Source organism: Affinirhizobium helianthi (assembly GCF_042680945.1).
GTDB lineage: Bacteria > Pseudomonadota > Alphaproteobacteria > Rhizobiales > Rhizobiaceae > Neorhizobium > Neorhizobium helianthi.
The window spans coordinates 1-114,045 of record NZ_JBHUEQ010000022.1; the positions used below are offsets into that span (position 1 = coordinate 1).

107 protein-coding genes and 1 pseudogene (1 of these 108 only partly in view) are annotated in these 114,045 nt (G+C 58.4%); 66 read left to right on the forward strand and 42 right to left on the reverse strand.

Going from position 1 to position 114,045, the window contains the following annotated elements; genetic code table 11:
- Window positions 1–338: 338 nt before the first annotated feature.
- The 4 genes from ACFSE1_RS11625 to aspS form a co-directional block, all read right to left on the reverse strand.
- A complete protein-coding gene (locus ACFSE1_RS11625) occupies window positions 339–2,417 on the reverse strand; it encodes a putative bifunctional diguanylate cyclase/phosphodiesterase (RefSeq protein WP_377401119.1) in 2,079 nt (692 codons plus the stop codon).
- Window positions 2,418–2,428: 11 nt separating this feature from the next.
- Window positions 2,429–3,073 carry a glutathione S-transferase family protein gene (locus ACFSE1_RS11630; RefSeq protein WP_377401122.1) on the reverse strand — a complete coding sequence of 215 codons (645 nt, stop codon included), beginning with the start codon at window positions 3,071–3,073 and terminating at the stop codon, window positions 2,429–2,431.
- A gap of 205 nt (window positions 3,074–3,278) precedes the next feature.
- Window positions 3,279–3,602: a DUF1236 domain-containing protein gene (locus ACFSE1_RS11635; RefSeq protein WP_377401125.1), complete on the reverse strand. Its 324-nt coding sequence runs from the start codon at window positions 3,600–3,602 to the stop codon at window positions 3,279–3,281.
- Window positions 3,603–3,760: 158 nt separating this feature from the next.
- Window positions 3,761–5,551 (reverse strand): aspartate--tRNA ligase, encoded by a 1,791-nt coding sequence (aspS, locus tag ACFSE1_RS11640; protein ID WP_377401128.1) that lies wholly within the window; start codon window positions 5,549–5,551, stop codon window positions 3,761–3,763.
- Between the two features lie 257 nt (window positions 5,552–5,808).
- Here aspS and ACFSE1_RS11645 point away from each other — a divergent pair, with 257 nt between their 5' ends.
- Both ACFSE1_RS11645 and rnd read left to right on the forward strand, forming a co-directional pair.
- Entirely contained in the window at window positions 5,809–7,215 is a 1,407-nt protein-coding gene (locus tag ACFSE1_RS11645) for a multicopper oxidase family protein (protein ID WP_377401427.1), read from the forward strand.
- A 123-nt stretch (window positions 7,216–7,338) separates the two neighbouring features.
- Window positions 7,339–8,493, forward strand: coding sequence for a ribonuclease D (gene rnd / locus ACFSE1_RS11650; protein WP_377401131.1), 1,155 nt, complete (start codon window positions 7,339–7,341; stop codon window positions 8,491–8,493).
- 253 nt (window positions 8,494–8,746) lie between these two features.
- Here rnd and ppx read toward each other — a convergent pair whose 3' ends face one another.
- From ppx to ACFSE1_RS11670, 4 genes and pseudogenes are all read right to left on the reverse strand, one after another.
- Window positions 8,747–10,267, reverse strand: a complete 1,521-nt coding sequence (gene ppx / locus ACFSE1_RS11655; protein WP_377401134.1) for an exopolyphosphatase — start codon at window positions 10,265–10,267, stop codon at window positions 8,747–8,749.
- A 63-nt stretch (window positions 10,268–10,330) separates the two neighbouring features.
- A pseudogene (locus ACFSE1_RS11660) lies at window positions 10,331–12,481 on the reverse strand (RNA degradosome polyphosphate kinase); the annotation flags it as partial.
- Window positions 12,482–12,568: 87 nt separating this feature from the next.
- Window positions 12,569–13,279, reverse strand: a complete 711-nt coding sequence (gene hdaA / locus ACFSE1_RS11665; RefSeq protein WP_377401137.1) for a DnaA regulatory inactivator HdaA — start codon at window positions 13,277–13,279, stop codon at window positions 12,569–12,571.
- Entirely contained in the window at window positions 13,263–14,426 is a 1,164-nt protein-coding gene (locus ACFSE1_RS11670) for an AI-2E family transporter (protein ID WP_377401140.1), read from the reverse strand. The genes hdaA and ACFSE1_RS11670 overlap by 17 nt, the downstream gene beginning before the upstream one ends.
- Window positions 14,427–14,713: 287 nt before the next feature.
- Between ACFSE1_RS11670 and purM the strand changes: the two genes are divergently transcribed.
- Window positions 14,714–15,787 carry a phosphoribosylformylglycinamidine cyclo-ligase gene (gene purM / locus ACFSE1_RS11675; protein ID WP_377401143.1) on the forward strand — a complete coding sequence of 358 codons (1,074 nt, stop codon included), beginning with the start codon at window positions 14,714–14,716 and terminating at the stop codon, window positions 15,785–15,787.
- The gene (gene purN / locus ACFSE1_RS11680; protein ID WP_377401146.1) at window positions 15,784–16,443 is read left to right on the forward strand and encodes a phosphoribosylglycinamide formyltransferase; all 660 of its coding nucleotides are present in this window, start codon (window positions 15,784–15,786) and stop codon (window positions 16,441–16,443) included. The genes purM and purN overlap by 4 nt, the downstream gene beginning before the upstream one ends.
- 21 nt (window positions 16,444–16,464) lie before the next feature.
- Here the strand turns inward: purN and ACFSE1_RS11685 are convergent, their stop codons facing one another.
- From ACFSE1_RS11685 to ACFSE1_RS11695, 3 genes are all read right to left on the reverse strand, one after another.
- Window positions 16,465–17,286, reverse strand: coding sequence for an alpha/beta fold hydrolase (locus ACFSE1_RS11685; protein ID WP_377401150.1), 822 nt, complete (start codon window positions 17,284–17,286; stop codon window positions 16,465–16,467).
- Between the two features lie 65 nt (window positions 17,287–17,351).
- On the reverse strand, window positions 17,352–17,954 hold the full coding sequence (locus tag ACFSE1_RS11690; RefSeq protein ID WP_377401153.1) for an NUDIX domain-containing protein: 603 nt from the start codon (window positions 17,952–17,954) through the stop codon (window positions 17,352–17,354).
- Window positions 17,951–20,086: a molybdopterin-containing oxidoreductase family protein gene (locus ACFSE1_RS11695; RefSeq protein ID WP_377401156.1), complete on the reverse strand. Its 2,136-nt coding sequence runs from the start codon at window positions 20,084–20,086 to the stop codon at window positions 17,951–17,953. Before ACFSE1_RS11695 ends, ACFSE1_RS11690 begins: the two co-directional genes overlap by 4 nt.
- Window positions 20,087–20,172: 86 nt before the next feature.
- Here ACFSE1_RS11695 and ACFSE1_RS11700 point away from each other — a divergent pair, with 86 nt between their 5' ends.
- The 3 genes from ACFSE1_RS11700 to ACFSE1_RS11710 all read left to right on the forward strand — a co-directional run bounded on the left by ACFSE1_RS11700 (window position 20,173) and on the right by ACFSE1_RS11710 (window position 22,448).
- Window positions 20,173–21,039, forward strand: a complete 867-nt coding sequence (locus ACFSE1_RS11700; RefSeq protein WP_377401159.1) for a 23S rRNA (adenine(2030)-N(6))-methyltransferase RlmJ — start codon at window positions 20,173–20,175, stop codon at window positions 21,037–21,039.
- Window positions 21,040–21,124: 85 nt separating this feature from the next.
- Window positions 21,125–21,772 carry a ribonuclease T2 family protein gene (locus ACFSE1_RS11705; RefSeq protein ID WP_377401162.1) on the forward strand — a complete coding sequence of 216 codons (648 nt, stop codon included), beginning with the start codon at window positions 21,125–21,127 and terminating at the stop codon, window positions 21,770–21,772.
- 94 nt (window positions 21,773–21,866) lie between these two features.
- The gene (locus ACFSE1_RS11710; protein WP_377401165.1) at window positions 21,867–22,448 is read left to right on the forward strand and encodes a glutathione S-transferase family protein; all 582 of its coding nucleotides are present in this window, start codon (window positions 21,867–21,869) and stop codon (window positions 22,446–22,448) included.
- Window positions 22,449–22,523: 75 nt separating this feature from the next.
- Here ACFSE1_RS11710 and ACFSE1_RS11715 read toward each other — a convergent pair whose 3' ends face one another.
- Window positions 22,524–23,165 carry an outer membrane protein gene (locus tag ACFSE1_RS11715; protein ID WP_377401168.1) on the reverse strand — a complete coding sequence of 214 codons (642 nt, stop codon included), beginning with the start codon at window positions 23,163–23,165 and terminating at the stop codon, window positions 22,524–22,526.
- Between the two features lie 391 nt (window positions 23,166–23,556).
- Here ACFSE1_RS11715 and ACFSE1_RS11720 point away from each other — a divergent pair, with 391 nt between their 5' ends.
- The 5 genes from ACFSE1_RS11720 to ACFSE1_RS11740 all read left to right on the forward strand — a co-directional run bounded on the left by ACFSE1_RS11720 (window position 23,557) and on the right by ACFSE1_RS11740 (window position 27,758).
- The gene (locus ACFSE1_RS11720; RefSeq protein WP_377401171.1) at window positions 23,557–24,318 is read left to right on the forward strand and encodes an SDR family oxidoreductase; all 762 of its coding nucleotides are present in this window, start codon (window positions 23,557–23,559) and stop codon (window positions 24,316–24,318) included.
- Window positions 24,315–26,351, forward strand: coding sequence for an excinuclease ABC subunit UvrC (uvrC, locus tag ACFSE1_RS11725; protein WP_377401174.1), 2,037 nt, complete (start codon window positions 24,315–24,317; stop codon window positions 26,349–26,351). Before ACFSE1_RS11720 ends, uvrC begins: the two co-directional genes overlap by 4 nt.
- Window positions 26,352–26,444: 93 nt before the next feature.
- Window positions 26,445–27,032 (forward strand): CDP-diacylglycerol--glycerol-3-phosphate 3-phosphatidyltransferase, encoded by a 588-nt coding sequence (pgsA, locus tag ACFSE1_RS11730; protein WP_377401177.1) that lies wholly within the window; start codon window positions 26,445–26,447, stop codon window positions 27,030–27,032.
- Window positions 27,032–27,286, forward strand: a complete 255-nt coding sequence (gene moaD, locus ACFSE1_RS11735) for a molybdopterin converting factor subunit 1 (RefSeq protein WP_377401180.1) — start codon at window positions 27,032–27,034, stop codon at window positions 27,284–27,286. Before pgsA ends, moaD begins: the two co-directional genes overlap by 1 nt.
- Before the next feature lie 4 nt (window positions 27,287–27,290).
- Entirely contained in the window at window positions 27,291–27,758 is a 468-nt protein-coding gene (locus ACFSE1_RS11740; RefSeq protein ID WP_377401430.1) for a molybdenum cofactor biosynthesis protein MoaE, read from the forward strand.
- A gap of 92 nt (window positions 27,759–27,850) precedes the next feature.
- On the opposite strand, the gene ACFSE1_RS11745 is transcribed toward ACFSE1_RS11740, so the two are convergent.
- The 3 genes from ACFSE1_RS11745 to ACFSE1_RS11755 form a co-directional block, all read right to left on the reverse strand.
- On the reverse strand, window positions 27,851–28,864 hold the full coding sequence (locus ACFSE1_RS11745; protein WP_377401183.1) for a zinc-binding alcohol dehydrogenase family protein: 1,014 nt from the start codon (window positions 28,862–28,864) through the stop codon (window positions 27,851–27,853).
- Window positions 28,865–29,009: 145 nt separating this feature from the next.
- Window positions 29,010–29,432, reverse strand: coding sequence for a nucleoside-diphosphate kinase (gene ndk, locus ACFSE1_RS11750; RefSeq protein WP_377401186.1), 423 nt, complete (start codon window positions 29,430–29,432; stop codon window positions 29,010–29,012).
- Window positions 29,433–29,543: 111 nt separating this feature from the next.
- Window positions 29,544–30,227 carry a glutathione S-transferase family protein gene (locus tag ACFSE1_RS11755; RefSeq protein ID WP_377401189.1) on the reverse strand — a complete coding sequence of 228 codons (684 nt, stop codon included), beginning with the start codon at window positions 30,225–30,227 and terminating at the stop codon, window positions 29,544–29,546.
- Window positions 30,228–30,370: 143 nt separating this feature from the next.
- Between ACFSE1_RS11755 and ACFSE1_RS11760 the strand changes: the two genes are divergently transcribed.
- The 4 genes from ACFSE1_RS11760 (at window position 30,371) to ACFSE1_RS11775 (ending at window position 36,197) form a co-directional block, all read left to right on the forward strand.
- Window positions 30,371–30,880: a DinB family protein gene (locus ACFSE1_RS11760; RefSeq protein WP_377401192.1), complete on the forward strand. Its 510-nt coding sequence runs from the start codon at window positions 30,371–30,373 to the stop codon at window positions 30,878–30,880.
- 60 nt (window positions 30,881–30,940) lie between these two features.
- Entirely contained in the window at window positions 30,941–32,827 is a 1,887-nt protein-coding gene (locus tag ACFSE1_RS11765) for an ABC-F family ATP-binding cassette domain-containing protein (RefSeq protein WP_377401195.1), read from the forward strand.
- Window positions 32,828–33,250: 423 nt separating this feature from the next.
- A complete protein-coding gene (locus ACFSE1_RS11770; RefSeq protein WP_377401198.1) occupies window positions 33,251–35,185 on the forward strand; it encodes a HAMP domain-containing methyl-accepting chemotaxis protein in 1,935 nt (644 codons plus the stop codon).
- Between the two features lie 163 nt (window positions 35,186–35,348).
- The gene (locus tag ACFSE1_RS11775; protein WP_377401201.1) at window positions 35,349–36,197 is read left to right on the forward strand and encodes a polysaccharide deacetylase family protein; all 849 of its coding nucleotides are present in this window, start codon (window positions 35,349–35,351) and stop codon (window positions 36,195–36,197) included.
- Window positions 36,198–36,269: 72 nt separating this feature from the next.
- Here ACFSE1_RS11775 and ACFSE1_RS11780 read toward each other — a convergent pair whose 3' ends face one another.
- From ACFSE1_RS11780 to ACFSE1_RS11790, 3 genes are read right to left on the reverse strand one after another with little or no spacing between them, the layout of a single operon-like run.
- Complete coding sequence (locus tag ACFSE1_RS11780) at window positions 36,270–36,869, reverse strand: nitroreductase family protein (protein ID WP_377401204.1); 600 nt, start codon at window positions 36,867–36,869, stop codon at window positions 36,270–36,272.
- 34 nt (window positions 36,870–36,903) lie between these two features.
- The gene (locus tag ACFSE1_RS11785; protein ID WP_377401207.1) at window positions 36,904–37,353 is read right to left on the reverse strand and encodes a DNA polymerase III subunit chi; all 450 of its coding nucleotides are present in this window, start codon (window positions 37,351–37,353) and stop codon (window positions 36,904–36,906) included.
- Between the two features lie 7 nt (window positions 37,354–37,360).
- The gene (locus tag ACFSE1_RS11790) at window positions 37,361–38,851 is read right to left on the reverse strand and encodes a leucyl aminopeptidase (protein ID WP_377401210.1); all 1,491 of its coding nucleotides are present in this window, start codon (window positions 38,849–38,851) and stop codon (window positions 37,361–37,363) included.
- Window positions 38,852–39,020: 169 nt separating this feature from the next.
- On the opposite strand from ACFSE1_RS11790, the gene ACFSE1_RS11795 reads away from it, so the two are divergent.
- The 7 genes from ACFSE1_RS11795 (at window position 39,021) to rsmA (ending at window position 47,455) form a co-directional block, all read left to right on the forward strand.
- Window positions 39,021–39,812 carry a phosphatase PAP2 family protein gene (locus tag ACFSE1_RS11795; protein ID WP_377401213.1) on the forward strand — a complete coding sequence of 264 codons (792 nt, stop codon included), beginning with the start codon at window positions 39,021–39,023 and terminating at the stop codon, window positions 39,810–39,812.
- 100 nt (window positions 39,813–39,912) lie between these two features.
- Window positions 39,913–41,091 carry an LPS export ABC transporter permease LptF gene (lptF, locus tag ACFSE1_RS11800; RefSeq protein ID WP_377401216.1) on the forward strand — a complete coding sequence of 393 codons (1,179 nt, stop codon included), beginning with the start codon at window positions 39,913–39,915 and terminating at the stop codon, window positions 41,089–41,091.
- Complete coding sequence (gene lptG / locus ACFSE1_RS11805) at window positions 41,088–42,179, forward strand: LPS export ABC transporter permease LptG (protein WP_377401219.1); 1,092 nt, start codon at window positions 41,088–41,090, stop codon at window positions 42,177–42,179. Before lptF ends, lptG begins: the two co-directional genes overlap by 4 nt.
- A complete protein-coding gene (locus tag ACFSE1_RS11810) occupies window positions 42,179–44,524 on the forward strand; it encodes an LPS-assembly protein LptD (protein ID WP_377401222.1) in 2,346 nt (781 codons plus the stop codon). Before lptG ends, ACFSE1_RS11810 begins: the two co-directional genes overlap by 1 nt.
- A gap of 131 nt (window positions 44,525–44,655) precedes the next feature.
- Entirely contained in the window at window positions 44,656–45,597 is a 942-nt protein-coding gene (locus tag ACFSE1_RS11815) for a SurA N-terminal domain-containing protein (RefSeq protein ID WP_377401225.1), read from the forward strand.
- Window positions 45,598–45,602: 5 nt separating this feature from the next.
- The gene (gene pdxA / locus ACFSE1_RS11820) at window positions 45,603–46,625 is read left to right on the forward strand and encodes a 4-hydroxythreonine-4-phosphate dehydrogenase PdxA (protein ID WP_377401433.1); all 1,023 of its coding nucleotides are present in this window, start codon (window positions 45,603–45,605) and stop codon (window positions 46,623–46,625) included.
- The gene (gene rsmA / locus ACFSE1_RS11825; protein WP_377401228.1) at window positions 46,625–47,455 is read left to right on the forward strand and encodes a 16S rRNA (adenine(1518)-N(6)/adenine(1519)-N(6))-dimethyltransferase RsmA; all 831 of its coding nucleotides are present in this window, start codon (window positions 46,625–46,627) and stop codon (window positions 47,453–47,455) included. Before pdxA ends, rsmA begins: the two co-directional genes overlap by 1 nt.
- A 102-nt stretch (window positions 47,456–47,557) precedes the next feature.
- On the opposite strand, the gene gmk is transcribed toward rsmA, so the two are convergent.
- The 8 genes from gmk to ACFSE1_RS11865 all read right to left on the reverse strand — a co-directional run bounded on the left by gmk (window position 47,558) and on the right by ACFSE1_RS11865 (window position 55,599).
- Entirely contained in the window at window positions 47,558–48,226 is a 669-nt protein-coding gene (gmk, locus tag ACFSE1_RS11830) for a guanylate kinase (protein ID WP_377401231.1), read from the reverse strand.
- Window positions 48,227–48,229: 3 nt separating this feature from the next.
- Window positions 48,230–49,117 carry a YicC/YloC family endoribonuclease gene (locus tag ACFSE1_RS11835; protein ID WP_377401234.1) on the reverse strand — a complete coding sequence of 296 codons (888 nt, stop codon included), beginning with the start codon at window positions 49,115–49,117 and terminating at the stop codon, window positions 48,230–48,232.
- A gap of 59 nt (window positions 49,118–49,176) precedes the next feature.
- Window positions 49,177–50,394 (reverse strand): endolytic transglycosylase MltG, encoded by a 1,218-nt coding sequence (gene mltG, locus ACFSE1_RS11840; RefSeq protein ID WP_377401236.1) that lies wholly within the window; start codon window positions 50,392–50,394, stop codon window positions 49,177–49,179.
- 240 nt (window positions 50,395–50,634) lie between these two features.
- Entirely contained in the window at window positions 50,635–51,897 is a 1,263-nt protein-coding gene (gene fabF / locus ACFSE1_RS11845; protein WP_377401239.1) for a beta-ketoacyl-ACP synthase II, read from the reverse strand.
- Between the two features lie 123 nt (window positions 51,898–52,020).
- On the reverse strand, window positions 52,021–52,257 hold the full coding sequence (locus ACFSE1_RS11850) for an acyl carrier protein (RefSeq protein ID WP_003502080.1): 237 nt from the start codon (window positions 52,255–52,257) through the stop codon (window positions 52,021–52,023).
- Between the two features lie 288 nt (window positions 52,258–52,545).
- Window positions 52,546–53,283, reverse strand: a complete 738-nt coding sequence (gene fabG, locus ACFSE1_RS11855) for a 3-oxoacyl-[acyl-carrier-protein] reductase (RefSeq protein ID WP_377401242.1) — start codon at window positions 53,281–53,283, stop codon at window positions 52,546–52,548.
- A 19-nt stretch (window positions 53,284–53,302) separates the two neighbouring features.
- The gene (gene fabD / locus ACFSE1_RS11860) at window positions 53,303–54,247 is read right to left on the reverse strand and encodes an ACP S-malonyltransferase (protein ID WP_377401245.1); all 945 of its coding nucleotides are present in this window, start codon (window positions 54,245–54,247) and stop codon (window positions 53,303–53,305) included.
- Between the two features lie 77 nt (window positions 54,248–54,324).
- Entirely contained in the window at window positions 54,325–55,599 is a 1,275-nt protein-coding gene (locus ACFSE1_RS11865; RefSeq protein WP_377401248.1) for an Nramp family divalent metal transporter, read from the reverse strand.
- A 186-nt stretch (window positions 55,600–55,785) separates the two neighbouring features.
- Here ACFSE1_RS11865 and ACFSE1_RS11870 point away from each other — a divergent pair, with 186 nt between their 5' ends.
- From ACFSE1_RS11870 to rplI, 6 genes are all read left to right on the forward strand, one after another.
- Window positions 55,786–56,829, forward strand: coding sequence for an aldo/keto reductase (locus ACFSE1_RS11870; RefSeq protein ID WP_377401251.1), 1,044 nt, complete (start codon window positions 55,786–55,788; stop codon window positions 56,827–56,829).
- 204 nt (window positions 56,830–57,033) lie between these two features.
- On the forward strand, window positions 57,034–57,915 hold the full coding sequence (locus ACFSE1_RS11875; protein WP_377401254.1) for an RTX toxin: 882 nt from the start codon (window positions 57,034–57,036) through the stop codon (window positions 57,913–57,915).
- 286 nt (window positions 57,916–58,201) lie between these two features.
- Window positions 58,202–58,651, forward strand: coding sequence for a 30S ribosomal protein S6 (gene rpsF, locus ACFSE1_RS11880; protein ID WP_377401257.1), 450 nt, complete (start codon window positions 58,202–58,204; stop codon window positions 58,649–58,651).
- 25 nt (window positions 58,652–58,676) lie between these two features.
- Window positions 58,677–58,925, forward strand: a complete 249-nt coding sequence (gene rpsR, locus ACFSE1_RS11885; RefSeq protein ID WP_377401260.1) for a 30S ribosomal protein S18 — start codon at window positions 58,677–58,679, stop codon at window positions 58,923–58,925.
- A gap of 152 nt (window positions 58,926–59,077) precedes the next feature.
- The gene (locus ACFSE1_RS11890) at window positions 59,078–60,049 is read left to right on the forward strand and encodes a DUF2232 domain-containing protein (RefSeq protein WP_377401263.1); all 972 of its coding nucleotides are present in this window, start codon (window positions 59,078–59,080) and stop codon (window positions 60,047–60,049) included.
- A gap of 19 nt (window positions 60,050–60,068) precedes the next feature.
- Window positions 60,069–60,644, forward strand: a complete 576-nt coding sequence (rplI, locus tag ACFSE1_RS11895) for a 50S ribosomal protein L9 (protein ID WP_377401266.1) — start codon at window positions 60,069–60,071, stop codon at window positions 60,642–60,644.
- Between the two features lie 126 nt (window positions 60,645–60,770).
- Here rplI and ACFSE1_RS11900 read toward each other — a convergent pair whose 3' ends face one another.
- Genes ACFSE1_RS11900 through ACFSE1_RS11910 form a run of 3 tightly spaced genes read right to left on the reverse strand, consistent with a single transcriptional unit; the run spans window position 60,771 to window position 64,040 of the window.
- Entirely contained in the window at window positions 60,771–61,838 is a 1,068-nt protein-coding gene (locus ACFSE1_RS11900) for an HlyD family secretion protein (RefSeq protein ID WP_377401269.1), read from the reverse strand.
- 4 nt (window positions 61,839–61,842) lie between these two features.
- The gene (locus tag ACFSE1_RS11905; protein WP_377401272.1) at window positions 61,843–63,588 is read right to left on the reverse strand and encodes an MFS transporter; all 1,746 of its coding nucleotides are present in this window, start codon (window positions 63,586–63,588) and stop codon (window positions 61,843–61,845) included.
- Complete coding sequence (locus tag ACFSE1_RS11910) at window positions 63,588–64,040, reverse strand: MarR family winged helix-turn-helix transcriptional regulator (protein WP_377401275.1); 453 nt, start codon at window positions 64,038–64,040, stop codon at window positions 63,588–63,590. Before ACFSE1_RS11910 ends, ACFSE1_RS11905 begins: the two co-directional genes overlap by 1 nt.
- Window positions 64,041–64,381: 341 nt before the next feature.
- Here ACFSE1_RS11910 and ACFSE1_RS11915 point away from each other — a divergent pair, with 341 nt between their 5' ends.
- Window positions 64,382–65,878, forward strand: coding sequence for a replicative DNA helicase (locus ACFSE1_RS11915; RefSeq protein ID WP_377401278.1), 1,497 nt, complete (start codon window positions 64,382–64,384; stop codon window positions 65,876–65,878).
- A 34-nt stretch (window positions 65,879–65,912) separates the two neighbouring features.
- On the opposite strand, the gene ACFSE1_RS11920 is transcribed toward ACFSE1_RS11915, so the two are convergent.
- Window positions 65,913–66,311 carry a rhodanese-like domain-containing protein gene (locus tag ACFSE1_RS11920; protein WP_377401281.1) on the reverse strand — a complete coding sequence of 133 codons (399 nt, stop codon included), beginning with the start codon at window positions 66,309–66,311 and terminating at the stop codon, window positions 65,913–65,915.
- Window positions 66,312–66,400: 89 nt separating this feature from the next.
- On the opposite strand from ACFSE1_RS11920, the gene ftrA reads away from it, so the two are divergent.
- From ftrA to rarD, 13 genes are all read left to right on the forward strand, one after another.
- Window positions 66,401–67,387 (forward strand): transcriptional regulator FtrA, encoded by a 987-nt coding sequence (gene ftrA, locus ACFSE1_RS11925; RefSeq protein WP_377401284.1) that lies wholly within the window; start codon window positions 66,401–66,403, stop codon window positions 67,385–67,387.
- A 108-nt stretch (window positions 67,388–67,495) separates the two neighbouring features.
- Window positions 67,496–68,668, forward strand: coding sequence for an alanine racemase (gene alr / locus ACFSE1_RS11930; RefSeq protein WP_377401287.1), 1,173 nt, complete (start codon window positions 67,496–67,498; stop codon window positions 68,666–68,668).
- 121 nt (window positions 68,669–68,789) lie between these two features.
- On the forward strand, window positions 68,790–70,193 hold the full coding sequence (gene radA / locus ACFSE1_RS11935) for a DNA repair protein RadA (protein ID WP_377401290.1): 1,404 nt from the start codon (window positions 68,790–68,792) through the stop codon (window positions 70,191–70,193).
- A 126-nt stretch (window positions 70,194–70,319) separates the two neighbouring features.
- The gene (locus ACFSE1_RS11940; RefSeq protein WP_377401293.1) at window positions 70,320–70,901 is read left to right on the forward strand and encodes a CvpA family protein; all 582 of its coding nucleotides are present in this window, start codon (window positions 70,320–70,322) and stop codon (window positions 70,899–70,901) included.
- Window positions 70,902–71,039: 138 nt separating this feature from the next.
- Complete coding sequence (gene purF, locus ACFSE1_RS11945; RefSeq protein WP_377401296.1) at window positions 71,040–72,530, forward strand: amidophosphoribosyltransferase; 1,491 nt, start codon at window positions 71,040–71,042, stop codon at window positions 72,528–72,530.
- A 59-nt stretch (window positions 72,531–72,589) separates the two neighbouring features.
- Window positions 72,590–73,330: an SDR family NAD(P)-dependent oxidoreductase gene (locus ACFSE1_RS11950; protein ID WP_377401299.1), complete on the forward strand. Its 741-nt coding sequence runs from the start codon at window positions 72,590–72,592 to the stop codon at window positions 73,328–73,330.
- 26 nt (window positions 73,331–73,356) lie between these two features.
- On the forward strand, window positions 73,357–74,244 hold the full coding sequence (locus tag ACFSE1_RS11955) for a DMT family transporter (RefSeq protein ID WP_377401302.1): 888 nt from the start codon (window positions 73,357–73,359) through the stop codon (window positions 74,242–74,244).
- Between the two features lie 279 nt (window positions 74,245–74,523).
- On the forward strand, window positions 74,524–75,909 hold the full coding sequence (gene cysS, locus ACFSE1_RS11960; protein WP_377401306.1) for a cysteine--tRNA ligase: 1,386 nt from the start codon (window positions 74,524–74,526) through the stop codon (window positions 75,907–75,909).
- Between the two features lie 19 nt (window positions 75,910–75,928).
- Complete coding sequence (locus ACFSE1_RS11965; protein WP_377401309.1) at window positions 75,929–76,405, forward strand: GFA family protein; 477 nt, start codon at window positions 75,929–75,931, stop codon at window positions 76,403–76,405.
- Between the two features lie 126 nt (window positions 76,406–76,531).
- Window positions 76,532–76,996 carry a GFA family protein gene (locus ACFSE1_RS11970; RefSeq protein ID WP_377401312.1) on the forward strand — a complete coding sequence of 155 codons (465 nt, stop codon included), beginning with the start codon at window positions 76,532–76,534 and terminating at the stop codon, window positions 76,994–76,996.
- A gap of 1 nt (window position 76,997) precedes the next feature.
- Window positions 76,998–77,957, forward strand: a complete 960-nt coding sequence (gene pip, locus ACFSE1_RS11975; RefSeq protein ID WP_377401315.1) for a prolyl aminopeptidase — start codon at window positions 76,998–77,000, stop codon at window positions 77,955–77,957.
- 27 nt (window positions 77,958–77,984) lie between these two features.
- Window positions 77,985–79,601: a citramalate synthase gene (gene cimA, locus ACFSE1_RS11980; RefSeq protein ID WP_377401318.1), complete on the forward strand. Its 1,617-nt coding sequence runs from the start codon at window positions 77,985–77,987 to the stop codon at window positions 79,599–79,601.
- A 115-nt stretch (window positions 79,602–79,716) separates the two neighbouring features.
- Window positions 79,717–80,634, forward strand: coding sequence for an EamA family transporter RarD (gene rarD, locus ACFSE1_RS11985; protein WP_377401321.1), 918 nt, complete (start codon window positions 79,717–79,719; stop codon window positions 80,632–80,634).
- Between the two features lie 41 nt (window positions 80,635–80,675).
- Here the strand turns inward: rarD and ACFSE1_RS11990 are convergent, their stop codons facing one another.
- Window positions 80,676–81,287: an LOG family protein gene (locus ACFSE1_RS11990; RefSeq protein ID WP_377401324.1), complete on the reverse strand. Its 612-nt coding sequence runs from the start codon at window positions 81,285–81,287 to the stop codon at window positions 80,676–80,678.
- A gap of 260 nt (window positions 81,288–81,547) precedes the next feature.
- Between ACFSE1_RS11990 and ACFSE1_RS11995 the strand changes: the two genes are divergently transcribed.
- The 6 genes from ACFSE1_RS11995 to ACFSE1_RS12020 all read left to right on the forward strand — a co-directional run bounded on the left by ACFSE1_RS11995 (window position 81,548) and on the right by ACFSE1_RS12020 (window position 88,512).
- Complete coding sequence (locus ACFSE1_RS11995) at window positions 81,548–83,338, forward strand: LysM peptidoglycan-binding domain-containing protein (RefSeq protein ID WP_377401327.1); 1,791 nt, start codon at window positions 81,548–81,550, stop codon at window positions 83,336–83,338.
- Entirely contained in the window at window positions 83,335–84,585 is a 1,251-nt protein-coding gene (locus ACFSE1_RS12000) for a multidrug effflux MFS transporter (protein WP_377401330.1), read from the forward strand. Before ACFSE1_RS11995 ends, ACFSE1_RS12000 begins: the two co-directional genes overlap by 4 nt.
- A gap of 48 nt (window positions 84,586–84,633) precedes the next feature.
- Complete coding sequence (locus ACFSE1_RS12005) at window positions 84,634–86,520, forward strand: ABCB family ABC transporter ATP-binding protein/permease (RefSeq protein WP_377401333.1); 1,887 nt, start codon at window positions 84,634–84,636, stop codon at window positions 86,518–86,520.
- 128 nt (window positions 86,521–86,648) lie between these two features.
- Complete coding sequence (locus ACFSE1_RS12010) at window positions 86,649–87,350, forward strand: phosphatidylserine decarboxylase (protein ID WP_377401336.1); 702 nt, start codon at window positions 86,649–86,651, stop codon at window positions 87,348–87,350.
- A gap of 15 nt (window positions 87,351–87,365) precedes the next feature.
- Window positions 87,366–88,181 (forward strand): CDP-diacylglycerol--serine O-phosphatidyltransferase, encoded by an 816-nt coding sequence (gene pssA, locus ACFSE1_RS12015; protein WP_377401339.1) that lies wholly within the window; start codon window positions 87,366–87,368, stop codon window positions 88,179–88,181.
- Window positions 88,182–88,383: 202 nt separating this feature from the next.
- Entirely contained in the window at window positions 88,384–88,512 is a 129-nt protein-coding gene (locus tag ACFSE1_RS12020) for a hypothetical protein (protein ID WP_377401342.1), read from the forward strand.
- A 242-nt stretch (window positions 88,513–88,754) separates the two neighbouring features.
- Here ACFSE1_RS12020 and ACFSE1_RS12025 read toward each other — a convergent pair whose 3' ends face one another.
- Entirely contained in the window at window positions 88,755–89,522 is a 768-nt protein-coding gene (locus ACFSE1_RS12025) for an SOS response-associated peptidase (RefSeq protein ID WP_377401345.1), read from the reverse strand.
- Between the two features lie 189 nt (window positions 89,523–89,711).
- Between ACFSE1_RS12025 and ACFSE1_RS12030 the strand changes: the two genes are divergently transcribed.
- The 12 genes from ACFSE1_RS12030 (at window position 89,712) to ACFSE1_RS12085 (ending at window position 100,422) form a co-directional block, all read left to right on the forward strand.
- A complete protein-coding gene (locus tag ACFSE1_RS12030; RefSeq protein ID WP_377401348.1) occupies window positions 89,712–90,128 on the forward strand; it encodes an NUDIX hydrolase in 417 nt (138 codons plus the stop codon).
- 76 nt (window positions 90,129–90,204) lie between these two features.
- Window positions 90,205–90,630 (forward strand): TIGR02301 family protein, encoded by a 426-nt coding sequence (locus ACFSE1_RS12035; protein WP_377401351.1) that lies wholly within the window; start codon window positions 90,205–90,207, stop codon window positions 90,628–90,630.
- A gap of 106 nt (window positions 90,631–90,736) precedes the next feature.
- Window positions 90,737–90,994, forward strand: a complete 258-nt coding sequence (locus tag ACFSE1_RS12040) for a hypothetical protein (RefSeq protein WP_377401354.1) — start codon at window positions 90,737–90,739, stop codon at window positions 90,992–90,994.
- A 16-nt stretch (window positions 90,995–91,010) separates the two neighbouring features.
- Complete coding sequence (locus ACFSE1_RS12045) at window positions 91,011–91,757, forward strand: hypothetical protein (RefSeq protein ID WP_377401357.1); 747 nt, start codon at window positions 91,011–91,013, stop codon at window positions 91,755–91,757.
- Window positions 91,758–91,835: 78 nt separating this feature from the next.
- Window positions 91,836–92,678: a CAF17-like 4Fe-4S cluster assembly/insertion protein YgfZ gene (gene ygfZ, locus ACFSE1_RS12050; protein WP_377401360.1), complete on the forward strand. Its 843-nt coding sequence runs from the start codon at window positions 91,836–91,838 to the stop codon at window positions 92,676–92,678.
- 11 nt (window positions 92,679–92,689) lie between these two features.
- A complete protein-coding gene (locus ACFSE1_RS12055; RefSeq protein WP_377401436.1) occupies window positions 92,690–93,298 on the forward strand; it encodes an HD domain-containing protein in 609 nt (202 codons plus the stop codon).
- The gene (locus tag ACFSE1_RS12060) at window positions 93,295–93,825 is read left to right on the forward strand and encodes a tyrosine phosphatase family protein (RefSeq protein WP_377401363.1); all 531 of its coding nucleotides are present in this window, start codon (window positions 93,295–93,297) and stop codon (window positions 93,823–93,825) included. Before ACFSE1_RS12055 ends, ACFSE1_RS12060 begins: the two co-directional genes overlap by 4 nt.
- 70 nt (window positions 93,826–93,895) lie before the next feature.
- Window positions 93,896–94,777, forward strand: a complete 882-nt coding sequence (locus tag ACFSE1_RS12065) for a mechanosensitive ion channel family protein (protein WP_377401366.1) — start codon at window positions 93,896–93,898, stop codon at window positions 94,775–94,777.
- Between the two features lie 76 nt (window positions 94,778–94,853).
- Window positions 94,854–97,595, forward strand: coding sequence for a DUF2339 domain-containing protein (locus ACFSE1_RS12070; protein ID WP_377401369.1), 2,742 nt, complete (start codon window positions 94,854–94,856; stop codon window positions 97,593–97,595).
- Window positions 97,592–98,251, forward strand: coding sequence for an HD domain-containing protein (locus ACFSE1_RS12075; protein WP_377401372.1), 660 nt, complete (start codon window positions 97,592–97,594; stop codon window positions 98,249–98,251). Before ACFSE1_RS12070 ends, ACFSE1_RS12075 begins: the two co-directional genes overlap by 4 nt.
- Window positions 98,251–99,099, forward strand: a complete 849-nt coding sequence (locus tag ACFSE1_RS12080) for an MOSC domain-containing protein (protein ID WP_377401375.1) — start codon at window positions 98,251–98,253, stop codon at window positions 99,097–99,099. The genes ACFSE1_RS12075 and ACFSE1_RS12080 overlap by 1 nt, the downstream gene beginning before the upstream one ends.
- A 102-nt stretch (window positions 99,100–99,201) precedes the next feature.
- Window positions 99,202–100,422 (forward strand): MFS transporter, encoded by a 1,221-nt coding sequence (locus tag ACFSE1_RS12085; RefSeq protein WP_377401378.1) that lies wholly within the window; start codon window positions 99,202–99,204, stop codon window positions 100,420–100,422.
- 7 nt (window positions 100,423–100,429) lie between these two features.
- On the opposite strand, the gene recO is transcribed toward ACFSE1_RS12085, so the two are convergent.
- Window positions 100,430–101,182, reverse strand: coding sequence for a DNA repair protein RecO (gene recO, locus ACFSE1_RS12090; RefSeq protein WP_377401381.1), 753 nt, complete (start codon window positions 101,180–101,182; stop codon window positions 100,430–100,432).
- A 264-nt stretch (window positions 101,183–101,446) separates the two neighbouring features.
- Between recO and ACFSE1_RS12095 the strand changes: the two genes are divergently transcribed.
- Window positions 101,447–101,842 (forward strand): hypothetical protein, encoded by a 396-nt coding sequence (locus tag ACFSE1_RS12095; protein ID WP_377401384.1) that lies wholly within the window; start codon window positions 101,447–101,449, stop codon window positions 101,840–101,842.
- A 27-nt stretch (window positions 101,843–101,869) separates the two neighbouring features.
- Here the strand turns inward: ACFSE1_RS12095 and era are convergent, their stop codons facing one another.
- The 7 genes from era to rpoZ form a co-directional block, all read right to left on the reverse strand.
- Window positions 101,870–102,805, reverse strand: a complete 936-nt coding sequence (gene era / locus ACFSE1_RS12100) for a GTPase Era (protein ID WP_377401387.1) — start codon at window positions 102,803–102,805, stop codon at window positions 101,870–101,872.
- An 8-nt stretch (window positions 102,806–102,813) separates the two neighbouring features.
- Window positions 102,814–103,530, reverse strand: a complete 717-nt coding sequence (rnc, locus tag ACFSE1_RS12105; protein WP_377401390.1) for a ribonuclease III — start codon at window positions 103,528–103,530, stop codon at window positions 102,814–102,816.
- Entirely contained in the window at window positions 103,530–104,273 is a 744-nt protein-coding gene (gene lepB, locus ACFSE1_RS12110; protein ID WP_377401393.1) for a signal peptidase I, read from the reverse strand. Before lepB ends, rnc begins: the two co-directional genes overlap by 1 nt.
- Window positions 104,274–104,337: 64 nt before the next feature.
- Window positions 104,338–104,763 (reverse strand): holo-ACP synthase, encoded by a 426-nt coding sequence (gene acpS / locus ACFSE1_RS12115; RefSeq protein WP_377401396.1) that lies wholly within the window; start codon window positions 104,761–104,763, stop codon window positions 104,338–104,340.
- A 296-nt stretch (window positions 104,764–105,059) separates the two neighbouring features.
- Complete coding sequence (locus tag ACFSE1_RS12120; protein WP_377401399.1) at window positions 105,060–105,212, reverse strand: DUF3563 family protein; 153 nt, start codon at window positions 105,210–105,212, stop codon at window positions 105,060–105,062.
- A gap of 133 nt (window positions 105,213–105,345) precedes the next feature.
- Window positions 105,346–107,583: a RelA/SpoT family protein gene (locus ACFSE1_RS12125; protein ID WP_377401402.1), complete on the reverse strand. Its 2,238-nt coding sequence runs from the start codon at window positions 107,581–107,583 to the stop codon at window positions 105,346–105,348.
- Between the two features lie 120 nt (window positions 107,584–107,703).
- A complete protein-coding gene (gene rpoZ / locus ACFSE1_RS12130) occupies window positions 107,704–108,117 on the reverse strand; it encodes a DNA-directed RNA polymerase subunit omega (protein ID WP_377401406.1) in 414 nt (137 codons plus the stop codon).
- 285 nt (window positions 108,118–108,402) lie between these two features.
- Here rpoZ and ACFSE1_RS12135 point away from each other — a divergent pair, with 285 nt between their 5' ends.
- Together ACFSE1_RS12135 and ACFSE1_RS12140 are read left to right on the forward strand one after the other, a co-directional pair.
- The gene (locus ACFSE1_RS12135) at window positions 108,403–108,981 is read left to right on the forward strand and encodes a LabA-like NYN domain-containing protein (RefSeq protein ID WP_377401409.1); all 579 of its coding nucleotides are present in this window, start codon (window positions 108,403–108,405) and stop codon (window positions 108,979–108,981) included.
- Window positions 108,982–109,238: 257 nt separating this feature from the next.
- Window positions 109,239–109,514, forward strand: a complete 276-nt coding sequence (locus ACFSE1_RS12140; RefSeq protein ID WP_377401412.1) for a hypothetical protein — start codon at window positions 109,239–109,241, stop codon at window positions 109,512–109,514.
- Between the two features lie 25 nt (window positions 109,515–109,539).
- Here the strand turns inward: ACFSE1_RS12140 and smpB are convergent, their stop codons facing one another.
- Window positions 109,540–110,016 (reverse strand): SsrA-binding protein SmpB, encoded by a 477-nt coding sequence (smpB, locus tag ACFSE1_RS12145; RefSeq protein ID WP_377401415.1) that lies wholly within the window; start codon window positions 110,014–110,016, stop codon window positions 109,540–109,542.
- Between the two features lie 115 nt (window positions 110,017–110,131).
- Window positions 110,132–111,016, reverse strand: a complete 885-nt coding sequence (dapA, locus tag ACFSE1_RS12150) for a 4-hydroxy-tetrahydrodipicolinate synthase (RefSeq protein ID WP_377401418.1) — start codon at window positions 111,014–111,016, stop codon at window positions 110,132–110,134.
- Between the two features lie 218 nt (window positions 111,017–111,234).
- Here dapA and ACFSE1_RS12155 point away from each other — a divergent pair, with 218 nt between their 5' ends.
- Window positions 111,235–113,322, forward strand: a complete 2,088-nt coding sequence (locus ACFSE1_RS12155; RefSeq protein WP_377401421.1) for a lytic transglycosylase domain-containing protein — start codon at window positions 111,235–111,237, stop codon at window positions 113,320–113,322.
- Window positions 113,323–113,357: 35 nt separating this feature from the next.
- Window positions 113,358–114,045: the 5' portion of an alpha/beta fold hydrolase gene (locus tag ACFSE1_RS12160; protein ID WP_377401424.1), read on the forward strand. The gene runs 194 nt beyond the window's last position; only the first 688 of its 882 coding nucleotides appear in the window; its start codon is at window positions 113,358–113,360; its stop codon lies off the right edge, out of view.

A 114,045-nucleotide genomic window follows, 5' to 3' on the forward strand; every position in this document is an offset into this window, starting at 1 on the left:
ATCGCCGGCATGGGGCTGCAACCCAAGCCGGCGCTTCTTTATCTCATGGAGAAGCACGAAAATCATAAGACAAGCGATTCATTGTTTCACGGAAACGCTGAACCGCTCTAAATCTTTGTAATTACGCATTTCCGGACGGAAAACCGCTAAACACTTTTCCTGGAAATGCTCTAAACGATGTCTGTCCAGGCACCTTCTACAAACAAACAGCGCGCCCATCCGGCGCGCTGTTTTGATGATGTCCTTTGCGGAAACCGATGGATCGGGTTCCCCGGAAATGCTCCCTCTCTTTGATGCAACGCTGTGCGAACCGCTAACGCAGATCTGCCAGACGCGCCCTAATTGGCTACGCGCCGGGATCTGCATTCCTGCCCCGACAATCTCTGCGAATCCGCAAGTGCCTCTATTGCCTCCGGCTCCACAGGGGGACTGAAAAGATAGCCCTGAAGTTCGTGCACGCCATTTTGGCGCGTCCAGTCACTCACGCTTTCTGTCTCGACACCTTCGGCTACGATCGTCACCTGCATCAGGTTGAGCATGGAAATGACCAACGTCAACATTTCCTGGTTACGCGGCAGGCCGGAAATCAGGCTGCGGTCGATCTTGATGCAATCCACCGACATCTCATTCAGGCGGGCAATATTGGAATAGCCTGTGCCGAAATCATCGATGGCAATTCTGACGCCGAAATCGCGAACAGCGGCAAGGTTTGCCTGCAATAACGGATCGCTTTCCGAGAAAAGCGTTTCAGTCAACTCCAGTTCCAGACGATCCGGCGGGCAATCGTAGATGGCGAGCACCTTCTTGACGACAGCGGCAAACTCCGGCTGGCACAGCTGCCGCAGGGAGACGTTGACCGACATGATCAGGTCAAGACCGCCTTCAGCCCAAATCTGCCGTTGCTTGACCGCCTGCTCCAGAATTGTCGTGCCTATGTGGTTGATCAACCCTGCCCGTTCCGCCAGCGGAATGAAGCGCGCCGGCGCAATAAGTCCTTGCACAGGATGTTTCCAGCGCGCCAGCGCCTCGACACCGACCATTTTACCATCGCTTGCGCAAACGCGCGGCTGGTAGAAGGGTATGATGTGGCCCTGCCGCAAGCCATCGCGCAAGCCGCTCAGCAATTCCAGCTCGTCTTCCCGGGCGCGGCTGAGCGCCTCCTCGTAGAAGAAGTACCGATTGCGCCCTGCCCCCTTCGCTTCATACATCGCAAGATCGGCATTGCGCATCAATGTTTGCAGGTCGTTGCCCTGAGCGGGGAAGGAGGCGATCCCAATGCTGGGCGTGACCATCAAATCATGCCGTTCCGCCTGCACTGCAAGCGACAGACGCTCAATCAGGCGTTTGGCAAGCGCTTCCAGCCAAAGAGTGTCTTCTTGCGGCCATGTCACCAGCAGCAGGAACTCATCGCCGCCCAGGCGAACAACCGCGTCACCTTCGCGGCACAGCTCTGTCAGCCGTCTTGCCGCCTCACACAGCAGCTTGTCGCCCTGCAAATGCCCAAGCGTATCGTTCACAGCCTTGAACTGGTCGAGATCGATGAACAACAGGCCGATGCCGCTATCTTCCTGCACGGCACGCGCCTTCAGGTCGGCAAAGATCTGCGGCAAAGCAAGACGATTGGGCAAGCCTGTCAACGGGTCGTGATAGGCGAGCTTTTGCGCCAGCGTTTCCGCCTCTTTCAGCTCCGTCACATCCGATGCACTGATGAGGATCGATGGCGAACCCGAAATCGGATCATAGCAGAGCCGCGCAATCAGTTCGTGCCAGCGTCGTCCGCGCGATGTCCAGACCTCGGCAATGTGGCGGGCCTCGCCGGCGGCGTTCACCGCCTCCAGCAGCATGGCGTAGTCCGCTTCCTTCACAAACCGTTCCTGCAAGCCGCCATATTTGCCATCGAAGTTGGCGCGGGCGGAAGGATTGCAGTACAGCGTGGTGCCGTCCTGGGCGTGCATGGAAATCATCAACTGCGTATGGAGAAGCGCATCGGCACTGCGAATGGCCTCTGGTACGCTGCTCAGCTCTTCGCGACCTTCGCACAGCATGCCCATGCGCCCATCGGGCAGACGCGAACCGCTGAAACGCACGTGCAAGGGGCGCGGCACCCCGCGAGGATAAAGCGTCCACATCTCGGTGAAATTCGCATCCCGGCTGATGAAATCCGCCTGATACTGCAGCAGACGGCGAGACACTGCGGGCGACATGTCATGCTTCATAGAGCGATTGCGCAGATCCTCAAGGCTATCGGCCGCCCAGATATCCAGCGCTGCCTTGTTTCCCCAGACGACACGGCCCTCATCGATATCGAAGATCCAGACGGCCGTGGAAAGGCGGTCCAGAACTTCTGATCCGCTGGTTCCCAGCTTCAACAGCTCTGTGAGCAGGAGAGGATGTTCCGGAAGGTTTTCAGCCGTCATGCCATTGTTCCTCACGCGGCCTCACGAACGAAGGGGCTCGCCCGTTCGCATAGCATGGACAGGGGCTGAAAACCGGGCAAGGACTGGACCTGTTCGATCCAGGCCAACACTGCAGGGAAGGCGGCCATATCAATGCCCGCCTCGTGACCCAGATGAACATAGCCAAAGATGGCGATATCGGTGATGCCGAAGGTATCGCCCAGCATGAAGCGGCTTTTTTGAAGATGATCGTTCACGATGCGCAAACCCGCCATCGCCTTGCCTTGCCAGGCAGCGATTTCATCGCCTCTCCCCGCGCCTCGATCAGGGGCGATGTGGCTCAGGAAGCGGGCGGGAGAAATGAAGGGTTCAAGCCGGGTTTGCTCGAAGAACATCCATTGCAGGCTTCGGGCGCGATCCTTGACAGTGCCCGGCAAGAGCTTGCTTCCCTCCGCCAGCAACCACAGCATGGCATTGGATTCTCCAATTCCATCGCCATCTTCCAGAAGCAGGTACGGAACACGGCCGAGGGGATTTATGGAAAGAAACGTTCTCGACCGATGGTGTACGGCAAGAAGATCGACATTCACGATATCAATATTTCGCCCGGTCAGACATGAAACCAAAAATGGCTTGAAGCAATTACCCGATCCACGCGTTACAAATAGCTTTTCCATAAGAAATCCCGCATATATATAATTCAGTATTGCGGGTAAGCATTTAGAATTGGTTATTTCAACGTTGCATTCCAGATATAGCCTCTAAAGTGCGTCAGAATCTAATATTAAAAATTCCGTTTACTATTGACACTTTGATAATGTCTTTACCTAGCATGAAGCCGCACACGAGTTGCGGCTTCATCTGTAGGATATTGCGCAGACTTTAATCCAGCACCTGGATCACTTCTCGCGTGCCGGGATCCACAATGACCCGACGCTCGTTGACAACCGTGTAGGCATAATTGTCGTAGCCATCGACAACACGCATCTCAACATCCTGCGGCAGCACTCGGCCCACCAGAACATCCCCCTGATAGGCAACAGACGGAACTTCCTGCTGCATGACATAGGTGCGGACCTGAGCCGGCATCTCGCGAACCACAACGGCTCCCGGAGGAGCTGGCTCCGTAACAACGACAGTCGACTGGGCCATAGCCGCTGTCGAGATGAAAAGGGTCGCGCTGGCGACCATGAGGGACTTCAGCATGTAACTCTCCCTGAGTTGCTTCGCACAGACAACACCAAGCTGCCGGGTTGGTTCCGTCGGTGGCTGCAAGCAGACGGATCAGGTTGAGCGATGAATGGAAAAAGCCGCCATGGCTGCAACCACGGCGGCTTTAATGTCTGCCCTGAAACAGGGATCTATTAGTCTTTCTTCTGCGGCGGCACCACACGCAGCGCCAGTTCGCGAAGCTGTGTCGGCGTTGCTTCCGAAGGCGCATTCATCAGGAGATCCTGAGCCTGCTGGTTCATCGGGAACAGGGTGATCTCGCGCAGGTTCTTCGCGCCGACCAACAGCATGATGATACGGTCGATGCCGAAGGCGCAGCCGCCATGCGGAGGAGCACCGTACTGGAAGGCGCGGTACATGCCGCCGAAGCGCTCTTCCACATCCGCCTTGGAGAGACCCACCAGTTCGAACGCCTTGACCATGAGTTCAGGCGACTGGTTACGAATGGAGCCGGACGCGATCTCGAATCCATTGCAGACGGCATCGTACTGGAATGCCTTGATGGTCAGCGGATCCTGCGTTTCCAAAGCCTCAAGCCCGCCCTGCGGCATGGAGAAGGGGTTATGCGCGAAATCGATCTTCTTTTCTTCTTCGTTGTATTCGAAGAATGGGAAGTCAACGATCCAGCATAGCTCGAAGCGGTCGCGATCAACGAGGTTGAGTTCCTCGCCAGCGCGCGTGCGCGCCTCACCGGCAAACTTGTAGAACTTGGCAGGATCACCCGCGACGAAGAAGCAGGCATCGCCCGCCTCAAGGCCCATCTGGGTGCGGATGGCTTCTGTGCGCTCTTCACCAATGTTCTTGGCAAGCGGGCCGGAGCCTGCAATCTTGCCGTCTTCTTCCTTCCAGAAGATGTAGCCAAGACCCGGCTGACCCTGGCTCTGTGCCCAGGCATTCATGCGGTCGCAGAAGGCGCGGCTACCGCCGGTCTTGGCCGGGATTGCCCAAACCTGAACCTTCGGGTTGGAGGCAATCATGTTTGCGAACACCTTGAAACCGGAGCCATCGAAGTGCTCGGTGACCGCCTGCATGACAATCGGGTTGCGCAGATCCGGCTTATCCGAGCCATACTTGCGGATGGCTTCGTCATACGGGATGCGCGGCCAGTTCTTTGTCACAGGCTTGCCTTCGGCAAACTGTTCGAACACCGACGTCATCATCGGCTCCATCGTGCCCCAGACATCTTCCTGGGTGACGAAGCTCATTTCGACGTCAAGCTGGTAGAATTCTCCCGGCAGGCGGTCTGCGCGCGGATCTTCATCACGGAAGCAGGGCGCGATCTGGAAGTAGCGGTCAAAGCCCGCCACCATCAACAGCTGCTTGTACTGCTGCGGCGCCTGAGGCAGGGCGAAGAACTTGCCCTGATGAATGCGGCTTGGCACGAGGAAGTCACGCGCACCCTCCGGCGAAGACGCCGTGAGGATTGGCGTGGAATATTCGGCAAAGCCTTCCGCCGCCATCCCGGCGCGCATTGCGGCGATAACCTGGGTCCGCTTGACGATGTTCTTGTGCAGCGTCTCGCGGCGCAGATCGAGGAAGCGATACTTCAGGCGCACGTCTTCCGGATAGTCCGGCTCGCCAAACACCGGCAGCGGCAATTCCTTCGCCGCAGACAAAACCTCGATCTCCTGGGCATAGAGTTCGATCTCGCCCGTGGGCATGTTCTTGTTCACAGTCTCGTCCGTGCGGGCCTTGACCACGCCGTCGATACGGATGACCCATTCGCCGCGTACGGTCTCGGCCACCTTGAAGGCCGGGCTGTCGGGATCGGCCACGACCTGCGTCATGCCGTAATGGTCGCGCAAGTCGATGAAGAGCACGCCGCCATGGTCACGGACGCGATGAACCCAGCCGGAAAGGCGGACGGTGGCGCCGACGTCGGACTTCCTGAGAGCGGCACAGGTGTGGCTGCGGTAACGGTGCATTTTCAATATCCTGGAATCACGTGTGTCGGCAGGGAAGCAGATTCCCGCCGACAGTGGCAAATTGGGGCGAAAAGCGCATGACACGCCCCCTTTGTCAAGGCAGCGCGGGCAATTACGGCGGGGTATACTGTGGCGAGTGTATGGAGAAGAGCATCCTGCGACAATGATTCCGCGCAAGACTTTCATTTCATCATCGCCTCCATTTCATGAATGGAGTAGTCAGGTATCGCTTGAATAGAGAACGCAGGTCCTGGATGATCCCTTCCCTTTCCCGTCGCACCCTCCTGAAAACGGGCGCAGGTCTGGCTGCCTATGGCATCGGGCTTGGCGCTGCAGCCTTCGCCCACCGCTCGGCAGAGGCAGCCAATAGCGTGGAACTGGAAGCGGCCACAGGCGATGCCCTGCTGGACGGCCAGCATCTGACGCATGGGGTGATGACCTATCGCAGAAAGGACCAGGCGGAAATGCTGATGCCGCCGACGCTGCGCATGCGCAAAGGCGAACGATTTTCCGCGCGCCTGACCAACCGCCTGGATGAGCCGACGACCATTCACTGGCACGGCCTGCGGATCGACAACCGCATGGATGGCGTTCCCTTTCTCACCCAGCCTTACGTCTATACCGGCGACAGCTTCGACTACTCCTTCGTGCCGCCGGATGCCGGTACCTTCTGGTACCACCCGCACTGCAATACGCTGACCCAGATGGGACGCGGCATGACGGGAATGCTCATTGTGGAGGATCCGGCAGATCAGACTTTCGATGCGGATATTGCCATCAACCTGCGTGATTGGCGGCTGGGCAGCGATGGCCAGTTCATTGAAATGTTCAAACCGCGCGATGCGGCGAAAAACGGCACCTTTGGCACTGTGCGCGGCGCGAATTGGCAGATCCGGCCAGACTATCATGCCCCGTCAGGCGGGCTCGTTCGGCTGCGGCTGGTCGCCAGCGACGTGACACGCATCTATCAGCTGAAGCTCGAAGGGGCGGAAGCACTGGTGATCGCGCTTGATGGTCAGCCGGTACCCTCGCCCTTCATGGCCGAGAACGTAACGCTCGGTCCCGGACAGAGGCTCGATCTCGTTCTTCGAATGCCGGATACGGAAGGCGCAACCGTCTCGCTGATCGATACCAGGCCTTCTGCGCCGAAAACGGTCGCCCTGTTTCACGCTCATGGGCAGAATCTGAAGCGCATGCTGGGAGATGTGAAAGCCTTGGCACCCAATCCGTGGCAGGAGCCGGATTTGAAAGGCGCCGAACAAGTGCCTCTCATTTTGAGCGCCACCGCGGAGAATGCCGCGAGGGACTCCTTCTGCGGCTCTCTTGGCTATTCCTTCTGGGCCATCAACCGCGTGCCCTGGCCGGGCGATACGAGCGACCCCATGGCGCCTCTGGCTGAATTGAAGCTCGGTAAAAGCTACATCTTCAATCTGGAGAACCTGACCCCGCACCTCCACCCAATTCATCTGCATGGCATGAATTTCAAGGTCATTTCATCGAGCACGCGCAAGGTGCCCGAAGCTGTGACCGATACTTATCTGGTGGCTGCGGACGAGAAGGTGCAACTGGCTCTGGTGGCTGACAATCCGGGTGACTGGGTTCTCCACTGCCACATTATCGAGCACCAGAAGACAGGAATGACGTCCTATATTCGTGTGACGTAAAGAGCGCCTTATCTGCATTATCCGGTTGGTTTCTGCCCTGTTTTTGCCACATGTGTTGACATTGGCGGGGATAAGCGGAAGGAAGATGAAACGTTTTTTTCCATTCTGCGAATTTTGAAGCTGATGATCGAAACCACTGCCGCTCTCGAGGATGCCTGCCGGACCCTGGCCCGTTCCGAATTTGTGACCGTTGATACGGAGTTTCTGCGAGAGACAACCTTCTGGCCGGAACTATGCCTGATCCAGATGGCAAGCCCGGATCTTGAAGTGATTGTAGATCCACTCGCAAAGGGTCTCGATCTGAAACCCTTCTTCGAGCTGATGGCCAACCCGGCTGTGACAAAGGTTTTCCACGCAGCCCGGCAGGATCTCGAAATCATCTATCATCTGGGACAGCTCATTCCGCATCCGATTTTCGACACGCAGGTGGCGGCGATGGTGTGCGGCTTTGGCGATTCCGTCTCCTATGACCAGCTCGTCCAGCGTACGAAGAATGTCCAGATCGACAAGTCATCGCGCTTTACCGATTGGAGCCGTCGCCCGCTTTCGGACAAGCAGCTCGATTACGCGCTGGCCGATGTTACCCATCTGCGCGACGTATATCTCTTCCTCAAGGACCGGCTTGAAAAGGAAGGACGTACAACCTGGGTCAGCGAGGAAATGGCGGTTCTGGAATCGCCGGAAACCTATGACATGCACCCGGACGATGCCTGGCTGCGCCTGCGGTCACGCCTTCGCAAGCCGCAGGAACTCGCAGTGCTGAAATATGTGGCGGCCTGGCGCGAACGCGAAGCACGCAGCCGCAATGTGCCGCGTTCACGCGTCCTGAAGGACGATGCAATCTTCGAAATCGCCCAGCAGCAGCCAAAGGATGTTGAAGCGCTCAGCCGCCTGCGCACCATCCCGAAGGGCTGGGAACGCTCTTCCTCTGGCGCCGCCATTCTGGAAGCCGTCAATACCGCGCTTGCGCTTCCCAGAAGTGATATGCCGCAAGCGGTGAAGCATGTTCATATGCCGGAAGGCGCGCAATCGGCTGTGGAACTTCTGAAGGTTCTTCTGCGCCTGATCTCGGAAAAGCACGGCGTTGCGGCCAAGATTCTGGCAAGCAGCGATGACCTGGACAAGATTGCGACCGATGGCGAAAACGCCGAAGTTCCGGCCCTGCAAGGCTGGCGCCGGGAGCTTTTCGGCGATCCGGCGCTCAAGCTGATTTCCGGCGATGTCGCGCTTCGCTTCGTGGACAAGCGCGTGGAAGCCGTCGAACTCGCTCAGGAATGAGCATCTGGCTGGCTGTCCTTCGGGCAGCCAGACCTACAGCATGTCGCGCAAGAGTGCGCAGCGGTTTTGCGATGGCGACATACGTAAAAACAAGAAGTCAAAGCACGTTGTATGAGGCTGATAAGCCGCAACGTGCTTTAGTGAGCCTCATTGTTTTGCGCAAACTCTGAACCGCTCTAACTCTTTGTATTTCCGGATGAAAACCGCTTAACGCTTTTCTCAGGTAAATGCTCTGGCTTGAAAGCGCCAAAGCTTATTCGAAGACGAAAGCCAGCCTCTTGTTCGTCAGCTTCGCCAGCTGTTGCAGGCGGCCATCCAGCCTTTCGCCGGCAAAATTGATATATTCGTGCGGCACCACAAGCTCCAGATCGAGATCAGGATTGCTGGAGCGCCGGAAATACAAGTGGTTCACCACGCCCGGCATGGACGCAGAAAATAGATAAACCACACGCAACAGACCGCCCAGAAGCTTGGCGAGGCTCAGCAGGCGTGGCGTTGCCAGCTGTGAAAGGGGCTCCGTCGCCCCGTCGTCATGCAGCCCCTCGAAACGATAGTAATTCGCCAGGGCAAGATAGGCGCGGCCCGCATGGGTGATGCCGACCAGTGAGGAATGTGCAATCAGGTTCAGCGCCTGCAAGCCGCGATAATCGGGGTGGGCACGCCAGCTGATATCCGCAAGCAGGCAGGCTGCACGACGATAGCGGCTTTCCTCTTCCGTCTCCTCGATGCCGAAGGCGGGCACCATGCGGCCTGTCCATTCCGCCAGTTCGCGGGCATGCTCCGGCGATCTCGCCCGCAGAATTGCCAACTGGTCTGCGGCCAACAGCAAGGGATCCTGCGCCTGCTCCTCCGGTGGCAGCTGCGCGAAGAGATAGCCCTCGCGCACGCCTTGCGCGGAAAACACCACGCGGGATGGCTTCATGACGCTGAGAACTTCCTGCATGGCAACGGCGCCGAAAGGAAGCAAGGCCCTGCGATTCTTGGAGACGGACTGCCAGGCCGGATCCCGGCTGTCTTTCGAAAGCACAACCTGCTCCAGAAAGTTCTGGATCTCATCCAGTCTCAGCTCATAGCCCTGCATCATGTGCAGCGGGTAGTGGATCATTTCCATGTGCAGCTTGGCGATGTTTCGCCACGTGCCGCCCACGGCATAGAAGGTGCGGCCCTCGCCTTTGGCAAGAAGCTTGGCATCTCTCACATGGGCCTTGGCAAGCGTACGCGCCTTCGCCAGCGAGCCGCCGGAGGTTTCGGAAAGCCTCAGTCCGCCGAGCGGCAGGGTGATGCCCTTGCCCAGCTGGCCGGAACGAATATCGATCAATTCCAGCGAGCCGCCGCCAAGATCGCCTGCGATGCCATCCACTTCACTGAAGCCGCTGATGACGCCGAGTGCGGAATAGAGCGCCTCTTCTTCACCGGACAGGACCTGAACCGGATGGTTGAGAATGCGCTCCGCTTCCTCGATAAAGGCGGGGCCGTTCAGGGCCTCACGCGCGGCAGCGGTGGCCAGCACGAAAATGCGGGTTGCCTGTGCCTGATCGGACAGCGCGCGAAAGCGGCGCAGAGCATCCAGTGCACGCGTGACGGCCTGATCATCCATTTTACCGGACAGGCCGAGCCCCTTCCCCAGCCCGCACAGCACCTTCTCATTGAAGAGAATGGCCGGTGAACGGGAAAGGCCTTCATACACGACGAGGCGGACAGAGTTCGAGCCAATATCCACAACGGAAACAGGAGCGCTTCCGGGGAGACGCCCCTGTGCATCAGATCGTACCATACAACCCTATTTCTTACGTCGGGCCTATTTCTTGCGACCGGAGACAATACCGGCAATGAGTTTCGGCGCACTCGATTTCAAGGCTTCCCCGCGCCCTGATAGGCTGGGGTTTGTCATAAAATAGTGTTGCGCGTTGAAAGGTTCCTCACCCTTGCGAACTTCCATCCTGCGCGACGTTCCATCGGGCAGTATCTCGTAGCTCTGCTGGTTGTCAATGAGGTTGCCAAGCATGATCTGTGAAAGAACCTGCTCGTGTACTGTAGGGTTAAGAAGCGGAACGAGCGTTTCCACACGCCGGTCGAGATTGCGCGGCATCATATCGGCAGAGCCGATATAGACGAGCGCTTTTTCCGATGGCAGGCCATAGCCGTTCCCGAAGCAGAAGATGCGGCTGTGCTCCAGGAACCGTCCGACAATGGATTTCACGCGGATATTATCCGAAAGGCCGGGCACCTGGGGACGGAGGCAGCAAATGCCGCGAACGACGAGGTCCACTTCCACGCCGGCTATGCTTGCGCGGTAAAGCGCATCGATGATTTCCGGATCCACCAGAGAGTTCATCTTCATCCAGATGGCCGCCGGATGCCCTTGGCGGGCATGGACAATCTCTTCTTCGATGTGCTTGAGAATGCGCGGGCGCAACGTATAGGGCGAAACGGCCAGCTTCATGCTCTCTTCCGGCTCACCATAGCCGGTGATGAAGTTGAAGACATTGGCCATGTCATGGGCAATCTTGGGATTACAGGTAAAGAAAGAAAGGTCCGTGTAAATCTTGGCGGTGACCGGGTGATAGTTGCCGGTGCCAAGGTGGCAATAAGTGCGCAGCTTGCCATCCTCGCGGCGCACGACCATCGACATCTTGGCATGCGTTTTCAGCTCGATAAAGCCGAAGACAACCTGAACGCCCGCGCGCTCCAGGTCCCTCGCCCAGCGAATATTGGCCTCTTCATCGAAGCGCGCCTTCAACTCCACCAGCGCCGTAACCGATTTGCCCATTTCCGCCGCGTCGATGAGGGCGCGCACGATGGGGCTGTCGTTGGAGGTACGGTAGAGCGTCTGCTTGATGGCGAGAACATCCGGGTCACGCGCTGCCTGAAGCAGGAATTGCACCACCACATCGAAGCTTTCGTAAGGGTGATGGACCACCATGTCCTTTTCGCGAATGGCGGCGAGGCAGTCCCCGGCGTGCTCACGGACGCGTTCGGGAAATCGGGCATTGTAAGGCTCGAAGCGGAGATCGTCGCGCGGTGCCTTGGCAATTTCCGACATTGTGTTCAGCGCCAGAAGCCCCGGCAGAACGGCAACGCGATTATCCGGCACGCCCAGTTCCTGCACCACGAACTGGCGCAAGGAAGCCGGCATTTCACTATCGGTTTCGATGCGGATGACCTTGCCGCGACGGCGGCGCTTGAGCGCGGTCTCAAAGAAGCGAACCAGATCCTCCGCCTCTTCCTCGACTTCGATATCGCTGTCTCGAATGATGCGGAAGGTACCGGACCCTCTCACCTCATAGCCCGGGAAAAGCCGATCAATAAACATGCTGACGACATCTTCGAGGGTGATGTAGCGGATCGTCGCGCCATCGTCGGGCAGGCGAATGAACCGGTCCAGCGTCGGCGGCAGGCGCAACAGACCGGTCATCGGCTCACGCCCGCTTTTGCTGTCCAGTTGCAAGCCTATCGAAAAGCCCAGGTTGGGAATGAAGGGGAAGGGATGCGCCGGATCGATGGAAAGCGGCGTGAGGATGGGGAACAGATTGTCTTCGAAGTCGCTGGCCAACCAACCTCGGTCTTCTTCCGAAAGCGCTGCCGGACGCACGATCAGAATATCTTCCTTGGCCAGATATTGCTGCAGTACGGCAAGCGATGCCTGCTGTTCCATCTGCAGATTGTCGATTTCTTTCAGAATTTCTTCCAGCTGCTCTGCCGGTGTCTTGCCATCCGGGCTGCGCACCACGATGCCCTGCCGCACCTGGCCCTCAAGCCCGGCCACACGCACCATGAAGAATTCATCCAGGTTGGCTGCCGAGATGGACAGAAACCGGATGCGCTCCAGCAATGGATGCGCCGTGTTCAAGGTTTCTTCCAGGACTCGCCTGTTGAACTGCAACCAGGAGAATTCGCGATTGATGAAGCGCTCCGGACTGTTCAACAGTTCCGAGGCAGCCACATCCTTCTCGGCAGGCAACGCAGTGTTTTCAGACATCTGATCCATGGGAGACCCCTCTTATGGCCGGAATCGAAGCGTATTCCGGCTGCTTCCGTCCGGCGTTATAACTTTTCAACGACGGAAAGATGACAGTCAATCTTCGCGATCGGCTGATGCGAGGCTTTCTAGCACTTCCGCGGCCAGGGTGCGGCTGATGCGGGTGCCGCGCGCCAATGCGAGGCGATCCAGCCGATCCACCACGCCTTGCGCCGCTTCCATGGAGCGCTCCATGCGTGCCACGATATAGGCGACGATCCGGTCATCGATGTGCAATTGGCGATCGGCAAACAGCTTGATGATGACCTGCCCCAGCAGATCTTCATCCGGCTCGCCGATTTCCACCACGGTTGCCGCCTTCAGGCGCGAGCGCAGGTCCGGCAGCGTGACGGGCCAGGACATGGGCCACAGTCGCGCTGTGATCAGCAAGCTATGGCCGTTTTCACGCACGCTGTTGATCACATGGAACAGCTCGTTATCGTCAAAGCCCACACGGTCGGCATCCTCGAAAAGCACGGGGCCGGCAGCCGCCACGGTGGCGCTTTCGGCACCGGCCTTGGGGTGAATGACCGCCGCATTGGCACGCTCCCGCCAGATGTTGGCAAGATGGGTTTTTCCACAGCCAGCCGGTCCTGTCAGGATCACCACCGGGGCGTTCCAGTTCGGCCAGGCATCGATCATGGCCACGGCAGCACTCACCGGCTCGGCAACCAGCAGGTCATCGCGTCCGATGGCAGCATCATGGGTCAGCGCCAAAGGAAGTTGCTCCGGGCGCTGACGCTTTGTCTTTTCAAGCGTCTCTGTCATGCGAAATTTGGGGCTCTTGTACGGCCTTGGTCGATAGCTCTGCCTTGTCATCCCAGGGCAGCGCCGTCGAATGGCCGAAATATATGTCGCTTTGAAGATAACGCGTCAGAGCGAAACGAACAAGCACGCCCACCATCGCAGCGGCAGGTACCGCAACCAGAAGCCCGACAAAGCCGAACATGGCACCAAAGGCCAGGAGTGCGAACATCAACCAGACGGGATGCAGACCGACGCTGGAACCAACAAGTTTCGGCTGAAGAATATTTCCCTCGATGAACTGGCCGGAGAAGAAGACCGCCATGGTGGCAATGATCCAGCCATAATCAGGCCAGAACTGCATGAGCGCAACGCCCACCGCCAGGATGAGGCCGACCAGAGAACCGATATAGGGGATGAAGCTGATCATACCTGCGACGAAACCGATCAGCAGCCCGAAATTCAGGCCGACAAGCGACAGGCCGACCGCATAATAAATACCGAGGATCAGGCAGAGAGACCCCTGCCCACGAATGAAGCCGGACACAGCCTGATCCATTTCCCGCGCCAGTTGGCGGATTGTCTGGACCTGATCACGAGGCACCCAGCTATCCACTTTCTCGACCATGCGGTCCCAATCGAGCAGGATGTAGAAGGCGACCACCGGCGTGACGACCATCAAGGAAATAACATCCACCAGTGTCTTGCCGGAATTCCAGAGCTGGTTGAGCAGCCCGCCGAGAAAGCCCGCGCCCTCGGACATGAGGCTGGAGAAATTCTGCTTGGCGTTCTGGATCTGGGTCACGACCCAGCCCGGCAGATAGGAGTTTTCCGGACTTGCGATCAGTTCCTGCAGCTTGGTCACGTATTCCGGCAGCACCTTGGCGAATTCGCTGAACTGGCCGATGATGAGCGGGACCACGATAACCAGGCCGGCTGCGAACATCAGCACGAAACTGATGAGAATGACGACCGTGGCCATGAGGCGGCTGAGGCCACGCCTCTCCAGCCAATCGGCAACCGGATCGAGAAAATAGGCAAGCGCCATACCGGCGATAAAAGGCAACAGGATCGTGCGAAACGCCAAAAGGAAGATGATGAAGGCCAGGAGCGCGAAGAACCAGAACAGGACGTAGCGCCGGAGGCTCGCTCCACTGATATGGTAGGTCATGAACAGGGTCCTTTGCTGCACTGCTTCCTGAATTGGGATAGGTGGCGGGAGCATCAAGGTCAAGCGTAGAGCTTTGTGCCCGTTATTCCGACTGAACAGCTTGGAAAACCGGGGTGGCAGGCGTGTTATGCTTGCATATTGCTGCACTCCATGCCATGGCCAGCCTCATTGAAGCGGTCTGGGCTTGAAGGCCCATACAGACCGTGATCCTTTAGGATTTGCGCAGGTTCTGGCAAGAACCGCAGTCTGTGTTCAGGCACCTGCCGGGTTGGAAGCGGAGACGGGGAATGAGCGAAGCGGGCAAGAATGGCCTCACCTACAGCGATGCGGGCGTCGATATCGATGCGGGCAACCTGATGGTGGAAAAGATCAAGCCTGCCGTGCGCTCCACCCGGCGCCCGGGCGCTGACGGCGAAATTGGCGGCTTCGGCGGCCTGTTCGATCTGAAGGCCGCAGGCTTCACCGATCCGGTTCTGGTTGCTGCCAACGATGGCGTCGGCACCAAGCTGAAGATTGCAATCGATGCGGACCGCCACGACACGGTCGGCATCGATCTGGTGGCCATGTGCGTCAACGATCTCGTCGTTCAGGGTGCAGAGCCGCTCTTCTTCCTCGACTATTTCGCAACCGGCAAGCTGAACCCGGATCAGGGCGCGGCAATCGTGACCGGCATTGCCGAAGGGTGCCGCCAGGCGGGCTGTGCCCTGATCGGCGGCGAAACGGCGGAGATGCCGGGAATGTATTCCCACGGCGATTACGATCTGGCCGGCTTTGCGGTAGGTGCCGCCGAGCGCGGCCAGCTGTTGCCGACCGGCGACCTCAAGGAAGGCGATGTTATCCTTGGCCTCACCTCTTCCGGTGTTCACTCCAACGGCTTCTCGCTGGTGCGCAAGATCGTTGGCGTTTCCGGCCTGAGCTGGAATGATGCGGCCCCCTTTGCCGAGGGCAAAAGCCTTGGCGAAGCACTGCTCACACCAACACGTATTTATGTGAAGCCGCTTTTGAAAGCTATTCGCGCAACGAACGCTATCAAGGCGCTGGCGCATATCACCGGCGGCGGCTTTCCGGACAATATTCCGCGCGTTCTGCCCGAGCATCTTGCGGCTGAAATCGATCTCGATAGCATTCCCGTGCCGCCCGTCTTCTCGTGGCTGGCCAAGACTGGCGGTGTCGTTGCCCATGAAATGCTGCGCACCTTCAACTGCGGCGTGGGCATGATTGCCGTCGTTGCGGCGGAGAATGCACAGGCTGTGACGGATGCACTGACCGCAGAAGGCGAAGTGGTTGTGCCGCTTGGGCGCATGATTGCCCGCGCCGAGGGTGACGCAGGCACCGTCTACAAGGGAACGCTTGCCCTATGAGCGCAGCTCGCAAGCGCGTTGCCGTCCTGATTTCCGGCGGCGGCTCCAACATGCTGGCGCTGGCCGATGCCTGCGCCGCCCCCGACTTTCCGGCGGAGATCGTCGGCGTCATTTCCGACAAGAAGGCGGCGGGTGGACTTGCGAAGGCCGCAGCCCGCGGCATCCCGACCTTTGCGCTGGAGCGCAAGGACTATGCCTCCAAAGCAGAGCATGAAGCCGCCGTGCTGGAGGCATTGGCATCCTGCAAGCCGGATATTGTGTGTCTGGCGGGCTATATGCGCCTGCTCTCGGCTGAGTTCATTCGCCCCTATGCAGGCCGGATCCTCAATATCCACCCTTCCCTTCTGCCGCTGTTTCCGGGTCTTCACACGCATCAACGGGCAATCGACGCCGGCATGCGGGTGGCGGGCTGCACCGTTCATTTCGTAACGGAAGGCATGGATGAAGGTCCGATTCTGGCGCAGGCGGCAGTGCCCGTTCTCACAGACGATACTGCGGAAACGCTGGCAGCGCGGGTGCTGACTGTCGAGCATCAAACCTATCCGCTGGCGCTCTGGCTTGTCGCCAGCGGCGAACGTGCCTTCCCACACGATGGCGAGAAGAGCAAAGCTGCTCCTGTCTGCAACGATCCTCAGGCGCGCATTATCAGCGCCTGACGCCTTGCGCCCCTCCTCCTGTCATGCCCTCAGGAAGGTCATCAGGTCTGCAGCGAGTTGATCCTTGTGGGACGCAAGGAGCCCGTGGGGCGCACCTTCATATTCAAGAAGGCGAGCGTTCGCGATGGCCTGAACAGCAGCGCGACCGGCGGCATCGATCGGCACCGTCTCGTCAGCCGTTCCGTGAATGATCAGCGTCGGCACACGAAAATACGCAAGGTCCGGGCGAAAATCTGTCGTTGCAAAAGCTTCTGCGCAGGCCAGGGTCGGCTTCAAACCTGCCATCATGCTTTGGTTGAAGGACCAGTCGATGATTGCGTCACTGACAGAGCCTGTAAAGACACCGACGCCGTAAAAGCTCTTGAAGAAGGACTGGAAGAACTGGGCGCGGTCTGTCTTCATGCCTTGCGCCATGTCGTCAAACTTGCCTTGCGGCGTGCCATTCGGGTTATCGTCCGTCTTCAGCATGAAGGGAACGACAGACGAGATGAGAGCGGCCTTCGCAATGCCTTTTCCGCCATGGCGGGACATATAGCGGGCCACTTCGCCGCCGCCCATGGAGAAGCCGAAAAGGGCAGCATTGTCAGCGCCGGTCGCTTCGATCACATCGGCCAGATCATCGCTGAGTGTATCGTAATCATAGCCAGTCCAGGGTTGGTCCGATCGACCGAAGCCGCGGCGGTCGTAGGAAATGGCACGAAAGCCGCTTTCTGCCGCAAACATGGCAAAATCATCCCATGTATCCGAGGTGAGCGGCCATCCGTGCAAAAGAATAACCGGCTGCCCCTGCCCCCAATCCTTAACGTAAAGCTCGTTGCCGGATCGGGTCTTGATCATGGTCATGGGCTGGGTCCTCTTCGTGGTTCAGACCCCAATAACGCGCCAGACTCTGCCGCGTTCCTGTTCCATCACCTCTTGGCCCTGAGATTCAGCGCCGCCCATTGCAGCAGCATGATGGTCTTGCCGTCGCATATCTCTCCAGTCTCGATCATGGAAAGAGCCTGATCGAGCGGGATTTCCAGGATCTCGATATCCTCATGTTCTTCATCCAGCCCGCCGCCATCGGCCACACGGTCAGACGTATCGATGGTGGCCGCAAAGAAATGCAGCACTTCCGTCACGGCACCGGGCGACATGTAGCTCTTGAAGAGAAAACGAACATCGCGAACTTGATAGCCCGTCTCTTCAATCGCTTCACGGCGGATTGCTTCTTCCGGATGATCCCCATCGAGAAGACCAGCCGGGGCTTCAATCAAAAAGCCGTTCGAGCCGTTCTTGAAGGCAGGCATGCGGAACTGGCGAACCAGCACAACGACATCGCGTTCAGGGTCGTGCAGCAGAATGGTCGCACCATTGCCGCGATCGTAGACCTCACGCGACAGACGAGCTGTCTTGCCCTTGCGCGAGGTATAGTCGAAGGTCACCTTGTTTAGATGATACCAATTGTCCGAGAGCACACGGTCTTCGATGATATCGACTTTCACATTGGTGAAAGCTTCTGGCTTTGTCATGACAAGTCCTTTTCAAGCCAGACGCGATTATCGTGAACCGCAGCCCCGCCATAGGGCGCAACCGGATCGGCGCCTGTTAGAACATTAATGCCCTCGCCATCCAGATGAGCGGTATTCGGCCAAAGGCCTTCCGCAATCAGAACCCCGCGCCGCGCGCTTTCGGCAATGCGCGCATGCAAGCGAACCGATCCGCGCTGGTTGCCGAGCCGTACGATATCGCCATCAATAATGGAAAGGCGCGCAGCATCGTCCGGGTGGATCATCACATCCGGGCGTCCCTCCTTCTCCCGAGAGGTTTTTGTCTCGGCAAAAGAGGAGTTCAGGAAGTTCCTGGCCGGTGACGTGGCGAGCCGGAAAGGATGCTGTGCATCCGCCAGTTCTATGACATCCACCTGATCCGGGAACAGTGGAAGCTCCGCATGAGGACCAAGAGGACCTAGGCTGGCGGGCGTCTTGTTTGGAGAGGGACCATTGGCCCAATCCGGGCGGAAGCGGAACTTGCCGTCAGGGTAGCCGAAGCCGTTCAGATAATGCGATTCCTCAAAACCGGGCTGGCAATCCACCCATTTGTCAGTCAGCAGCTGTTCATAGCCCGGCCACCCGTGCGGCAACAGCATGCGGTCAATGTGCTCCCGCTCGGTCAACCCGAAGCCCGGATAATGATCAACGCCGAGGCGCTTTGCCAGTTCTTCGATGACAAAGAGATTGGTGCGCACGGTTGCTGGCGGCTCCACCAGCTTCGGCCCCAGAAGAATGTGGTTCTGCCCACCGGCGCGGTAAAGATCGTCATGCTCCACGAACATGGTGGCAGGCAGCACGATATCTGCCACTTGCGCCGTGTCTGTCATGAAGTGCTCATGCACAGCCGTAAACAGATCGTCGCGCATGAAGCCCTGCCGCACCAGCCGCTGTTCCGGCGCGACATTCATCGGATTGGTGTTCTGGATCAGAAGCGCCGTCACAGGCCCACGATGACGAAGAGCCACCGCATCGCCGGTCAGCACACGGCCGATCTGCGACTGGTCAAGCATACGAATATCCGGGTCGGCATAGGCCGTACCCATCAGCTCACGCTTATCCAGTTTGAACAGCTCGCCATTATTGTGGAAAGCGCCGCCGCCCTCATATTGCCAGGAACCAAGCACAGTCGCGATAGAGAGCGCTGCATGCATGGCCACCGTGCCATTGCGCTGTCGTGTGAAACCGTAACCGAGGCGGAAGAAAGTCTTTTTCGTCGTGCCGACGAGGCGGGCGAAAGCTTCAATTTCGTCCACGGACAGACCGGTAATGCCTGCGGCCCATTCCGGCGTTTTGGCACGAAGATGCGCCTCAAGCCCCGTCGGATCATCGGCGAATTTCGCCATATAGTCCCGGTCGGCATAGCCATCGCGAAACGCAATATGCATGATGGCGCAGGCAAGGGCCGCATCCGTGCCAGGCTTCAGAATGATTTTCACATCCGCCTGCTTCATGGTGGGGCTGTCATACACATCCACAACCACAATCTTGGCGCCGCGCTCTTTTCGTGCGCGGATGGCATGGGTCATCACATTGACCTGGGTTGCCACCGGGTTTGTGCCCCAGATGACCACGCAATCGGACTTTGCCATTTCACGCGGATCGGGACCGCGAAGCGCGCCCGTTCCCATCACATAGCCAGTCCAGGCCATATTGGTGCAGATGGAGCCGAAAAAGCCGGAATAGCGCTTGGCGTGGCGCAAGCGCTCAATTGAATCGCGCTGCACCTGCCCCATTGTTCCCGCATAGAAATAAGGCCAGATGGCCTCGCTGCCATGGGCCGCCTCTGCCCTGACAAAGGCGTCTGCAATCTCATCCAGGGCCGCTTCCCAGCTGATCTCCTGCCAGTCACCACTGCCTTTTGCGCCCTTCCGGCGCTTCGGCACCAACAGCCTTTCGGGGTGGTAAAGGCGCTCGGCATAGCGGGCCACCTTGGCGCAGATCACACCGGCCGTATAGGTGTTAGCATTGGCGCCACGCACGCGACCAATCCGGCCATCGGCGGCAATATCCACCTCCAGCGCGCAGGCGGAAGGACAGTCGTGAGGGCACACGGTCGCCTTGGCAACCGGACCGGTGGTATTTTTGAGTGAGATCGGGGTCGCAACGTTCATATCTTTCCTATAGGACATGCACAGCTTCGCAAAAAGCGGCTTTTGCGTTGCATCTCATCAATTGAAGCGATCCAGCAGGTTTTTGAATGAATTACCGCCATATCTATCATGCGGGCAATTTTGCCGATGTGCTCAAACACGCGGTGCTGGCGCTGTTGATCCGTTACATGCAGAAGAAGGACAAAGCCTTCCGCGTGCTCGACACCCATGCGGGCATTGGCCTTTACGATCTTTCCTCTGAAGAGGCGCAGAAGACCGGCGAGTGGCGGGACGGGATTGGCAGGCTTCTGGAGGCCGATCTTGATTCACAGGTGGCCGCCATCCTTGAACCCTATCTTTCGGCTGTGCGTGAACTGAACCCGCAGGGTGGCATCACGTTCTATCCCGGCTCGCCGAAGCTGGCGCGCATGTTGTTTCGTCCACAGGACCGGCTGGCCGCCATGGAACTGCATCCGGATGATTACCGCCGCCTCTCTCGCGTATTCGAAGGCGATTTCCAGGTGCGGGTCACCGAACTCGATGGCTGGCTTTCGCTGGGCGCGCACCTGCCGCCAAAGGAAAAGCGCGGCATTGTTCTGGTCGATCCGCCTTTTGAAATCGACGGCGAATACAAGCGCCTCGTAGAAGGCTTGGCAACGGCCTATCGCCGGTTCCCCGGCGGAACCTATTGCCTGTGGTACCCGTTGAAAAAGGGCGCGCCGATCAAGCAATTTCATGAAGCGCTGCAGGCGCTGGACATACCCAAGATGCTATGCGCCGAACTTTCCGTCAAAAGCGAACGCGACACGACGGGGCTTTCTGGCTCGGGGCTGATTATCGTCAACCCGCCCTTCACTTTGAAAGATGAACTTCATCGGCTACTGCCCGTGCTGAAGGATGCTCTGGCGCAGGATCGGTTCGCCTCGGCCCGCGCCTTCTGGCTTCGCGGCGAAGAGCGCGCAGAACGGGATTGAAGGCTCCCAAGCTTTGCGCTTGCCGCCCCTTGACCGGCGAGCCTTGACTGAGACATCTTCCGCGCAAACGGGAGATTTCAACTCAATGTTTCAACGCATCTTTATTAGCCTCCTGGCGACATTTCTTTTTATTTCTTCCGGGGTTAGCCGGGCTGACGACAAGGCCGGAAATTTCGACTTCTACGTGCTCGCGCTTTCCTGGTCCCCCACCTTTTGCGATGGCAAGCGCGCCAAGAACAGCCCGGAACAATGCGGCGACGGCAAGAAGTTTGGCTTCATTGTTCATGGCCTCTGGCCGCAAAACGAAAGCGGATATCCGCAAAATTGCAGCACGAGCGAACCTCGCCGGGTGCCAGAGGCGCTTGGACGCCCGTATTTCGACATCATGCCCTCAATGGGCCTGATCGGCCACCAGTGGCGCAAGCACGGCTCCTGCTCCGGTCTCAGCCAGAAAGCCTATCTGGAAACAACCCGTGCCGCGTTCAACAAAATCAAGCTTCCCTCCGACATTTCGACTGCCAATGCCACCAGTTTTTCGGCGGAAGAAATCGAGCAGAAGTTCGTCGCCGCCAATCCCGGCCTGACCGCCGAGTCGATCGCAGTGAATTGCGAGAAGGACAAGTTCGAGGAAGTGCGTATCTGCATGACCAAAGACCTCGGCTTTCGCGCTTGCCAGGAGGTGGATCGTGGCGGATGCCGCCTGAAGCGAATAACGGTTCCTCCGACGAAATAATCCATTTGGCGCACTTGCAGCCGTCCCTCTCGCGGTTCAAGAATCGCCACCTCAGCAGTCCGCCGATGACGGACCTTTAGACAGGACAATGATCATGAAATTGCTTGTGTCACCCACTTCCCCCTATTCTGCCAAGTGCCGCATGGCGGCGATCCATCTGGGGCTCAAGGTTGAAGAGGTGAATGTCGACACCTCCGCGGAACCGGCAGAGCTGATCGAACACAATCCGCTCGGCAAAATCCCAGTGCTGCTGCGCAAGGATGAGCCGCCGGTTTATGACAGCGTCGCCATCATGCACTTCTTCGATCGGCTGTCTGAAGGTGCGCTTTACCCGAAGAAGGAAGAAAAGCGAACGGAGGCCGAGGTTCTGGAAGCGCTGATCGATGGCATCACCGATTGCCTTCTTGCCATTATCTACGAAAGACGGTTCCGCAGCGAAGACAAGATCGAGCAGTCATGGATAGACCGCCAGTGGAACAAGGTTACGCGCGGGCTGGATTACCTGGAAAACAATCTGCCGAAAACGGAGAAGAAGCTGCACGGCGGGCACTTCGCCCTGGCGGCGCTCATCAATTATCTGGAACTGCGTTTCGCCGGTCAATGGGCTGAAGGGCGCCCGAACCTGGCGGCATGGCCGGAGAAGTTTACGAAGCTGTTCCCCGGTTATCGCGAGTAAGCGCAACCTTTCCTGCAAAACGAGAAAGGGCGGAGGTTTCCCTCCGCCCTTTCTTCGTATCCACCTTTTGGCAGATCAGAACTTGACGCCGATACCAACCTTGACGGAGTGGTCGTCGAAGCCGCGCGAAACGGTCGAACCACCAAGGTTGAAGTCCTTGTCCTGGTAGTCGGAGTAACGATATTCAACACGAGCGGTGATGTTGTTGGTCACCATGGTCTCAACACCTGCACCGACCGTGTAGCCGAGAGCCGTCTTGCTGTCGGAACCGGCAGCGCTGGACAGTTCGTGGTCAGCAGCGGCCAGACCAGCCGTACCGTAGATCATGAAGGGGTTCAGATCGTAACCGACGCGGCCACGGACAGAGCCGTTCAGCTTCTGCTCGCCGGTCACACCTGCACCTGCGGAAGCCTTCTGGTCGTTGTAGCCGAGGTCAGCTTCAGCACCGTACACAATGTTGCCGCTCTGCCAGTTGTAGCCGCCGTAAACGCCACCGCCCCAACCGTCGGCGCTGCCGTTGTTGCTGCCCTTGTTGAACTTGCCCCAGTCATGGGCGCCGTAACCACCGAGGTAGAAACCGGACCAGTTGGAAACAGGAGCAGCCGTTTCAACAGCAGCAGGTGCTTCCGGGATCTGGGTAACGGCGTCAGCCGCCTGTGCCGAAACGGCAGCCAGGGCAGCAGCAGATGCCATGAGGGTCGCGATGAGAGTACGCATACTTATTCTCCTTTTCATTGCCGGGCGGGAAGTGGCGTTCCAATCAACGACACGTGGCTGTTCCCTGCCGCGTTGAACCAGAATTTGGTGGGCAATTGAGGAAATGAAAGTACCGAAATGTGAATTGATTGTGGCAACGAGGTGGCTGAATCTGGATGTTGCTTGAAAGCAACATGGATATTATTAACCTTACCAAAAAGTATACGGCCCTGCTGCTGCAGCAATAGTATTCACATCGGCGTGAATACATCAATAGCCACCGCCAAGATTTCTACGTGTGCGTGCATACCGAAAGCCGCTTCTCATCCTTTCGGTAATCCATCGGCTTGATTGGCGCGTATAATCACGGCAGACCTATAGTGTTGAAATTCAAAAACATGGCAGATGCAGCGTGAAAAACGAAAGAACCGTTCTCGTCACCGGAGGTGCGCGCCGCATGGGACGCGCAATCTGCGAAGATCTTGCGCGTCACGGCTACAGCGTCGCGATCCACGCGAATGGCTCGCTGGCGGAAGCCGAGGCTCTGGCTGAGAGCTTGCGGCGAGACGGGCACCGTGCGGTGGCCCTGCAGGCGGATCTGCTCGATGCCTGCGCGACCGATCGTCTGATCGAGCGGGCGGCAGCGGATCTCGGCCCCATAAGCGGCCTTATCAACTGCGCCTCCATCTTTCAGAAGGACAGCGCAGACAGCTTCCAAGCGCAGACCTATGACAGGCATTTCGGCATTCACGTGCGGGCTCCCTCCATCCTCTCTGCCGCATTGCTGCGTCAGCTGCCGCAGGATAGGCAGGGCTTGATCGTCAACATCATCGATCAGCGCGTCTGGAAACTGACACCGCATTTCTATTCCTACACGCTTTCCAAGGCCGCCCTCTGGACCGCTACGCAAACCTTGGCGCAGGCCTATGCGCCGCGCGTGCGGGTCAATGCAATTGGCCCCGGCCCCTCCTTCAAAAGCGAGAGGCAGGCGCAGGAAGATTTCGACAAGCAGATCGCAGGGCTGATCCTGGAACGCGGCCCGGCTCCGGACGAATTCGGTCGCACGATCCGTTTTCTTTTTGACACTCCGTCCATCACGGGCCAAATGATAGCTTTGGATGGTGGCCAGCATCTGGCCTGGGAAACGCCTGATGTGGCGGAGATCATTGAATGAATGGAACGAAACTGCCTGACGGCGGCGTTCTTTACGACGAAGCGGAAGACGAAGAAGACGATGTAGCGCAGCCGGAGGCTGGCGCTGCCTCCGCTCTGGCCGGGATAGAATGGAATCACGGCTGGCAGAACGAGAACGGCCTCAAAGGGGCCGATCTGATTGCCGAATTCGTGAAGCACCTGCCCAACGCGCCCGGCGTATACCGCATGTTCAACGAGGCGGGCGACGTGCTCTATGTGGGCAAGGCCCGCAGCCTGAAGAAGCGCGTCTCCAACTATGCCCAGGGGCGAGTGCACTCGAACCGTCTTTCCAAGATGGTGCGCGACACTGCGCAGATGGAATTCGTCACGACGCGGACAGAAACAGAGGCGCTTCTTCTCGAAGCGAATCTGATCAAGAGATTGCGTCCGCGCTTCAACGTTTTGCTGCGCGATGACAAGAGCTTCCCCTATATTCTGATCACCGGCGATCACCGTGCACCGGCCATTTACAAGCATCGCGGCGCGCGTGCGCGCAAGGGCGAATATTTCGGCCCTTTCGCCTCAGCCAGTGCCGTTGGCCGCACCATCAATTCCCTACAACGTGCCTTCCTGCTGCGCACCTGCACGGACAGCGTTTTTGAAGCACGCACGCGCCCCTGTCTGCTCTACCAGATCAAGCGCTGTTCCGGCCCCTGCACCCATGAAGTGAGCGATCAGGACTATGCCTTGCTGGTGCGGGAGGCGAAGGATTTTCTTTCCGGCCGCAGCCAGAATGTGAAATCCGCGATTGCGGCTCAGATGGCAGAAGCGTCCGAGGATCTGGATTTCGAACGTGCCGCCGTCTATCGCGACCGGCTGGCGGCGCTCTCGCATGTTCAGAGCCATCAGGGCATCAATCCCGCAGGCGTGGAAGAGGCAGATGTTTTTGCCATCCATCATGAGGCTGGCTTGACCTGCATCCAGGTCTTCTTCTTCCGGGCCGGTCAGAACTGGGGCAACCAGGCCTATTTTCCGAAAGCAGACCCGCAGCTTTCTGGTGCCGAGGTCTTGAATGCCTTTCTGGCCCAGTTCTACGATGACAAGCCGGTTCCCCGGCAGATCCTGCTTTCGGAAACCATTGAGGAACAGGCTCTGCTTGCAGAAGCCCTGAGTGAAAAGGCCGGTTACAAGGTCTCGATCCTCGTTCCGCAACGCGGTGAAAAGAAGGATCTGGCCGAGCATGTTTTGGCCAATGCGCGCGAAGCCCATGGGCGCAAGCTGGCGGAAACCGCCTCGCAAGAGCGCCTGTTGAAAGGCTTTGCAGAAACCTTTGCGCTGCCTTACGTGCCTCGCCGCATCGAGATCTACGATAACTCGCATATCATGGGCACCAATGCGGTGGGCGGCATGGTCGTGGCGGGGCCGGAAGGCTTCGTGAAAAGCCAGTATCGCAAGTTCAACATCAAATCGACGGACATTACCCCCGGCGACGACTTCGGCATGATGCGCGAAGTGATGACACGCCGCTTTTCACGCCTCCTCAAGGAAGAGGGCCTGCCGGATCGTTCCGCAGTGCCGGGCGGTGAAGACGCCGTGGATGCCGGTTTTCCAGCCTGGCCGGACGTCATTCTCATCGATGGCGGACAGGGACAAATGTCTGCCGTGCGCAAAATTCTGGATGAACTTGGCATTCGCGATGTCGTCACCGCCATCGGCGTTGCCAAGGGTGTGGACCGCGATGCGGGGCGTGAACGTTTCTTCGCCGAAGGAAAAAGCGATTTCTCACTTCCGCCGCGTGATCCGGTCCTCTACTTCGTGCAGCGGATGCGCGATGAGGCGCACCGCTTTGCCATCGGCTCCCATCGCGCGCGCCGCAAGAAAGAAATGGTGAAGAACCCGTTGGACGAAATTTCCGGCATTGGCCCCTCCCGCAAACGGGCGCTTCTTCAGCACTTCGGCACAGCAAAGGCCGTTTCTCGCGCCGGAATTACCGATCTGATGGCAGTCGATGGCATTTCGGAATCCGTTGCCAAGCAGATCTATAACCACTTCCATGAGAACCGGGCGGGGTGACGCCATGAGAATGGCACAGATAAAAGCTGATTTTCAGTTGACGCCCTGCTCTGCAAGTATCACTTAAAGGCAGTTGCACTAGACAGGATGACCATGGCTTCGCGCGCATTGAACATTCCCAATCTTCTCACCTATGCGCGCATCGTGGCTGTTCCGATTGTCGTTGCCTGCTTCTTTGTGGAAGGCAAGCTGCAAAGCTCCGACGTGGCACGCTGGACAGCGCTTGGCATCTTCATTGTTGCGTCCATCACCGATTATCTGGATGGCTATCTGGCGCGAATCTGGAATCAGACATCGAATATCGGCCGCATGCTGGATCCGATTGCCGACAAGCTGCTCGTCGCGTCCGTGCTTTTGCTGATGGCAGCAGATGGAACCATTGCCGGCTGGTCGCTTTGGGCGGCCATTACCATTCTTTGCCGGGAAATTCTGGTTTCCGGTCTTCGGGAGTATCTCGCCGCACTGAAAGTTGCAGTGCCAGTCACCCGCATCGCAAAGTGGAAAACCACCATCCAGATGGTGGCCATCGCCTTTCTTCTTGCCGGACCGGCTGGAGACAAGTTCGGCCTCTACACGACCCTTCTCGGCATAGCACTTCTCTGGATTGCTGCGATTTTGACGATCTATACCGGCTATGACTACTTCAAGGCTGGTCTCAAGCACGTGGTGGATGAAGAGTAATGGTCAAGCTGGTTTACTTCGCCTGGGTTCGCGAGCGCATTGACAAGGCCGAAGAAGAGATCGACCTGCCAGACAGCGTGAAGACGGGCCGCGACTTGCTGAATCACCTCAAGACCTTGGGCGAAGGTTATGAAGCCGCGCTTGAATACCCTGAAGTCATTCGCCTTGCCATCAATCAGGAACATGTCGAGCATGACGAGCCGATTGCAGGCGCACGGGAGATCGGGATATTCCCGCCGATGACGGGTGGGTGACATGATCGCCGTGCCACCTACCATCCGCGTCCAGCCTGAGAATTTCGATCTGTCCGCAGAAATCGACCGGCTGACAGCAGAGCGTGCGGATGTCGGCGCAATGGTGACGTTTACCGGGCTCTGCCGCGATGAAGGCGGCAGCCTGAATGCGCTGGAGCTGGAGCATTACCCCGGCATGGCCGAGGCCGAAATGCGCCGCATCGGCCAACTGGCCATCAAGCGCTTTTCGCTGCTGGGGCTTACCGCCATTCATCGCTACGGCAGAATTGCGCCGGGCGAAAACATCGTACTCGTGATCGCTACCGCCTCGCACCGGCAGGCAGCCTTCGATGGGGCGAACTTTGTGATGGACTTCCTGAAAACCGCGGCCCCTTTCTGGAAGAAGGAGCATCTGGCGGATGGATCGCAGGGTGACTGGGTCAGCGCCAAGGACGCCGACGATGCCGCCCGCGACAAGTGGCTCGAGCGATAGGCTGTTGCCTTGACTTGAAGCGCTTGCTGCCAAGCTGCTCCAAAATCTTGGCAGCACCTCCAGTGGTAATGATCACGGGAGGTGCCTGGTGGTCAGAAGCCTTCCAGAACCAGCTTGCCCCTGGCCTTGCCGCTTTCCAGAATGGAATGCACGGATTTGAGGTTGGCCGCATTGACGGGGGAGAGGGTCTCGGTAAGCGTGGTCTTGATCTTGCCAGTGTCGACGAGACCAGCGACCTCATTCAACAGCCTTCCCTGCTCTGCCATATCCTCCGTCTGGTGCATGGAGCGAGTGAACATGAACTCCCAGTGCACAGATGCAGACTTACGTTTGAATGGCATGATATCCATGACCGCCGGATCATCGATCAATCCGAAGCGCCCCTGAGGTGCGAGAAGTTCCGCAATATCGGCCACGTGAACTTGCGTTTCGGTTGTCGAGAACACGAAAGCCGGCTGCCCAAGTCCAAGCGCTTCGACTTGCGGCGCAATGGGTTTGCTGTGATCAATGACTTGATGGGCGCCGAGGTTCTTCACCCATTGCTGTGTTTCGGGCCTGGACGCAGTGGCAATGACAGTCAGCTTCGTCAGGGCACGCAAAAGCTGAATGGTGATTGAGCCAACACCGCCCGCGCCGCCAATGACAAGAATGGCATCGGCTGCACCCGCAACCGGCCGTCTTACATCAAGGCGATCAAACAGCATTTCCCAGGCTGTGATTGCAGTGAGTGGAAGAGCGGCGGCCTGCGCGTGCGAAAGGCTGGAGGGTTTTCGCCCAACGATCCTTTCATCCACCAGATGAAACTCGCTATTGGCGCCCTGCCGATCCAGTGCCCCGGCATAATAGACTGCATCGCCCACCTTGAAGGCGGAAACATCATCGCCGACGGCCACCACTTCACCCGAGACATCCCAACCTAAAACTTTCCATTGGCCTGGCTCCGCGGATGCCCGAGCGCGGACCTTGGTATCGACAGGATTAACCGACACCGCCTTCACCTTGACCAGCAAATCGCGCCCCCTGACTTCAGGAACATCGAGTTCCACATCCACCAGCGCGTCAGGTCGGTCCACGGCACCAGCTGTTTTATAGGCAACGGCTTTCATTCTTCACTCCTTCGCGGGGATCATTGGCCACGTATATATGCCAGCTTTTTCCAAGGCTAAGGGGTGCCAGGAAGTTTCATGAAGAAAGGCCGCCCGCGGTTGCCCACGAGCGGCCTTTTTCAAATCTAATCGATGGACTGAGAAATCAGCCGACGATTTCGGTCTCGGAGAACCAGTAGGCGATTTCCTGAGCAGCGGTTTCCGGAGCATCCGAACCGTGAACGGAGTTTTCGCCGATCGACAGAGCGAAGGTCTTGCGGATGGTGCCTTCAGCAGCCTGAGCCGGGTTGGTGGCGCCCATGATTTCGCGGTTCTTCAGGATTGCGTTTTCGCCTTCCAGAACCTGAACAACGGTCGGGCCAGAGGTCATGCCTTCAACAAGCTCGCCGAAGAAGGGGCGTTCCTTGTGAACAGCGTAGAAGCCTTCAGCCTCGCGCTTGCTCATCCAGACGCGCTTGGAAGCGATGACGCGCAGGCCATTGTCTTCGAAGACCTTGGTGATAGCGCCCGTCAGGTTGCGCTTGGTTGCGTCGGGCTTGATCATGGAGAAGGTGCGTTCAATCGCCATTGCCTGAAAATCCTTGAGTTTGCGGATAAGTGGGCGGTGTTTAGCCGCCCCGAATCATGAAAACAAGGGGGGAACAAGGAATTTCACGCAAGCGTCACATCGAACAGGGCCTCAGGCGACCGCCCTGCCCTTGCCGTCGAACAGGTCAAGGCACCGCTCGAACCAGATGGCAACCGAATGATCAGGCGGAAGAGAGAGCGAACCCGTGGTGATCCTGAGCCACTGCAATGCGCCAAACAATATGTAATCCGCAAAGAGCGGGCTCTCACCGCCCAGATAGGACTGGAACTTGAGCATGTGGCGCATCGGCTCCAGTTGCGCGACAAGGCTTGCAGCAGCATCCGGCTTCATCGCGGCGAAATCCTCCAGCTTCTTGCCCAACCGGCTTTCGCGGCTTTCACGGAAATAGGCCTGATCCTTCTCATCCAGCATATCGTGAATATCCTTGACGGCGAGACGGGTCAGAACCGGATGCACCAGCATTTGCGCATAGCCCTCTACGAAGCGAGAGAGCGCCTTGCCTCCTTCTCCACCGAACAGGCTCGGTCGGTTGGGGTAGGTTTCTTCGAGGTAGAGAGCGATATCGAAACTGTCACGGATAAGGAGATCGCCATCGCGCAGAACTGGAACCGTTTTGGAGAAGCCGTTTTCGACATTCGGCACTTCGGTAAACGGCACCGGCCTTTCGATGAACTCCAGGCCCTTGTGCTGCAGCGCCATGACGACTTTCCAGCAATGCGGCGAAAACGGGCGATTTTCATCGCGGCCACACAGCGAATAAAGAATTCTGGTCATGGTTCTCTGCTCCCGGTTCGATCTCTGACTTTAAAGTAGTGGAGCCAAAGCGCCTGTCGATCCAATGACATAATTTCATGAGTTCGATCAGGCATTCTTCTGCAATTCACTTTTAGTCTCCATCTTTATGGACGGAGAAGACCATGCTGACGCATTTCAGGATGTTTGCCGATTACAATCGCTGGGCCAATGCCCGACTTTACGATGCCTGTGCTCTGCTGAGCGAAGAGGAATTCCGGGCAGACAAGGGCGCATTCTTCGGCTCTGCGCAACGTAGCTTGAACCACCTGCTTGCCGCTGACCGAATCTGGCTGAAACGCTTTACCGGCACGGGTGAGGCCCCGACCGCGCTTGACGCCGTACTTCATGAAAGCTTCTGCGATTTGCGCACCGCCCGCGAAGCGGAAGACCAGCGCATCATCGACTGGGTCGATAGCCTGACGGAGGCCGATCTCTCTGCAATCATTTCCTATTCAACGCTGACCATGCCGGGAAAGATCGAGCAGCCGCTTGGCCCGATCCTCGCGCATCTGTTCAATCACCAGACCCACCATCGCGGGCAGGTTCACACGATCCTCACCTCGCTTGGCCAGCCATCCGTGGTGCTGGATCTCATCTATTTCCTGCGGGGGGAAGGCACGCGGTGGCAATAAGCAAGACCGGCCCCCTGCGCACTCTTGCATAGACCTTAAACTTCGGCCAAAACCCCGGCCATGATTACGATTACAGATCTTTCCGCGCGCATTGCCGGTCGCCTTCTTCTCGATCACGCCACCGTCAGCCTGCCCACAGGCACGAAGGCAGGGCTGGTGGGCCGCAATGGCGCGGGAAAATCCACCCTTTTCCGCATCATTACCGGTGATCTGGCGGCGGAAAGCGGCGCGGTTTCCCTGCCGAAAAATGCGCGCATCGGCCAGGTGGCGCAGGAAGCGCCTGGCACGGAAGACCCTCTGATCGAGATCGTGCTGGCTGCCGACAAGGAGCGTACAGCGCTTCTGAAAGAGGCTGAAACGGCAACAGACCCGGACCGCATTGCGGACATCCAGATGCGGCTGGTGGATATCGACGCCCATTCGGCGGAAGCACGCGCGGCAAGCATTCTCGCCGGCCTTGGCTTCGACGCCGAGGCGCAGCGCCGCCCCGCCTCTTCTTTTTCCGGTGGCTGGCGCATGCGCGTGGCGCTGGCTGCCGTGCTGTTCTCGCAGCCCGATCTTCTGCTGCTGGATGAGCCGACCAACTATCTCGATCTGGAAGGCACGCTCTGGTTGGAAGATTATGTGCGCCGCTACCCGCACACAGTGGTTATCATCAGCCATGATCGCGACCTCCTGAACAATGCCGTCAATGCCATCGTCCATCTCGACCAGAAGAAGCTGACCTTCTATCGTGGGGGCTATGACTCGTTCGAGCGCCAGAAGGCGGAAAACGACGAGTTGCAGATGAAGGCGAAAGCCAAGAACGATGCCGCCCGCAAGCATCTGCAAAGCTTCATCGATCGCTTCCGCGCCAAGGCCACCAAGGCTCGCCAGGCGCAAAGCCGCATCAAGGCGCTGGAACGCATGGGTACGGTTGCCGCCGTGATCGAGGATCACGTGCAGCCGATAACCTTTCCGGAACCGGACAAGCAGCCCTCCTCTCCCATTGTCGCCATCGAAAAGGGCGTGGTGGGCTATGAGCCGGGCAAACCGATCCTGAAGAACATCAATCTACGCATCGACAACGATGACAGGATCGCCCTGCTGGGTTCAAACGGCAATGGTAAATCCACCTTCGCCAAGTTCATTTCCGGACGTCTGGAGGCGCAGGCGGGCAGCTTGAGAACCGCGCCCAATCTCAAGATCGGCTTCTTTGCCCAGCACCAGTTGGACGATCTGATCCCGGAGCAATCGCCTGTCGATCACGTCCGGCGCCTCATGCCGGACCAGCCGGAGGCGAAGGTTCGCGCACGCGTGGCGCAGATGGGCTTGGCGACGGAGAAAATGGATACTGCCGCCAAGGATCTTTCCGGGGGTGAAAAGGCCCGTCTCCTGATGGGTTTGGCAGCCTTTCATGCCCCAAACCTCTTGATCCTCGACGAACCGACGAACCATCTGGACATCGACAGCCGCCGCGCCCTGATTGAGGCGCTGAACGATTACAACGGCGCGGTAATCCTCATCTCGCATGACCGCCATCTCATCGAGGCGACGGTGGACCGGCTTTGGCTGGTCAATAACGGCACAGTCGCCCCGTTCGAAGGTGATCTGGAAGAGTATCGCAATATTATTGTCGCTGCCTCCCGCAAGAAAGACGAGAAGCCGTCGAACGAGCTTCAGGAAGCGGTTTCAAAATCTGACCAACGCAAGGCCAATGCAGAAAAACGTGCTTCTCTTGCTCCGCTGAAGAAACGGATAAACGATGCAGAAGCGCTGACCGCTAAACTGGAAAAGCTTATCCAAACTTTGGATGCAGAGCTTGCTGATCCAAGACTTTACGAGCAATCGCCTACAAAAGCAGCAGAAAAAGCCAAGCAAAGAAGCGATGCGGCTGAAAAGTTGGCAGAGACGGAAGAATTGTGGCTTGAACTGTCGGCCGAATATGAAGAGGCTCTCTCTGCTTAAATTTCTTTTCCTAGCTTTCATCAAATAAATATATTCACTCCTTCGTCCTTCGTATTTCATGATACATAATCATGAGGCGAAAATTTGAGACTTCATTGCAAGACTGCATCGAATTCCTGTTGCAGCTTTAGCGATATTTTAAAGAAGTGACTACATCATAATGTAGAACTTAATGCTGCTGATGCACGGAAAATCTGTGCTGGGGCTGTTAACAGGGCTTTGCCTCGCCCAGAGGGCAAAAGCCGAGACATCGCATTTTATTGCTGCTCGCGTTCGTTTCGAACCTGCGAGAATTTATGTCCGTGCCTGCACAGCAACGCACGTCGTTTCTGTGTGTCTGCATCAGAGCTTATGAAAGCTCCCAAGCCATATTCGGGCGGGTTCCATGAAGGCGCCGCGCCCCAGCACTCAGTGGATGCCAAAATGTTCCAATCCATGTCGCTGAAGACCTCTCTGACCTGCGCCTTCGCATTGCTTCTTTGCCTTCTTCTGCTGCAGGGAGGGTTTGCCCTATCCTCGATGCGTAGCATTTTCGGCAATGTCGATGGCTTGGCCAACGATGCTGTTCCCAGCGTCGATATCACGAACCGGCTGAACATTTCGATTGCGAACCTGCGCGGGCTGCAAACGCGGCACATCCTGACCACAGACCCGCAGGCCATGGAAGAGACCGATGCATCCCTGACAAAGGAAGTGAAGAAACTTAAAGAGCGCATGGCCATCTATGCGCCGATGGTTTCGCTTGAGGTGGAAAAACTTGCCTTCGCAGGTTTTACCAAAGCGGCGGAAGAATATCTCGCCCTGAATGACAAGCTGGTTGCCCTCTCCCGTGCTGGCAAGAAGCAGGAAGCTGCCAACCTGCTGACGGGAGATATGGTGAAGAGCTATGATCAGATGGATAATTTCGCGGATGAATTCCGGGATGCCAATGTCGCGGCTGCGAAGCAGATGTATGCCGATAGTGCCGCCAGCTTCAGCCGCTCCGTGATTTCCAATGGCCTCGTCCTGCTGGTCGGCGTTATCGCCGGAATCACAGCAACTCTTTTCGTTATCAGGGAAGTCTCCCGACCGATCGACAGGATCACGCAATTGATGCGTCGTCTGGCCTCGGCAGATTTCGCCATGGACATACCCTTCATCAACCGGCGCAATGAAATCGGCGAAATGGCCAAAGCCGTTCAGGTATTCAAGGAAAACGGTATTCGCATCCGGGATCTGAGCGAGCAGGAAGCCAGCTACGGACAGAAATGCGAGGAGTTGCGCCGGGATATCGGTGACATGGTGGGTGCTGCCTTGCGGGGCGACTTCACCCGGCGCATGAGCATCACCTATCATTTCGACGAACTGAATGCCTTCGCCTCTGCCATGAACGAGCTGGTGGCCTCCATTGACGGCGGCTTGGGCGAAACACGCCGCGTGATGAGCGCACTGGCACAAGGCGACCTGACGGAGGGAATGCGCGGCGCGTTTCACGGCGCTTTTGCCGAACTGCAAAACAACGTGAATGCCACGATGGAATCGCTGCGGATCGTCGTGCAGGAGGTGCGGCAGTCTGTTGACCAGATCAATTCCGGCTCTGACGAGCTGCGCACAGCCTCCGACGACCTGGCCAAAAGAACCGAGAGGCAAGCGGCAGCACTTGAAGAAACCTCCTCTGCCCTCGAAGAGATTACGACGGCAGTCGGACGCTCGACACAACGGGCCACCAACGCAGCACGCAAGGTCGATGATGCCCGCCACAGCACAGAGCAATCTCGCAAGGTGGTGGATGACGCCATCTCAGCCATGCAACGCATCGAGGCTGCGTCGGGCCAGATCAGCCAGATCATCAATGTCATTGACGAAATCGCCTTCCAGACCAACCTGCTGGCCTTGAATGCAGGCGTGGAGGCCGCCCGCGCAGGCGAGGCAGGCAAGGGCTTCGCCGTCGTTGCCCAGGAGGTTCGCGAGCTGGCGCAACGGTCAGCCGTGGCGGCCAAGGATATCAAGGCGCTCATTACAAAATCGGGTGAGGAAGTGGATGCAGGAGTGCGGCTCGTCATGGCAACGGGCGATGCTCTGTCACAGATCCGCGTTCATGTGGACGGGATCAACGAGGAAGTCCATTCCATCGCAGCAACCTCCCAGGAACAGAGCAGCAGCCTTATCGAAATCAACACCGCCATCGGCCAGATGGACCAGGTTACGCAGCGCAACGCGGCCATGGTGGAAGAAACGACGGCCGGCACTGTGAAACTGGCGGATGACGCACGCCAGCTGTTTGCACTGATCTCCCGCTTCAAACTGGAAAAGCGCAATGCACCTGCAAGCTCCGTTCCACGACAAGGCCTGCAAGTTGCGGCGGGTGGCCGCCGGTAGTGCCGCCTGAACAGGCGACACTCACCGCGCTAGCCTTATGACATTTGGCGTTTCCGGCGACTTTCTGCTCGGCCCAGCGAAAGGGAAATAAACACGAAATTAACCAAGTTCGACTTAAGTACAGAGGCTTTTCAACCTCTTATCTCTTCCTTCGAGTCGGTTCATGTTTCTCCGCGCCCTTTGCGTTGCCTCAACCCTTGCCTGCCTTCTTACCTCTTGCGCAGGGCGCCCAGCCACTGAAGGCGGAACACTCGTTTCCGCCTTCGCCGCAGCTCCGGCTGCTGCAAATCCCGGCAGAGCGGATGCCCATGATCCGGTTCCGCTGACGCCGGTTGCCTGGGGCAGGCTGAACAATCCAAACGGCTTGGCCGGACGGACAATCGAGGTTGCGTCTCTCGATGATCTGAAGCTGCGGGAAAAGGAAGTGGCCCTCACCTTCGATGACGGGCCGATGCCCAAGAAGACAGAAAAGATCCTGGCCACTCTGGACCAGTACGGCGTGAAGGCGACCTTTCTGATGGTCGGCGAGATGGCGAAAGCGCATCCGGACATTGCCAAGCTCGTTGCACGCAATGGCCATACCATCGGAAGCCATACCTATCGTCACCCTAATCTGCGCACCCTCTCCTTCCAGGCCGCGATTGCCGAGATTGAAGAGGGTCGCCGCGCCGTCAGCGCCGCGACAGAACAGGAGGTGGGCTTTTTCCGATTCCCCTATCTTGCAGACAACAAAAGCCTGCGCAGTTGGGTGGCCCGGGACGGCATGGTGGTGCTGGATGTTCAGGTGGATTCAAAGGATTACTTCGCCGATTCTCCAGCCGCCGTTGCAACCCGGACCATGAATGCGCTCCGAGCCCACGGGCGCGGCATCATTCTGCTTCACGATATTCATCATCGCACCGCCGCCATGCTGCCTGCCTTGCTGACCCAGTTGAAGGCGGAGGGTTACAAGGTTGTCAGTCTGCACCGCGCAAAGCCCGCACCCTTCCTCACGGCATCGCTTTCCCACTGAGAGAGAATGCCCTCTGACCTCACGAAACCAGGGGCACCTCCAGTAAAGCGACAAGGTTTCCGAAGAAACTCTCTAGACTGAAGCCTTGAACTTGCCGTGGAAGGCTCTCAAGGCGAGCGGATGGCGCGGGCTTGCCAGCTCACGCGCTTGCAGCGCTTCCGGCAGGCTTGCCGGATCACCCTGCTGACCGACGGCGACGGTGGCATGCAGCACGTAACCCTCCGGGAGGCCGACCGCCTGCGCCATCGCCAACGTATCGAATCCGGCCATGGCATGGGCTGCGAACCCCGAGATATGCGCCTGCAAAGCGAGATAGCCCCAGGCCGCACCCGTATCGAATGCATGCGTCCCATTCTCAACCGGCTCTGTTTTTCCGGGGGGAACCGAGTGGGTTTGGCTGGCCACAACCACCAGGGCACTGGCATTCTTCGCCCAGCTCTGATTGGCAGGCACAAGCGCTCCCAGGATCGCATCCCAGCTCTCGTCATTCCTCAAGCTATAGACAAACCGCCAAGGCTGCGCGTTGAAGGCTGAAGGAGCCCAGCGCGCCGCTTCCAGAATGGTCAAAAGATCCTGCTCGCTCATTTCCGCGTCCGTAAAGGCGCGCGGAGACCAACGGCCGGGAAAAAACTCGGCAACGGGATGATCTGCTTTCCGGGTATTTGCCGTCATGTCTTCTCCAATCTCATCGTCGTTCGAACCCTGCTCAAGCCTTTTTCACCCAGCGCCCTTCCGGCGATTGCTGCCAATAGGTGAGCTGGTGGCCCTCGCTTTTCAGCCGCTTCCAGTGGCCGCGCGCCCCCTCAAGCTGATCCGCATCATAACCGTCGAACATGAAGACAACACGCTCATACTCACTCAGATCAGGAGGTGTGGCACCGTCCACGATGAAGCGGACTGTTGCCAGATTCGGGTTCTCGCCCGTCGCGGTGATGAGGATGGGCTGATGTTCAGGCATGGCGACCTGATCTGTGCCATGCGCCAGAAAACTGTCGTCCCGAAATGTCCAGAGGTGCTGATCCAGCAATTGCAGGCGCTCCTCGCTGGCGGTTTGCAGCACCACGCGCCAGCCCCGCTCCACGCTCTTTTCGAGCAGCGACGGTAGCGCGTCCTCCAGCCTTGATTCCGTCAGATGATAGAACAGCACCTCGGTCATTGCGCGGTCACGCCTCGTAACGATCGCGAATCAACTGATCGAGAAGACGCACGCCGTAACCGGACCCCCAGGACTGGCTGATCTCATTGGACGGAGATGCCATCGCAGTGCCAGCAACATCAAGGTGAGCCCAGGGCGTTTCGCCGACGAACCGCTTGAGGAATTGCGCGGCGGTAATGGAACCGCCATAGCGCCCGCCGGTATTCTTCATGTCCGCGAATTTGGAATCGATCAGCTTGTCGTATTCCTTGCCCAGCGGCATCCGCCACAGCTTTTCGCCCGTCTTCACGCCGGAAGCCAGCAGCCCCTCGGACAGATCGTCGTCATTGGAGAAGAGGCCCGCATGAATATTGCCAAGCGCAACCATGATTGCGCCAGTCAATGTGGCGAGGTTCACCATGAAGCGCGGCTTGAAACGGTCGTTGCAGTACCAGAGCGCATCCGCCAGCACGAGGCGGCCTTCCGCATCCGTATTGATGATTTCAATGGTCTGGCCGGACATGGATGTCACGATATCGCCGGGACGTTGAGCATTGCCGTCCGGCATGTTCTCGACAAGGCCCAGAATGCCAACCGCATTCACTTTCGCCTTCCGTGCGGCGAGAGTGTGCATGAGGCCGATGACAGCGGCAGCGCCGCCCATATCACCCTTCATGTCTTCCATATTGGCCGCTGGCTTGATGGAGATGCCACCGGTATCGAAAACGACGCCTTTGCCGACAAAGGCCAACGGCGCGTCCCCCGTCTTGCCGCCCTTCCACTGCATGACAGCCAGCCTTGGCGGACGGACGGAACCTTGCGCCACACCAAGCAAGGCGCCCATGCCAAGCGCCCGCATTTCAGCTTCCGTCAGGATTTCCACATCAACCCCGAGCGTGACAAGCGCCTTGGCATGCTCTGCAAATTCGATCGGGCCGAGGATGTTCGGCGGCAGATTGACAAGTTCACGCGCCAGGTTGACGCCTCCGGCAACCGCTTTTGCGTCACCAAGAAGATTGTGCGCATCTCCATGGGCCGAGGTTACAATGGTCACCGCAACGCTTTGCTCGGCTTTCTCCTCATCCTCATCCTTCTTCGTTTTGAAACGGTCGAAATTATAGGCTCTGAGCAGCATTCCGAGCGCGAAATCCGCAGCTTGCCGGGCTGAGACCGACAGGCCGGGAGCATCGAGGAAAATGGTGACAGACCCAACGCGCTTGACCAGGCTTGCCGCCTTTCCACCCGCACGCAGCCAATCGAATTCAGTCATGGCATCGGCCTTGCCGAGCCCGAGAACGCAAATGCGGTCAAACGGCGATTGATAAGGCGCAATAAGATCCAGCACTGTCATAGATTTGGCACGAAAGGTGGCTACTTCGGCAGCGCGCTGACGGACCAGGGCAGGATCGGCTATTGCTGCTCCTGCCGGTTCAGTCTCACCCGCCAGTTGAAGAAGGATGGCAAGCTTGGACTGTGAATCAGCGGTGGCTGCGAAGCGGATATCGAAGGTGGAGGACATTTCTTCTCCCTGGGCATTGATAATGAAGCGTGCCAGCCATTTGGAGTGGACAAACACCACGGCAAGATATGAATCGGTGAGAATCAATTTACCGTGTCGCGCAATTGCTTGCCACTGACAAAGCAACACCCGTAGAGTGATCGCAAAAGGCAGGGAGGCCTCAGCGGAGTTGGCGGATATCTTTCAAACCCGCGCATCCATGACACTGGACAGCGTGGTCTCACTATGCAGGCGGCCTCTCACATGGCTCATCGTTCTTTTCTGTCTCTGGTGGGCGCTGCTGGCCGTTTTCTATGCATTTCCGCAGATAGATATCTGGGTGTCTGAGCAATTTTTCCTGAAGGGGGCGTGCCTTTCGGAAAGTCCATTAAGCGGCATTTGCGGCAGCTTTCCCTATGCCGGAGAAGAGCTGCTGATTCATGTGCGACGCCTCTATTTCTATCTCCCCGTTGCCGCGGCCGTTCTCCTCGCCCTGGCCATCGTGCGGAATCTCCAGCATCACGGCGCCACCTATAATGCAAAGGCAACCCGCCAATACTGGATCGCGCTCGTCTCCGGCGCTCTCGGCCCCTATCTTCTCGTCAATCTGATCCTGAAGACGATCTCAGGCCGCCCTCGGCCGTACCAGACGGACTTCTTCGGCGGCGCACATCAGTTCACCGCTGCCGGAACACTTGATGGATCATGCCTCAACAACTGCTCCTTCATTTCCGGCGAAGCGGCTGGTGCGGGCTGGATGGCATGTCTCATCGTGCTGCTTCCACCGCGGCTTCGGCTGTTTCTCGGGCCGCCGCTCATCGCCTTTTGTCTCGTCTCACCCTTCCTGCGGGTCGGATTTGGCGGCCACTATCTCTCGGACGCGGTGCTTGGCTTCCTCTCTTCCTGTGTCGTCTATGCAGCGGTGACGGTGTACTACGGGACACAGGTGGAAAAAAATCGGTGGTCGAAGGCCGGATTGTGATGGCGAGCCTGTCGCCTTTGCCACACAAATTGCGTAAGAGCCGATTAGGGCGCGCTGAACGGCCTCGCAGCCGTCATGGATGTCGGTATATCGGACCCTTATGAAGATACTAGAACGCTACATCTTCCGGCGCGCATTCCAGATGTTCCTCATCACTCTGGTGCCTGTGCTCACAATCATCTGGACGATCCAGGTGCTTGGCCGCATTAATCTGGTGACTGATACGGGCCAATCCATGGGCTCATTCATGACGCTCGCCAGCTTCATTCTACCAACGATTATTCCGGTCGTTTTGCCATTCGCCATCGTCATTGGCATTACCCAGACGCTGAATGGCATGAACAATGATTCGGAACTGGCCGTCATCGATGCCGCCGGGTCGGCACGTTCGATCATCTACAAGCCCGTCATGATCCTGACTGTGACGATGGCTGCGCTTTCATTCCTGATCACCAATTTCGTTGAGCCTCCGGCCCGCGTCAAAGCGCGAGAAATGGTGGCCGCGGCCTATGCAGATCTGCTCTCGTCGGTGATTGAGGAGAAAACGTTCCGCAGCATTGAAGATGGACTCTACGTGCAGATTTCAGAGCGCCATTCTGGCCGGGTGCTGACTGGCATCTTCATGGTGGATTATCGCGATCCCAATATGGATCTCATCTACTACGCTCGCGAGGGTTCTATTGCCGAAGATGGCAAGACGCTGACCATGCGTGACGGTGAAGTGCATCGCAAGACCCCGGAAGGGCGCATCTCCATCGTGAAATTCCTGTCCTACGCCTTCGATCTGTCGTCGATGACGGAATCAACCGACGGCGCGCCGGTTTTTGCAAGCGACAGAAGCTTGAGCTTCCTTCTGCATCCGGATCCGACCGACAAAACCTTTCTTGCAGCGCCGGGCAGCTTCCGCTCGGAATTGCATCGCCGGCTTGCCGACTGGATGTTGCCCGTCGTCTTCGGTCTGATTTCCCTGGTGGTCGCAGGCAGCGCAAGATCGAGCCGGCGCACACGCCTACACCCGATGGTCGCCGCCTTGATTCTCTGTTTCTCACTTCGATGGCTGACCTTTTATGTGACCAATCTGGCAAAGACCACGCCTGAGGCTGTCATTCTGATTTACGCCATTCCGGCAGCATTTGCCCTTCTGGCGATCTTCATGCTGGCAACCAACAGGCAGCTTGCAGCCCCTGCCTTCCTGCTGCGTCCATTCAATTTGCTGGCCCATGGTGCACGCAAGCGTGTTGGTGCCATCAAGGCCAAGGGCCAGGGAGGTGCATCATGATCGCGGCTCCCACGCTCTCACGCTACTTCTTCAAGCGCTATATGATTACCGCCATCTGGTTCTTTCTCGGTGTATGCGGCATCATTTTCCTAGCGGATTTCAGCGAGACAAGCCGTCGCATGGGTGGCTTCGTAGGCTACACGGTTCCGGGCGGCCTGCTGATGAGTGCGCTGCGTCTGCCGCTGATTTTTCAGCAAACAGTGCCAACGCTGACGCTTTTCATTGGCATGACGACGCTGATAACGTTGAACCGGCGATCGGAACTTGTGGTCACCCGGGCCGCCGGTCTTTCCGTATGGCAATTCGTGCTGCCCTTTGTAGCAGGTGCCTTTCTCATTGGCGTTGTAACAACGGTTATCGTCAATCCCATCGCGGCCTGGGGCCAGGATTTCGCGACGAATCTGGAATCAGATTGGCGCAAGGCAAGCAATGCATCCAAGCCTTCGAACTTTCTTCCCTGGCTGAGGCAGATCGACGGTAATGACGATACGGTTATCGGCGCAAAGAGCTTTGAAGACGGCGGCACAAAACTGTTCAATGTTGTGGTTTTCCACTTCGACCAGAACGGTAGAGTTACCCTGCGTCAGGATGCAACCACAGCCACCTTGGAAAATGGTTACTGGCAGCTTAACAACGTTCTCGAGACGCGAACCGATGCACCGCCTGCGCGGGTAGCGTCGGCGCAAGTTCGGACGAATCTTAAACAGGAGTTCCTTCAGGAGTCCGTCACCAAACCCGAAAGCGTTGCTTTCTTTGACATTTTAAGAAAAATTGAGGTAGCAAAGTCTTTTGGCATTTCCACCAAGGCTCTCGAAACCCAATTCCATTCGCTTATGTCCTTGCCGCTTCTTCTGGTGGCAATGACGCTTATCGCAGCAACGGTCTCTCTTCGTTTCAGCCGCATGGCGCAATCGCGCTCGGTGATTCTGGGTGGAATCGTTTGCGGCTTCGTGCTTTATGTTGTGTCTGTGCTTGTAAAAGCATTCGGAAGCAGCGGGGTCGTTCCTCCCTTCGTGGCGGTCTGGTTACCAGTCGTCGTCGCCTTGGCGCTGGGAGCGACAATCCTGCTTCATCAGGAGGATGGCTAGTGGCGGTAATTGACCGCGGGAATAACAGACGGCTTTTCGCAGCCCTGCTGACCAGCTTGGCTGTGTGTGTTGCGGCTGCCTACCCGTTGCCCGTTTTCGCGCAGGGCTCACCCCTTGCACCCGAGGCTGCCGACGGAGCAAAGATGCTCCTGCGCGCAAATGACCTGACTTATAATCAGGATACGCAACGCGTCACCGCCAATGGCGGCGTGCAGATTTATTACAATAAATACCGCATGGTGGCGCAGCGGGTCGAATACGATCAGAATACCGGTCGTGTGATGGCCACGGGCAATATCGAATTGATCGAGCCCGGCGGCAATCGCATCTATGCCGATTCGCTGGACGTGACCGATAATTTCGGCGAAGGCTTCGTGAACTCGCTACGCGTGGAAACCACAGACAACACGCGCCTGTTGGCCGAGAGCGCAGAGCAGTTGCCTGAAGACCTGATGGTCCTGAACAACAGCGTGTATACGGCCTGCTTGCCTTGCGCCAAGCGCCCGGATCGTGCGCCTCTTTGGCAGGTGAAGGCACAGCGCGTTATCCGCGATGGAAAGGCTCATACGATTCGTCTGGAACACGCCAAATTCGAACTCTTTGGCATGCCGATCGGCTACCTGCCCTTCGTGACGGTTCCCGATGAAACTGTCGAACGCAAATCCGGTTTCCTGTTCCCCCGCGCCAGCGTGACAGACAAGCTCGGCGTCGGCATCACGGTTCCCTATTACCATGTCTTCTCGCCAAGCATGGATGCCACAATCACGCCGACCTATTACACCAAGCAGGGTCTGCTGCTGCAGGGCGAGGTGCGCAATCGCTTCGAGAGTGGCGATCACACGTTCCGCTTTGCTTTCATCGATCAGAAAAGCCCGCGTGGCTTCGCCGCTGGTACCAGCGACGATGTCGAGCAACGTGGCATGGTTGCTTCTACAGCCCGATTCGAGATCAATCCGCGCTGGGCGTTCGGCTGGAACGTGATGCACCAGACGGATAACAACTTCTCCTACACATACAAGCTGACGGGCACGTCTGCATCGCCCTTCACGAATGACATCTATCTGACGGGTATCGGACAGCGGAATTACTTCGATCTGCACAACTACTATTTCGATATTCAGGATACGAGCAAAAGCAAGACGCCTGAAAAGCAGCAGGCAATTGTCTATCCTTCGCTCGATTATGTCTATTACGCTCCTGAACCTGTTGCAGGCGGTGAGCTTTCCATCACCACCAACTTCACGAACCTCTCCCGGCGTCAGGATGATTTCTACGCCCTGGGCAACACAGCGCGCTATCGCGGACTGGAGGGCAGCTACAGCCGTTTCTCAACGGAAGCGGAGTGGAAGCGGACCTTCACGACCGATGAAGGCTTGTTGTTGACGCCTCTGCTGGCGGCACGCGGCGATCTTCTGCGCCAGACAGGCGATGCACCGCCAAGCTTCTCCGGCGTAAACAATCTTGGCGTGCCGGTCACCTATAACTACAATGGTGACTTCTCTAACGATGGCGGGAACGCCCGCTATATGTTGACGGCTGGACTTGAAGCGCGCTACCCGATCCTTCTCGAGGCGGCTAACAGCACGCATGTGCTGGAGCCTGTGGCACAGATATTTGCGCGCCCGAATGAACAGCTCGCTGGCGGCGTAATGAATGAAGACTCGCAAAGCTTTGTCTTCGACGCGACATCGCTTTTCGACCGCGACAAGTTCTCCGGCTTCGACCGCGTTGAAGGCGGCACCCGTGCCAATGTCGGCCTCCGCTACAACGGAAGCTTCGACAATGGCATCGGGCTTCGCGGTATTGTCGGGCAGTCCTATCAGTTGGCAGGTTTGAACTCCTTTGCCACACCCGACCTCGTCAACGTTGGGGCTGATTCCGGCCTTGAAACCGATGTGTCCGATTTCGTTGCCATGGCCGCTGTTGACCTGCCGCAAGGATATAGCATTCAGGGTCAGGGGCGCTTTGACGAAAAGACACTGGATCTTCGCCGTGCTGACGCTGCGATCACGTATAACCTGCCCCGCGTCAGCGGAAGCTTGATCTATACCAACATCGCGGCTCAGCCGGATTACGGCAATCCCTCCGATCGCCAGTATCTGAAGAATGCAAGCAGCCTTCGGATCAACGAGTATTGGTCCTTGTCCGGCTCGGCCACCTGGGATTTGAACAATGATCGCGTCATCCGTCGCGGTGTTGGGCTTACCTATGCCGACGAATGCACGATCTTTACAGTTGCTTACGCGGACAAGCCGGCAAGCACCTCTGCCAATGATTGGTCAGTCACAGCGCGGCTCAGCTTCCGCACACTGGGCGACATCAACATCGGCGGCCAGACGGATTGATTTCCTAAAAATGATTGGACAGGGTGAACGTCATTGTTTCGCCGCATGAAATGTGCAATCGACACTGAAATCAATCAGCACAGTGGGCAGGCGGCTCCAAGAGCCGCCTCGTCATCAGGAAAGGACGAGAGATGTTCGCAAGTGTAGCATGGCGTCGGATTGCCCTTGCCACAACGGCACTCGCCATATCCTTCATTGTCGCGCCTTCGGTCCAGTTTGCGCAAGCCGCAAGCCAGGTCGTCGCGGTTGTGAACAAGACCCCCATCACCAGCAATGACATTGCCCGGCGCGTTGCCTTCCTCAAGCTGCAACGTAAAACCGGCAATCTTCAGCAAATGGCCCGCAACGAACTTGTTGAAGAGGCTCTGAAGCGAGATGAAATTGCCAGAGTGAAGATGTCGGTCAGCACAGAGGATGTCGACCGTTCCTTCGAGCGCTTCTCCGCGAGCAATAAGCTAACGCCAGCGCAGATGAGCAAAATTCTCGAGCAGGCCGGCGTAGGCGTCGAGCATTTCAAGGCCTATATCGCCGTCCAGATGAGCTGGCCACGCCTGGTGAATGCGCGCTACGGTAGTGGCCGCATGTCTTCCGACGAGCTGGTCAAGCGCATGATGGAGAACAAGGAAAAGCCGGTTACCACCGAATATTTCCTGCAGCAGGTCATTTTCGTAATCCCCGAATCCAAGCGTGGCAAAATCACCGGCCAAAGGAAGGCGGAGGCTGAGAAATCCCGCTCCCGTTTTCCCGGTTGCGAGCAGTCTAAAGAATTTGCCAAGACCATGCATGATGTATCCATCCGCAACCTCGGTCGCTTGATGAAGCCAGAACTGCCGGAAGAGTGGAAGCCGCTGGTCGAGAAGGCATCTGCCAACGGCACGACGGGCACTCGGGTAACCGAAAAGGGAGTGGAGTTCCTGGCGATCTGCAATCAGCGTCTGGTATCCGATGACACTGCTGCTGAAGTCGTCTTCCGTGCCGAAGATATTGGCAAGGCCAAGAAGAGCGGTGAGGATCCAAACAGCGCCAAATATCTGGAAGAGCTGCGCAAGAAGGCGCAGATCGTTTATCCTTGATAACGCTGCTTCGCCCCGGGCGCCCCTTGGCGCTGACACAGGGTGATCCGGCTGGCATTGGGCCGGATATCACCATTTCAGCCTGGCTTGAGCGCCGCACTCTTGGTCTTCAGCCATTTCTGTTTTTCGGCGATCCCGCTGTTTTGGCCGCGAGGGCCAAGCTTTTGCGGGTGAACGTCCCGATCGTCGAGACTGATGCGTCGGAAGCGGCCGCACATTTTTCGAAGGCGCTGCCCGTCTTTCCGATTCCCGTCGGCACGGTCATCGAGCCGGGGCGAGGCCACGTTGCCGGCGCGCGCAGCACAATCAGCGCCATTGAAACAGCGGTCGATTTCACCATGCGCGGCTTGACGGGCGCGGTTGTAACAAACCCCATCGCGAAGTCCGTTCTTTATGAGGCTGGCTTCAAGTTCCCAGGACATACGGAATTCCTGGCCCATCTCGCCGAGAAATCGACTGGAGCATCCTGCTTGCCGGTCATGATGCTTGCCGGCCCGAAGCTGCGTGCCATTCCGGTAACCATTCATATTCCGCTGCACGCTGTTCCGCAGGCACTGTCAGAAGAGCTCATTGTCGAGACCTGCCTGATCACCGCACGCGATCTTCATCAAAGATTTGGCTTTATATCGCCGAGACTTGCGATTGCGGGCCTTAATCCCCATGCCGGTGAAGACGGGGCTATCGGCCTGGAAGATCGTGACATCATCACGCCCGCCATTGAGCGGCTCAGAGCGGCAGGCGTCAACGCAATCGGCCCCCTACCCGCGGACACCATGTTCCATGACGAAGCGCGGGCACGCTACGACGTGGCCATCTGCATGTATCACGATCAGGCACTGATCCCGGCGAAGGCGCTCGGGTTTGACGATTCGGTGAACGTCACCCTGGGCCTACCTTTTATTCGCACCTCTCCCGATCACGGCACGGCCTTCAGCCTCGCGGGGAAAGGTGTTGCGCGTTCATCCAGCCTTGTCGCCGCTCTGAAGCTAGCCTCGGAACTGGCATATCACTCAGGTAATCGAAACTGATGGCCACATTGGACGGACTTCCCCCGCTGCGCGATGTCATTGCGCGGCATGGCCTGGATGCGCGTAAGGCGCTCGGCCAGAACTTCCTTCTCGATCTCAACCTGACGCAGAAGATTGCCCGCACGGCCGGTCCGTTAGAAGGCATAACCGTTTTCGAAGTTGGACCCGGTCCAGGTGGCCTCACCCGCGCCATCCTGTCTCTCGGAGCCAAGAAGGTGATCGCTGTCGAGCGTGACTCGCGCTGCCTTCCCGCCCTTGCAGAAATCGAGGTGCACTATCCCGGCCGCCTTGAGGTGATCGAGGGCGATGCGCTGAAAACCGATTTCAGCCAACTGGCCGTTGGTGAGCCGGTGAGGATCATTGCAAATCTGCCTTACAATGTCGGCACGCAATTGCTTCTGAACTGGCTTATTCCGGGGGAATGGCCGCCTTTCTGGCAATCCCTGACTTTGATGTTCCAGAAGGAAGTCGGGCAACGCATCGTGGCGCGAGAGGGCGACAATCACTATGGCCGGCTGGGCGTGCTCTGTGGCTGGCGCACGGATGCCCGCATGGCCTTCGACGTACCACCTCAGGCTTTCACCCCTCCGCCAAAGGTCACGTCCTCAGTCGTTCACCTCACGCCAAAGGCCGCACCTCTGCCTTGTAATGTCAGCGCTCTTGAGAAGGTTACACAGGCGGCCTTTGGCCAGCGGCGCAAGATGCTGCGCCAAAGCGTCAAGTCATTGGGGGGCGAAGCCTTGCTTGCCAAGGCGGGCATCGATCCTGCTCGGCGGGCAGAAACACTTTCCGTCGAGGAATTCGTGTCTCTGGCGAACTGCCTCGGCTGAAACAGACCACATCAAGGCGAGGCCCCGCATCCGTTCAGGTCGGGCCGCTCGGACGAAGCAGGCAACAGTCGTGGGGTTCACGCCAGCTTTGCGGGTCCAGCTCTAGGTGGGAAGAACTGGCTCTTCTTCCAGCAAACCACGGACAAAATCAAACAGGCCATGACGACGATCGCGCCGGATGCGCTCGGCATTGACGATGCTGTTCACATTGCGGAAGGCTTCGTCCAGATCGTCGTTGACGATGACATAGTCATATTCGCGCCAATGCTCGATCTCGGCGCGGGAATTGGCCAGACGTGTGCGAATGACCTCTTCCGTGTCCTCTGCCCGGCGATGAAGTCGCGATTGCAACTCGGTCATGCTGGGCGGCAGGACGAAGATGGAGACGATGTCTGCCTTCATCCGCTCCTGCAATTGGAGCGCGCCCTGCCAGTCGATGTCGAACAGCATGTCGCGACCTTCCGCCATGGCCTTTTCCACCGGCTCGCGCGGTGTGCCGTAGAAATTGCCATGCACCTCCGCCCATTCCAGCAGCTCGCCATTGTCACGCATCCGCTCAAATTGCGGAATGCTGATGAAATGATAGTGCTTGCCAGCGATTTCACTTGGACGCTTGGCACGCGTCGTGACGCTGACGGAGATTTCGAGACTGTGATCGTCGCGCAAGAGATTGCCGGCAATGGTGGATTTTCCCGCACCGGACGGCGAGGAAAGAACCAGCATAAGGCCACGGCGGGCAATCTTCACGGGCGCGCTAGGGGCCGGGCTCATGCGTTACTCCAAGTTTTGAACCTGTTCACGAAACTGATCGATCACCACCTTGAGCTCGATCCCTGCCGCGGTTACCGCAGCCGAGTTCGATTTGGAACAGATCGTGTTGGATTCGCGGTTAAATTCCTGTGCAAGAAAGTCCAGCCGCCTGCCAATCGGCCCTCCTTTTTGCAGGAGTTCATCGACGGCTGCAACATGTGCCTTCAGTCGGTCAATCTCCTCCCGCAAATCCGCTTTGGTAGCGAGGAGCGCAACTTCGGCGTAAAGACGGTCGCGATCAAGCCCGTTACTGTTTTCCAGCAGCACGGCCAACTGCCCTTGCAGTCGTCTTGAGATCTCTTCCGGCGAACGCGACGGATCGGCTTCGACTATAGCCACCAGCGCTTCGATGGTGCGCAGCTGCTGCTTCAGCACGGAAACCAGAGCATCCCCTTCTCCGATACGCATGGCAACCAGATCGTCGGCGGCCTGTTCCAGACCTGCCAATATGGCTGCATCGCGCATCTGCAAGGCGTCCGTCGTTTCTTCTGCCTCACGCATTTCCACCAGCCCTCGCAAGCCGAGGATCGTGTCCAGCTTGAGAGGTGACGGATCAACCAGATCGGCCAGTTCGCCGCGCAGGGAAAGAATGGCGTTCAGTGCGTCGCGGTTCAGCACCGCCTCTACCTTCGCCTCTCCAATCGACACATTCAACGTCGCCTGGATATTTCCCCGGCTCATGCGATCCGAGATACGCTTCTTGATCTCCGTCTCCAGCGGCTCATAGCCCGAAGGTGCGCGCAAGCGCAGATCCAGTCCCTTGCCGTTGACAGACCGAAGCTCCCAAACCCAGCGATAGCGGCCCACTGAGCCTTCCCGCCGGGCAAAGCCGGTCATGGACTGAACACTCATGGTCTCGTCCTTTCCCCTATGAAGGATCCGTGCGGCTGCACAAAGGCGGGATCCATTGGTCAGTTGGCCTTCGGCGGCTTTTCGGCCTCTGCCCCACCGGGCAGGCCATCCATGAGCTCTTCATCGTCAGTTTCGGCATTCGCACGCTCTGCCTCGATCTTGCGCCAGCGGCGCACATTGGCGTTGTGCTCCTCCAGCGTCTGCGCGAAGGCGTGACCGCCGGTACCGTCGGCAACGAAGTAAAGATCATTGGTCCGCCAGGGATTGGCCACCGCTTCCAGTGCCGCACGTCCGGGATTGGCAATTGGCGTCGGCGGCAGGCCCTTGATCTGGTAGGTGTTGAAGGGAGTCTGCTTGTCGATGTCCGATTTCATGATCGGGCGATCGGACGGTTTTCCCGCGCCGCCAAACAGGCCGTAGATAATCGTCGGGTCAGACTGCAGACGCATGCCCTTGTTCAGACGATTGATGAAAACCGAAGCCACATGGGCGCGCTCATCATCCTTGCCGGTTTCCTTCTCGACGATGGAGGCCAGCACAACAAATTCCTGCTTGGTCTTGATCGGCAGGTCCGGATCGCGCTTTTCCCATATCTGATCGATCAGCTTTTCCTGTGCTGCGCGCATCTGCGCCAGGATCTCGGCGCGGCTGGTCCCGCGTGAAAATTTGTAAGTATCCGGGCGCAGGCTGCCTTCCGGCGGATGCTCGTTGGGAAGCGGACCTTCCAGCACGGGATCATCTGCCAGGCGCTGCATCATCTGCTGAACCGTCAAACCTTCCGGCATGGAAACCGAATAGAGGATCGACTTGCCCGATTCGAGAAGCAGCGCGATATCCTTCATCGAGGTACCGGCCTTGATCTCGTATTCGCCAGCCTTCAACGTCTGACCGTCGCGCAGATAGGTTGCGGTCATGTAGCGGAAGATACGGGCATCTGAAACGACGCCGTTGCGCTCAAGGCTCTGCGCGATCTGCTGGAGCCCTGCTCCTTCCGGCACGATGAAATGCGTGTTGGTCTCCAGTGGACCGGGCTGCTGATAGGCAGAGATGACATAATAGAACAGGCCGACAGCCACGACTGCAAGCAGCACGACCAGCGTCATGACGAAGTTCAGAAAGATTACCAGCTGGCTGCGCGCTTTTTTGGAGCGGCGCGGAGGTTCGGGCACGCGCTCCGGCTTGAGGGCTTCATTGGGTGACTTCGGCACGAAAGGCCCACCGCCAGTGGAACCCTGATTGTCTGAATTCGGATCGTGGCTATTGTTCGTATCGGTCACCGGCACTCCTTCATCGCCTCAGGCCCGAAGCGGCGGCTTTTCGAACACTACCATGCCGCGGCTCCAGCTTTGTGTCTATTATCGAATATAATGCCGGAACGCGGCGTCATTTCCGATATGCGGGCGTGGCGCGAATTTCATTTCCCTCCACACGGGCTGGTCTGTGACCAAGCAATGCGGCAAAAACAGGGTTTTGGAACAGGGCTGCATGACGACATACAGCCCTGTTATCTTCTGTGATCAGCCCTCGTAGCGGCGCAGAACGAGAGAGGCGTTCGTGCCGCCAAAGCCAAACGAGTTCGACAAGGCGATATTGATCTCCCGTTTCCGCGCCTTATGCGGAACGAGATCGATCTTCGTCTCGACATCGGGATTGTCGAGATTGAGCGTGGGCGGCGCAATATTGTCGCGAATAGCCAGCGCCGAGAAAATAGCTTCGATTGCGCCAGCAGCACCGAGGAGGTGACCGACCGACGACTTGGTGGACGACATCGAAATGCGCGACGCCGCATCGCCAACCAGGCGCTCGACAGCACCAAGCTCGATCGTATCAGCCATGGTTGATGTGCCATGAGCGTTGATATAGTCGATCTCGGACGGGCTGATCCCGGCCCGCTTCAGGGCAGCTGTCATGCAGCGGAAGGCACCATCGCCATCTTCCGATGGAGCCGTGATGTGGAAAGCGTCGCCCGACAGGCCGTAACCAACCACTTCCGCGTAAATCTTGGCACCGCGGGCTTTTGCGTGTTCCAGCTCTTCGAGGACGACAATACCGGCCCCCTCGCCCATGACGAAGCCGTCACGGTCGCGGTCGTAGGGACGCGAAGCCTTCTGCGGATTGTCGTTATGCTGCGTGGAGAGGGCCTTGCAGGCGGCAAAACCAGCCAGCGAAATCCGGCAGATCGGGGATTCGGCACCACCAGCGACCATGACATCCGCATCTCCAAGCGCAATCAGGCGGCTGGCATCGCCAATCGCATGTGCGCCCGTGGAACATGCCGTCACGACAGCGTGGTTTGGACCGCGTAGCTTGTGCTTGATCGAGACCTGACCGGAGACAAGGTTGATCAGGCGACCGGGGATGAAGAAGGGCGAAATCCGCCTTGGGCCTTTGTCCCGCAGCGTGTAGCCGGCTTCCACAATGCCGTCGAGCCCGCCAATGCCGGAGCCGATCAGAACGCCCGTGGCGCATTGATCTTCATCCGTCTGCGGGTGCCAGCCTGCATCGGCAAGGGCCATATCGGCAGCTGCCATGCCATAAACAATGAATGGATCGACCTTGCGTTGCTCTTTCGGCTCCATCCAGTCGTCTGGATTATAATAGCCTTCGACCGAAGGATCGGTCGGAATGCGGCATGCAATTTTCGCAGGGAGGTCTTCGACCTCAAATTCCGTAACGAGCCGGGCGGCGTTCTGGCCAGCGATCAATCTTGACCAGCTGATTTCCGTACCGCAGCCGAGAGGAGATACCATTCCGGTACCGGTGATAACGACACGCCTCATGCCAGTGCCCCACCCCGAATGTCTTGTATTGACGATATGTCAAATGACTGAAACGGCCCGATTATGTCGGGCCGTTCGTGAGCCGTTTCCAAAATACGGATGGCTCAAACGATAGAGATCGAATTAGGCCTGAGCCTTTTCGATGAACTTCACAGCATCGCCAACCGTCAGGATCGAGTCAGCAGCATCGTCCGGGATTTCTACGCCGAACTCTTCTTCAAAAGCCATGACCAGCTCAACAGTGTCGAGGGAGTCAGCGCCCAGATCGTCGATGAAGCTCGCGCCTTCGACAACTTTGTCGGCATCGACGCCGAGATGATCAATGACAATTTTCTTTACGCGCTCTGCGATATCGCTCATGTCGGTTTCCTCGACCTTTATCTGTTCGGAATGCCTATACGCACCCGCACCCTGTTGGAACCTTCGGCCGTCTCTTTCGGGATGGCTCTCCGGCAAACTCGTTCAACCCGAGGCTAGACTGCGACCTTGTCATGCGTCAATCGCATCGAGGACGTCAGCATTCGGGGTGACTGTTCACAGTCATTGGCCCGCTTAACACGGTTTCAACGCGCCGCAAAGCCAGAAAATCACGCCATTCCCGGCTTCCAACAGTCAAACCTGTGGGCAGCCGGGAACCGCGCAACCTGTTCAGATCATTGCCATGCCGCCGTTGACGTGCAAGGTCTGACCGGTGACGTAGCCTGCTTCGTTGGAAGCAAGGTAAACAACAGCCGTTGCAATATCTGCGCCGGCTCCCATTCTCTTCATCGGGATGGCACCGAGAATGCCTTCCTTCTGCTTGTCATTCAACTTTCCGGTCATGGCGCTTTCGATAAAGCCCGGCGCGATGCAGTTGACCGTGACGTTACGGGTCGCGATTTCCTGCGCGAGCGACTTCGAAAAGCCGATCATGCCAGCCTTCGAAGCGCAGTAGTTGGCCTGGCCCGGATTGCCCGTCACGCCAACAACGGAGGTGATGTTGATGATGCGGCCAAAGCGGCGGCGCATCATTGGATGCGTCAATTCCCGCGTCAGGCGGAAGGTGGAGGTCAGATTGACCTCGATAACGCTATCCCAATCTTCGTCGCTCATGCGCACGAAGAGGCCATCCTTGGTAATACCGGCATTGTTGACGAGGATATCCACGCCTTCCAGTTCGGCTTCAGCCTTTTCGCCCAGCGCTTTCACCGCATCGCGATCCGCGAGATTGGCCGGAAAAATCTTGACGCGCTCGCCAAGCTCCGCGGCCAGCGCTTCCAGCTTTTCAGCGCGCGTGCCGTGCAGGCCGACGGTTGCCCCCTGCGCATGCAGCGCACGTGCAATTTCTTCGCCAATTCCACCGGTTGCGCCGGTCACCAGGGCCTTGCGGCCGGTCAGGTCAAACATGTTTTTCGTCCCTTTGCGATCAGCCGAGAAGCGCCTTGAGCGCGGCTTCGATATCCGCAGGCGTGTTGACGGCAATGCCAGTCACATTCTTGTCGATGCGGCGGGCAAGGCCAGTCAGAACCTTGCCGGAGCCAATTTCATAAAGCGTGGTCACGCCATTGGCGCCGAACCACTCCACCGTCTCGCGCCATCTGACCTGACCCGTCACCTGGGCCACGAGCAGCTTCACGATTTCGTCGGCGTCCGTCACAGGGGCGGCGCGAACATTGGCCACAACTGGCACAACGGGGTTCTGCTTGGCCACCTTGTCCAGCGCATGGGACATAGCCGTTGCGGCTGGCGCCATGAGATCCGAATGGAAAGGCGCGGAAACCGGCAGCATGATGGCGCGCTTGGCACCTTTTTCCGTGGCCAGAGCCGCAGCCTTTTCGACAGCGCCCTTTGAGCCGGAGATCACGAGCTGTCCGCCACCATTGTCGTTGGCAATCTGGCAAACGCCTTCGGAGCGAGCCTCTTCGCAGGCAGCCACGACATCCGCCTGCTCAAGGCCGATGATGGCAGCCATGGCGCCCTCACCCACCGGCACGGCAGATTGCATGGCATCGCCACGAATACGCAGCAGGCGCGCGGTATCGGCAATCGAGAACGTACCGGCTGCGCAAAGAGCCGAATATTCTCCCAGCGAATGTCCCGCCACATGGGAAACCTTGTCCGCCAGCTTCAGGCCGCCTGCTTCCAGAACCCGCATGACAGCCATAGAAACCGCCATCAGCGCAGGCTGGGCATTGGCGGTCAGCGTCAGCTGGTCCTCCGGTCCGTTCCACATGATGTCGGATAGTTTCTGGCCAAGCGCTTCATCGACTTCTTCGAAAACAGCGCGTGCCTCCGGAAATGCATCGGCAAGATCCTTGCCCATACCGACAGACTGGCTGCCCTGGCCGGGGAATGTAAAAGCAATGCTCATGGGATGTCTTCCTTCCCTTTTTTCTGCTTTCCATTCACATTCTATCCGGCCAAGTCAAGGCTTTCGGCCTGATAGGCTTAACCAAGCAGGCCAATCACCTCGTTGATACACAGAACAATGAACAGCAGTGCCGCGATGGCAAGCAGGCCGTTGGAAAGCCAGCCGCTGCGCCATTGCGCCGGAACACGAGAAGAATTGAGAAGCCAGATCAGGGTGATGGCGAGAAAGGGCATGAAAAAGGCGCCCAGCGCACCGTAAATGATGACGAGCAGGAAGGGCCTGCCGAAATACAGCAGGATCATCGGCGGGATCGTGAGCCAGAAAAGATAGAAGCGGAAAGCCGGCGTGGTCTCCAACCCCTCGCGAGAGATGCCTGTTTCACCCTTGATGTGGTTGCGCACGAAATCGGCAAAGAGCAACGAGACACCGTGCCAGACCCCGAGGATGGACGAAACCGATGTCGCGAAGAAGCCGACTAGGAAAAGCTTGGACACAAAGGGACCAAAGCGTTGCTCCAGCACGGCATCGAGATCGAGTAGGCCGCGATCGCCGCTCGAAAGAGCAATCTGCGCCGTGTATAGAAGCTCCGCACCAATGATCAGCATCGCGATGACGAAAATGCCGGTGACGACATAGGCGACCCGGTTGTCGAGCCGCATGATCCCCATCCATGCGGGGTTGCGCCAGCCTTTCGCATTCACCCAGTAGCCATAGCTGGCCATGGTGATGGTGCCACCGACGCCGCCGATGAGGCCGAGCGTATAGATCGCCGACCCTTCCGGAATGGACGGGATGAGACCTTGAACGGCTTCTCCAAGGTTCGGCCCCACAAGAAGCGCCACACCGGCCACGATGACAAACATCAGGCCGATGAAGAACTTCATGACGTTTTCGAACATTTCATAACGGTTGAGTGCCACGAACAGGGCGCAGGCCAGACCGGAAATCATGGCCCAGGCCCAGAGCGGCAATATAGGGAAAAGCGCCGCCAGCGGCAGCGCCGTCGCACTCATGGCGGTTGCGCCATACACGAAACCCCAGAGAATGATGTAGGTGCCAAAATACCAGCTCGTCCATCGGCCAAGGCTTCTCCAGCCATCGAGCATGGTGGAACCGGTGGCCAGATGGTAGCGGGCAGAGCCCTCCGCCAGCGCAATCTTGACGATACATCCGATCACGGCGGCCCATAGAAGCGCATAGCCAAAGCGCGAACCGGCAATCAGCGTGGCAACCAGGTCTCCGGCACCGACACCTGTTGCCGCCGCAACGATTCCCGGTCCGATCAGCTTCCATCGACCTGTCGCCGGTGGCATTTCAACCGTTGAATCTGTTGCCTGCCTCACCTTTTCCATAAGAGCCTCCCCTGCTTTTCGAAATCACCCGGCACCGTGCCGGACAAGACGGAATGCAGTTTGCGCCCAAAAGTTGCCTGACTTTTGCAAGCGGGCGCAAAGGGTTGCATTTATGCAGAGGCGCTTGCACTGCGCGTGCGACCGCCTACATTGCAGCCGCCTCCCAACAGACCATTGGATATTTCCATGCAATTCAGAAAACTTGGACGAACCGACATTACCGTGTCGCAGATCTGCCTCGGCACCATGACCTGGGGTTCGCAAAACAGCGAAGCCGAAGCCTTCGAGCAGATGGATTATGCGCTCGATCACGCAGTGAACTTTTTCGATACAGCAGAACTCTATCCTACCACGCCTCTTTCCGCAGAGACCTATGCCGATACCGAACGCATGATCGGCAACTGGTTCGCCGCCACCGGCAAGCGGGACAAGGTGATTCTCGCCACCAAGGTGGCCGGCTCCGGCCGTCCTTATATTCGCGGTGGCGCCCCCATCACAGCGCAGGCCATCAGGGAGGCCGTCGATGCCAGCCTTCAGCGCCTGAAGACGGACTACATCGACCTTTACCAGATTCACTGGCCGAACCGGGGCAGCTTCCACTTCCGGGCAAGCTGGACCTATGACCCGTTCGCTCAGGACAAGGTGCGCGCGCTGGCAGAGATCGAGGAAAAGCTTGAAGCGCTGCAGGAATGCGTGAAGGCCGGAAAGATCCGCGCCGTCGGCCTTTCCAACGAGACCACCTGGGGCACGCAGAAGTACCTGACGCTGGCCGAACAGAAGGGCCTGCCGCGGGTTGCCACCATTCAGAACGAATACAGCCTGCTTTACAGACATTTCGATCTGGATATGGCGGAGCTAGCGCATCACGAGGATGTCGGGCTTCTGGCCTATTCGCCACTCGCTGGCGGCATTCTTTCCGGCAAATATCTATCCGGCGCCAAGCCCGCCGGTTCGCGTGGCGCGATCAACGGCGATATTGGCGGGCGTCTCGTCCCGGAACAGGTTGCCGCGACGAAGGCCTATGTGGAGCTTGCCGCCCGGCATGGCCTCGACCCCTCGCAACTGGCGCTGGCTTTCTGCCTCACGCGGCCGTTCATGGCCTCCGTCATCATCGGCGCAACCTCCATGGAACAGCTTAAAACCGATATCGGCGCTGCAGATATCAGGCTTTCGGATGAAATTCTGGGAGAAATTGCCAAGATCCATCGCCAATATCCGATGCCGATCTGAAATCTGCGACCGATGACACGCAGGTGACAGATCGCCATGCGCTTTCTCCTGCGGCTGCATTCCAGGGCAGCCGCAGTTTTATGGAATGCTAACCTTTTGCAGCAGTCACGCTGGCACGGTCGGCCACAGCCGTTTAGGTTTTTCAATTGCGCGATATCTGAACGTGCATGGGAAATCTGCCGCGCCGGCCAAAGGTAAGCATCCATGAGTATGATCAGCAGCTTCTTCAAAAGCCCCGATGCAGCGCGAAACATCGATTTGCTGTTTTCGACGGTCAGATCCGGCGCAAGCCAGCCGCTGACAGGTTACCGCTTCCCGTCAAGCTCGGCTTCAGCAGAGATTACCGCCAGCCAAAGGGCGCTATCCCGCATCATCGAGATCATTACGCTCAATGCTTCGCAACCCACGGCCAAGGCAAGCATGGATGAGAAACTGGGCTATGTGACCGCCGGAACCGGCAGCGAGGGAGACGACGCCCTCACCGTAACGGGGCGCGGCATCGCGAACATCGACAGCGGCGAGGGTAACGACACGCTTACACTGAAGAGCAACAGCATTTCCGATATTCGCACCGGCAACGGCAACGACGTTATCAAGGCGGCTGGCAGTTTCGTCAGTTCCGTCGATGGCGGCGACGGAAACGATGACATTCAACTGAAGGCCACTCTGGCACTCGCCATTCTGGGTGGTGCAGGGAAGGATGTGATGAAGGTTGCCGCCAATACGATCCGCGATCTCGATGGCGGCGATGGCGATGACACGCTAACCCTGGAGGGAAACCGGATCTTTGCCCGAGGCGGCGCCGGCAACGATCAGGTCAGTCTCAAGGCAACAGGTCGTAACGCCTATATGGAATATGGCTTCGGCCGTGGTGACGGACAGGATGTCATCCGCAGCAGTGCCCCTCTTTCGCTTGCCCTTGGTGCACTGGCCGCAAACGAGTTGAATGTCGTCGTATCCGGCAATAGCTTGACCGCTTCGGTCAAAGGAAGCCAGGACACGATCACCGTGACACTCGAGGATGAAACCGCCGCCACCTATCGCTTCACCGTGAAGGACGGCCAGACCATGCTGGTCATCGGCTGAGGGACCAGCGTAAAAGGAATCTTTGGCCAAGGCTTGCATTTGCGGCAAATGCGCGTATAAGCGCCCCTGTTCGAAATGCCCGGTCTTCAGGCTGGTGGCTGAACGGAGGGCCGGTTCCGCAAATGGAACCGCAGGGACCACAAGGGTCCGGCCTCCCGTGTCTCCGCTCTCGACCGTCTCGATCGTAACGCTTTTCTTGCCAGGGCATGTGCCCTTTCCAAGACCAGTCGTTGAGGCTTAGCCGCCGATTACCGGGCCAAGACAAACGCAAGAAAGGCAAGCTGATATGGCTCTTTACGAACACGTATTCCTTGCCCGGCAGGATATGTCCGCACAGCAGGTTGATGCCCTCGTAGAACAGTACAAGGGTGTTATCGAAGCGAATGGCGGCAAGGTCGGGCGCATTGAAAATTGGGGCCTCAAGTCCCTGACGTACCGCATCAAGAAGAACCGCAAGGCTCACTACGCTCTGATGGACATCGACGCTCCGGCGGCTGCTGTTCATGAGATGGAGCGCCAGATGCGCATCAACGAAGACGTTCTGCGCTACATGACGATTGCCGTCGAGAAGCACGAAGAAGGTGCATCTGCCATGATGCAGAAGCGCGACCGTGACGACCGTCCGCGCCGCGATGGCGACGATCGTGGTCCGCGCCGCGACTTCGGCGACCGTGGTCCCCGTCCGCCGCGTGATGGTGATCGCGCTCCGCGCGCACCGCGCGAAGACCGTGCGTAATCTGAGAGCTTAAGGAGAATTACCAATGGCTGACGCATCCTCTGCTCCGGCACGCCGTCCGTTCCACCGCCGCCGCAAGACCTGCCCCTTCTCGGGCGCAAACGCTCCGCGGATCGACTACAAGGACGTACGTCTTCTGCAGCGCTACATTTCCGAGCGTGGCAAGATCGTTCCTTCCCGCATCACGGCTGTTTCCCAGAAGAAGCAGCGCGAACTGGCCCAGGCCATCAAGCGCGCACGTTTCCTGGGTCTTCTGCCCTACGTGCTTTCCTAATACCAAGCGTGCCGCCGATCTTTCATCGGCGGCATACTCCCTTTCGCGATGGGCGCGGATCGGAAACTGAAAACCCCATGTTGGGGATGTTGGCCTTGAGATTCTGATTCAGGTCGATCCCCTAACTGCTTGAAGCAGCAGGACAGCGAGACGTGTACGGATTAAACCAGACAGTGCTGACCACCGGCATCATTGCCGGCATTATGGCGACGCTGCTCGTGATGGGCGCGAATGCGCAGCCCTCGTTCGCCTCGATTCTCTATGCCTCCTCTGCCCTGCCCGTTCTCGTGGCGGGTCTCGGCTGGGGTAATCGCACCGCCATCATTGCCATCATCACGGCTGCATTGCTCGGCGCGCTTCTGGTATCGCCGCTCTTTGCGCTGGCTATGGCGGTCTTCACACTGATCCCGGCTGGCTGGCTTTCACATCTGGCCAATCTGGCCCGTCCGGCTTCCGAACTTGGTGGCCCAGATCATCTGATGGCGTGGTACCCGATTTCCGATATCCTGCTGCATTTGTGCACGCTGGTGACCCTGGCGGTTATCATTCTCGGCGTCGTCATCGGCTACGGTCCGGAACTGACGGATCGCATGGTAGACCTGATGGCGGAGAACTTCCGCGCCAGCAATTCGGGCTTTACGCCAGATGCGGCAAGCCTTGCGCAGTCGAAGAAACTGATTGTCCTGATGCTTCCCTTTGTTCAGGGCGGCATCTGGGTCACGCTTCTGTTCGCGGCCTTCTATTTCGCGGTGCGACTGGTCTCGCGCAGCGGACGCGCGCTTCGCCCGCGGGAGGACATGCCCTCCGCTCTGCGTATGAACCGCAATGCCATTTTCATCTTCCTCGCTGGCATCCTTCTGACGTTTGCTGGCGGCGTCCCCGCCATGATCGGCGCCACGATTTGCGGCACTTTCGGCGCGGGCTTTCTTCTGGCTGGCTTTGCCGCGCTGCACTTTCGTACACGTGGCAAGGATTGGCGCCTCCCGGCGCTGGTACTGGCCTATCTCTCGACGATGATGCTTCTGCCGATGATTGCCGTTGTCATTCTCGGCCTTGCAGATACCCGCCGAACAATCGCGCTGACGCCAGCGCGGCCGAACGATAAACCCGAATCCCAGAATTGAACTCGAAAGGAAAACCAAGATGGACGTTATTCTTCTTGAACGCATCGCCAAGCTTGGCCAGATGGGCGAAACCGTAAAGGTTCGCGATGGCTACGCACGTAACTTCCTGCTGCCGCAGGGCAAGGCGCTGCGCGCCAACGCTGCCAACAAGGCTCGCTTCGAATCCGAGCGCGCAACGCTGGAAGCCCGTAACCTTGAGCGCAAGTCCGAAGCTCAGAAGGTTGCAGAAGCCCTCGAAGGCAAGAGCTTCATCGTCGTTCGCGCTGCGGGCGAAACCGGCCAGCTCTACGGTTCTGTTGCTGCCCGTGACGTCGTTGACGTTCTGAGCGCCGAAGGCTTCAACATCGGCCGCAATCAGGTTGACCTGAACAACCCGATCAAGGAAATCGGTCTGCACAAGGTTACCCTGCACCTGCATGCAGAAGTTGAAATCGAAGTTGAACTCAACGTTGCTCGTTCTGCTGAAGAAGCAGAGCGTCAGGCCAAGGGTGAAAACCTCAACTCTGCCGACGCCATCTACGGCGTTGACGAAGACGCTCTTCGTCCGGAAGACTTCTTCGATCCGGATGCAGACCGCGACGAAGACGAAGCTTGATTGCTTCCGCAATATTCTGAATGAAAAGGCTCCGGATCCCTCGATCCGGAGCTTTTTTTTAGGCGCAATGTAACCCGCCTGGAGCAGTCTGCGACCAATGGTCAGGCTCGCAGATCAGCATGGACCTCATTGGGCCGATGCTGTCTTCTGTTCCGGCACCGCCGTCTTGTCGATGCTCACTTCCACCGAAAGGCCGGGCTGAAGATCGGCGATGGCGGGCTGTTCTCCATCCAGTCGGATCCGGACCCCGACGCGCTGCGCGATCTTGACGAAGTTGCCCGTTGCATTATCGGAGCGGATCACGGCAAATTCCGACGCGGCGGCAGGCGAAAAGCGTTCGATATGGCCGCGCATTTTGCGATGGCCGAGCGCGTCCACCGTCACTGTCACCGGCTGGCCGATCTCCATGCCCTGCAATTGCGTTTCCTTGAAATTGGCAATGATCCAGACATCGTCCGGCACGACGGCCATCAGCTGGGTTCCCGCCGTGACATATTGCCCGATACGCGCTCCCACTTCGCCCACGTGGCCATCCCGAGGGGCGTGAACCAGGGTGTTTTCAAGGTCGATCTTGGCAAGCTGGACTGCGGCTTCCGCGCTGGAAACGGCGGCTTCAAGTGAGCCTCGATTGACAACGATTGTCTGTAATTGCTGGCGTGACACTTCGAGGGCGGCCTGGGCCTGAAGCAATCCGGCACGGGCTTTTTCGAGATTTGCAGCCGCCTGCTCCTGCACGCTGGTGGTGCCCACCCCGCTTCGGGCGAGATTTTCCTGACGTTCACTGGCAAGCTGGGCCTGGGTCAGCGCCGCCTCGGCGCTGGTCACGGCAGCTTGGCTGGATGCAATATTGGCTTTAGCGGACAGTTCCTGCTGATGTGAATTGTTCAGCGCCGCCCTTTGGCTGGCAAGCGTGGCTTCCGCCTGAGCCAGTTTCTGCTTGTAGATGCGATCATCGATCTTCACGACCACGTCGCCAGCCTTGACCGTCTGATAGTCTTTGACCGGCACATCCACCACATAGCCGCTGACCTGCGGCGAGAGCGTGGTGACGTAGCCGCGCACATAGGCATTATCGGTGCTTTCCACGCTGCTGGTGAACGGAGGCAGACGCCACGCATAAAGCACGAGGGCCAAGCCAACGACGCCGACGAGAAGAACAAGAAGAGTGGCGGGGGAAAAGAATTTTTTCAGCATGAGTTTATACCTGATGATTGGCAATCGCATCGCCTTGGGCATGCCGCGTTGCAGCCCAGGCTTTGATCCGGTCAAAGGCGAGGTGAAGGATGAGAGCCAGAAGGGCCAGGACGGTTGCAAAGCCGATCAGCAAGAAGGTGTCATTGTAGGCAAGGATATAGGCCTCGCGGGAAACCTGTTGCCCCAAGAGGGCAAGCCCCTCCGCATTCAACAGGGTCTTGTCTGTCAGTGCCTTTGCATATGCACCAGACAGCTGGCCGACGCGCTGGACGACATCCGGGTCCGTGAGAAGAATGTTCTCGACCAGAACGCTGGAGTGGAATTTCTCGCGAATCGTCACGAGTGTGCCCAGAAGCCCGGTCGCGATGACAGAACCGCTAATCTGCGTGAACAGAAAGATGGCGATGAAGTTCACCAGATAGGGCGGTCCCTTTTGTATCGCCGCCCCAAATCCCCGTGCCATCACCGGCGGCAGGAACATGGCGGCACCAAAAGCAATGAAGGATTGGCTTAGATAAAATTGCTCTGGTCGGGTAAGGTTGTTGGACTGGCTGTCCATGAATGCGCCGACAGCGATCATGGAGAGCGCAATCACATGGGCAGTCCCCTGATATTGCCTGGACATGAAGAGGGCGCAGGCCGCGCCACCGGCCAAGGTGGCAAGCAGGATACATGTGAACAGCAGGCTCATCTGCTCATTCTGAATACCCAACTGCTGCATGAAACCCACCATTGTGCTGGATTGCTCAGCCGTCACGGCGCGAAAGACGATCAGCACTCCGGCGAGGTGCAGATTGGGCCAGCTGAAAATCCAGCGCAGATCGAGCAATGGGTTCTTGCGATGCAGCTCAATGACAGCAAACAGAGTGAGAGACGCAACCGATACGGCCAGCAACTGGCCAAGCCATGGAGCTTCGAACCACCAGTAGAAGCGTCCGAGCGTGAAGAACACGGCGAATGCCCCAAGGCCGAGCGCCAGCAGAAGATAGGTGAAGATATCCATGCGCTCGATGGCCTTCACACGCGGTGGTGCCGTGAGCGGCAGGAGATAAATGATCGGCAAGGCGATCAGTGCCAGCCCCAGCTCCATCGTATAGAGGGTGTGGTAGCCGTTTATATCCAGCAGGCCGGGGGAAATGATCCGTGCGACGGGCGCAGCCAGAAGCGTTCCTGTCAGGGCAATGCTGAGGCCAATCGTGAGCTTCTTCTGGGGCGGGAAAGCCTCCAGGATATAGAGAAAACCGAGTGAAGACAGCGGGGCCGCAGCCATGCCGCTGACGAAGCGCACCACCAGCGCCGAATGCATATCCGTGACAAAGAGGTTGAGGCAGGACGCCAGAACGAAGGCCCCGATACTGAGTTCAGCAAAGGGCCGCAGGCCATACTGGACGCGGATTTTGAACAGGGCGAGCGACAGGCTGGCATAGGGTGCCATGTAAGCAGCAGACAGCGCGGCAACTTCTGCGACGGTCGCGGAGAATGTGCCTTGCAGCTGATAGATATTGGCCGACACGATGTTCATGCCAAGCCCCTGTGTCAGGAACATCAGCAGGCCAGAGGCAATATAGGCAAGCGTCAGCCAGGTGGGCCGCTCTTCAAGCGGCACGGGCTGCTGCGGCAAACCACGCGGACGCAGCACAGACGGACCCTGCCCGGCCGGTGGCGCATTCTCCTGCACGGCAGCCTCAGCCCCGTCCCGCTTTTCCTGCGTGACGCCGTTTTCGTGTGGAATGGGTAAGGCCGTGCTCATCAATTCTGCTCCTCGGCACTGGAAACGGCGAGGTTTCGGTTCAGTTGCAAGAGAACGCGCAGAGCAATCTCAAGATCCTGCTCGGGAATGCCTTCCACGAGCTGGCTGCGAAGAGTGCGAGCGAGTTCCTGTACCTTTTGACCGACCGCCTCGCCTTCCGGCGTCACGTGAATTTCCTTCACACGACGGTCCGCATCCCCTGCCCGCCTTTCGATCAGGCTCTGCTTTTCCAGCCCGTCGAGAACACGCACGAGGGTCGGCGTCTCGATCTCCAGCTCTTGCGCCAGATCTTTCTGCGAGAGCCTGCCGCGACGGCTGAGGGCAAACAAGGTCCGCGCACGGGCCAGCGTCAAGCCACTCTCCCGCGCGCGCATATCGAACAGGGCGCGTAAGCGGCGATTGAAGGCCGACATCTCGTCAAACAGCCGTTCATTCAATGTGCTGCGGGACATTGATCACTTCGCCTTATAATTAGGTTGCTAACTATTTGAACCCTACTTAGTCCACCCCGCAATCCTGTTCAAGCGTGTCTCGAACACTTCAGCTATGCAAAAATGCTAACATGTGCGGCACCGGGCGTCCTCCGACGCCTGAAAAGCCTTATAATCAAGGGGTGCCTTGGTGATTCGGGCGGTGTCACAGTCAATGGAAAACTGCGGGTAGCGACGTAAATTCCGGCTTTTCGGCTGTTTTGCCTGTGAATCAATGTGGGTGGCCATATGCTGCCTGTTTTCCACTGCCGTCTGCGCCTAAGGTGCCGTCACGCATGACATGAACGAATGGGATCGAAACCATGAATGAAGCCGCGCGCAAGGTTGCGCCCGCTCTCTCCAACGAACCGCATTATCGCGAGGCTCCGAGCAATCTCGAGGCCGAGCAGGCATTGCTGGGCGCGATCCTCGTCAACAACGATGCCTATTATCGCGTCTCGGATTTTCTGAAGCCGGGCCACTTCTACGAACCCCTGCACCGCAAGATCTTCGAGGTCGCGGGCGACATTATCCGCATGGGCAAGATTGCTCATCCGGTCACCATCAAGACCTTCCTCCCCGCCGATACGAAGGTTGGCGACCTGACGCTGGCGCAATATCTGGGGCGTCTCGCCGGTGAGGCGGTCACCATCATCAACGCGGAAGATTATGGGCGGGCGATTTACGATCTCGCGCTGCGCCGCGCGCTGATCACCATCGGCGAGGACATGGTCAACATCGCCTATGACGCGCCGCTCGACATGCCGCCCCAGGCGCAGATCGAAGACACCGAGCGCCGCCTGTTCGAGCTTGCGGAGACAGGCCGTTACGATGGCGGCTTCCAGTCCTTCTCCGATGCGGTGGCTCAGGCCATCGATATGGCCGGACAGGCTTTCGAGCGTGATGGCCATCTCTCCGGCATTTCCACCGGCATCTCGTCGCTGGATAACAAGATGGGCGGATTGCAGCGCTCCGACTTGATCGTGCTTGCAGGACGACCCGGCATGGGTAAGACCTCGCTTGCCACCAATATTGCCTACAATATTGCCGCCGCCTATGAGCCTGAAGTCCTGCCGGATGGCTCTTTCAAGGCAAAAAATGGCGGCGTCGTCGGCTTCTACTCGCTCGAAATGTCCGGCGAGCAGCTCGCCACCCGTATCATTTCCGAGCAGACGGAAGTCTCCTCCTCCAAGATCCGTCGCGGTGACATTACCGAGGCCGATTTCGAGAAGCTCGTCGCCTGCAGCCAGATGATGCAGAAGGTACCGCTCTATATCGACCAGACCGGCGGCATCTCGATTGCGCAGCTTTCAGCCCGTGCCCGGCGCCTGAAGCGCCAGCGCGGCCTCGATGTCATCGTGGTCGACTATATTCAGCTCATGACCGGCTCCGGCAAGTCCGGCGAGAACCGCGTGCAGGAAGTGACGCAGATCACCACGGGTCTGAAGGCGCTCGGCAAGGAACTGAACGTTCCGATCATCGCCTTGTCTCAGCTCTCCCGTCAGGTGGAAAACCGCGAAGACAAACGCCCGCAGCTTTCCGACCTTCGCGAATCGGGCTCGATCGAGCAGGACGCCGACGTGGTGCTCTTCGTGTTCCGCGAGGAATATTACGTGAAGAACCTCGAGCCGCGCGATCCGAACGATCCGAAGTATCCGGAATGGGAAGCCCATATGGACAAGGTGAAGGGGACGGCGGACGTGATCATCGCCAAGCAGCGTCACGGACCGACCGGCACCGTCAAGCTCGCCTTCCAGTCTGAATACACCCGATTTGCGGATCTGGCCGACCCGAGCTTCATTCAATACGAAGAACACTGATTTTAACAGAGCCCCGCCAAGCGGGGCTTCTCATTTAAGGCGCATCGCTGGAAGCGAGCGTAAATCCCTCATCCAGCCAGCCGGTTATCCCTCCCGCCATCAGTTTTACGGGGCGCCCCAGTTCGGCAAGACGAAGGGCACCACGGGCGGCACCGTTGCAGTGCGGACCGGCGCAATAGGTAACGAATACCGTTTCCGGTGGCCATTCCGCCATCTTGCGCGCTGTGATCTTGCCATGCGGCAGGTTGATCGCGCCTGGCACATGCCCCCTCGCGTAAAGGGCTGGACTACGCACATCCAGGAGCACGAAATCAGCTCCCTTGCTCAAGGCATCCTGTACATCCCAACAATCGGTTTCGAAGGCCAGGCTCGCGGCAAAATGCTCCTTTGCCAATTCGCTTGGCGCGGGTGGAATGTCAGTCACATAGGTCATCGCAAATCTCCGTATCGATGGGATCAGCTGACATTCCGGTAAAGACGCAGCATTGCCAATTGGCAGGATTGACAATATGCGTACAGATCATGCCAAAGCTTCACACGCCAACAAATGGACCGCTCGTCGTCGTCCTCGTTTATGATGGTCTTTGTACCTTCGAATTTGGAATAGCCTGCGAAGTCTTCGGGCTTTCGCGGCCAGAGCTTGGGCCGGATTGGTACCGCTTTGCCAGCGCCGCCATTGAACCGGGACCGTTGCGTGCTCATGGTCATCTCACCGTTTCCTCAGATGGCGGCATGGAACTGATAGATCAGGCCGATTTGGTTGTCGTGCCGGGTTGGCGCGGGGTGGATGAGCCTGTACCGCCAGAACTCTGTGAACGACTGCGCGCAGCCTATCGTCGGGGAGCGCGGCTTGTTTCCCTCTGCTCCGGTGCTTTCGTTCTGGCCGCGACCGGTTTGCTGAATGGCGCGAAAGCTGCGACCCACTGGCGATATGCTGAGGCTCTTCGCTGTGCCTACCCGTCGATCAGCGTTGATGAGTCCTCCCTCTACCACATTCACGAGCGGCTGTTCACGGCAGCGGGCAGCGCGGCCGGTATCGACCTTCTGATCGAGATCGTCCGGCAGGACTTCGGCCCATCCGCCGCAAACTCCGTTGCACGACGTCTTGTCATGCCTGCCCATCGCAACGGCGGCCAAGCGCAATTTCTTGAGCGCCCTGTTGCCATTCGACCGGGTACAGAGATTGGCCCTATCCTCGATCAGGTGCGCAATGATCTCTCTGCGAACTGGACGATCCGGCGCATGGCAGATCTCTGCTGCATGAGCGAGCGCACCTTCATTCGCCGATTTACGGAAGCCACCGGCAGTGCTCCCGGCGAATGGTTGGCCAATGAACGCCTTGAGGCTGCAAAGCAACTTCTTTGCCAAGGGGAAGTTGCAATGGAAGAGGTGGCAAGAGGTGCGGGCTTCGCGTCCGCCCATACGCTGCGCCATCATTTTCGCAAGCAACTGGGCATCAGCCCGACAACCTTCCGCTCCCGTTTCGTCAAGACAAGCGGCAGCCCCTAAATTCTCTTGCTGCGAAACATTGTGCATGAATGAAGAATAGTCCGGATCGTTATGATCCTCTTGAACAAAAGTGATAGGGTCGCGCCGAAAAGCACAAGGGAATGGACCATGACCGAACTCTATGACGACCTGCCGGAGATGGATGCCTTCGATACGGCGCCGGTTCGGTTGACCGTTGATCTCCAGGCACTTGCCGAAAACTGGCAGGATCTGGCCCGCCGCTCCGGCAAGGCGCGCGCAGGGGCGGTGGTCAAGGCAGATGCCTATGGTCTCGGCATAGAGGATTGCGGGCTGACCCTTTACGAAGCAGGCGCACGCGACTTCTTCGTGGCAGTTCCATCGGAAGGGGCAACGCTGCGCGCCTATGCACCGGAGGCCCGCATTTTCGTCCTCTCGGGCATCTGGCCGGGGCAGGAGCGGCTCTTCCTTGAAAATGATCTGGTGCCGGTTCTGGCCAGCGAAGAGCAACTGGCCTTCTGGATGTCGCTGATTGCCGAAATCGGCCCCTATCCTTGCGCGCTTCAGGTCGATACGGGTTTCAACCGGCTTGGCATCCGGCCGGAAGAGGCCATAGCACTGGCACACGATGTCTCGCGTCCCGCCAGCTTCGATCCGGTCCTCATCCTCTCGCATCTTCACAGCGCCGACACGCCGAACGATCCACAGAACCGCGCACAACTCGATTCCTTCCAACAGGTTACACAGGCTTTTGAAGGCATTGATAGAAGCCTTTCGGCTTCCGCCGGGATCTTTCTCGGCTCAGACTATCACTTCGATCTCACGCGGCCCGGCATCGCGCTCTATGGCGGCGAGGCAACGGGGGGCATCAAGAACCCGATGCGGCCTGTGGCAAAGGCAGAAGCGCGCATTCTTCAACTTCGCAATGCACCTGCAGGCGAAACCGTGAGCTATGGCGGAGCACATCGGTTGACCCGCGACAGCCGCCTGGCCATTGCCTCCGTTGGCTATGCGGATGGCTATCTTCGGTCTCTTTCCGGTGCGGGCATTCCGTTACGTCAGGCCGTGCCGCAGGGCGCAGTCGGCTTCTTCAACGGTTTCCGGCTGCCTGTCGTGGGGCGCATCACCATGGACCTCACTGTTTTCGACGCGTCCGATCTGCCGGAGGCAGCCTTGCGGGCGGGCGATTACATCGAACTCTTCGGACCGAACCTGGCCCTCGATGAAGTGGCCCGCGCCGGCGGCTCGATCGGCTATGAATTGCTGACCAGCATCGGCCTGCGCCACGAACGACGCTATATCGGTGAAGAAGCCTCACTCTGAATCCGTCTGAACCCACAAAGCGGCGAGACTTGCAGCGCGGGCGAGTCACGGCTATATGCAGAACAAAACGGGATCATCCGCGGCGCGCGATCATGCTTCCCCACATTGAGGACGCGTTCAGATGGCCAAAAGCAAGACCCAATTCATCTGCCAGAACTGCGGCACGGTTCACACCCGCTGGGCGGGCAAATGCGATGGCTGCGGCGATTGGAACACCATTATTGAAGACGACCCGATGGGCGGCATCGGCGGCGGTCCCGGCAAGACCCCGAAGAAGGGGCGGGCTGTCGCCCTGACGACGCTATCGGGCGAAACGGAGGAAGCGCCGCGGGTACAGACGGGGATTGGCGAACTGGACCGTGTGACCGGCGGTGGCTTCGTGCGCGGATCGGCCGTGCTGGTGGGAGGCGACCCCGGCATCGGCAAATCCACCCTTCTCATGCAGGCGGCAGCAGCGCTGTCACGGCGCGGGCACCGCATCATCTATGTTTCCGGCGAAGAAGCCGTGGCGCAGGTGCGGCTTCGCGCACAACGCCTGGGCGCTGCATCCTCCGATGTCCTTCTGGCTGCGGAAACCAATGTCGAGGATATCCTGGCCACGCTTGCAGAGGGCAAAAGGCCGGACCTCGTAATCATCGATTCGATCCAGACCTTGTGGAGCGACATCGTCGATTCGGCACCCGGCACAGTGACCCAGGTTCGAACCGGCGTGCAGGCCATGATCCGCTTTGCCAAGCAGACAGGCGCCGCCATGGTTCTTGTCGGCCACGTTACCAAGGAAGGTCAGATCGCCGGCCCGCGCGTGGTCGAGCATATGGTGGATGCCGTTCTTTACTTCGAAGGCGACCGGGGCCACCATTACCGTATTCTGAGAACCGTGAAGAACCGCTTCGGCCCGACCGATGAAATCGGCGTGTTCGAGATGTCGGACAAGGGCTTGCGCGAGGTTTCCAACCCGTCCGAGCTTTTCCTCGGCGAACGCAATACCAAGGCTCCCGGCGCTGCGGTCTTTGCCGGCATGGAGGGCACACGCCCCGTTCTGGTGGAAGTTCAGGCACTCGTGGCGCCCACCTCTCTGGGAACGGCACGGCGCGCGGTCGTTGGCTGGGACTCCTCCCGTCTATCGATGATCCTTGCGGTGCTCGAAGCCCATTGCGGCGTGAAGCTTGGCCAGCACGATGTGTATCTGAATGTCGCGGGCGGCTATCGTATTTCCGAACCGGCCGCCGATGTGGCCGTCGCTGCCGCCCTCGTTTCCTCCCTTGCGAACACTGCCCTACCCGCCGATTGCGTCTATTTCGGCGAGGTTAGCCTCTCTGGCGCTGTGCGACCTGTTTCGCAAACCGCGCAGCGATTGAAGGAGGCGGAGAAACTCGGCTTTGCGCGGGCGACATTGCCCGCATCCTCCACAGAATTGCCGAAAGCTGGGCGCAAGGGCTTGTTCGAAATCGAGGGATTACCCGACCTCGTGGTGCAGATCGCGGGGTCTGCGCGCAAACTTGGAAAGCAGGCTGAGGAGGATTGATCTTCCACAGCATTGCCCGCTGTTGTAAGAAAAGCGCAAAACCTCTTGCCTTTTTCGCAGCATCCGGTAGGGCCAACCGCATTCTCCCGCCGTCGCGGGACCGAAAAGTCTTGGAGTAGATGATCTATGCCCATCACGATTTTCGACGGCATTGTCCTCGGCGTCACACTTTTCTCCGCCGTGCTCGCCATGGTTCGGGGTTTTTCACGCGAGGTGCTGTCCATTGCCAGCTGGGCTGGTTCGCTGGCAGCCGCCTATTATCTCTACCCGATGCTTTTGCCATACGCGAAGAACTACACGGCCGATGACCGTCTCGCACTCGCGGGCTCTGCCGCCGTCATCTTCCTGGTTGCGCTGATCATCATTACCTTCATCACGAGCCGCATCGCCGATTTCATTATCGACAGCCGCATCGGCGCGCTGGACCGCACCCTCGGCTTCCTCTTTGGCGCAGCACGCGGCATTCTTCTGCTCGTGGTTGCCGTTGCCTTCTGGAACTGGCTGGTGGATGTACGCTCACAGCCGGCATGGGTCACCCAGGCAAAATCCAAGCCCTTCCTCGATACGCTTGTGGGGCGGCTCGAAGCGGTTCTGCCGACAGATATCGAACCTCAGATCCGTGCGCGCATTCTCGGCCATGGCGATGCCAAGAACAGCGAAGCCGCACCGTCTGATGACGCACCGAATTCAACTGTGACAAATAATTGACGCGAACTTGGAGTTCTGAGGGAAGCCAAGGACCTTCATCTGTGATATAGGCATGAACAGCAGGCCGGCTGTGGTTCAATTGAACAAATCAACCGGCCTATTTTAGTTTTTCTTCCGGTACGGCAAGGACCTGCAGACATGAATCAGCCGGTGACGCATGATGCATTTTACGATCTGGACGGTGACACACTGCATGAAGAATGTGGCGTGTTCGGCATTCTCGGCCACCCGGACGCGGCAACCCTGACAGCGCTTGGTCTGCACGCCCTGCAGCATCGCGGCCAGGAAGCAGCGGGCATCGTCTCTTTCGACGGAACGCAGTTCCACACCGAAAAGCATATGGGCCTTGTCGGAGACCACTACACGAACCCGGCGACGCTGGCGAAGCTTCCGGGCAACATGGCCATCGGCCACACGCGCTATTCGACAACTGGCGAAGTCGCTCTTCGCAATGTTCAGCCGCTGTTCGCCGAGCTGGAAGTGGGTGGCATTGCCGTTGCCCATAACGGCAACTTCACCAATGGCCTGACGCTCCGTCGCCAGCTGATCGCCGGTGGCGCTATCTGTCAGTCCACGTCTGATACGGAAGTGGTGCTGCACCTCATCGCCCGCTCGCGCTACACTTCCACGACGGACCGCTTCATCGATGCGATCCGCCAGATGGAAGGCGGCTATTCGATGCTGGCATTGACGCGCACGAAGCTGATTGCCGCACGCGATCCCACGGGCATTCGTCCGCTGGTCATGGGCGAGCTGGACGGCAAGCCGATCTTCTGCTCGGAAACCTGCGCACTCGACATCATCGGCGCAAAATTTGTTCGCGACGTCGAGAATGGCGAAATCATCATCTGCGAAATCCAGCCGGACGGGTCTATCGAGATCGATGCGCGCAAGTCGCCGACCGCCCAGCCGGAGCGCCTCTGCCTGTTCGAATATGTCTATTTCGCCCGCCCGGATTCGGTCGTCGGCGGTCGCAGCGTTTACGTCGCCCGCAAGAATATGGGCATCAATCTGGCCAAGGAAGCCCCGGTTGAGGCCGATGTGGTCGTTCCGGTGCCGGATGGTGGCACGCCAGCGGCACTCGGTTATGCGCAGGAAAGCGGCATTCCCTTTGAATACGGCATCATCCGCAACCATTATGTTGGCCGCACCTTCATCGAGCCGACGCAGCAGATTCGCGCCTTTGGCGTGAAGCTGAAGCATTCCGCCAACCGGGCGATGATCGAAGGCAAGCGCGTGGTGCTGGTGGACGATTCCATCGTGCGCGGCACAACCTCGCTGAAGATTGTCCAGATGATCCGGGATGCCGGTGCCGCAGAGGTACATCTGCGCGTTGCCAGCCCGATGATTTTCCACCCGGATTTCTACGGCATCGACACGCCGGACGCGGAAAAGCTTCTTGCCAACCAGTATGATGGCGTGGAAGCCATGTGCCGTTACATCGGCGCGGACTCCCTCCAGTTCATCTCCATCAACGGCCTCTACCGTGCCGTGGGTGGTGAGGATCGCAACCCGGCGCGTCCGCAGTTTACCGACCACTACTTTACCGGCGAGTATCCCACGCGGCTGCTTGACAAGGCAGCAGAGACAATGGGACGGAAGGTCTCGGTTCTGGCCAGCAACGGCTGAGACCTGGGGCCATTCGACCGGCGGCTACAGTTCGCCGGTCCATTCATAGTGGGACGGATATGAGCATCGATCTGAAGGGAAGGCTCGCGCTGGTTACCGGCGCGTCGCGGGGCATCGGCTATTTCACGGCACTGGCTCTGGCCAAGGCAGGCGCACATGTGGTTGCCTGCGCCAGAACCGTTGGCGGGCTGGAAGAACTGGACGACCAGATTCAGGCGGCTGGCGGCACGGCCACGCTCGTTCCCTTCGATCTTGCCGATATGGCAGCCATAGACCGGCTCGGCGCTTCCATTTTCGAGCGCTGGGGCAAGCTTGATATTCTGGTCGCCAATGCGGGCGTTCTGGGCGTCATCTCACCTGTTGGCCATATCGAGGCCAAAGTTTTCGACAAGGTGATGCTGACCAATGTGACCGCCACCTGGCGCCTCATCCGCTCTGTCGAGCCTCTGCTGCTGAAATCCGATGCGGGGCGCGCCATCCTGCTTTCCTCCAGCGTTGCCAATGATGCACGACCCTTCTGGGGTGCCTATGCTGCTTCCAAGGCAGCCGTGGAAATGCTGGGGCGCACCTGGGCGGCGGAAACAAAACACACCAGGCTTTGCATCAACAATGTGAATCCCGGCGCAACACGCACAGCCATGCGCGCGCAAGCCATGCCGGGCGAAGACCCAGACACACTCCCTCACCCATCCGAGGTTGCGGAAAAACTGTTGCCGCTCTGCGCACCGGAAATGACGGAAAGTGGACGTCTTTATGTGGTGCGCGAGAATAAGTTCGTTGATTATCGTCTGCCGGAATAGGTTCGGCTGTTTTCAAAGTTCTTGCCATGCGCCCTCGCGACCTTCTCATCTACATCTTTCTATCGGTCGCCTGGGGGCTCTCTTTCCTGCTGCTTCTGCACGTCATCGCGGCCTTCGGCTGGGTTGGCTCGGTCACCTTCCGCTGCCTTCTGGCTGGCGCCATCCTGCTGGTTCTGGCGCGCCTCACGGGGCGTAAGCTCAGTTTCGGCAGCCGCTGGAAGCCGCTTGCTGTGGTGGGCGCAACAACCGTGGCCGGTCAACTGATTGGCCTTTCCTATGCCACGCCGCTGATTGGCACGGCCATGGCAGCCATTTTCGTCGCGACAATCCCGCTCTTCTCCATGCTGATCGCGCGCCTCTGGGGAATGGAGATGATCACCCCGCCCCGGATCCTCGGTCTGGCGCTTGGCACCCTCGGCATCATCATGCTGGTCGGCTTTCCGGCCGTTCCGGTAACGCCAAGCTTCATCCTTGGCTGCGCCGCCATGGTGTTTGGCACCTTCTGCGCGGCCTTTGGCAGCAATTATGCGCACCGCCACCTTGGGGATACCGGCGCCTGGGAGGTGACGATCGGCGCCTTCTTCTTCGGCGGACTGATGTCCCTGCCCCTGCTGCTTCTCGTACCCGTGCCCGGCATTCCGCAAATTCAGGACTATCTCTATCTGCTGGTTCAGGCGGGCGTGATGAGCGCGATGACCTACGTGCTCTATTTCAGCCTTGTCGGTAGCATCGGCCCTACACGCGCCATCAGCGTGGAGTTCGTGGTCACTGTCATTGCGGTTCTCGTCGGGGCACTGGCGCTACATGAACCGATCACAGCGGCACAACTGGCGGGCGGCGTCGTGATCATCGCGGGCTGTGCGCTGGTCCTCGGTATTTTCCCTGCCAAGGACAAGATGCCACTCCAGCCGTGAAACCCGAGATTGGGAATATCCATCGGCTTCGGGAACTTCCGGGGGCAAGATTTATTCTGCCACCACGTCGCCAAGCGAACATTTGCGCCTTGCCATGCTCTTGACCGGGACCGCTGGTCAGGTCATAACCTTCGCCTTATGAACACGGCCATCTGCATCATTTGTGGGATTATTATTCGCTAGCGTTTCGCTGGCCGGCCGTTCTCGTCTCTCGAAATACGCAAGAAGACAAGGGAACCGGCTCCGGCCGGTCAACATGTTGTATTCGGGAGACCTTTGATGAGCCTCAAGCTCAAGCTGCACAACACACTGACCCGCGAAAAGGCGGAGTTTCAGCCCATCGACCCGAACAATGTGCGCATGTATGTGTGCGGTCCCACGGTTTATGACTTTGCGCATATCGGCAATGCGCGCCCGGTGATCGTGTTCGATGTGCTGTTTCGCATGCTGCGGCATGTCTATGGCGCAGAGCATGTGACCTATGCCCGCAACATCACCGACGTGGATGACAAGATCAATGCACGGGCGCTGCGCGATCATCCCGGCCTCGATCTCAATGAAGCGATCCGGCAGGTCACGGAGCGAACCGAGCAGCAGTTTCAGGCGGATGTAAAGGCACTCGGCTGCCTGGAACCTACGGTTCAGCCACGCGCGACGGACAATATCCGCCAGATGGTGGAGATTATTGAAAAGCTGATCGCGCGCGGCCATGCCTATGTCGCGGAAGGCGAGGTTCTGTTTGATACGCAGTCCATGCGCGATTACGGCCAGCTTTCCAAGCGCCCGCTGGATGAGCAGCAGGCGGGTGCCCGCGTTGCGGTGGATGCACACAAGAAGAACCCCGGCGATTTCGTTCTTTGGAAAGCCTCCAGCCATAACGAGCCTGGCTGGGAGAGCCCCTGGGGCCGTGGCCGTCCCGGCTGGCATATCGAATGCTCGGCCATGAGTGCGCGCTACCTGGGTGAAACCTTCGACATCCACGGCGGCGGTCTGGACCTGATCTTCCCGCACCATGAGAACGAAATTGCACAATCGCGCTGCGCCCACGGCACGCATGTGATGGCCAATGTGTGGATGCACAACGGCTTCGTGCAGGTCGAAGGCCGCAAGATGTCGAAGTCGGAAGGCAATTTCGTCACCATCAACGAGCTCCTGGAAACGGAAACCTTCGGCGGTCGCAAATGGCCGGGCGAGGTTCTGCGCCTTGCCATGCTGATGACGCACTATCGCGAACCGATCGATTTTTCAGTCAAGCGCCTGGAGGAAGCGGAACGACTTCTGGCAAAGTGGCCAGTGGCGGAAGCTGGCCATGCCACGCCTTGCGAAACCGTGCTGGAACCGCTCGCAGACGATCTGAATACGGTAGCAGCCATTCAGGCCATTCATGCGCTGGCGCAGGCTTCACATCATGATGCCGATGCCAAGGCGCGGTTTGCCGCCTCTGCCGATCTGCTTGGCCTTCTGCCGAAGCCAACGGAAGTGGATGAGGCCATTGCCGCTGGTGTAGATGCCCTGGTGGAAATGCGTCTTGAACTGCTGAAGGCCAAGAATTTTGCGGAAGCCGACCGGATTCGCGATGAGCTTGCATCGAAGGGCATTCAACTGAAGGATGGCAAGGACAAGGACACCGGCGAGCGCGTAACGACTTGGGAAATGAAGCGGTAACTACATGTGGGAGGAGCGTATGAGTGAGGTTTACACTGGCGGCTGCCAGTGCGGTGCGATACGTTTTCGCGTCACTGGCCCATTGAAGGACAGCTCAATTTGTCACTGCCGCATGTGCCAGAAAGCCTTCGGTGCCTATTACGCACCCTTGGTTTCCGTGCGCGGTACCGATTTTGAGTGGACGCGCGGGGAGCGGAAAATCTTCCGCTCAAGCAATGTCGTGTCTCGTGGTTTCTGTGCGGAATGCGGAACGCCGCTGACCTATGAGGCACCGGATGGCTTTTCGGTCGCCGCAGGAGCCTTCGATCATCCCGCTGACTTCCCACCGACGCAGCAGTTCGGCACCGAAGGCAAGGTCGACTTTGTGGACAGGCTGCACATTCTGCCCGGACATCCAACCGATGACGATCTGGTAGAGATACCTTTCCTCGCCGAGGTTGTTTCCTATCAGCATCCCGACCACGATACCGATCAGTGGCCGGAGCCGCGCTCGTGAACGCACAGAACCCCAAAACCGGTATGCCGAAATGGCTGCTCTACGGCCTGATTGCCAAGGGCCTGCTGGTTGCAGCCCTGGTCGCAGGCATCACCGCCTATGCAACGCTGAAATAGGAGAATGGTCATGGAAGGTTCCTTAACCGGAGGATGCCAATGCGGCGCGGTGCGTTTCCGTGCCGAAAAGCTCGGACGGCCTTCCATCTGCCACTGCCGCATGTGCCAGAAGCAGTTCGGCAATTTCTTCGGCGCGCTTGTTTCGGCCGATCAGGCGCATCTCACCTGGACGCGCGGTCAGCCCAGCCTCTTTCGCTCATCGGCCAAAGTGAAGCGCGGCTTTTGCAGCAAATGCGGCACGCCGCTGACCTATCAATCTGATGACGGGGTGGAGATTGCCATCGGGGCATTCGACCATCCAGAACTGATCAAGCCGGAGATTCAGGTCAACTATGACAAGCGGTTGCCCTGGATCGATCATCTATTTGAGCAACCGAAATTTTCCAGCCCTGAATACGATGCCAAATGGGCATCCGTCGAAAGCTGGCAACACCCCGATCACGATACGGCGGAATGGCCGCCAAAGGACGCATGACATGAACGAGCTTCGCAGCTTCTATCCGGAAATCGAACCCTTCGAGACAGGCTTTCTGGACGTAGGCGATGGTCACCGCGTCTATTGGGAACGGGTCGGCACGAAAGGTGCAAAACCGGCCGTCTTCCTGCATGGCGGTCCCGGCGGCACGATCAGCCCCGCACAGCGCCGTCTGTTCGACCCGGCGCTCTATGATGTGATCCTGTTCGATCAGCGTGGCTGCGGAAAGAGCACGCCGAATGCCTCTCTCGACAACAACACAACATGGCATCTGGTGGCCGATATAGAGCGTCTGCGCGAGATGATCGGCGTGGAGAAATGGCTGGTCTTCGGCGGCTCCTGGGGCTCGACGCTGGCACTTGCCTATGCTGAAAAGCATCCGGAGAGAGTTTCGGAGCTGGTTCTTCGCGGCATCTATACCCTCACCAAAGCTGAACTCGACTGGTACTACCAGTTCGGCGTTTCAGAAATGTTCCCGGACAAATGGGAGCGTTTTCAAGCTCCCATTCCCGAGGACGAGCGCCATGAGATGATGGCCGCCTATCGCCGCCGATTGGTTGGTGACAATCGCGAAGAGCAGATGGCATGCGCCCGCGCCTGGAGCCTGTGGGAAGGCGAAACCATTACGCTGCTTCCCAACCCTGATTACTCAGCGGCCTTCGAAGAAGACGATTATGCGCTGGCCTTCGCCCGCATCGAAAACCACTTCTTCGTTCATGCCGGTTGGATGGAAGAAGGGCAGCTGCTGCGCGACGCTTACAAACTCAAGGACATTCCCGGTGTCATCATTCATGGGCGCTATGACATGCCCTGCCCGGCGAAATACGCATGGATGCTGCACAAGGCTTGGCCGAAGGCCGATTTCCATCTGATCGAGGGCGCAGGACATGCCTTTCTCGAGCCCGGAATTCTGGACCAGTTGATCCGCGCAACCGACCGGTTTGCCGGCAAGACCGCTTAACCTATGTCTGCCTGACAAGGCACGGAGATGACCATGGAACGGATCTATCTTTTCGACACAACCCTGCGTGACGGGCAGCAAACGCCCGGCATCGACTTTTCTGTCGAAGACAAGATCGCCATCTCGAAAATGCTGGACGAATTCGGCATCGATTATGTCGAAGGCGGCTATCCCGGCGCCAATCCCACCGATACGGCCTTCTTCGCTGCCAAACGCACACAGGCGGCAAAGTTTGTCGCCTTTGGCATGACAAAGCGGGCGGGCGTTTCCGCTGCCAATGATCCGGGCCTTGCCGCACTGCTGCAATCAAAGACAGATGCAATCTGTCTTGTCGCAAAGAGCTGGGATTATCATGTGGCCGTCGCACTTGGCTGCACGAACGAGGAAAATCTCCAGTCCATTCGCGAAAGCGTTCAGGCTGTTACGCAGACGGGCCGCGAGGCCATGATCGATTGCGAGCATTTCTTCGATGGCTACAAGGCGAACCCGGATTACGCGCTGGCCTGCGCCAGAACCGCCTATGAGGCGGGCGCGCGCTGGGTGGTGCTGTGCGATACCAATGGCGGCACGCAGCCGGAAGAGGTTCGGACAATCGTTTCCGCCGTGATTGCGGCGGGCATTCCCGGCACCTCTCTCGGGATCCACGCACATGACGATACAGGCCAGGCGATTGCAAATTCTCTGGCCGCCGTCGAAGCAGGGGTACGTCAGATCCAGGGCACCCTGAACGGTATTGGCGAGCGCTGCGGCAATGCCAATCTCGTAACGATCATTCCGACGCTCGCCTTGAAGAAGACCTATGCCGACCGCTTCGTGACCTCGATCGACACACAGCGGCTTTCGGACCTGACCCGCCTTTCGCATGCCTTCGATGAACTGCTCAATCGTTCGCCGCACGCGCAGGCGCCCTATGTGGGCTCCTCCGCCTTTGCCACCAAAGCTGGCATTCACGCTTCCGCGCTGCTGAAGGACCCGCGCACCTATGAGCATGTGGTGCCGGAAAGTGTGGGCAATTTCCGCAAGGTCATGGTGTCCGATCAGGGAGGCAAATCAAACTTCCTCAACGCGTTGAAGCGCATCGGTCTTGATGTCTCCAAGGACGATCCGCGTCTCGACACGTTGATCTCACTGGTGAAGGAGCGGGAAAACCAGGGCTATGCCTATGAAGGCGCGGATGCCAGCTTCGAGCTTCTGGCACGGCGCACGCTGGGCAGCATTCCGCATTTCTTCGATATCGAGGGCTTCCGCGTCATGGTGGAGCGCCGGTTCGACGCCAATGGCCAGCTCAAGACGGTTTCGGAAGCGGTGGTTCGCCTGCTGATCGATGGGCATCGCATCATGTCTGTCGCGGAAGGGGATGGTCCCGTCAACGCGCTTGATCTTGCGCTGCGAAAGGATCTCGGCAAGTTCAACCGCGAAATCGAGGATCTCGAACTGGTGGATTACAAGGTCCGCATTCTCAATGGCGGCACCGAGGCAATCACCCGCGTTCTGATCGAATCGATGGATGGCGATGGAACGCGCTGGTGGACTGTCGGCGTTTCGGAAAACATTATCGATGCTTCGTTCCAGGCACTGATCGATTCCATCGTCTACAAGCTGATGAAGAACCGCCACATGGCTGGAAGACTGGCCGCAGAGTAACCCCTGCGGCAAGGCTCGCTTCACGCGAAGTCATGAACTCTTCACGGAAAAGAACTGGTTGCGCCTGTGCCACAGGCGTAGACCATCGCCTTGCGATTGATGAAAGGCAAAGATCATGGCCACCACAGATGCGACTCCTGTTCCCGCCGGACAGACGGGCGATTCGCCAAAGGGCTTTGCCTTCGCGCTTGCGGCCTATGGCCTCTGGGGATTTCTGCCCATCTACCTGAAGGCCATGGCGCATATTTCCCCCTTTGAAGTGCTTGCACACCGCGTCGTCTGGTCGGTTCCTTTTGCGGGGATCATTCTCTTGCTGATTGGCCGAACAGCCGATTTGAAGGCAGCCTTCCGGTCGCCCAGAACGCTTGTCATGGCTGCGGTGACAGCGACGCTCATCACGATCAACTGGTGCACCTATGTGTGGGCAATCGGAGCGGGACGCACCATCGAAGCCGCTCTCGGCTACTTCATCAATCCGCTTTTCAGCATCCTTCTGGGCTCGTTGATGCTGAAGGAACGACTGGCGCCAGCGCAAAGGGTGGCTATCGGTCTCGTTGTCATAGCCGTTGCCATACTGACCTGGGATGCAGGGCATCTCCCCTGGGTTTCCCTCACCCTCACCTTCAGCTGGGGCTTTTATGCCTTCTTCCGCAAGACACTGCCGGTTGGCGCCAATCAAGGATTCTTCCTTGAAGTGCTGATCTTGTCTGTACCGGCTTTGCCCTATGTCATCTACCTTGAGATGAACGGATCCGGACACCTGACCAACGGGACGGCTCTGGATGCATGGCTACTGGCGGCAGCCGGTCTTGCCACCGCCGCGCCCCTGATGATCTACGCGAATGCCGCCAAGATGTTGCGCCTGTCGACCATCGGCATCATGCAGTACATCACGCCAACCATCGTCTTCCTGATTGCGGTCTTTGTCTTCCACGAACCGATGAACCTGGTAAAGCTTGCCGCCTTCATCCTGATCTGGTCGGCACTGGCGATCTACACCCTTTCCATGATGCGCGCTTACCGCGCCCGGTGAACGATTCGGGGATCGATGTATCAACATCGATCCCCTTTCATTCAGAGTTTCGAAATCACGTCGTCATGGCCTTCCTGGATCGGCTCATCACCCCAGACCTCCAGAATGGCCGGAACGATGTCTTCCACAGCGTCGATAACAAGCGGCTGCACCAGATTGGCGTTATGAATGAAGCCCTGCCGCTTCATGTGGTCGATCAACTCCAGCATGGGGTCCCAGAAGCCGCCGATATTGGCAAAGACCATGGGCTTGCCGTGACGGCCAAGCTGCGCCCAGGTCATGATTTCAACGATCTCCTCCAGTGTGCCGATGCCGCCGGGCAAGGTGACGAATGCGCCCGCCCGTTCGAACATCTTGTGCTTTCGCTCATGCATATCCTGAGTGATGATCAGCTCATTGAGCTGGCCCAGCGAATGCCGCGTTGCCTCCATATCGACAAGAAATTCCGGAATGATGCCGGTGACCTGGCCGCCATTCGACAGAACGCCGGAAGCAACCGCACCCATGATGCCCTTGGTGCCGCCGCCATAAACCAGCCTCAGGCCATGAGTGGCGATGGATCGGCCAAGCATGCGCCCCGCCGCAACATAGTCAGGATCGCGTCCAGGCTGGGAGCCGCAATAGGCGCAGATAGAACGAATGGTCACAGGCATCTCCGTATTTCATCTGCGGAAGGCCTGACGAATGGACCTTCCGAGGCAGTGTGTGAGGCACGTGATGCAGATGATTTCCGTCACGCCCTGCCCTACACGCCGGTTTGAGAGCGGCAAAACTCTCCAATTGATAAATTGCCTGCCTAAAAGTGACGGGGAATCCAGCCTGCGGCAAGTGCAAAAGCCGACGAATCCTTGTTAACTGACTATGAAACCTGTAATCGGGGACCGTTGGCGCAATACCGCCAGGAGAGGTTTTGATGATTAAAAATCGTGCCGGCTGGCTTGCCCTTGCAGTTCTCGCCATCGCAACGCTGCTGATGGTATTCTTCGTCATGCCGAGAATATCGGGCGAGGATAAGCCTTCGAACGATGCGGTCAACTCTGCAAACAACCAAGTAAAGCCGCAACCGACAGGCGCTCAAGAAGCGGCAAAGCAGCCTCGAAATTCTGCTGAGCCACAGCAACTTTCTGCGTCTTCGGAGAAGATTGCTTCCGATGCTGCCAAGCGTGACCCGCTGCCTGCGGCGGAAAAGACCGGCGCTGAAGCGATCTCTCCGGCCACAGCCGCCAAAACCGCCTCTGACACCCTCGCGGTTCCGACATTCGACGTCCTTCGTGTCGAGCCGGATGGCTCCACGGTGATTGCCGGACGCGCTGCACCCGGCGCGCGCATCGAGGTGATGGATCAAGCCACAACCGTTGCCAGCACCATGGCAGACAAGGCCGGCGAGTTTGTCGCCATCCTCGACAAGCCACTGCCGCCGGGGGATCACCAACTGGTGCTGAAGGCGACCACGCCGGATGGAAAAACCGTTATTTCCGAGGAAATTGCCACGGTCTCTGTTCCACAAAACAATGAGAGCGAACTGCTGGCCATGGTCACCAAGCCCGGTGAAGCAAGCCGCATTCTGGCCAAGCCCGCATCACAGGCTCCCGCATCCCAGGCCAAAACGGAACGCATTGCTGCCGATCCGACGATCCAGCGGCCACTCACTCCGGCTGCCAATCAACCGGCAACAGAGGCGGCAGCGGCCAGCCAAACCTCCAGTGCCGCGCCGAATGCTGTTGGTTCCGCTTCTGCGGATTTGCAGGTCAGCGCTGTGGAAGTGGAAGGCAACAAGCTTTTCGTGGCGGGCATTGCAAAACCCGGTGCGCGGCTTAAAGCCTATGTCAACGGCCAGCTTCTTGGCCAGACCACTGCAAATGCCGATGGAAGTTTCGTCATCGACGGGACGCATGAACTGGCGGTGGGCGAACACAAGATCGCGGTGGATCACGTGACAGCCTCGGATCAGGCGCTTGTACGGGTGGAGGTTCCGTTCAACCGTCCTGCGGGTGATCAGGTTGCCGCCGTCGCTTCGCAACAGGGTGGAACCCCCTTGACGCCGATTGATGCCGGTGCCTTCGACAAGCTGCGCAACGAAGTCGGCAAGGCTTTCCAACTGCTACAAAACCTCTATGCCAATGGCGGAAAGCCCAGCATGGAACAGGTGGCCGCGGCACGCTCTGCAGTAACGATTGCCCTGCGATCCCTCACCGAATATCGCCTGCCAGCTGGCGTGGACGCCAATACGAGCGCCATTGCGGCCACGGCCATCAAGGCCGCCTCGGATGCCCTGACCGCGCTGGAGGCACTGCCCAAGGATGTGGATGCCGTGGGCCGGAACCTTGGAACGCTATCCGCCATGATTGCACGCGTTACCTCCTCTACTCTGCCCTCAACCCCGATTGCGCCGCAGGCCACCACGCCCGCAGCCCCTCAGGTATCAGAGGCTTCCCCGTCTGCGGCCCCGCGCACCATCGAGCAAGCGCCGTTGACCAAGAGCGACGCGGCATCGGTCATCATTCGTCGTGGCGATACGCTCTGGCAGATTTCGCGCCGCGTTTACGGACAGGGTGTTCGCTACACCACGATCTATCTGGCCAATCAGGATCAGATCGCCAATCCGGACATTATTCAACCGGGGCAGATTTTCGGCGTGCCGAAAGAGGCCCTGCCGGAACCCGAGGCGGAGAAGGTTCACCGGGAACGGCTGAAAAAGGGGTGACCATTCCCCATCGAGAAGAGGAACAAGGCTCTACGGCAGGTCCCGCACGCTTCGGTGAGCGGGTTCTGCTCTACGCGCTGCTAACCTCGCTGACGGCTCTGAGCATTGATGCCCTTTTGCCAGCACTTCGCGTCATTGAGGAAGAATTGACAGCGGCTCCGGCGCTGACGACGCAGCACATCGTGTCGATCTTCATCTTCGGAATGGGTTTCGGCGAGCTGCTGGCGGGGCCGATTGCCGATGCGGCAGGCCGCAAGCGTGCCCTGCTTTTCGGCCTTGTCGTTTTTGCTTTGGGAACCGTGGTCGCCATGACCGCAACCTCTATGGAAGCCATCGTGGCAGGTCGCTTTCTACAAGGACTTGGGGTCTCCGGCCCGAAGATTGCCACGCGCGCCATGATTCGCGATCAGTTCGGCGGCGACGACATGGCACGTGTCATGTCGCTGATGTTCAGCATCTTCATTCTTGTGCCCATGATCGCGCCAGCTCTGGCCCAAGGTCTGATTGCGCTTGCGGGATGGCGCAGCCTCTTCGTCGCCTATCTCCTCATTGCGGCTGTTCTGGCCAGCTGGCTTTTCTGGCGGCAGCCGGAAACGCTGCCGCACCCACAACGGCTCCCCTTCCAGCCCCGCATGATTTTGCGCAACAGTCACCGTATTCTGAGTTCGCGGCGGGTCAGCCTTCTAATTCTTGCCACCGGCCTCATCTTTGGTGCGCAGCTGATTTATCTCAGCTCAGCGGCAGATCTCTTTTTCGATGCCTACGGAATTGAGGGCACCTTCCCGGTCTATTTCGCCATTCTGGCCTCCAGCATCGGCCTTGCGTCCTTTTTCAATGCCAGACTGGTCCGGCGGCATGGCATGGAAACCATGGCGAAGTTCGCGCTTTACGGTCTTGCCGCCTCTGGTCTGATGATGCTGATGACAACACTGCTCCTCCAGCAGAGGCTGCCGCTTGCCCTCCTGATGGTTTTCAGTTTTGCCGCGTTCTTCTCCATCGGGCTTTTGTTCGGCAATCTCAATGCCATGGCCATGCGCTCGCTGGGAGACGTGGCGGGCCTTGGGGCGTCGCTGATCGCATCTGGTTCCAGCATCATTGCCAGCATGTTCGCGGCGGGCCTCGGCATTTTCTACGATGGAAGTCCGATGGTGCTTGCGCTGGGCTTTTCCCTGGCCGGCAGCGCGTCTCTTCTGCTTGTCAAACAGGCACAAACCGATGATTGCACAAGGATCGCAGCAATCCGTTGAATTGCGCTTCTGCAACGCGTAAGTGAGAGCCTCCTTTCGGAGGCACGCATGGCAGACAAACAGAAAACCGTTTCGGCGGATTCCAGCAACCCGCTGGAAACCCTCGTGAACCTTTGGCCCTATATGTGGCCCACCGGGCGGCGTGACCTCAAGGCGCGGGTTGTCTGGGCTACCGTTTTCCTGCTTGTCGCCAAGCTGGTCCTCATCGGCGTGCCCTATTTCTTCAAATGGGCGACCGATGCGCTGAATGGCAAGCTAGACATGGCAGGCATCCTGCCCGCCTTTCTGCTGGGCGCCGTCGCGCTGGTCATTGCCTATAATCTCACGCGCATCATCCAGCTGGGCTTGAACCAGCTTCGCGATTCGCTTTTTGCCAGCGTAGGCCAGTATGCGGTGCGCCAGCTAGCCTACAAGACTTTCGTGCATATGCACCAGCTGTCGCTTCGCTTTCATCTGGAGCGCAAGACGGGTGGCCTCTCCCGCATTATCGAACGGGGCACGAAGGGCATCGAAACCATTGTCCGGTTCACCATTCTCAACTCGGTGCCGACGCTTATCGAGTTCATCCTCACTGCAGCCATTTTCTGGTGGGCCTATGGCTTCACCTATGTGGCCGTCACGGCGCTCACCGTTTGGGCCTATATCTGGTTCACCATTCGCGCCAGCGATTGGCGCATCAACATCCGTCGCTCCATGAATGCCAGCGATACCGATGCCAATACGAAAGCCATCGACTCGCTGCTGAATTTCGAAACCGTGAAATATTTCGGCAACGAAAAGATGGAGGCTGAGCGCTTCGATGCTTCCATGGCGCGCTATGAAAAGGCCGCGACACAGGTGTGGACCTCGCTCGGCTGGCTGAACTTCGGACAGGGCGTTATCTTTGGCCTTGGCACCACCATCATGATGGTCTTGTCCGCCTTGGCGGTTCAGCGTGGCGAGCAAACGATTGGCGATTTCGTTTTCGTCAACGCGCTGCTGATCCAGCTTTCCGTTCCGCTGAACTTCATCGGCTTTGTCTATCGCGAAATCCGCCAGGGTTTGACGGATATCGAGCAGATGTTCGATCTTCTGGATGTGAAGGCGGAAGTGGTGGACAAGCCGAATGCCCAGCCGCTGCAGATTGCCCAGGGACACATTGTTTTCGACAATGTTCATTTCGCCTATGACGCGGAGCGCCCGATCCTGAAGGGTGTCAGCTTCGAGGTTCCGGCTGGAAAAACGGTGGCCATCGTCGGCCCTTCCGGTGCCGGAAAATCCACGATTTCCCGCCTGCTCTATCGCTTCTACGACATCCAGCAAGGCTCTGTGCGGATCGATGGGCAGGATGTGCGTGATGTGACGCAGACCAGTCTGCGCGCCGTGATTGGCATGGTTCCTCAGGATACGGTGTTGTTCAACGACACGATTGCCTACAACATCCGCTACGGTCGTATTTCCGCCAGCGAGGAAGAGGTGCTGGCGGCAGCTGACGTGGCGCAGATCGGCACCTTCATTCGCAATCTGCCAGACGGGTTCAAGACCATGGTGGGCGAGCGCGGCCTGAAGCTTTCCGGCGGCGAAAAGCAGCGCGTGGCCATTGCCCGTACCATTCTGAAAGCTCCGCCGATCCTCATCCTCGATGAGGCAACCTCGGCGCTCGATACCACGACCGAGCAGGAGATTCAGGCAGCGCTGGACGTTGTTTCGAAAAACCGCACGACCCTGGTCATTGCGCACCGCCTCTCAACCGTCATCAACGCAGATGAAATCATCGTATTGCGCGACGGGCAGATTGCAGAACGCGGCACACATGCAGGGCTTCTGGCGCAAAACGGGCTTTATGCCTCAATGTGGAACCGTCAGCGCGAAGCAACGCAAGCGGAAGAGCATTTGCGGCAGGTCCGAGAAAGCGATGACATGGGCGTCGTGGTGCGCAAACCGCCCGCCACATAAGACATTCACGGTTAATCGCTTCATCGTTAGGGCCTGTTGCCAAAGTCGGAACCGGATTGCTCCGTCGCGTGTTTGCCTGTAGTCAGCTTATCCAAGCACCAAAAGCTGGACAATCTGGAGACTAACCTTTGGTCAATCTACTCGATACCATCCGCAACACGCTCGTTCCGATCCACAAGGAAGGCTATATCTTCGTCATCGCCTTCTTCGTGGCATCGCTCGTCCTGGGCCTCATTGCCGCCCCGCTGTTCTGGATCGGCCTGGTTCTGACATTGTGGTGCGCCTACTTCTTCCGTGACCCGGAACGCGTCGTGCCACAGGATGACGATATCATCATCAGTCCAGCCGATGGACGCGTCTCATCTGTCCAGATGGTCGTGCCGCCGGCAGAACTGGATCTGGGCATGGAGCCGATGCTGCGCATCTCCGTCTTCATGAACGTGTTCGATTGCCACGTGAACCGGGCACCGGCACGAGGCCGCGTCTCGCAAATCGTCTATCGCCCCGGCCAGTTCATCAATGCGGAATTGGACAAGGCGAGCGTGGACAACGAGCGTAACGGCATGGTCATCGAAACCAAGCATGGAAAGCTTGGCGTGGTGCAGATCGCCGGTCTCGTGGCGCGGCGCATTCTCTGCTTCGTGCACCAGAACGAACCGCTGGATGCCGGTGAGCGCTTCGGCCTTATCCGCTTCGGCTCGCGCCTGGATATCTACGTCCCCGAAGGCGGTCAGCCGCGCGTATCGCTCGGCCAGCGCACCATTGGGGGCGAAACCGTGATCGCAGAGTTCAACACCGTCAAAGGTCCGACGATCAGTCGCCGCAGCTGACCAGAAGAGGCCGCCATGAGTGAAAATCCCAGCCCGGAACGAGACGATAACGATGACGCGCGCGGCCCTCGTCTGCGCGAGATTCCGCTCCGGCTCATGGTGCCGAACCTCATCACGGTGCTTGCGATCTGCGCGGGCCTTACGGGCATAAGGCTGGCCTTCGAAGGACGGTTTGAACTTGCCGTTGCCATGGTTCTTCTCGCCGCTTTCCTGGATGGCATTGACGGCCGTGTTGCGCGCGCGCTCAAGGCGACATCAAAATTCGGCGTGCAGATGGATTCGCTTGCCGACATCATCAATTTCGGCGTGGCCCCTGCTCTGGTTCTTTACGTATTCGTGCTGGATCAGATGCGGTCGATTGGCTGGATCGCAGCCCTGATCTACGCCATTGCTGCGGGCCTGCGGCTGGCACGCTTCAATGTCATGGCGGAGCGGGAATACAAGGCGAAGTGGCAATCGGAGTTCTTCGTGGGCGTGCCTGCCCCCATGGGTGCATTGCTCGTGCTATTGCCGGTTTACCTCGGTTTTTTGGGCATTGATACAAGCGGTATCTTTGCCGTTGGCGCCACCATCTACACCGTGTTGATGGGCTATCTGCTGGTCAGCCGCGTTCCGGTCTGGTCCGGCAAGTCCGAAACCCGCGTGCGGCGCGATCTGATGCTGCCCCTGCTGCTCTGCGTCGTGATCTATGTGGCGCTGCTGATGAGCTATACGTGGCAGGTCCTCTCCGTCACCGCCGTTGCCTACCTGATCTTCCTCCCCTTCTCTGCCCGTGCCTGGAAGCGCCGTTACGGCACGCTGACCATCGAGGACGATCATGCGAACATTTAGTTCGCAAAGCTTAGTATAGCACTTCCATACAAAGTTATCGGGAGACGGGCAGCGACTTTAGCTGCCCGAATAACAGAGTAACGATTTATTAATGATGAAAATAATCTTAGCGGGTTTGATTTAGATCTAGACAAGTCAAACTTCCGCCTGTTTTTCTCTCCACATAAACTGCACAAGAATCAGTTTTCTGGAGGAGATCCCAATGAGCCAGGCCCAGCACGCCGCCCCCAAACATACGAATGAGCTGCACGCACCTCTGCGCCCGCTCGGCATCAAGGCCGTTGTTGCCGCTGCATTGATGGTGAAGCGGAACGTTCTGAAGAAGGCCTGAGCTTCAGCCTCTACCGTTCTGAAGGGCAGCAGGAGGTGCACACCTTCTGCGGCCCTTGATGTTCAGCATGAAGGGCGCCCGGTTTCAGGGCTTTGCCCGAACCAGAAAGGTTTAGACCTCGCCTGTGAAGCGTCTGGAACAGGAGATTGGCCAACCTTGCCGAACACCGTTTGTTTGACAAAAGTCCGGATGCAAAACCGCTGTCTCTTTGGCTGGACATGCACCAGGTTGCTGGACATGCGCTAGAAAAGCGAAAGCTGATCTCCGTTTTTCGCCTTTTTGCTTTGCGGCTGCGGCAATGGCGCTGCGTGCTCGGCAGGTTCCTGCAAGTCCGGCCCCATATTTGCGACCTTGTTGACGCGATCCGAGACTGGAATGGCTTCAAAGAAATCCGGCTGAACCGGCTTCAGCAGGTGTTCTATCGCCTTTGGTTCTTGCGTTTTGCAGTCCAGCCAGGTCTCGAAATCCTCTGGCTGAATGACAACCGGCATGCGGCCATGAATGGGTGCAATGGCAGCATTGGCATGGGTGGTGAGAATAGCGGCCGTATCCACTTCCGATCCATCGGCCGAACTCCAGGTCTCCATCAATCCGGCGAAAGCAATGATGCCGCCCTTGCGCGGCCTGATCCAATAGGCCTGAGCCTTGCCGCCCTCCTCCTTTGCAGGGCGGTGCCATTCGTAAAAGCCGGAGGCAGGAACCAGAACGCGCCGGTGGCGCATGGCGGCGCGAAAGGATGCCTTGCCAATGGCCGTTTCGGCCCGGGCATTGATGAGAAGGGGGAAATCCGCGGGGTCCTTCACCCAGCCCGGAATAAAGCCCCAACGCGCCAGAACAGCCTTTCTCGCTGGCACATTGCTGCCCGGCATCGGGCTTTCCCCGGCCACGATCAGCAGGATCGGCTGCGTCGGCGCAATGTTGTAGCGCTTCGGAAAGTCATCGATGTCGATGACGCTGAGGAATTCGAGAATATCCTCGGGCGTCGCAGTCAGAGCGTAGCGTCCACACATGGAGAAGAGATGGCATCGCCTACTGTCCGGGTCAAGGATAGCGGTCGTTTGCGGACCTGATCTGGCAGAACCGCAGATTTTCACTGGTGCGATGCAGCGCATGGAGGCTAAGTTCCGCGTCGGCTCTCGCCGCAATTTCCGCCAGCTCTCCAGCGACAATGCCCGCATTCCTTCCAGGAGCATATAGTCATGTCCGTCAAAGTCAGCGCCGCATCCTCTGCCATTCTGGAGCGAGACGGCCGTTTCCTGCTGATTCGTCGCCGCAATCCGCCCTCTGCGGATCTTTTTGCCTTTCCCGGCGGGCGGGCGGAAGAAGGGGAAACGCCGGAGCAGACGGCCCTGCGCGAATTTGAGGAAGAAACCGGCATCCCTGTTCGCGATCCCGTGCTTTTCGCCACCTACGATCTTCCCACCAAGGATGAGACGGGCCGAATCACCAGCCATTTCTTCCTCTCGGTCTTTCTCGTCCAGTCTGACTCGGACCTGGAGGCCGTGGCCGCCGACGATGCCAGCGATGCGGGCTGGTACACAGCAGAGGACATCAGATCACTGCCGGTTCCCGCCAGCGTTCTGGATTGCGCGGAACGACTGGCAGCGAGGCGATAGAGTAAGCCAGGCGCTGGCGAATCATCTATCACAACACAGGCTCGGCAACGGGCACACCAGAAACAGGCCGCCTTTCATGTTCCGCTTGATACTCACATTGCTTTTGCTGGCAGGGCTTGCTCTTCCCGCCGCCGCGCAGAAGAAGGGCACCACCGCCCCGCCTGCCGCGCCAGCACCAGCACAAGGTACAGAAGAAAAGCCAGCGCCCTATGATGGGCGCCTCATGCGCCTCGCGGAGATTCTGGGATCGGTCCATTATTTGCGCACGCTTTGCGGCGCGCCTGCCGCCGATTGGCGTGCTTCCATGCAGGCTTTGCTCGACGCGGAAACCATAAATGAACCCAAACGACGAGAGAAATTGACGGCATCCTTCAATCGGGGCTACAGGGCCTTTGCAGCGGTGCACACATCCTGCACGCCGGCGGCAAGATCGGCTGAAGAGACTTACCGTAACGAAGGTGCAACACTGGCGGCGGAAATAGCGACGCGCTACGGAAATTAGAGGTTTATTTACCTCTTTCTCCATCGGGGCATGTCGTTTTGATAAAAGGCTGCTAGAGTTGTTAACGTGTCGGTAACAACAGGCACCCCTTGTATGAGGATTACAGATGCAAACTGCGCGCAACGACATCGACGACATGATTGTTCACGAGAAGATGCAGGTAGCGCTCGAGTATCAGAATGAGGCTTGGGCCGATGGCCGTGCAGACGGTATCGAGCCGGAAATCATTGCTGATGCTGCCATTGCCCTTGCCATGCGCGAAACGATTCGCCTGCACGGCGAAGCCGGTGCCGAAGCCATGCTGGAATCGCTGCGCCAACGCATGCTTGCGGGAGAATTCTCGCCCGAGCGCACGATCCAATAAAGTTCAGGAATTCAAAATGAGGCGTTCTCCTGCCGCATCTTTGCGTATCGGCGCATCCTGTCTTATGGCCGCAAGCATCGCATTTGCGCCCGTGGCCGTGACGGCTGCTCCAGCAGTCGTGCTGGCGCTGACTGGACCTGCCCAGATGGCGCAGGCAGATGCTCAGGCACCCGCTCAGCCACCGGCTGCCAACGAATCACCTGCGGCACCCGCAGCCCCATCCGCCACGGAACAGGCTCCATCGGACCCGGCCCCCTCCTCATCCAAGGCCATTGCGACGCCGGGAGAGATTCGCGCCAGCGGCAATGTCGAGATCGTCCGTGATCTTTCAAAGCTGCCGGAGCCTGTCGCCAAGCTGCGCGAATCAATTCTCGAGGCTGCAGCGACCGGCGACATCGAAAAGCTTCGTCCTCTCATCGCCTTTGACCCCGCGCAAATGCAGGTGGGCGCGGAAGGCGATGCAATTGAAGCGGTGAAGAGCCTGTCTGGCGATCCCGACGGCCTGGAAATCATGGCCATCATGATGGATCTGTTGCAGCCGGGTGCTGCGCACATCAATATCGGCAAGCCGGATGAGATGTATGTCTGGCCCTATTTCGTCGGCAAGCCGCTGAACAGTCTGACGGCACCGGAGAAGATCGAACTGCTGCGCATCGTGACCGCTGGCGATCTGATGGCGATGGAAGAAGGCAACAACTACAATTTCTACCGGATCGGCATCACGCCCGATGGGAAATGGAAGCTGTTTGCAGGCGGGGATTGACCCCACTCCGCCGCTTGCCCTTGCTTCGTCCTCACCTTATCTGTGAGCTTCCGAAGCGCCCCAAGCGGACTGAATCCCATGCCAAGAGTTGCCGTTCCCGAACGAAGCCTGATCCGCGTTACCGGCGCGGATGCACAGGGCTTCCTGCATAATCTCATCACCACCGATGTTGAAGGACTGCCGGCAAACGAGGCGCGCCCCGGTGCGCTTCTCACGCCACAGGGCAAGGTTCTGTTCGACTTCATGATCTGGCGAAGCGAACCCGGTTTCACCCTGGAGTGCGATACGGTGCATGCGGATGGGCTCGTGAAGCGCCTGAGCATGTACAAGCTGCGGGCAGCCGTCAGTGTCACCATCGAAGGTCAGGGTGTCACCGTCGCCTGGGGTGAGGATGCTCGCTCAGCGGAAGGTGTGGTCGATGCAGCATTTCGCATGGCTGGCATTTCCCTTGTCCGCCAGGCCGGAGCGGAGGGACCTGACCCGGCAGCCCTGTATGACGCATTGCGGATCGAAGCTGCACTGGCAATATCTGGCCGCGATTTCGCCCTGCAGGATGCTTTTCCACACGACATATTGTTCGACAAGGATGGCGGTGTTTCCTTCAGGAAGGGATGCTATGTCGGACAGGAAGTCGTCTCCCGCATGCAGCATCGCGGCACGGCACGCCGCCGCGTGGTGCAGGTTCAGTCAGAAACCGATCTACCCGCCGGCGGCACGGAATTGACTGCCGATGGCAAGCCGATCGGAGCGCTGGGCACGGTTGTCGGCAAATCCGCTCTCGCCATCGTGCGGATCGACCGCGCAGGCGATGCCATGGCGAGGGGCGGCGCAATTCTGGCCGGTGATGTTCCGGTTCACCTCTCGCTGCCCGCATGGACGGGCCTCGGCTTTCCAGCCGGTTCGGATGAGGCAGAGACGTGACGAGCCCGGTCATGGCGCGTGCCTGGCAGCGAATGCTTTCCGGCCGCAGGCTCGATCTTCTCGATCCCTCGCCGCTCGATATCGAACTCAGCGACATCGCCCATGGCCTTGCCCGCGTAGCACGCTGGAACGGCCAGACGCATGGGGATAATGCCTTTTCCGTCGCCCAGCACAGCCTGATCGTCGAAGAGATATTTCGCCTGCAAAATCCCTCCTCCTCCGTCGTCGATCTGCTGATGACACTTCTGCACGATGCACCGGAATACGTGATCGGTGATATGATTTCGCCCTTCAAGGCCGTGGTTGGCGGCGGCTACAAGACTGTGGAGCACCGGCTGGAGGCAGCGGTGCATCTGCGCTTCGGCCTGCCGGCCCACCCCTCCAAGGAACTCAAGACCAGGATCAAGAAGGCGGATACGGTGGCAGCCTATTTCGAGGCGACCGAGCTTGCCGGTTTCACCCATGAGGAAGCACGCAAGTTTTTTGGCCTGCCGCGCGGCATTGCACGAGACGCCATCCCGATTGTTCCACTGCCCGCCTCTCAGGCACAAAGGCAGTTTATCGAACGATTTGAAGCGCTCGATAGAGCGCGCAGCACGCCCGCGGTGCAATCGTCATGAGCATGATCGTGGTTTCTCCTCTTGCCCGCATCGCGGAGATGGCCGTGCGCTACAAGGCGCGGGAAATGGTAACGCTGATTGCCCGTGAGCAGGCATTCCATCGTCCGGCCTTGATCGCGGCGGAGCGGCATCTGACCTTGATGATGAACGACATTGCCTTCAAAGGCACCGGAAACCTGATCGCACCGGACGAAGCGCATATCCAGCAATTGCTGGAATTCGCCCGGCAATGGGATCAGGATGCGCCGCTGCTCATCCATTGCTGGATGGGCGTGTCACGCTCTCCGGCTGCAGCTCTGGCTGTGGCGCTTGCGGTTCAGCCGGATCAGGATGACGAGGAACTCGCACTCAGGCTTCGTGCTGCCTCACCCTATGCCACGCCCAACACGCGCATTATCGAGATCTCCGATCGGCTGCTGGACCGTCAGGGGCGACTGGTTGCCGCCGTCAGGAAAATTGGACGCGGTGCAGATGCAGACGGCAACGCCCCGTTCGTCTTTGCAGCGAAAGTCACAGTGACGGCCTGACATCGGCCCTTGACCCCTGTGCCCTTCGCGCCAGTTTCGCCTTGTTTCTTATCAGGGAGAATTGCGCGACATGGAGCAACAGGCATCCGACTTCGTCGTCGCCACTCAGGCGGCGCTCGCACAACTTTCGGCACTGGCGGTGCAATATTCGTTCTCCATTCTCGGAGCGATTATTCTTCTCATCATCGGCTGGGTTGCCTCCGGCTTGCTAAGCCGCTGGGCGCGTCAGGGCATGGGCCGTATTCATGGCATTGATGCAACCCTTGCCCAGTTCTTCTCCAACATCATCCGCTATGCGGTTCTCGTCATCGTCATTGTCATGGTGCTGGGGCAATTCGGCGTGCAGACGGCCTCCATCCTTGCCGCACTTGGCGCCATAGGTCTGGCCATCGGCCTTGCCTTGCAGGGTACCCTGCAAAACATAGCGGCAGGAATCATGCTGCTGGTTCTGCGACCGTTCCGCGTGGGCGAATATATCGATACCGGCAGCGTGAACGGCACCGTGCAGGAGATCGGACTTTTTGCGACCGAGCTGAAAACCTATGACGGTCTTTATCGGCTGGCGCCGAACTCCCTGCTCTGGAATGTGCCGGTCACCAACTACAGCCGCCTTTCCACCCGCATGCATGATTTCAAAGTGGGCATTGCCTATGAGGATGACATCGACAAGGCTTTGGGCATTCTGCTCGATCTGGCCAATCGTGAGGAACGCATCCTGAAAGATCCTCCGCCAAGCGCCTTCGTCATGGAACTGGGTGACAATGCAGTCGTTCTGGCGCTCCGCTACTGGGCCAATAGCAGTGTGTGGTGGATGACGTCGCGAGACATGACCAAGCGCACCAAGGAAGCCTTCGATGCTGCCGGTATATCCATCCCCTTCCCGCAGGTGACGTACCACGCGGCTGAAAAAGACGAGAAAACGGATGGTCGACCGCCGTTGAACCTTGTTTAAAGCAGTCATGCTCATGCTATTTTCTTGATGCGTTCGCTCGGTCTATAAAGCGGCAGCGCACCGAGATGGAGTTCTTATGCTCGAGCTACTGGTTCTCATTGCCATCATTGCGCTGTTCAGCAAGCAGCAACGTCAGTCTCGACGGCTGACCGCTCTCGAACTCCAGATAAAACATCTGCAAGAGCAACTGGCTGAGGCCAGACCTCCCCTCGTTCCGGCCAAAGTGCAGGCAATGGAGGAAGCGGAAACGGGCGCGGCGGAGGCTCTTCCCGCCCCGGAAGCGGCTGCCGAGGCAAGGCTGGAAGAGCAGCAGAATGCCCCGAAGACAGCCCCGCCGCTGGCGGCGCGTACGATGCCGGAGGAAAGCCTGGAAAGCCGTCTGGGGGCGCGCTGGGCCGTCTGGGTGGGCGGGCTGGCGCTCGCGCTCGGCGGTATTTTTCTGGTCCGCTATTCCATCGATGCCGGGTTGCTCGGACCCGTTCCCCGGTTGATCCTTGCTGCCCTGTTCGGTCTGGCGCTGGCGACAGCTGGTGAAATGATCCGCCGTGGCGCGCTGCCGAAACTGCCGGAGAACTACAATAACGCGCTGGTGCCCGGCATCCTCACGGCTGCGGCCAGCATCACGCTGATGGCAACTGTCTATACCGCCTTCGCCATCTACGACTTTATCGGGCCACTTCCGGCCTTTATCCTTCTTAGTCTGGTCGCGCTTGTCACACTTGCCCTTTCACTGCTGCATGGGCAGGCGCTGGCTGGTCTTGGTCTTGTTGCATCGCTCCTGACGCCGATTCTTGCTTCGTCGGGCAACGGGAATTTCTACGCGCTTTTCGGCTATCTTTCCCTCGTCTGGCTTGCCGCTACGGCAGCAGCCAGAATACGCCGCTGGCGCCTCCTGCCATCGCTTGCCAACATCCTGCTGATGTTCTGGGTCGCCGGAAGCTGGAGCGCCGTCTATCTGACGGATGACCCCGCCTTCCTTGCGCCACCCACTGCACCGGGCATCGCCCTGATGATCATGATCGCTGGCTCAGGCTTCCTCTGGCCGGGAGCGCATTTTGAAAGTGCAGTAGACGGTTCCACTCCATCGCAAAGCCTCTGGCGGCGCGCGAGACGTCTTCTGGCACGCTCGCCCAAGGGCATCATGATCTCGGTCTCGCTGGCCACAATGCTATCGGTCTTGAGCATGGTGGCGGCGGACCTTCCGTCCCTCGCAGATCCGGTTCTCATCTTCGTTGCCGTGACAGGGTGCCTTGCCGGACTGGGCGCCGGGCGTCGTACGGCGACAATACCCGCCATCTTCGCGGGGCTCACCGCCGTCTGGGGCCTTGCGCTTTTTGCCATTCTCGATGCAAGCCGCACCATTTCACCACATCTGCCGGAAGCAGCAGCAAGCGGATGGTTAAGCAGCCTCGCCCCGGAAGCCTTGGGCGGGCTGATCCTTGGCGGCGTTTTCACCATTTGTGGTGTTGTGTTCATTCGCCGCCATCACCGCATCGATCCAGACTTCAGCGCGCTGTGGGCTATCCTCGCTTCAGCCGTGCCGATTGCGCTGGCAACCATCTCCTTCATCAATTACGGCCATCTGGGGCGCGACTGGCTGCACGCCATTGCCATGCTGGTGACGGCCGCTGCTCTTTTTGCATCAGCCATCTCCCTCACCCAAGGGAATGACAATGACTCCCCGTCTGCGGGCCTGCCCCGCGATCTTCTGAGCCTCGGCGCTTTTGGCGCACTGGCGCTTGCGCTGCACTGCCTGACTCAAGGGCTGACGACAACCGTTGGGATAGCCATTCTCGGTTTCCTCTTTGTGCTGGCCAATCTTTGGCTGCGCTGGCGCGGTCTTCCATGGGCCATGATTGCAGCCATTGCCATTGTGTTTGTCCGCATCGCCTGGGAACCGACAATCGTGGGGGCGCAAAACCTGTCCACAACGCCGGTCTTCAACGCGCTGCTGGCAGGCTATGGCATTCCTGCCGGCGTGCTGATCATATCCGCCTGGCTGCTGCGCAGCTGGCCCGGCAGACGCACGCTGAATGCGATCCAGGGACTTGCGGCCCTCATGACCTTGCTGACAATGGCCATCCTCGTGCGCCATGCCATGCAGGGCGGCGTGCTGAACGATGCGGTTCCAACCCTTGGCGAACAAAGCATCTACACGCTGCTGCTGGTGGGGCTATCCGGCATTCTGATGACGCTCGATTTCGGAAGCCCGAGCCGGGCCTTTCGCTATGGGTCGATGGCGGCGGGCATTCTTGCCACTCTCAACATCCTTTCCCTGCATCTGGGGGCGCTGAACCCCTATTTCACGGATGAGAATGTCGGCAACTGGCCGCTGATCAACCTGCTTTTGCCGGGCTATCTCATTCCCGCCCTCGCCTATGCCGGGCTTGCCGCCTATGCGCGAGGAAGGCGGCCGCAAGCCTATGTCGTCATGCTGGCCGTCACGGCGGCCATTCTCGGCTTTGCCTGGGCAACATTGACTGTGCGCTGGGCATGGCAGGGGCCGCATATGGCCTATTGGAAGGGGTTCATTCCGGCGGAAACCTATACCTATTCCGTCGTCTGGCTTCTGATCGGTGTGGGCCTGCTTGCGCTGGGTTCACGCTTTGCCGCCCGCAGCCTGCGCCTTACCTCTGCGGCGCTCGTTCTCATTGCGGTATGCAAGGCTTTCCTGATCGATATGTCCAGCCTGGAAGGAATTCTGCGGGCGCTCTCCTTCATCGGCCTTGGCGTGGTTCTCATCGGCATCGGGCTGTTCTATCAGAAGCTCATGGCACGAGATCGGAAAAGCCAAACGGATGAGGTTGCGACAGGATGAACCGCGCAGAAATCAAGGCCTTCGCGCCTCACGAAAACCTGGCGGCGGAGCTTCTGCCACATGCCTTCAGCGGCAATGACGGCGCGCACGACCTTGCCCATATTGCCCGTGTGTTTCGCAACGCCATGCGGCTGCAGGCGAAGGAAGGGGGCGAGGCAGAGATCGTCGCCGCCGCAGCTCTGCTGCACGATTGCGTCAATGTTGAAAAGAACTCGCCCCTCCGGCAGGAAGCCTCGCGCATGGCGGCACGAAAAGCGGCGGCGCTACTTGCGAGCCTGGACTGGAGCGAGGAAAACATCCGCTGCGTCGCTCACGCCATCGAAGCCCATAGTTTTTCCGCCGGAATAGAGCCGCGCACCATTGAGGCAAAGATCCTTCAGGATGCCGATCGACTGGATGCCATTGGTATGATCGGCGCGGCGCGTTGCTTCTACGTGGCGGGCCGCATGAGCAGCCAGATCTACGACCCGCTTGACCCGACCGCTGCAACGCGCTCCCTGAATGACAAGGCCTTTGCACTGGATCATTTTCCGGCCAAGCTGTTCAAGCTGGCAGATGGCTTTCAAACACAAGCGGGACGTCAGCTAGCACGCGAGCGGCAGGATCGCCTGAAGCTCGTCTACGATCTTCTTCTGGATGAAATAAGGGATCAATAATGCGTATCGCGAGCCTTCACATCTATCCTCTCAAAAGCGCTCGCGGAATATCGCTGCAGCGCTCCGCCTGTGATGCCTTCGGCCTGCGGGCTGACCGGCGCTGGATGCTGACAGACCCGAACGGCAAGTGCGTGACTCAACGGGAAATGCCTGAGCTTGCGCAAATTACCGCAAGGTGGGAGAGCAACATGCTTGTTCTTTCAAAAGACGGTCAGGCGCCGTTGCAGGTCTCGATGGATGAAGGCGGCGAGCGGCTCTCGGTCGAAATCTGGGAATCCACGGTTGATGCGGCCCTTGCAGAAGCCTCTGCTTCGGCCACGCTCTCCGATTGGCTCCAGCACGATCTGAAGCTCGTTCACTTTGACGATCAATCCCGCCGAAGTGCAAGTGTGAAATGGACGGGGACCGAAAGCCCGGTAACATTCGCTGACGGCTATCAGGTTCTCATCACCAACACAGCGTCTCTCGCAGCCTTGAACGAGAACATGGCTGCGCATGGCGAGGCACCCGTCGGCATGGACCGTTTCCGGCCCAATATCGTGCTGGAACATGACATTGCCTTCGCGGAAGATGGCTGGGAGGCGGTGAAAATAGGCTCCATGCTGTTCCGCCTGGTCAAGCCCTGCACCCGTTGCATCATGACAAGCCAGGACCAGCAGATCGGCTCACGCGAGATTGCAAACCCCATGCCTGCAATGGGGCGTATCCGCATGTCCGCCGATCGCCGCGTGCCCGGTGTGCTTTTTGGCTGGAACGCGGTTCCGGTCGGCTCCGGTGAGATCGCGGTTGGAGAGAGTTTCGAAATCGTGGGAGAGCGCGACGCCTGGCCGCTGAAACGCAGAACCTGAAAAGGCTTTCCATCACAGCTCTTCATGCAACCCATAAGCAAAACAGGCTTGGTTTTCCCCCTCACGGGTTTATGGTGCGCAGAGTTTAGGGGGGGACAGGATATGAACAAGCCGGCTTCCAGCGCCATGCCATGGCTTATCATTGTCGCGGGCTCACTGATCGTCATGCTGACGTTCGGCCCCCGCTCCGCCATGGGCTTCTTCCAGTTACCCATGCTGACCGATACCGGCTGGGATCGCTCCACCTTCGGATTGGCCATGGCATTCCAGAACCTTTTCTGGGGCCTCAGCCAACCGTTTTTCGGCGCCCTGGCAGACCGCTATGGCACAGGACGGGTGCTTGCGACCTCCGGCATTCTCTACGCGCTCGGCCTCCTGCTGATGTCGCACGGAACTGCGCCGATCTGGCTGCATGTCGGCGGCGGCGTGCTGGTGGGCATGGCCATTGGCGCGGGCTCCTTTAGCGTCATCCTGTCCGCCTTTGCGCGTCACGTAACGCCGCAGCAGCGCTCCATGGCCTTCGGTATCGGCACGGCTGCGGGTTCTGCCGGCATGTTTCTGTTCGCGCCCCTTAGCCAGACCCTGATCAACCTTTACGGCTGGTCCGATAGTCTGGTCATCATGGGCGCAGTCATGCTGCTGATCCCGGTTCTGGCCTTTCCGCTGAAGGGAAATGCCAATTCCGGCACGCAGAATGCGGCAGCTGTTCAGCAGACCGTGGGCCAGGCGCTTCGGGAAGCCTTTGCCCACCAGAGCTATCTTCTGCTGGTCTCCGGCTTCTTCGTCTGCGGCTTTCAGGTGGCCTTCATTACCGCGCATTTTCCCGCCTATCTGGGCGATATCGGCATCGACGCACGCTATGCCGTGATTGCGATGGCGCTGATCGGCTTTTTCAACATCATCGGTTCACTCGCCGCCGGCTATATTGGCCAACGCTATTCCAAGCCGCATTTTCTGGCCTTCATCTATATCGGGCGCTCCATAGCGGTAACGGCTTTTCTTCTGCTGCCACAGACGCCGCTGTCCGTCATTATCTTCGCCACGGTCATGGGCCTGCTCTGGCTTTCCACCGTTCCGCCAACCAACGGACTTGTGGCCATCATGTTCGGAACGCGCCATCTTGGCCTCCTGGGCGGCATGGTGTTTCTCTCACACCAGATCGGCTCCTTCCTCGGCGTGTGGATGGGTGGCTATCTATATGACCACTTCGGCTCCTACGACCCGGTCTGGTGGCTGGGCGTCGCCCTCGGCCTCTTCGCTGCCGCTGTGCACTGGCCCATTCGAGAAAAGGCTGTCGACAGGTTGGCTGCAAACCCTGCCTGAGATGGCCCTACTCCTCAGCAGGCTCCTGCAGCCTGCCAACAGCTTTCAATGCCGCCTGGACAAATCCGTCTCTTGCCGCATTTTCCGCGATGCCACGCGGTTCATAGACATGGCGATGCATGAAAAAGCCGCTCAGGCGGAAGGCATCGCTCAGATCCTGAACGCTGACCGATGGTTCCGCTTGCGGCGTGAGAAAGGCAGGAAGCGGTAACATCCGGTCCGCCCAGGGTGCTCCGGCCTCGCGGCTCACCGCACGCCCGCTTTTGGGGGAAACGTAAACCAGTTGCTCGCGCCGTCCGGTGGCAGCACATTCGGAGAGATCCAGACCGAAGCCGAGATCATTGAGGACCGCCAGTTCAAAGCGTACGAAGAGAGCGCCCGCGCCACGCGGATCGTCCATATGATCGAGAATGAGATCCAGTGCTTCGAAAAGATGCGGATGCGGATCGCGCTCCGGCAAAAGGCGCAGAAGAGCCCCCATGGCCTGCACGCCATAAAGGGCAGTCGCACTCTCCATCAGCCGCGCGGCGCGCAACTGCAAAGGCTCCAGCCGATAGTCTCCGAGGTGCTCATCCAGCCGCGCCCGCCAGACGGCCTCAACGCGGTTTCCCGCCTGCAGAACCGGCTGCATGCTGCGCGAACGACCACCACGGACAAGGCCCAGATGCCGCCCTTTCGAGCGCGTCATCAGTTCCACCACGACGCTTGTTTCGCCGTGGCGCTTCACGCCGATAATGATGCCTTCATCCTGCCACTGCATGGATGCCTTCAGCCCCGTTAAAGCGTCTTACGATCGTTCAGGTTCGCTCGTCACGCTTCAAGTCTTCGTTTCAACGCGTCATCGCACTCACAAAAACCGCAGCACCATTGCTGTGCGGCATGCTTGGCGCCAAGCCTATCGTCAATAGGCGCTCATCGCCAATTCCTGCAACATACGGGAACAAAACGCTGATTCGCCCTGTGTAGCATGGAACCAAAGGCCGCCCTTGGCAGTTGCTGGCGCGTAACAGATTCCGGAGACACCATGCGCAAGGCATCCCTCGCCGCAGCCCTTCTCGTTCTTCCAACCCTGGTTTCCGCAGCGCCTCCCATGGCTGCCGCGCAATCCGCAGGGCTCGAACAGGCCTGCATCTCGGTCGCGAAGAATTTTCTTCTGGCGCCAACGCTCAAGACCGGCGTGGTGCAATCCTTCCCCGAACTTGATCCGCCCGGCGCTCGCCTGACCTATTCCATCCGCCAGAACCCTGAGCCGACCGATTTCAACGATGAAATCGAATGCGAATTCGATCGTGCGCAGGCACCTTATGGCCTGAAGCGCTTCTGCATTTCCAATACCTGCTATTCGGCCGGTGAAAAGGAAGAGGAAAATCGCCGGCGCTATCAGGAGGTTAAAGCTCTCATGGACCGCCAAAAGCCATGAGCGATACCAGGTGGGGCGGACGACGCCTCACCCTCTGGGGAATTCGAGCCCCATTTCGCGGAAGCGCTCGGGATCATCGCCCCAGTTTTCGCGCACCTTCACAAACAGAAACAGATGGACGGGCTGTTCCAGGATTTCCGTAAGCTCCTTGCGTGACGCAGTCGAAATCGCCTTGATGGCCTCGCCGCCCTTTCCGAGCGCAATCTTTTTCTGGCTCTCGCGCTCGACATAGATGACCTGTTCGATGCGAACCGAACCATCCTTGCGTTCTTCCCATTTTTCCGTCTCCACATGGGAGGAATAGGGAAGTTCCTGGTGCAGACGCAGAAACAGCTTTTCGCGCGTGATCTCGGCCGCAAGCTGACGCATGGGCAGGTCGGAAATCTGGTCTTCCGGATAGTACCAGGGGCCCTCTGGCAGTTGCTCCGCAAGATAGTTCATCAGATCGTCGCAGCCGGAACCGGTGGTGGCGGAGATCATGAAGGTGCGATCAAAACGCACCACGTCATTGGCAGCCGAAGTCAGCTTCAGCAGATCCTCAGGCTTCACCCGGTCGATCTTGTTCAAAACAAGAATCTTCGGCTGCGGCACATCTTTCAATGCCTCCAGAATGGACTCCGCATCGCCACGAAGGCCACGCTCGCTATCAATCAGGAGAAGGATAAGATCGGCATCCTTCGCGCCTCCCCAGGCGGAGGTGACCATGGCGCGGTCGAGACGCCGGCGCGGCTTGAAAATGCCGGGCGTATCCATGAACACGATCTGCGCGTTCTGGTGGATCGCAATGCCACGCATCACGGCGCGCGTCGTCTGCACCTTGTGGCTGACGATGGAGACCTTCGCGCCCACCAGCCGGTTGACGAGTGTGGACTTGCCAGCATTGGTGGGGCCAATCAGGGCAACAAAGCCGGAATGGGTTGCTGGGCCGGCTTCAGTGCCGGATACGGTGTTATCTTCGCTCATAGAACCCTTCAGCCTTCGTTGTCAGGCTTCTGCCAGACGCCTTCGCGCTCCAGCAATTTCGTCGCGGCTACCTGCTCTGCCGCACGCTTGGACCGATCCACGCCGGTTTCCGGCGCCACGCCCTCCACCTCTACGGTCACGGTGAAACGCGGCTCGTGGTCCGGGCCGGAACGATCATCCACCCGATACATGGGTGTGCGACCGAATTTGGCGTGAGACCATTCCTGCAATTCCGTCTTCGCATCGCGACGCGCAGCGGATTCGCTCCTGGCACGCTTTTCCCAATGCTTGAGAATGAAGCGTCGCGCCGCCTCCAGTCCGCCATCGAGATAGATGGCGGCAATCAGGCTTTCCACCACATCGGCCCGCACATTCATCATGCGCTTGCCCGTCAGTTTCTTCACATCCGAACCGGTGCGGATGAATTGGTATAACCCCAGCTCATCCGCAATACCAGCACAGCTATCCGCACTGACCAACTGGTTCAGGCGCACCGACAACTCACCCTCGGTGGCGTTGCTGAAGGTGCTGAACAACAATTCGGCCACACAAAGCCCAAGAACGCGATCGCCCAGAAATTCCAGCCGCTCGTAGTTCGAACTTTTGCCGCCGCCGGTGCTGGAATGCGTCAGGGCACGATCAAGCCATTGCTTGTCCTTGAACTCGTGCCCGATCACGGCTTCCAGCCGCGAGGTATGCTCGGCGGAGAGCGTGGCCTGCTTCATCAGTCGACCACCTTGAACAGGCGATCCCAACGCATATTGGCAGGCCATTTCCAGATTTCACGGAAGGACGTATCGTTGCCCAGCGAGAAGAAGATGATGCTGGCGCGGCCAACCAGGTTTTCTGCCGGGACATAGCCCACATCGAAGCGGCTATCGAGCGAGTTATCGCGGTTGTCACCCATGAAGAAATAATGGCCTTCGGGCACAACGAACTCCCGCGTGTTATCCCCGCGCGAATCCGGCGATTGATCCAGCGTATCGTAGGTCTTGCCGTTATCCAGCGTTTCGCGGAATACCGGAACGTCCGAACCGGGGTCGAGACGGTAATCGGAGGTAAAGTTGCCATCCGGCTGCTTGGGAATGGCCTGACCGTTCAGATGCAGCACGCCATTGATCATCTGGATGCGATCACCTGGCAAGCCGATCAGGCGCTTGATGTAGTCCACGCTTGGATCGGTCGGCAGACGAAACACAATGACATCGCCGCGCTTCGGCTCGCTGGCGAGAATGCGGCCGGAGAACAGATCCGGCGAAAAGGGCAGCGAATATTTGGAATAGCCGTAGGCAAACTTGTTGACGAAGATATAGTCACCCACCAGCAAGGTCGGCATCATCGAACCCGAGGGGATCGTGAAGGGCTGAAACAGGACGGTGCGGATGACCATCGCCAGCAGCAGAGCCTGGATGATGACCTTGATGTTTTCCCAGAGTGAACTCTGCGACTTTTCAGCTTTATCGGACACGTGGACGACTTTCGTTATCGACTTTAGCGCTTCTCTAACCTCTTCGCCTTGAGCGGGCAATGCCTCAGCGCGATGGAGTGGAGGCTTGCGCACCTATTGGCCGCGCTTCAATGACCACAAAGGCCTGCGCGTAGGGAAATTCATCGGTGATGGTGAGATGAATGACAGCTTCGTGCCCGGCAGGCAAAAGCTCTGCCAGCTTCTCCCCCGCCCCGCCAGTCAGAACCATAGTGGGCTTGCCCGAGGGAAGATTGACGACGCCCATATCACGCCAGAAGACGCCCTGCGCCAGTCCTGTGCCAAGCGCCTTTGAACAGGCTTCCTTGGCCGCAAAACGCTTTGCATAGGAAGCGGCACGCATCTTGCGCGCATCGGATTTCCTGCGCTCGATATCTGTGAAACAGCGATGCGTAAAGCGCTCGCCAAAACGCTCGATGGACTTCTCGACCCGACGAATATCGATCAGGTCGCTACCCATGCCAATGATCATTGCGATCCTTTCGCCCCGCTGCCATTCGCAAGCTACCGTGCTTGCAGGCAATGTGTTGACTGCTTCATCCGCGCCTATAGATCGTGGCACAGGAGCAGTTTTCAAGGCGATAGACCATGGCGGAACGATCCGCAATCAGCCTAGCATAGCGACAGACAGCAGCCTGCACAGCTATCCACATCAAGGGGCGGATGTGCCATGCACTGAATGCACATCACCTTTGCCCCAGAACTTTCCGGTTGCGCCGCAATGCTGCGCCGCACAACAAACACCCTGCAATCGGGTGCCTTGATCGATCAGTAGCCCTTGCGGAACATGCCGCGATCAACCTGACGCATACGATATTCGAGTTCAATCGCATCGCTTGCTTCGTTGAGATACGCCATTTCGCGTTCCTGAACGGTCGGGGCGCGCAGCGAGCGGGCGATGTTTCTGAGTGGCTTGAACATGAGTTCATCTCCTTGTTGCGATGCACAAGATATAAGATGAACCGATTGAATGCACCATAGACAGCTTCCGCAGCCTGCTATGCGCTCATTGCATGGCATGCCCAAGAAGTGACAGAGGCGGCCTAAATTATGTTCAATCGTAGACGCGTTTGACCGTGGAGAGGCAATCCAGCTCTTTCAGCTGTGCCAATAGCTGGTTCAGTTGCCGCAGATCCCAGACTTCCAGCTCCAGAGCCATCTCGGAAAAGTCCGTGGCAACACGCCCCATCGTCATCATGCGGATGTTGATATCGAGCCGCGCCATGCATTGAGCCACCTTGGCAAGAGTGCCAGGCTCATTGAGCGCATTGATGACAATCTTGGCCATGAAGCGCGATTTGTTGGCCTCATCCAGATCCCAGCGCACATCTATCCAGCGTTCCGGATGATCATCGAACCTTTGCAGGGCAGATGACTGGATCGGATAGATCGTGATCGTATTGTCTTCCTGCATGATGCCGACGATACGATCTCCAGGCACGGCGCCTGCGGGCGCGAAGTGAACTTCCACATGGTCGGCGAGACCACGAATGGGAAGCGGCTCCGGTCCACCTTCCGGGCTCGCAGCTTCTGCCGCTTCCTTGGCGGTACGCTCTGATCCCGGCAGGCGGAAGATCATTCCGCTTGCGCTCTGCATGTTGAACCAGCCCTGGTCCGCCGCTGGCTTGATGGTCGTGCGCTCATCCTTGTAATCGGGGAAGACGGCGCGGAAGACGTCCAGCGATGACAATTCGCCGCGACCGACTGCGGCAATCGCATCCTCCACATCCTTCTGGCCAAGCCGGAAGAGTGCCGGCTTCAGCACCTCGCGCGAGAATTCCTTGCCCGCGCGCTCGAATGTACGCTCCAGAATGCGATGCCCCAGCCCCGCATATTGCTTGCGGATGGCCATGCGCGTGGCACGGCGGATTGCCGAGCGCGCCTTACCCGTTACGACAATCTCTTCCCAGGCCGCAGGAGGAACCTGTACGCCGGAGCGGATGATTTCCACCTCATCGCCATTGTTGAGACGCGTCACCAGAGGCATGATCCGCCCGTTGATCTTGGCGCCCACCGTGGTATCGCCAATATTGGTGTGGACGGCATAGGCAAAATCTATAGGAGTTGCGCCGCGCGGCAGCGCAATCAACTTGCCTTTCGGCGTGAAGCAGAACACCTGGTCCTGGAACAGTTCCAGCTTGGTGTGTTCGAGAAACTCTTCCGGACTATCGCCTTCCGCCAGCGCCTCAATGGTGTGGCGCAGCCAGGAATAGGCATTGGATTCCTTCGAGAGCAGTTCCCCGCCCTCACCGTTTTCGCCGTCCTTGTAAAGGCTGTGCGCAGCGATACCGTATTCTGCAATCTCATGCATGCGGCGGGTTCTGATTTGCAGCTCGATACGCTGCCGCGACGGCCCCACAATGGTCGTATGGATGGAGCGATAATCGTTCTGCTTGGGCGTTGAAATGTAATCCTTAAAGCGCCCCGGCACCACGCGCCAGCGCGTATGCACGATACCGAGTGCCCGATAGCAGGCAGGAATATCGTCAACCAGGATCCGGAAGCCGTAAACATCCGACAGCTGCTCGAAAGACAGCGACTTGGACTGCATCTTGCGGAAAACGGAATAGGGCTTTTTCTGACGCCCCTTGACGGATGCCTTCAGCAATCCGTTGGCCACCAGCAAATCGCTCAACTCGTCCTCGATCTTGGTGATCAGTCCCTCATTGCGCGCCGAAAGCTCCGCCAACCGATTGGTGACGGTTTCATAAGCTTCCGGGTTGATGTAGCGGAAAGACAGGTCTTCCAGCTCGTCACGCATGTCCTGCATACCCATGCGGCCAGCAAGCGGCGCATAGATATCCATGGTTTCTTCGGAGATACGGGCACGCTTTTCCTGCGACATGTGCTCGAGCGTGCGCATATTGTGCAGGCGATCCGCCAGCTTGACCAGCAGAACCCGAACATCATCGGAAATGGCCAAAAGCAGCTTGCGCAGGTTTTCCGCCTGCTTGGCCTTTTTCGAAACGAGATCCAGGCGCTTGAGTTTGGTCAACCCTTCGACAAGGCGCCCGATGTCTTCACCGAACAATTCGTCGATTTCGGCACGGGTCGCGGTCGTATCTTCAATCGTATCATGCAGGAGCGCCACGGCAATGGTGGACTCGTCGAGATGCATGTCCGTCAGGATCGCGGCAACTTCCAGCGGGTGAGAAATATAGGGGTCGCCGCTGGCGCGTTTTTGCTGACCATGCTTCTGCATGGCATAGACATAGGCTTTATTGAGGAGAGCTTCGTTTGCGTCTGGCTTGTATTTCTGAACCCTCTCGACGAGCTCGTATTGCCGCATCATGCCCCGGAAGATCCCCGTCCGTATCTTAAAAGAAAAAGGCGCGCCAACCGTCGAAAGCTGGCGCCGCCAAACATATAATCACGATGCCATGTTCTTCACAGCATCAAAAGCAGGAAATGCTTAGTAATCGTCGCTCTTTTCCGGCGGAACCAGACCTTCGATACCGGCCAGCAGTTCTTCTTCCGACATCTGGTCGAACGTCAGCGTTTCCGGCAGGTCATCTTCATCAAGACCCTTATCCTCAGCACCGGCTGCACCAGCATTGGCGGCCAGCAACGAGGACGGATCGGGTTCCGGCTCATCCACTTCAACATGCTTCTGAAGCGAATGGATCAGATCTTCCTTCAGATCGTCGGGAGAAAGCGTCTCATCGGCGATTTCGCGAAGAGCAACAACAGGGTTCTTGTCGTTGTCGCGATCAACGGTGATAGCAGCGCCCTGCGAGATCTGGCGAGCGCGATGGCTGGCAAGCAGCACAAGCTCGAAACGGTTATCGACTTTGTCGATGCAATCTTCTACTGTGACACGGGCCATTGCCTGTCCTTTACGTCGGTATTTCAGGGATTGGTATGCCGGATACAGGCAAAACCCCCGGAATTCAAGTTTTTCCTCCAGGCAGCGCCATTTACCCCCTTCTCATTCCAGAAACCATGCGTTATTCAACCATAAGTTGCTTGGAATATCGATTGGCCTGCCGTAAAGGCTGGTTATATGAAAATATGATAATGTTACCAGCCGTTTTTACGCATCTGCTTCAATATTGCAGTAAGCAGAGCTCTGATCCGGTTGCAACATATATTGCTGGACGGACGAGGATTTATGTTTGACCCCCGCGAAAAAATTGCACTCTTCATAGATGGCGCGAATCTTTACGCTGCCTCCAAAAGTCTCGGCTTTGACATCGATTACCGCAAGCTTCTCAAGGCTTTCCAAAAGCGCGGCTATCTTCTGCGTGCCTACTACTATACGGCACTGATTGAAGATCAGGAATATTCGTCCATTCGCCCATTGATCGATTGGCTGGACTATAACGGCTACAAGGTCATTACCAAGCCTGCCAAGGAATTTACCGACTCCATGGGCCGCCGCAAGGTAAAGGGCAATATGGACATCGAACTGGCGATCGATGCCATGGAACAATCCGAGACTGTCGATCATCTGGTCCTCTTCTCCGGCGACGGCGATTTCACCACACTTGTCGAAGCGCTACAGCGCAAAGGTCGCAAGGTCTCCGTGGTCTCCACCATGGCGACACAGCCGCCGATGATTGCGGATGATCTGCGCCGTCAGGCCGATCACTTCATCGACCTCCTTTCCCTGAAGGCGGAAATCGGTCGCGATCCGTCGGAGCGCCCGCCGCGCCCGCACGATGTCGCAGCGGATGTACAAGGGGCCTAAAACCCCCACCTTCTTTTGCAAAAAAACGGCGCTTGCGGCAATTTCCGCGGGCGCCGTTTTTGTTTCGCCATCCATCAACGAAGGTGATCGATGGCATTCCAAACATTCGATAGACGTATGAACTGCCCTGCGGCATTCTCCGCCGCGTGAGACCAAGCTCACCCTTCCCTCAACCTCAAACCCTCCGCCAGATGCACCGGTACCGCGTGATGCGCTAACCGGCATCTTCCCTCGTGCCTTATCGAAAGGATGCAGCTATGCGCACGATTGAGACCTCCGACCCCACCATTGCAAGCGTTCAGCTGAAAAGCCGCTGGGGCAGCCTGTTGCGCACCCTTTGGGACCTTGGAAACAGGCGAGCGGGACGGGGCCGATATATCGATGTGGCAGAGCTTTCCCCACATCAGCTGAAGGATATTTCAGGACAGGAGAGCCAGAGGGCTATCTTGCCTCGGGCGCAACGGCAGGACCTTGCTCTGCAAGAGGCCCGGCAACGTGCATTTCTGCTGGCTCTTGGCACCGGCGGCCGATAGCAAGCCGCCGGTCAGACGAAACAGATCAGCCTGACTTAAGCAACCGGCTCTTCTGCCGGTTCCAATCGCGCTCTTTTTCTGTCTCGCGCTTGTCATGCAGCTTCTTGCCCTTGGCCAGCGCCAGTTCGAGTTTCGCCCTGCCCTTTTCGTTGAAATAGATCTTCAACGGGACGAGGGTCATGCCTTCGCGATTGATACCGGCGCGGAGGCGATTGATCTCTCGCTTGCTGAGCAGAAGCTTGCGGCGACGGCGAGGTTCGTGATTGAACCTGTTGGCCTGCAGATATTCCGGCAGATGAGAATTGATCAGCCAGATCTCATCCCCTTCATCGGAGGCATAGGATTCCGCAATATTGGCCTTGCCGTCACGCAGAGACTTGACCTCCGTGCCGGTCAAAACCAGACCTGCCTCGTAGGTGTCGATAATCTCGTAATTGAAGCGTGCCTTGCGGTTTTCCGCAACGATCTTGTTGACCACACGCTGACTGCCTTTGGGTGCCATGAACGGTTTTCCGTTGCCTTTCCAGATGAGCCGGTCAATCCGGCGCCGATGTCAGATGTAAGATCTCTACGGGATGAAAGAAAGGGCCGCGCCGGATTTACCCGGCACGGACCCGTCAGTTCAACAGGCCTGCATGCTTCAACGCCGCATCGATGGCCGCCTCCGTTGCCGGCTCAAGGCTGGAAAGGAGCGGCGAGCGCGCATGGCGGTTCATGCCGCGAATGCGTGACAGAGCATATTTGGCACCGCAGACGCCCGGCTCCATGAAGATCGCCTTGTGCAATGGGAAAAGCCGATCCTGATAATCAAGAGCTTTTGCATAATCTCCGGCAAGCGTCGCCTGCTGGAATTCGGCACAGAGGCGCGGCGCAACATTGGCGGATACGGAAATGCAGCCGACGCCGCCCTGGGCATTGAAGCTGAGTGCCGTTGCGTCTTCACCGGAAAGCTGGATGAAATTCTTGCCGCATGCCATGCGCTGTTCAGATACGCGCTCGATCTTCCCTGTCGCATCCTTCACCCCAACGATGTTGGAATGCGCCTTGGCCAGAGCGCCCATTGTTTCGGGCAGCATATCGATAACCGAACGCGGCGGGATGTTGTAGATGATGATCGGCAGCGTCACAGCTTCTGCAATGGCCGAGAAATGTGCGATCAGGCCCTTTTGCGTTGGCTTGTTATAATAAGGGGTAACAACCAGCAGCCCGTCTGCACCCGCTTCCTGGGCGTGAACCGCAAGCTCGATGGCTTCGCGCGTATTGTTGGAGCCTGCACCTGCGATGACGGGAACACGCTTGTTCGCCACCTCGATGCACAGCTCGATCACCCGTTTATGCTCCGCATGCGAAAGTGTCGGCGATTCGCCTGTCGTGCCAACAGGCACCAGACCTGTGCTTCCCTCAGAGATCTGCCACTCCACATGAGCGGCAAAAGCCTCCTCATCCACCGCACCCGCATCTGTGAAAGGCGTGACGAGTGCGGGCATGGACCCCTTGAACATGCGAAGTCTCCTCGCGGCTCCTAATCTTTGTTCAGCCGCATTATTTGGTTACGAGCGGCGCACCATAAAGCGCGTCAGTGACGGCGACAAGCGCAATGGGAGGTGTTTTGCAACACATCGTGATAGGAGAATTCGTGACAGGCGGGGCTCTGGTAAGGATCTGTTAAGCAACACATCCGCTTCATGGGAGAATAGAGCGAAATCGTGGGCGCTTTGGGATGAAGGCTTCATTTCATACTGTCGGTTTTTATATGCTGCTGTCTTGCGGAGTGTGCCTCGCGGCACCGCTTCCGGAGGGTTCGCTGCCCCGTCCTCTATCGCGCCCGGACAATCTGCACCAGGTGACGATTCCGACACCGGAGATCACCGGCGCGATTCCTCGGACGGATAATCCGGGCCAGGATGGCTCCTCCCTCGCCATCCTCAAACAGGGGCTTGACGCGCTTTCCAGCAACGATGTCAGCACCGCCCTTTCTGCCCGCGATGCACTGTCGCAGGGCTCGCTCGATCATCACCTGCTGACCTTCGCCATTGCCACCTCCGGCCTGCGCGGTGTTCCCTCGCATGAAATCGCCGAGGCCCAGCAGCAATTGCGGGGATGGCCGGGCCTGAAAAATCTGCGCGCTTTTTCCGAACGGGCCCTATGGCAGGAAAATCCGCCCGCTCAGTCCGTTTTGGCTGCCTTTGGTGCGACGCGTCCCGAAACACCGCAAGGCGCCATTATTCTTGCCCGTGCCTTGATGGCGACAGGAAAGAGGGCCGAGGCTGCGAGAACGCTTCGCCCGTTCTGGGCTGGCAATGCGTTGGACAAGGATCTCGAAGATGGAATCCTGCGCGAATTCTCCGGCCTGCTCACGCCCGCCGATCATCGGGCGCGCATGGATTACCTGATGTATCGCGGTCGGATCAGTCAGGCGAAGAGATTTGCCGAGGCCGGTCACGCCCAGTCGCTTTACAAGGCCTGGGCCGCAGTGGCGTCCCGTGCGAAAAATGCCGAGGCGCTTTTGGCGAGCGTAGACAAGGCTCTGGTGAATGATCCGGCCTATCTGTTCGTTCAGATCGAGTATCAGCGCCTGCAGGACAATTACCGCCGCGCTGCGGCGCTACTGGCACGCTCGCCGAAAGACCGCGACGAGCTTGTCAATTCCAGTGAGTGGTGGAACGAGCGGCGGATCATAGCCCGTGGTTTGGCTGATCAGGGCGATTTTGCTGAAGCCTATCGCGTTGTCGCGGCCCACAATGCCCATCAACCCACCGATATCGTCGATGCGGAATTTCATGCTGGCTGGTATGCTTTGCGAGCACTCAAGCAACCCGCCGTCGCAGCAAACCACTTCAAGAAAATCCTGACCGCCTCGACGCGGCCGCTATCTGCATCGCGCGCATGGTACTGGCTGGGGCGCACGGCGGAAGCCGGTGGCCCTGGACAGGCGCAGGAGTTTTACGCAAAAGCGGCGCAATACCCGGCCACTTTCTATGGCCAGCTGGCAGCAGCGCGTCTTCAGCAGAAAACGCTGAATGTTGCCTATCCATCCCCCACGGCCGAGGACCGGAGAAACTTCCAGATGCGGGAGGCGGCCAGAGCAATCGACCGTCTGGACGCGGCAGGACATTCTCAACGCGCTTCGGCTCTGTATCGTGCACTCGCCGATGAATTGACCAGTCCTGGCGAGCTGGCAATTCTTGCGGCACGCGCTGAGCGCGACAATAACCACGCCCTCTCACTCCAGATCGGCAAATCTGCGTTCAATCGTGGGATCGACGTGGCTGCCCTTGCCTTCCCGCTTGGCGTCATCCCCGCCAGTGCCAACATAGATGGCTCGGGCAAGGCACTGGCCTACTCGATTGCACGGCAGGAAAGCGCCTTCAATCCGGCAGCCGTGTCGCCGGCAAATGCGCGTGGTCTTCTCCAGATCCTCCCCGGAACAGCCAAGGGTGTCGCAACCCGTCACGGCATGCCTTTCGTGCAGGCAAAGCTGACGACAGACCCCGGCTACAACGCCACATTGGGCGCACATTATCTGGGCGAACAGATCGATGCCTTTGGCGGATCCTATATTCTGACATTTATTGCCTACAATGCCGGTCCCCGCCGCGTGCCGGAATGGATAGACCGCTATGGTGACCCGCGCGGAAAAAGCCTGGACGAAGTGATTGACTGGATCGAACGCATTCCCTTCCCAGAGACTCGCAACTATGTTCAGCGTGTGATGGAAAACTATCAGGTCTACAAGGTTCGGTTGGGCCAGAAGGCAGACATTGCCAACGATCTTCGCTTTGGCCGACCAGCCAGCAGCGATCGCTGAGGATACAATCTGAAACTGCGAGCGGGGAAGAAGACATGCGAGACGACGGATTTGGTTATCTGACCTCGGACGACGGCTTGCGTCTCGCCTACCGCGAATTTCCAGCCACAGGTTCAGCGGCCCCTGATCTCCCCGTGGTCTGCCTGCCGGGCCTCACGCGCAATTCCCGAGATTTCGAGCCTCTCGCCCGGCAAATCAGCCAATCGGCCAAACGGCCCCGTCGGGTTATCTGCCTCGACTATCGCGGGCGCGGCCGGTCCGATTGGGCCGGCGACAAAACAAGCTATAATATCGTGACGGAAGCGCGCGATGTTCTCAAGGCGATGGATCACCTTGATCTTGAACGCGCCATCTTCATCGGCACCTCCCGCGGTGGCCTGATCATGCATATTCTGGCGCAGATGGCGCTCGAGCGCATGGCCGCTGGCATTCTCAATGATGTCGGGCCCGAATTGGGCGTGGAGGGATTGCGCGAGATTCAGGCTTACCTCAAAGAAGCAGAGCCGCTTCCCGATTGGAAATCAGCCACGGAAGGGCTCAAAGCACTGCATGGATCGGCTTTCCCTGCCCTCTCTTCGGGTGACTGGGAAGAATTTGCCGAAGCTATCTTTCGGGAAACAGAGAAGGGAATCGTGCCCGACTGCGATCCAGCGATTGGCCAAGCATTCGCTGCCATGAATCTCGACAAGGCGATACCTGACCTGTGGCCACAGTTTGATCTCA

Excerpts from the sequence above, each read along its gene's own strand:
- ACFSE1_RS11785 (WP_377401207.1), bottom strand. The coding sequence starts at position 37,353 with ATGACCGAGGTGCTGTTCTATCATCTGACGGAATCAAGGCTGGAGGAC.
- ACFSE1_RS12065 (WP_377401366.1), top strand. The coding sequence starts at position 93,896 with ATGGAGCAACAGGCATCCGACTTCGTCGTCGCCACTCAGGCGGCGCTC.
- hdaA (WP_377401137.1), bottom strand. The coding sequence starts at position 13,279 with ATGACAGAGACGCTTGAAAAGACAAAGCGTCAGCGCCCGGAGCAACTT.
- ACFSE1_RS12135 (WP_377401409.1), top strand. The coding sequence starts at position 108,403 with ATGTTTGACCCCCGCGAAAAAATTGCACTCTTCATAGATGGCGCGAAT.
- ACFSE1_RS12085 (WP_377401378.1), top strand. The coding sequence starts at position 99,202 with ATGAACAAGCCGGCTTCCAGCGCCATGCCATGGCTTATCATTGTCGCG.
- ACFSE1_RS12055 (WP_377401436.1), top strand. The coding sequence starts at position 92,690 with ATGGCGCGTGCCTGGCAGCGAATGCTTTCCGGCCGCAGGCTCGATCTT.
- pssA (WP_377401339.1), top strand. The coding sequence starts at position 87,366 with ATGAGTGAAAATCCCAGCCCGGAACGAGACGATAACGATGACGCGCGC.
- ACFSE1_RS11915 (WP_377401278.1), top strand. The coding sequence starts at position 64,382 with ATGAATGAAGCCGCGCGCAAGGTTGCGCCCGCTCTCTCCAACGAACCG.
- rnd (WP_377401131.1), top strand. The coding sequence starts at position 7,339 with ATGATCGAAACCACTGCCGCTCTCGAGGATGCCTGCCGGACCCTGGCC.
- ACFSE1_RS12155 (WP_377401421.1), top strand. The coding sequence starts at position 111,235 with ATGAAGGCTTCATTTCATACTGTCGGTTTTTATATGCTGCTGTCTTGC.
- era (WP_377401387.1), bottom strand. The coding sequence starts at position 102,805 with ATGAGCGAAGATAACACCGTATCCGGCACTGAAGCCGGCCCAGCAACC.
- ftrA (WP_377401284.1), top strand. The coding sequence starts at position 66,401 with ATGCCAAAGCTTCACACGCCAACAAATGGACCGCTCGTCGTCGTCCTC.
- ACFSE1_RS12140 (WP_377401412.1), top strand. The coding sequence starts at position 109,239 with ATGCGCACGATTGAGACCTCCGACCCCACCATTGCAAGCGTTCAGCTG.
- ACFSE1_RS12030 (WP_377401348.1), top strand. The coding sequence starts at position 89,712 with ATGTCCGTCAAAGTCAGCGCCGCATCCTCTGCCATTCTGGAGCGAGAC.
- cimA (WP_377401318.1), top strand. The coding sequence starts at position 77,985 with ATGACCATGGAACGGATCTATCTTTTCGACACAACCCTGCGTGACGGG.
- ACFSE1_RS11715 (WP_377401168.1), bottom strand. The coding sequence starts at position 23,165 with ATGCGTACTCTCATCGCGACCCTCATGGCATCTGCTGCTGCCCTGGCT.
- ACFSE1_RS11990 (WP_377401324.1), bottom strand. The coding sequence starts at position 81,287 with ATGCCTGTGACCATTCGTTCTATCTGCGCCTATTGCGGCTCCCAGCCT.
- ACFSE1_RS11940 (WP_377401293.1), top strand. The coding sequence starts at position 70,320 with ATGCCCATCACGATTTTCGACGGCATTGTCCTCGGCGTCACACTTTTC.
- ACFSE1_RS11865 (WP_377401248.1), bottom strand. The coding sequence starts at position 55,599 with ATGGAAAAGGTGAGGCAGGCAACAGATTCAACGGTTGAAATGCCACCG.
- pip (WP_377401315.1), top strand. The coding sequence starts at position 76,998 with ATGAACGAGCTTCGCAGCTTCTATCCGGAAATCGAACCCTTCGAGACA.
- ACFSE1_RS11685 (WP_377401150.1), bottom strand. The coding sequence starts at position 17,286 with ATGACCATGATCAAGACCCGATCCGGCAACGAGCTTTACGTTAAGGAT.
- alr (WP_377401287.1), top strand. The coding sequence starts at position 67,496 with ATGACCGAACTCTATGACGACCTGCCGGAGATGGATGCCTTCGATACG.
- ACFSE1_RS12095 (WP_377401384.1), top strand. The coding sequence starts at position 101,447 with ATGCGCAAGGCATCCCTCGCCGCAGCCCTTCTCGTTCTTCCAACCCTG.
- smpB (WP_377401415.1), bottom strand. The coding sequence starts at position 110,016 with ATGGCACCCAAAGGCAGTCAGCGTGTGGTCAACAAGATCGTTGCGGAA.
- cysS (WP_377401306.1), top strand. The coding sequence starts at position 74,524 with ATGAGCCTCAAGCTCAAGCTGCACAACACACTGACCCGCGAAAAGGCG.
- ACFSE1_RS11630 (WP_377401122.1), bottom strand. The coding sequence starts at position 3,073 with ATGGAAAAGCTATTTGTAACGCGTGGATCGGGTAATTGCTTCAAGCCA.
- ppx (WP_377401134.1), bottom strand. The coding sequence starts at position 10,267 with ATGGTACGATCTGATGCACAGGGGCGTCTCCCCGGAAGCGCTCCTGTT.
- ACFSE1_RS11955 (WP_377401302.1), top strand. The coding sequence starts at position 73,357 with ATGCGCCCTCGCGACCTTCTCATCTACATCTTTCTATCGGTCGCCTGG.
- ACFSE1_RS11910 (WP_377401275.1), bottom strand. The coding sequence starts at position 64,040 with ATGTCCCGCAGCACATTGAATGAACGGCTGTTTGACGAGATGTCGGCC.
- ACFSE1_RS11705 (WP_377401162.1), top strand. The coding sequence starts at position 21,125 with ATGTTTCAACGCATCTTTATTAGCCTCCTGGCGACATTTCTTTTTATT.
- ACFSE1_RS11770 (WP_377401198.1), top strand. The coding sequence starts at position 33,251 with ATGTTCCAATCCATGTCGCTGAAGACCTCTCTGACCTGCGCCTTCGCA.
- ACFSE1_RS11900 (WP_377401269.1), bottom strand. The coding sequence starts at position 61,838 with ATGCTGAAAAAATTCTTTTCCCCCGCCACTCTTCTTGTTCTTCTCGTC.
- ACFSE1_RS12025 (WP_377401345.1), bottom strand. The coding sequence starts at position 89,522 with ATGTGTGGACGCTACGCTCTGACTGCGACGCCCGAGGATATTCTCGAA.
- purN (WP_377401146.1), top strand. The coding sequence starts at position 15,784 with ATGAGCGCAGCTCGCAAGCGCGTTGCCGTCCTGATTTCCGGCGGCGGC.
- rarD (WP_377401321.1), top strand. The coding sequence starts at position 79,717 with ATGGCCACCACAGATGCGACTCCTGTTCCCGCCGGACAGACGGGCGAT.
- ACFSE1_RS12020 (WP_377401342.1), top strand. The coding sequence starts at position 88,384 with ATGAGCCAGGCCCAGCACGCCGCCCCCAAACATACGAATGAGCTGCAC.
- uvrC (WP_377401174.1), top strand. The coding sequence starts at position 24,315 with ATGAATGGAACGAAACTGCCTGACGGCGGCGTTCTTTACGACGAAGCG.
- ACFSE1_RS12120 (WP_377401399.1), bottom strand. The coding sequence starts at position 105,212 with ATGTTCAAGCCACTCAGAAACATCGCCCGCTCGCTGCGCGCCCCGACC.
- purF (WP_377401296.1), top strand. The coding sequence starts at position 71,040 with ATGAATCAGCCGGTGACGCATGATGCATTTTACGATCTGGACGGTGAC.
- aspS (WP_377401128.1), bottom strand. The coding sequence starts at position 5,551 with ATGCACCGTTACCGCAGCCACACCTGTGCCGCTCTCAGGAAGTCCGAC.
- dapA (WP_377401418.1), bottom strand. The coding sequence starts at position 111,016 with ATGTTCAAGGGGTCCATGCCCGCACTCGTCACGCCTTTCACAGATGCG.
- ACFSE1_RS11670 (WP_377401140.1), bottom strand. The coding sequence starts at position 14,426 with ATGACCTACCATATCAGTGGAGCGAGCCTCCGGCGCTACGTCCTGTTC.
- ACFSE1_RS11850 (WP_003502080.1), bottom strand. The coding sequence starts at position 52,257 with ATGAGCGATATCGCAGAGCGCGTAAAGAAAATTGTCATTGATCATCTC.
- moaD (WP_377401180.1), top strand. The coding sequence starts at position 27,032 with ATGGTCAAGCTGGTTTACTTCGCCTGGGTTCGCGAGCGCATTGACAAG.
- ACFSE1_RS11745 (WP_377401183.1), bottom strand. The coding sequence starts at position 28,864 with ATGAAAGCCGTTGCCTATAAAACAGCTGGTGCCGTGGACCGACCTGAC.
- ACFSE1_RS11815 (WP_377401225.1), top strand. The coding sequence starts at position 44,656 with ATGTTCGCAAGTGTAGCATGGCGTCGGATTGCCCTTGCCACAACGGCA.
- ACFSE1_RS11695 (WP_377401156.1), bottom strand. The coding sequence starts at position 20,086 with ATGAACGTTGCGACCCCGATCTCACTCAAAAATACCACCGGTCCGGTT.
- fabF (WP_377401239.1), bottom strand. The coding sequence starts at position 51,897 with ATGAGGCGTGTCGTTATCACCGGTACCGGAATGGTATCTCCTCTCGGC.
- rplI (WP_377401266.1), top strand. The coding sequence starts at position 60,069 with ATGGACGTTATTCTTCTTGAACGCATCGCCAAGCTTGGCCAGATGGGC.
- ACFSE1_RS12075 (WP_377401372.1), top strand. The coding sequence starts at position 97,592 with ATGAACCGCGCAGAAATCAAGGCCTTCGCGCCTCACGAAAACCTGGCG.
- ACFSE1_RS11775 (WP_377401201.1), top strand. The coding sequence starts at position 35,349 with ATGTTTCTCCGCGCCCTTTGCGTTGCCTCAACCCTTGCCTGCCTTCTT.
- acpS (WP_377401396.1), bottom strand. The coding sequence starts at position 104,763 with ATGATCATTGGCATGGGTAGCGACCTGATCGATATTCGTCGGGTCGAG.
- ACFSE1_RS11905 (WP_377401272.1), bottom strand. The coding sequence starts at position 63,588 with ATGAGCACGGCCTTACCCATTCCACACGAAAACGGCGTCACGCAGGAA.
- ACFSE1_RS12070 (WP_377401369.1), top strand. The coding sequence starts at position 94,854 with ATGCTCGAGCTACTGGTTCTCATTGCCATCATTGCGCTGTTCAGCAAG.
- ACFSE1_RS12080 (WP_377401375.1), top strand. The coding sequence starts at position 98,251 with ATGCGTATCGCGAGCCTTCACATCTATCCTCTCAAAAGCGCTCGCGGA.
- fabD (WP_377401245.1), bottom strand. The coding sequence starts at position 54,247 with ATGAGCATTGCTTTTACATTCCCCGGCCAGGGCAGCCAGTCTGTCGGT.
- ACFSE1_RS11950 (WP_377401299.1), top strand. The coding sequence starts at position 72,590 with ATGAGCATCGATCTGAAGGGAAGGCTCGCGCTGGTTACCGGCGCGTCG.
- ACFSE1_RS11970 (WP_377401312.1), top strand. The coding sequence starts at position 76,532 with ATGGAAGGTTCCTTAACCGGAGGATGCCAATGCGGCGCGGTGCGTTTC.
- ACFSE1_RS11875 (WP_377401254.1), top strand. The coding sequence starts at position 57,034 with ATGAGTATGATCAGCAGCTTCTTCAAAAGCCCCGATGCAGCGCGAAAC.
- fabG (WP_377401242.1), bottom strand. The coding sequence starts at position 53,283 with ATGTTTGACCTGACCGGCCGCAAGGCCCTGGTGACCGGCGCAACCGGT.
- rpoZ (WP_377401406.1), bottom strand. The coding sequence starts at position 108,117 with ATGGCCCGTGTCACAGTAGAAGATTGCATCGACAAAGTCGATAACCGT.
- rsmA (WP_377401228.1), top strand. The coding sequence starts at position 46,625 with ATGGCCACATTGGACGGACTTCCCCCGCTGCGCGATGTCATTGCGCGG.
- ACFSE1_RS11690 (WP_377401153.1), bottom strand. The coding sequence starts at position 17,954 with ATGACAAAGCCAGAAGCTTTCACCAATGTGAAAGTCGATATCATCGAA.
- gmk (WP_377401231.1), bottom strand. The coding sequence starts at position 48,226 with ATGAGCCCGGCCCCTAGCGCGCCCGTGAAGATTGCCCGCCGTGGCCTT.
- ACFSE1_RS11920 (WP_377401281.1), bottom strand. The coding sequence starts at position 66,311 with ATGACCTATGTGACTGACATTCCACCCGCGCCAAGCGAATTGGCAAAG.
- ACFSE1_RS11790 (WP_377401210.1), bottom strand. The coding sequence starts at position 38,851 with ATGTCCTCCACCTTCGATATCCGCTTCGCAGCCACCGCTGATTCACAG.
- ACFSE1_RS12045 (WP_377401357.1), top strand. The coding sequence starts at position 91,011 with ATGAGGCGTTCTCCTGCCGCATCTTTGCGTATCGGCGCATCCTGTCTT.
- ACFSE1_RS11765 (WP_377401195.1), top strand. The coding sequence starts at position 30,941 with ATGATTACGATTACAGATCTTTCCGCGCGCATTGCCGGTCGCCTTCTT.
- ACFSE1_RS11625 (WP_377401119.1), bottom strand. The coding sequence starts at position 2,417 with ATGACGGCTGAAAACCTTCCGGAACATCCTCTCCTGCTCACAGAGCTG.
- pgsA (WP_377401177.1), top strand. The coding sequence starts at position 26,445 with ATGGCTTCGCGCGCATTGAACATTCCCAATCTTCTCACCTATGCGCGC.
- lptG (WP_377401219.1), top strand. The coding sequence starts at position 41,088 with ATGATCGCGGCTCCCACGCTCTCACGCTACTTCTTCAAGCGCTATATG.
- recO (WP_377401381.1), bottom strand. The coding sequence starts at position 101,182 with ATGCAGTGGCAGGATGAAGGCATCATTATCGGCGTGAAGCGCCACGGC.
- ACFSE1_RS12035 (WP_377401351.1), top strand. The coding sequence starts at position 90,205 with ATGTTCCGCTTGATACTCACATTGCTTTTGCTGGCAGGGCTTGCTCTT.
- ACFSE1_RS11635 (WP_377401125.1), bottom strand. The coding sequence starts at position 3,602 with ATGCTGAAGTCCCTCATGGTCGCCAGCGCGACCCTTTTCATCTCGACA.
- rpsR (WP_377401260.1), top strand. The coding sequence starts at position 58,677 with ATGGCTGACGCATCCTCTGCTCCGGCACGCCGTCCGTTCCACCGCCGC.
- ACFSE1_RS12125 (WP_377401402.1), bottom strand. The coding sequence starts at position 107,583 with ATGATGCGGCAATACGAGCTCGTCGAGAGGGTTCAGAAATACAAGCCA.
- ACFSE1_RS12005 (WP_377401333.1), top strand. The coding sequence starts at position 84,634 with ATGGCAGACAAACAGAAAACCGTTTCGGCGGATTCCAGCAACCCGCTG.
- ACFSE1_RS11710 (WP_377401165.1), top strand. The coding sequence starts at position 21,867 with ATGAAATTGCTTGTGTCACCCACTTCCCCCTATTCTGCCAAGTGCCGC.
- rnc (WP_377401390.1), bottom strand. The coding sequence starts at position 103,530 with ATGAAGCAGGCCACGCTCTCCGCCGAGCATACCTCGCGGCTGGAAGCC.
- radA (WP_377401290.1), top strand. The coding sequence starts at position 68,790 with ATGGCCAAAAGCAAGACCCAATTCATCTGCCAGAACTGCGGCACGGTT.
- ACFSE1_RS11995 (WP_377401327.1), top strand. The coding sequence starts at position 81,548 with ATGATTAAAAATCGTGCCGGCTGGCTTGCCCTTGCAGTTCTCGCCATC.
- ygfZ (WP_377401360.1), top strand. The coding sequence starts at position 91,836 with ATGCCAAGAGTTGCCGTTCCCGAACGAAGCCTGATCCGCGTTACCGGC.
- ACFSE1_RS11700 (WP_377401159.1), top strand. The coding sequence starts at position 20,173 with ATGAATTACCGCCATATCTATCATGCGGGCAATTTTGCCGATGTGCTC.
- ACFSE1_RS11835 (WP_377401234.1), bottom strand. The coding sequence starts at position 49,117 with ATGAGTGTTCAGTCCATGACCGGCTTTGCCCGGCGGGAAGGCTCAGTG.
- ACFSE1_RS12040 (WP_377401354.1), top strand. The coding sequence starts at position 90,737 with ATGCAAACTGCGCGCAACGACATCGACGACATGATTGTTCACGAGAAG.
- ndk (WP_377401186.1), bottom strand. The coding sequence starts at position 29,432 with ATGGCGATTGAACGCACCTTCTCCATGATCAAGCCCGACGCAACCAAG.
- ACFSE1_RS11755 (WP_377401189.1), bottom strand. The coding sequence starts at position 30,227 with ATGACCAGAATTCTTTATTCGCTGTGTGGCCGCGATGAAAATCGCCCG.
- lptF (WP_377401216.1), top strand. The coding sequence starts at position 39,913 with ATGAAGATACTAGAACGCTACATCTTCCGGCGCGCATTCCAGATGTTC.
- ACFSE1_RS11780 (WP_377401204.1), bottom strand. The coding sequence starts at position 36,869 with ATGACGGCAAATACCCGGAAAGCAGATCATCCCGTTGCCGAGTTTTTT.
- ACFSE1_RS11760 (WP_377401192.1), top strand. The coding sequence starts at position 30,371 with ATGCTGACGCATTTCAGGATGTTTGCCGATTACAATCGCTGGGCCAAT.
- rpsF (WP_377401257.1), top strand. The coding sequence starts at position 58,202 with ATGGCTCTTTACGAACACGTATTCCTTGCCCGGCAGGATATGTCCGCA.
- ACFSE1_RS11870 (WP_377401251.1), top strand. The coding sequence starts at position 55,786 with ATGCAATTCAGAAAACTTGGACGAACCGACATTACCGTGTCGCAGATC.
- ACFSE1_RS11965 (WP_377401309.1), top strand. The coding sequence starts at position 75,929 with ATGAGTGAGGTTTACACTGGCGGCTGCCAGTGCGGTGCGATACGTTTT.
- ACFSE1_RS12060 (WP_377401363.1), top strand. The coding sequence starts at position 93,295 with ATGAGCATGATCGTGGTTTCTCCTCTTGCCCGCATCGCGGAGATGGCC.
- purM (WP_377401143.1), top strand. The coding sequence starts at position 14,714 with ATGAGCGAAGCGGGCAAGAATGGCCTCACCTACAGCGATGCGGGCGTC.